Raw genomic sequence first — 115,343 nt, 5'->3', positions numbered from 1 at the left:
TCCTACGAGGAATCTGACTATGACAGCATCAGATATTAAAATACCACCTTTAGAAAGTGGCGATCGCCTAACTCGCCAAGAATTTGAACGTCGTTATTATGCCATGCCTCATACTAAAAAAGCAGAACTAATTGAAGGAGTTGTATACGTGGCCTCACCCTTACGTTTTAAAAGTCATGGAAAACCCCACGGAAACTTGATAATTTGGCTAGGAACTTACAAAGTTGCTACCCCTGGCGTGGAGTTGGGTGATAATTCCACAGTCCGCTTAGATTTAGATAATGAACTACAGCCGGATGTTGTGCTGTTGATTGATGAACAACTGGGTGGACAAGCAAGTATTAGTGAAGATGATTATATAGAAGGCGCACCAGAATTAATTGCCGAAGTTGCTGCGAGTAGTGCTGCTAATGACTTGTATGATAAAAAGCGCGTATATCGACGCAATGATGTAAAAGAATATATTGTTTGGCAGGTTTTTGAGAATCAATTTGATTGGTTTATTTTAGAGAATGGTGAATATAAATCATTAACATCTGATATAGATGGGATTATCAAAAGTTATGTCTTTCCTGGTTTATGGTTGGATGTAACTGCGCTGTTAACTGGAGAAATGACCCAAGTGTTAGCAGTACTGCAAAGAGGTTTGAACTCACAAGAACATCAACTATTTGTACAAGAATTAGCTAATAAATCTTAAATTTTTCATTCAAATTTAAGCTATATAATTTGTGAATATAAAATAATCAAATTCACTCCCAAACCCTAAGTCCCCACAGGTATTTATGCAGCAAATTAATTTAGCTGAAGCATCTCAACACTTATCAGAATTGATTGACGCGGCGCTTGATGGTGAAGAAATTATCATTACAAAAGATAATCAGCAGGCTGTGAAATTAATTCCTATATTGCCAGTGAAACGCCGTCCCAAATTTGGTAGTGCTAAGGGAATAGTGACAATATCTGATGACTTTGACGAACCATTAGAAGAATTTCAGGAGTATATGTAGTGCAGCAACTTTTAGATACTCATACTTTTATCTGGTTTATTCTGGGTAGTTCAAGATTTAGTAATAGTCTGCGATCGCAAATAGAAAACAATGATAATTTTCTTAGTATTGCCAGCATTTGGGAAATGGCAATCAAACACAGCATTGGCAAGCTAAATTTTAATTTAAGCTTTGCTGAGTTTGTTGATCAGCAAATCATTATGAATTGTATTCAAATAATTAATATCGAAATTGAGCATATTTTAACTGTTTCCCAACTGCCATTACACCATCGTGACCCTTTTGACAGAATGTTAATTGCTCAGGCAATAGTAGAAAATCTACCTATATTAAGTGCTGATACAATTTTTGATACTTATCCGGTCAAGCGTTTGTGGTAGCGATGCTGAAATTCTACCGCAAGATTAATAAACATTCGTTACCAAAAAAACTTAGCATTATTGAATCAGTCTTCACCAGGGATATTCATGAGTTATTATATTGCTCCTCGATTTTTGGATAAAATTGCTGTTCACATCACTAAGAACTTCTTAAATCTTCCTGGTGTGAGAGTTCCTTTGATTTTAGGCATTCATGGACGTAAAGGTGAAGGAAAAACCTTTCAGTGTGAATTAGCTTTTGAAAAAATGGGTGTGGAAGTGACACTCATTTCTGGCGGCGAATTAGAAAGTCCCGATGCGGGAGACCCGGCGCGGTTGATTCGGCTACGCTATCGAGAAACAGCAGAACTGATTAAAGTGCGCGGTAAAATGTGCGTGCTGATGATTAACGATTTAGATGCAGGTGCAGGCCGCTTTGATGAAGGAACTCAATATACTGTAAACACACAGTTGGTAAATGCCACACTGATGAATATTGCAGATAATCCCACAGATGTGCAGTTACCAGGAAGCTATGATGCAAATCCCATCCGGCGTGTACCAATTATTGTTACAGGTAATGATTTTTCCACGTTGTATGCGCCGTTAATTAGAGACGGACGGATGGAAAAGTTTTATTGGGAACCTGACCGGGATGACAAAATTGGAATTGTTGGCGGAATTTTTGCACCAGATGGACTCTCTAAGCGGGATATTGAACAGTTAGTTGATACTTTTCCTAATCAATCAATTGACTTTTTTAGTGCGTTGCGTTCTCGAATTTATGATGAGCAAATCCGCAACTTTATTCATCAAATTGGTTATGAACGTATATCTTTACGTGTGGTAAATAGTGTGGAAGGGCCGCCAGAATTTAAAAAGCCAGATTTTACTTTATCTCACTTAATTGAGTCTGGTAATTTTATGGTTGGTGAACAAAAACGGGTGGAAAATTCGCAGTTGGTGGATGAATATAATCGCTTGAATCGAGGTAGAAGAAATTATCAACCAGCATCATCTGTGGTGGAAACACCAACTCCTCAGCCGTCAACAAATGGATCTCGTCAACAATCAACATTAAATACGCATGTATCACTAGAAACACAAGAACAAATTCGGCAAATTTTGTCTCAAGGTTTAAAAGTTACTTTTGAACATGTTGATGAACGGCGCTTTCGTACAGGTGCTTGGCAAAGTTGCGGGACAATTCACATCGATGCGGAATCTGATGCGATTTCAACTTTAGAATCCCATCTTACTGAATATAGCGGTGAGTATGTCCGCTTGGTAGGAATTGACCCAAAAGCTAAACGGCGAGTTGTGGAAACAATTATTCAACGTCCGACTAGTAGAAATTAATCATCCTATTTGATAGGTGAACAATAGAGGTAAGGAGGACAAGGGAGAGGTGTTTGTCCATCATTGAGGATTGTTATAGATTGATTTTAAAGGCGATCGCACCACCAACACAACAGGCGATCGCTTTTATTTTTGAGTACTATACTGATAAATATGGCTACATATTTAAAGATATTTTCAAACATAATTTTTTCGCTATGCGCTCCTTACTCTGGCAAAACTTAAAGCTTACCATTCCCACAGCCTTAGCATTTACTATTCTTGGTTATGCTGTTAGTTTACCGATGAGCTTTCTTTTTTATGGAGAAGCAGCTTTTTGGAAATTCCGTCTCAGTAACGCAATTAGAATTGAGACACAAAAGCTTGATGAGCTTGATAGATTTCAAGCTAGAGTTGCTCTTGGAAGTACAGCAATGGGAATTATCATAGCTCAAACTGTTTTCATTGTTCATGCCTTTGCACCCAACCATCGCCAGATTAACAATGAATGATGCTCAGATTTTCGATTTTCCAGCACATTGAACCGTTATGAAAACTTAGTCAAAAATCCGAGAATGCGTTTGGTATTCGCAGTCAAGAGAGTGCGACGGTAAGCATCGGCGGCTTTTTTAATGGCTTCGGCTTGGGTGGGGTAGGGATGAATAACGCTGCTTAATTTACTCAAACCAATTTTATTCACAATTGCGGTGGTGACTTCCGAAATCATCTCACCTGCATGGCTGGCAACAATGGTAGCACCGAGAATTTGATCAGAACCTTTTTTGTGGAGAATTTTGAGAAATCCGGCTTCTTCACCATCGGCGATCGCACGGTCTACACTACTAAAAGGAATTTTAATTGTTGCTACCTCAATACCTTGTTTTTTTGCTTCATGTTCATACATTCCTACATGGGCAATTTCTGGGGATGTGTATGTTACCCAAGGCATAATTAAACTACTGAGTTTAGAACGCCCTAACCCAAAGGGAGAAAACAGCGTATTTTTAATCACAATTCTGGCTGCTGCATCCGCCGCATGGGTAAATTTCCAATTCATACAAATATCGCCAGCCGCATAAATTTTTGGGTTGGTTGTTTGTAGATAATCATTGACTTGTATACCGTGATGAGTGTCGTATTTTACTCCCACAGCTTCTAAGTTTAAACCTTCCACATTGGGCGCACGTCCCGCACCTACTAAGATTTCATCTACGGTGACGGAATCTCGATAACCGTTACTAGAAAAGTAAAGTCGCTTACCTTCAGTAACAGCAACCACTTCTTCTAATTGGCAATTTAATACTACACGAATGCCTTCTTGAATTAACACATTTTGAACAATTTCGGCTGCGTCTGCATCTTCTTTATTTAACAGATGCGAACCGCGATGTAACAACGTCACTTCACAACCCAAACGCTGAAAAGTTTGGGCTAATTCACAACCAATTGGCCCGCCTCCAATCACAGCTAATTTATCTGGACACTGAATCAAAGAAAAAACTGTTTCATTAGTTAAATAACCAACATTTTCAATTCCCGGAATTGACGGTTTTACAGCCCTAGCACCAGTCGCAATTACCGCTTTTTTAAATTGCAAAATTTTGCCACCGACTTCTACAGTATTGTTGCTAGTAAAACAACCATTCCCCAAGAAAACATCAACACCTAAATTTTTAAAACGTGCTGCGGAGTCATGATGACTAATTCCCGACCTGATACGGCGCATCCGTTCCATGACTGCGGAAAAATCAACTTCTACTTGTTGTTTAGGAATATTAATTCCTAAATTTTTGGCGTGCCAAATTTCACCAATTACCCGCGCAGAACGAATAATAGATTTTGATGGTACACAACCCACATTCAAGCAATCTCCCCCCATGAGATGCTTTTCAATTAATGCGACTTTTAAACCTAAATCTAAACCTGCTGCACCCGCAGCAACAACTAAGCCGGCTGTTCCCGCACCAATAACTACTAAATCATAACAATCGGCAGGCTGTGGATTTACCCAATCTGGCGGATGTACATAAGAAACTAATTTTTGATTGTATTCATCTACTGGACGAACGATAACTCTTGATAATTCTGAATTAGACATAGTTTGAAGTGTGAAGTATGAAGTATGAAGTGTGAAATGTAATACCAAATCAATATGAATAAATTTGTATATTCTACATCTTGCACCAAACGAAGCCGCTTGCGCGTCTACGTTTTTATAGCCGCGAATTCCATTCGTCGGGGCTAGGTGCTTCATCGTTTATTTTTACTTCTTCTGCTAAAGCTTTCCGGGCAATGCGGGTAACATAAACAGTAACTGCAACTGTGGCGATCAAACCGATGATCCGAATTGCCCATTGTACGGTAGAATTACTCGGTTGACCTTCAGTACCAATTAATGCCAAATTCCCGGCTAAGGAACCAATATAAACATACATAATTGTGCCAGGAATCATCCCGATTGAACCAATAAAATAATCTTTTAGGGAAACTCCTGTAACACCAAAGGCATAGTTTAATAAGTTGAAGGGAAATATAGGCGAAAGTCGAGTTAATAAAACAATTTTTAATCCTTCTCGACTAACGGCGCGGTCAATGGCGCTAAAGTTTTGATGATTGGAAATTTTATTTGCAACCCAATTTCTCGCTAAATAACGTCCTACTAAAAATGCTGCTGTCGCACCTAAAGTTGCACCAATAAATACATATAAAGAACCCCAAACAACACCAAACACAACGCCTGCGCCCAAGGTAAGAATTGACCCAGGTAAGAAAGCCACAGTGGCAATAATATACAGTCCAATAAACGCGATCGCACCTACTGTTCCTTGACTATCAATCCATTGTAAAGCATCACGTAACAGGGTTTGGGGATTCAATGTATTACTTTGTACTGCTGTTTGGGCAATGGCTGATTCTGGATGAAATAAAATGGCGATCGCCACAGTCATTACAGCTAATATAAGTAATTGGTAAGCTTTAACCAAGCTCGGCCAATGATAATTATTTACTAAAAATTTGTTTTTCATTTTATTAAATCAAAATATATTTATTTACAAATTCTGGACTTCTGGCATTAGTCTAAAATATTATTGATTCTTTTCTTGAACTGTTTCTGTAACTGCCATACTCTGCGATAAAGCTTTTTGGGCAATTTTGGTAATATAAATAGTTACAGCCACAGTTGCAATTAAGCCAATTATCTGCATAATCAATTGATAAGTTTTGGCTTCGGGTGTAAGTGTTTGACTGGACATATTAGTCATAGCTAAATTGCCCGCTAATGTCCCCATATAGACATACATAACTGTCCCTGGCAGAATCCCAAAAGAACCTAATATATAATCTTTAAGGGAAACTTGCGTGACACCAAAAAAGTAATTTAATAAGTTAAAGGGAAATAAAGGACATAATCTTGTTAGCAAGACAATTTTCCATCCTTCTTTGGCTACTGCGACATCAATGGCTTTTAATTTAGGGTGTTGCTCAATTTGCTTGGATACCCAATTTCTAGAAAAATAACGCCCAATCATAAAGGCTAAAACTGCCCCAATAATGGCTGCAATTAATACATATACAGAACCCCAAAATACACCAAATAAACAGCCAGCTTTTAAAGTTAAAACTGAACCAGGAATAAATAATAATGTCGCTAAGTTATAAATACCTATATATGCAACAACGCCCCAAATTCCCAGGCTGTTGACATAGGTAACTAAATTAGTAAAAAATACTGAAAAATTAAGAAACCTAGCAGTAATAACCAAGGCGGCGACAAGTATCACTAATAAAATAAATTTAAGCTTACCTTGGAATTTAGGCTGTGGTTGTGTCACCATAATTTTTTCATCCTAAATTATTTGTGCTGGTATCTCTCTTTTAACTAAAATACTCCATTTAAATAAGAAATAGCTTAATTCTGCTTAAATTTTTCCCGACGATACCAACTACGAATGCGGGCTGGTGACACGCCAAACAAATAAGCAAGCACAATAATTTGATTGAGTAAGGTAGTTTTCACAATTCCCTTTTGCAACCATCTCCGCGCTGAAGTTACTACTGGCGTATTGATAATTACAATGCGTCCTGTAGAATTTAACCGACGGATTAATTCAAAGTCTTCCATGATAGGGAGTTCAGGAAAATTGCCAATTTTTTGGAAGATTTCTGGAGTTAAAAAAATTGCTTGATCACCGTAGGGCATTTGGAAAAAACGCGATCGCAATTTTACACCCAACTCCACCAACCTTAACCCAAAAGCTGGGTGATCAATCTGCAAATCAAATGCACCAGCCACTACTCCCGGTTGTTGTAAAGCTGTGCAAATCAAAATATCAAAGCCAACAGGTAAACGAGTATCTGCATGAAGAAATAGCAACACATCACCACTAGCCACCGCCGCACCTGCATTCATTTGCTTTGCGCGTCCAGGCGGTGAGGAAATCACTTTCGCACCCAAAGACTGAGTAATTTTGATTGTGTCATCAGACGAGCCACCATCGACGACAATCACTTCTATATTTTTACCAGATTGAGTGCTGGCGATCGCGCCTGAAATATTATCGGCTTCGTTGAAAGTAGGAATAATAATTGAAATGTTAGCAGTTTGTTGCATTGAGATTGCCTTAAAAAATAAATTATCTACTTTACTTAAAACCGAAATCCTCCCTCAAAACGCGCCTCAAATGTATTTCCACTCATACCTAAGCGAGATTCCCAAAACATACCATTACTCGGAATATCACGCTTAATTAATAACCCATAAGAAAAATCATTAACTCTGCTTCTAATACCACGGCTAATATCTCTAAAGTTTTGCAAATAAGTACCCAAATACCAATTATCATTTATCTTTTGCGTGCCTTCTAGAGTGTAGAAAAAATTTTCACTGATTTCTACCGTAGTTTTCAACTCTACTCCTGTACTAAATTCCCATGCACCTTGAAAAAATCCTGATTGTCTTAGACGACGAGTTGCATCATAAAATATAATTCCCGTAGTCAATGAATAGTTATTTCTATCTTTATCTTGGCGAATCAAAGAATAACTCAAATTAATATAAGCAGGATTTTGATAATTGCTGCCACTATTCCAATGAAACCGTAATGCAGGAATATGGCTAGTAATAGCTTGAGTTTGCCCAGCAGCATTTAATTCTATATGAGTATCAATATAGTTTAATAAGCCATTAGTATAGAAACCTAACGTTGGCTCGGAATTTCCAAGTTCATTGGTAATATTAAAAGCATTACTAGAATTTAAATTCAACCAAATCCCAGAATTAATGCTATAGTTCCAATTACCAGCAGCCCCAGCCCATAAAGTTTCGATCGCAGGTAAAGATAAATAACCATTAAACGTTTGTATATGGGTAATTAGTCGTCCATTTTGGCTGAGTTCAATATTATCAAATGCTAAATCAAATGAACGAATATTTACTGGAACTGTTGTAGTATCAGATGAATTATAGTTCTGAACAAAACTCTCACCATTAGGACTAATTAAAGCTACTTGTAAAGCTGACGAGCGATTATTGGTACTTATCGGTATTTGTTTTGCAGGAATTGGCACATTTACAGAACTTAAACGTCCAAAACTGCGATTGGAAACATCTATTTTAGAAATATAAGTTTTACCTTCTCTCCAAGTACGTTCGCCACGAATAAACTGCACAGCCCGACGATAATTTCCTGCGCGAATTTGAAAAATGCTAGAACTAGTTGGTGTGATTTTACCGGGAAAAGTATAACTTCCAGAAATTTGCTCTAAACTACTTGTTCGATTACCTAAAAACAATGTTCTGTTGAGAAGTTGATTAATTTTTCTTCTTTGTTCTGGCGTAGCTTTTGAGTTAATAGGTGCAAAATTTTCTTGTCGAGACAATCGCGTTTTAGCTTCTTCTAAACTGTTGGCTATTTCAGGAGGATGAATAAATTCAAAAACTCCTCCCAATAGCATTCCCAGAGAAGTATTAGCAGTTTGGATTTGATCTACATCTATTTGATCAAGAGAAAAAGACAGAGAAACACCAGGATTACTATAAATATTAGTGTAAGTTGCTTTGTTAACTAATGAATCGTATTGTAATAAAGTCCGATTATGGGGACGACTGAAATAAAATCTCTGCCAATTTTGATTTTCTGTTTTATCTCTAGTTCTTAGTAAAGTTTGTTGTTGACCTAAAGTCACCCAAAATAGCGAATTTAAGTAAGATAAATTACGTTGCTGATTGCTAATATCAGGATTTAGCAAAATATCAAACAAATCAGAGTTATCAAATTGTTCTCGACTCCCTTGTTTGATTCCTGGTATCGAAGTAGTTTGGGCTTGAAATCTTGTTAATTCACTAGTTAAAGGATTTCCCCAAATAAAACCAGCTTGTTTTAAATTATTTTGAGGAACTATTTCACCTCTATGTAGGCTAACATCTCCTAATAATGGTTGTAAGTTATTCGTAGGGAAAGATTGTAAAATTAAAGGAGGACGATTAGTACTCAAGCTAGAAATATTAGGAACTATCGAATTTATTTGTGAACTATTGGCTGTCAGTGGACTATTAATTTGAACAGACGGTGCAGGAATACCTATTGGATTAATTAATTCAGCAGCAATTGATTGAATAGAAAATTGATTGAAGCTAGTTCCTCCTACTAGTTCTTGAAAGTCTGGCGGGATGGAAGAAACAGCTTGCATTCCCCATAGCCTCTGCGTTAAGCGTACAATTTGAATACGTTGAAAGTCTGTAGTTTCTCCTTGATATGAAATCCCACTTTGCCAACCCTGAGTTTCTACAACAATTCGATTATTAGGTAATACCCAGTAAAATTGCTCTGCTGGCTGAAAGTGTGCAAAATTGAATCGCTCAACTATGGGATCTTTTGCAGAAAACTTAATCGAAAAATCAATGTAATTGGCATTTTTAAAAGGGTTAAATGTGGATGTAGCGAAATTTAAGTTATATCTGGGGTCAATTATCCAAGGATATCTCGTTGCACTGTTAGTCAGAGCATTGAGTATTAATAGTTGTAACTTTTTTTTGGTGTCAACAAAATTTTGTTGTGGCTCATTTAGATTAGTTGGCTTGGTAGTGTCTGGTTCATTATTATAAAAATCTGGGTTGAGAATTGGATTAAAGAAGTTTGGAATATTTGCATCATTAATATTCGGAAAAACTTGAATCGGTTCTGAAATTATATTTTGTGCGGTGCATGTATTTATAGAATTACATCTAATGTTATTCCCAGACTTATAATTAGCGAAAGTTTGGTTATCTGTAGGCTGAGAATTGATTAAACCTTGAATTGGTATAGTTTTAGCTTCTACTTTTTCAGGGATTAAATGAGATATAAATAACAATGTGAACAGCAATAGATAATAATATTGCTGCTTATGTAATAGTTGGTTAAACATGAGCAAACCCAATATATGATTTTAGGTGGCAATATAGGTAAAATATTTCAGCAGTTGCTCAAGATTTACTCACATATTTTTTTAGCACATAAATTTGGACTTTACTACAGCAATAAAGTCCTAAAAACTTGATATGGTTTTGTATCCTCTTTGGTAGAATATTATGTCTTATATTAAGTGGAGATACACCCTAGGTGTTGCTGAAAATTTTAGGCGATCGCACTCTGTAATCATATTGAACTAAAGACTGAATTAACTATCAGCCACAACAGTTATATTAAATAGTTTTAGCTGCTTTTAATTCAGGAATAATGTCTGAAAAATATGTTTAAATACTCGAATTATAAACTAAAATATTATATGATTAATTAATGGGCGATCGCACTTAGCAATCCACCCAATTTAAGCTCTAGCTTCAGATTTTTACCAAGGTAACTTGCTCCCATCCCAAGAAAAAAATTGCCCGCTATCACCTGGTTCTAATTTTTCAATTACAGTTAATAATTGACTTACAGTACGTTCTACAGAAAATAATTTTTCTGGGGGTACATTGCGCTGAAATGGACGAGAAAGACGTGTATCGGTTGTTCCTGGATGTAAAGTGATAACTAAAGTTTGAGGAGAACTTCTACCATACTCAATTGCAGTTGTTCGCATCAACATATTCAGCGCCGCTTTAGAAGCACGATAACCATACCATCCACCTAGTTGATTATCGCCAATGCTGCCCACTTTTGCCGATATAGAAGCAAACACACTGGGTTCTGGATGACGAAATAAAGGTAGTAAATGTTTAGCTAATAACACCGCACCAATACTGTTAATTTGAAAGTAGCGTAGTAAATTTTCTGGATTAATATGTTTTAAGCTTTTTTCTGGTTGTAAATCACCTTCGTGTAACAGTCCAACACAGTTAATTACTAAGTGCAGCTTATTGATTTGGGCGCTGATATTTTTGACCACTGTAACAATCTGTGATTCATCAGTAATATCCATCTGTAGGGAAGTTAATTTATCAGGATATTCCTCAGTTAAATCTAGTAATTCTTGAGCAGTTTCTTCTTGCCGATATGTGGCGTAAATTTTGTTAACTCTTATATCTTGAATCAATTGTTTAACAAAACCCAACCCAATGCCTTGACTAGCTCCGATAATTATGGCATTGGCATTATTAAAGTTTTCTTTAAAAGGCATTTTACTTAGGTGGTAAATTTAGTTTATAATATTATATTTTTTGCTTAATTATCAAGCTTTTAACCGATAAAATAAATGAGGTAGATTAGCATAAATCATTTCCCGCTCATACTTAAAACCTAACTTTTCCATCACTCTTTGCGAAGCTTGATTTGTGGTTAGGGTAAAGCAAACAACTTCTTGTAAATTTAAGATTTCAAAACCAATTTGCAAGATTTTCTCACCCATTTCGGTAGCTAAACCTTGTCCCCAAAATTTAGCCATCAGAGCATAGGCGAGTTCAACTTCATTAATTCCATCTATCTCAGTATTACGAAGACCAGCCCGCCCGACAAATTGATGATTGACTTTATCTCTAAATATCCATAAACCATATCCATAACGCTGCCAATGATGCAAGTTATTGAAAATAAATAGCCGTGTTTCTTCATCAGAACGCACACCACCTAAAGTTGACATCACTTGTTGGTTTTGGTGCATCCGATTTAATTCATGTAAATGCTGAAATTGCAGCCTTTCAGCTAACAGACGATGCGTCTTAAATGTCTCCAATGACTGCATATTTTTTATCCAATAAATTGGCGTTTCTCTCCCTTGTCTCCCTTGTCTCCCTTGTTCCCATATCAAACAAGACTGCTATACTATCTCCTCATCTGCTGAGATCCTAATTTATCTGCGGGTAATTATTTTTGTCTGTACCTCACTAATAATATAAATACAATTAATACTACGTTAAATCGAGCGATATACAGTTATTTGGTAGAATAATTACACAAATCAGCAGTAAACACAAGATAGAAAAATATGTCTACTGGTAAAACTCTGAACCTGACACAAAATTTGTATGAGTATCTGTTGTCTGTCTCTCTACGTGAACCAGAAGTACTTTTACAGTTACGACAAGAAACTGCTCAACATCCCCGTGCAAATATGCAGGTTGCACCGGAACAAGGACAGTTTTTAGCGTTCTTATTCAAATTAATTGGTGCTAAAAAAACTTTAGAAGTAGGAGTTTTTACTGGTTATAGTTCTTTGAGTGTTGCGTTAGCATTACCACCCGATGGCAAAATTATCGCCTGTGATGTGAGCGAAGAGTTTACATCTGTGGCTCGGCGTTATTGGGAAAAAGTCGGTGTAGCAGATAAAATTGACTTGCGACTTGCGCCAGCGACGGAAACTTTAGAGTCTCTTTTAGCACAGGGTCAAGCAGAAACCTTTGACTTTGCCTTTATTGATGCTGACAAAGAAAATTATTATCGTTACTACGAATTGGCGTTACAGTTAGTCCGTCCTGGTGGTTTAATTGCGATTGACAATGTGTTGTGGTCGGGAAGGGTACTGCAACCAGAACTACAGGACTCATCTACCACAGCTATTCGTGAGTTTAATAGCAAGTTAGCTGAAGACGATCGCATTGACTTGAGTTTGATTGCGATCGCAGATGGGCTAACTTTAGCACGCAAGCGTCATTAATTATCTCAATCGTTGCAGGACTTGGATATTCAATTCCAGCTTATTTCCCAACCATAAAGCATGGGCTGTATGATCTGTAACATCATCACCAGTCTCAGGATGAACGAGAACATCTAAACCCCTACGGTTCAACATTAACCAGGGTACAACTTGGGGAAATTGATCTGGCGCAAAGGCGACTTGATACATAGATTTGGGATGTGGCCCAACTGGCTGATCCCGCCAACGTCCCAAGATAACTTCAAATCTAGTACCTAACTCTTCGCGGATTTGAGCAGCAACATCACGAGTTTCGGGATCATAGTAAATATGAGCATGAAACCCGATGATGCTGCTGTTTTCTCTTATGGACTGACTCAGATTATTTTGTGTCATATAGGACTCATATTTGATTTATGAAAAAAATCAGTACACTCACTACTCCCTACTCCCCATTCCCTACTCCCTACCTACACAACTAGATTTCCTATATTCATCAAAATTGTTTCAACCAAGCGTTAAGCTCATCGATAAAATAAAGTTGATGTACAGTGCTAACTACATTCAACAAGTAGCCAGATGATTAAACTCGACCAGTTTTTAAAGTTTTTAGGTATCGCCCCAACTGGCGGACAAGCCAAACTAATGATTATTAATGGTGATGTGAAAGTTAATGGGGTAGTCGAAACCCGTCGCGGACGAAAATTAGTTTCCAGCGACCAAGTAACAGTAGATGGCAAAGTTTTTACAGTTGAGGATGTAATTGAGTAGCAGCATTGTCTACAGTTTATGGGATAAGATGAGCGATCGCTCACTTCTTCCAAGGTAGCTTTGTCCCCATCTCGGTCAAGGCCGAGAAAATTAAATATATAATTAGCGCCCCAGCACTGAGCAAAAAAATTACAACATCGTTATTCATATTCATCATTTTTGATTTTGTGATTTAAATCTGCCGGCAACAAATTCTCGTTTATTTAAATGTTTAGTTTTGCGTTGAGTTACTCGTTCTCGCCACATCCGAAAACTAGATGGTTTCATTTGCTGACGCATTAAGGCAATTACCTGTTTTTCTTCCAGTCCAAACTGTGCCTCAATGGCTTCAAATGGGGTTCTATCTTCCCAAGCCATTTCAATAATTCGATCTATTGTTTGGAGTTCAAGATTTGGTAGTTTCATTATTTTGCTAAGAATTTTTACTGCGGGTTAAATTTATTTTACTTTTTGATTCATACTAATTTCCATCTCAACAATCACGAAAATTGCTCGCCTAAATCAGTTAGCTTTTTCTTCGCCAACTCCCGCACCTGCTCATCTGGGTCATTGGTGGCGCGATCGCGTAACAATGGTAATGTCTGTGGATAGTGGGGATATTGTTCGGTAATGGCTTCTAGTGCGACTTGGCGGGGATTATCTTGAAAACTATATTCCCGCGTAAAGGGGTCGTTAACAGCACAGTTATAAAATAATTCAAATAAATCAAGTTGGTCTTGAAAACCCCTGGCTAACTCCTGTACAGCCACTTGTCGGACATTCGATGATTTATCAACAATAGCGCGTTTCTTGAGAATTACCAGCGTTTCAGGGTCGTTTTTAAATCTTCTAGCTAATTCTTGCAAAGCAGCTTGACGGACATCTGCATATTTATCTGCTGTCGCGTGTTTTTTTAAAATTGGGAGAATATCAGGGTCATTGGTGAAATTTTTGGCGAGTTTTTGCAATGCTGTGCGGCGGACATATTCATTTTCATCGGTGGTGGCGCTTTGTTTGAGAATGAGTAAAGTATCGGGATGATTTGTGAACCCTCTCGCTAATTCTTGCACAGCCGCACGCCGGACATCAGAATATTGATCTGCGATCGCTCTTTGTTGCAAAATCAACAGTGTTTCGGCATCATCTTTAAATCCCCTGGCTAATTCCTGCACAGCCGCACGTCTGACATACTGGTCATTATCCGCCGTCGTACGCTGTTTTAGCCAAGGTAAAATTTCCGGTTCATCTTTAAACCCCCGCGCCAATTCTTCAACGGCTGTTTGACGCACTCCAGAATATTGATCAGTTATGGCGCATTGTTGGAGGATGGAGAAAGTATCAGCATCGTCTTTAAAACTCCTGGCTAATTCTTGCACAGCCGCTTGGCGGACATATTCATTCTCATCATGAATGGCGCGTTGTTTCAGTATCAAGAGAGTATCAGCATCGTCTTTGAAACTTCTAGCTAATTCTTGCACAGCCGCTTGGCGCACAGTCCAGTCATCATCTGTGGTGCATTGTTTTAACCAAGGTAAAGTTGCTAAATCATCTTTAAACCCCCGTGCTAATTCTTGCACAGCTACTTGGCGCACCGTTCCAGAATTATCCGCAGTCACACGCTGTTTGAGCCAGTGTAAGATATCGGGTTTGTCTTTAAAACCCCTGGCTAATTCCTGCACAGCCGCTTGGCGCACATATTCATTTTCATCGCTGGTGGCGCGTGTTTGCAGCAGGGGGAGAATTTCTAAATCATCTTTGAAATTCCGTGCGAGTTCTTGCAATGCTACTTGTCTGACTGTCCAATCATTATCTGCGATCGCCCGTTGTTTTAACCATACCAAAGTATCAACATGATCTCGAAAACTTCTCGCTAATTCTTGGACAGAAATCCGGCGGACATCTTCATGTTCATCAGCATTAGCCAGTTGTTTCAACCAAACTAAAGTATCAGCATCATCTTTCCAAGTTGTCGCCACAGATGTCACTGCTTTAGTCCGAATTTCTTGGACTAATTTTGTTTCTTCCTCATCTCGATAAGGTTGATAATAATAACCAAGGTCATATTTCGTTAAATCTTTCAGCCGATTTAATAATTTATTCGCCGTTGTTGTGACTAACAAGCGATTCCGTACCTCTGCAAGACATTTAGCCGCTAAAAACAAATTAATAAACTTTTCCCCTTCTCCATCTTGCGCCATTAAATATTCGAGAATTTCGCAAACAAACCTCGGCTCAATCATTCCCACAATCAAGCGCAAAACTTCATGCCAAGTTTCATAGCGCCAATGTTTGCCAAACACCTCATTATTTAATTCTTTAATCGACAGTGTTTGTGTTTCCTTAAACTGCCAGACAAACTCCCAAGCACAAAAATATTCTAAAAAAGTCCGATGGACAAAAGCATAATAATCTGCGCCTAAAAAACACAACATAAAATTGCGAGTCCGTAGTTGATTAATCATCACCCGCGCCACTTTAGTTGGGTTTTCAAATTCAATATTTTTTAAATAGCGAATCAAAATCTTTTCTAAATCATGCACACTAATTAAATTGCCAGTCAACCCTTTAGCACTAGTTTGCATGTGATAAGCGACTTGACGCAACATCGCCTGCTTATCTTTATAGTCAATCGTTTTGGGATCTAAGCGTGAATCTTCTACTAAAGCGCGTTCCACATCCCATTGATGTAGCAATACTCGTGATGCTTGTTCATAAAGTGTGGCGCGATCGCGGGGCAATTCTTGGTTACGATTGAGAATGGCCATCATCGTTAACAATAGCGGATTTCCTGCCAATTCTGCAATCGATTTTGAAGTATCAATCGCTCTTTGTAACCGTTCCCGTTTCCGTAACTTATCTTCTTCATCATGAAAAGTTAATTCATGCCAGCGATAGATAAAATCTTGAATTTGTTCTGACTCCAAATCTTGCAACATAAAATGGCGAAATTCCGCATCTCGTAACCGTTGCGGTTTATAGCCAATTACCCGCGAAGTTACAATTACTCGCACATTAGGATAGACATTCGTAAACCGATGAATATCTGTAATTACATCTTCACGCTTTCCCAACTCAAAAACTTCATCTAAACCATCAAACATCACTAAAGCATTTCCCGCTTTTAAATGTTCGTGGAGTTGATTTTGATTCAGATGATGAACTATACCACTACATTTATGAAAAAACTCTAAGAAATTACTGCACTCATTATTCTCACGTCTTCTAATATAAGTGCGTAACTCAATTAATAAAGGAATTGGTTGAAAAACAATATTGTTTAGTGGTGTTTCCGCCCAATTCAACGCTAAAAATTGCAATAATGTCGATTTACCAGAACCTGGATCACCTAAAATAACTATATATTTATAAACCGGATCATTAATAATATCTAATACAGAAACAATTGGTTGCTCAAAATAAACTCGGCGGTAGCCTTCTAACTCTTCTAGTAAAATTTCCGCTTCTATTTGATTGCTATCTCGCTGCTTTTTGAGATGTTCTTTAGGTAATTCATGTACTTGGGGTAAAACTTGATGTACTTCCCGCACATTCTGAGCAATAAACATCCGCCATAACTTCAATTCGTTATAAGCATACCCAGTGGTATCTAAACTATCTAACTTCAGATTTCCGTAACGCTCACATAGTCCTTCTTGATACTTCTGTAAATCAAAATCTGTCGGAATACCAGATATATCTTGCAGACTTTTAGTTATTTCTTCTAAATTTTGACTATCTAAAAGAGAGCGTAACTTATCTGACTCACGAATAATCGCCTTAACTTTTTTGATATATCTTTTAGTGAGTCTTTCCCATTCAAAATCCTGGGGTAAACTTGGTAAATTCATTTCATACCAAGTACGAAAAAGTACTTGAGCATCTAGAGAGTGACATTCTGCTTGAAAAGGATAACCGAGAATCTCTCTAATAAAGTGGCTACTAATAAACTCTTTTAAAGTTTTAGTATATTGTTGCAGTGCTAGTTCTTCGATATCTGCATCTTCTAATTCCTGCTGGATTAATTCTAAAAATTCCTTTAAGGCTTTGCCAGCAATAATTTCGATTTCTTCCTTTTTAAGTTGCTGTAAAATGTTCTTCGGGATACACTTTAATATATCCTTAGCCCAGTCCTTGACTACATCTTTGGCTAATTCCTCAAAAATCGGTTTAAAAGCAAACCCGACAGCTTGAGTTACGCCCCAAACAGCCAACCAATCTATTATCATAATCGCATTTACCCAGGTTTCGACTTACAAGATATACAACCGTTTCAGAAGTAAACTAAGGCAGGTAAAAGATTATGAGCATTTTTCTCTAAAAAGTACTTTATATTTAATTGTAACCAATTATTTTTATTTAGATAATATATAAATAATTTTCTTGATGAGATTAATTTCAAGGTAATATATGAATTTTTATACTATGTATAGATTAGATTTTCAATTATTAGTAATAACCGTAAATAAGTCAATTTACCTGAGCAGCTAATAATACCAATTTGCAATTCGCAATAGATTTGTGTAGGTTGGGTGGAGGAACGGAACCCAACATTTACACATACTTTGTTGGGTTACGCTATCGCTACACCCAACCTACTATTCTCTTAACTGAACCGTATTGGTATATAGAGAATTTGCGTTGTATATTTTTACAGTTAAAAGGAGCCAGAAAAATTTTCTGACTCCTTTATGTTTCGGATTTCGTGAGTATATTAAGTATGTTTAGCATTTCCAGTTTTATCTGATGCCGATGTGAATTAATTTATTCTCTACTTGGCATTTCAGCTTCCTGAATTGCTTGCTCTAGAAAAATTTTGGCATCTTCTATTTGCCCAGCTTCGATGCAACCATGAATAATTTTGCACCATTCAATTAAAACTGCCAGCTTTTTTGTGTGAGTTTCAGGAATCAATGATTTTGAAATTGTGGAGTAAAGGCGTAAGTTCTGCATTTAAAGACCTCCTTAAGAATTTACCTATATCTCCATATTTCCCAAATCCATCTCTTTATTTACTTACACTTAAGATAGATATATTAAAATACTTAAGGCTTTTTTAAGTATTGCGATGATCCTCATTCTCCGGTGCGATCGCACTTCTGTTTCACTAAAATCAGCGTATAAATACATACACTGAGAAAGCGGAACCCGACTGTAAAACACCAGCATTCCACCTCAGAACCAGAATATTCTCATTTAAAAGCACATCCCTGCACCTGTGCGTGAGATAAAATCATGAAATTTAATTGTCATTTTCTAATCTTCGAGTAATTGCTTCAATTCATCTAGATTCTGAGCAATGAGGATAGAACGTTGAATTGCCTTGAGTTCTTCAATATCAGATATTTGAGAGATTTGTGACATGAAATTCAATCCTTCATTGCCAAATTTGACTTCTAGAGTTAATTCAATGCTGGATAGCCTATCTTCTCGCATAATTTCTTGATACCAGGGTGAAGAACGTAATACTGTCATATCCCACCTCATAATTTGTTGGACTAAAGCACTATCTATGACAAACGTAGCAAAAAACGCCAAGACAGTTTCGAGTTGATTTAATTGTTCATCTCTTTGCAATAAACGCAATGCTTCTCGAATTGTAGACTCGTTTCCACCACCTTGAAGAATTGGCACAAATGGAAGTAACGAGGGTAAAGGTTGTTCAAAGGCAATGCTAACATCTACTTCCCAGAGGTTAATAACGCGGTAGTCTTGGCGCACTTGTAACCCAGCAATATTAGACTCATACTTTGTGGGTATTTCTACATCACTCGTTTTAAGAATATTGATTAGTACAGGATAAGTAGGTAATTTATATTTTTCCTCTGCTAACCCTGCATACGCCCGCATCCTTCGTGGCATTTCGGGATTGTAGCGCAATTGCAATTCATTGAGGACGAGAAATTTTCCATACTCTTGACTTTCGACGCGGATGAGTACATCACTTTCTCTACTAATCCACTGAAATTCAGAGTTGAGGATTTCCCCAGCAATGATATCAGGAATTTGTGTTACCCATTTGACCCAATTATTAGGTGCAAGGCTAATTAAGCGTTTGGTGCTGATATCGGCTGGTTTTGGCATAGAAATAACGGATACGCTCTAAATGTGAAAGTTATGATACTGGATTTAGTTGAGTAATGTTTTGATAGATTGCTGATAAATCTACAATTTAAGTGAAAAAATCGCCTTCATAACAGCATCATTCCAGTTCGGAACACAAAACTTCAAGTGCAGAACACGAAACTTCGAGTGTAGAACATGAACATTCTCGTTGAGAACAGAAACATTCGAGTTCGGAACCTGAAATTTTAAGTTCAGAACATGAACGTTCTCGTTTGGAACATGAAACTTCGAGTTCAGAACATGGAACTTGGAGATAAAAGCTTGATTGATTAGGTTGAGAACTTGAATTTTACTGTTGTGAGTTGAGGCGATCTCGAAGATTTGATAGATTTTCACGACACTTGATAGTGCGGGAATGACTTACCCCTAATCGTTGCTCAAAAATCTCCAAAGCTTGCAAATACAACGGTTCAGCTTCGGTGTAACGTCCTTGTAAGTAGTAGAGTAACGCTAGGTTGTTGAGGCTAGAGGCAACATCTGGATGTTCTTCTCCCAGCAGTTGACAGCTAAGTGCCAATGCTTGGATTAAAAGGGGTTCCGCTTCGCTGTATCTGCCTTGGGAACGGTAGAATGCCCCTAGGTTGTTGAGGCTAGTAGCGACAAATGGATGTTCTTCTCCCAGCAGCTTGCGCCAGAGTGCCAATGCTTGGATTAAAAGAGGTTCGGCTTTGCTGTATCTGTCTTGGGAGTTGTAGAGAAACGCTAGGTTGTTGAGGCTAAGTGCGACATCTTGATGTTCTTCTCCGAGTGAATTACGCTTGAGTGCCAATGCTTGGATGTAAAGGGGTTCGGCTTCGTTATATCTGCCTTGGGAGTTGTAGAGAAACGCTAGGTTGTTGAGGCTACGTGCGACAGATGGATGTTCTTCTCCCAACAGCTTGCGGTAGAGTGCCAATGCTTGAATTAAAAAGGGTTCTGCTTCGCTGTATCTGCCTTGGGAGTTGTAAAGTACCCCTAGGTTGTTGAGGCTAATTGCGACAGATGGATGTTCTTCTCCCAGCATTTTGCGCCTGAGTGCCAATGCTTGAATGTAAAGGGGTTCGGCTTCGCTGTATCTGCCTTGAGATAAGTACAATGCCGCTAGGTTGTTGAGGCTACGTGCGACATCTGGATGTTCTTCTCCCAGCAGCTTGCAGTAGAGTGCTAAAGCTTGGATGTACAAGGGTTCTGCTTCGCTGTATCTGCCTTGATATATGTAGAGTCCCGCTAGGTTGTTGAGGCTAGTAGCGACATCTGGATGTTCTTCTCCCAGCAGTTTGCGCCTGAGTGCCAAAGCTTGAATTAAAAAGGGTTCTGCTTCGCTGTATCTGCCCTGGGAGTTGTAGAGTAATGCTAGGTTGTTGAGGCTTTCTGCAACAAATGGGTGTTCCTCTCCTAAACGTTTTTTGGCAACTTCTAGACATTGCCTATACCAAGGTAAAGCCTGGTTATATAACCCCTGACCATTGTAAAAATAGGCTTCACCGACAAATGGTGAAATTAAATTATCATCGCTAACGTATTGAATGAGATGATTCGCTACTTCTGCTATGTGAGGTATGGCGGGGGATAAGGCGGCGATTTGCTCAAGGATGGGAATTTCAGGAATATCTTTAGCAACCCCTACCATTACCCCACAAAAACTTTGCTTAAATTCCTCTTTCTGCTCTAAACCTTCGAGCTTATCTTGAAAAAACTCCCGCAATAGGGGATGCAGTTGATAAGTTCCATCACTTTTGGGCTGAACTAGATGTAACTGTAACAACTCACGTCTAGCTTGTTTCCAATTTTGCTCCTCATTATTTATTGTGATTCTCTCCACCAACTCCCAAGGAATGGGGGCTAAAGCAAATAAACTCAAAACACAGCCTAAATATTGAGCATTTTCTCGCAAACGCCGCCAACTCAACTCAAAAGCCGCAGCAACACCCAATTCAGTCTTCATTTCTTGTGGAACTTCGACTAAAGCCGGATTTTTCAGACGCTCTTTTTCCAAGTCTTGCAGCATATCCGCTAAGGATAACTCCTCATCACCCAACAAATAACGCCCGACTAATTCCAAACCCAGTGGTAAATATCCCAACCACTTACAAAGTTTTCTCGCAACTAAAGGCTCATGTTGCAGTCGTTCCCTACCAATTATCGATTTTAATAACTGCATCGCCTCTAGTGGTGTCAGCACATCTAAATCTAAACGCACTATCGGCGACTGTAATTTTTCCCGCGTGGTAATTAACTGCTTAAACCGCGAAGGAATAGAATCTAAATAAAACCTAACTTCATCTCGATAGTTAATGACGTTATCAATTACCAGTAAAACCTCACCTTCAGGCCATTTTGTCAGACAAAATTGCACTCTCCCAACTAAATCTAAATCATCTGGGGGTTTTAATTGCAGCTTATTAGTAGCAAACTGCACCAGTTGTAACCCCACATCCTGCACTGCGGATAACCAACAAATCCCGCCTTGATAAGTAGTGCGATGAGAATGAGCGTATTGCAAAGCAAGTTCTGTCTTCCCGACTCCGCCCATCCCCGCAATAGCTACCTGTTGATTCTTTTTCAATAACTGATGGAGTTCTTGCAATTTCGCTTCACGTCCGACAAACTTTTCCCTAGGTAAAGCCAGGGGAATATTATGATGAATCTCTTTTGTTGGTGAAGTATTGGGAACACCGTTATATTTTTTTGTCAGGTAAGCTTTTAATATTTCCAGCTTTCCGCGTTTAGAGGTGACTAACTCAGGACAACTCTGAGCGAATTTCTTATACACCTGCCCCATGCGCTTTGTGAAGGCTTCCTCACCAATATCAATATCGCTTGCTAGTTTTGCTTCACCTTTATCTGTGTTTTCAACTTTCAACCGAACTAAAAAAGCTTTTGTTTGCTCTGGGGATAACTCATGAGTAATAGCTTCTTGTCGTAAAAACTCATCCCATTGCATAGCCAGCCTGACAAAATTTTGCTTGATTCTACTTATGTTACACCTTGCTTCTACTTTGTCTCTATTTATCAGGAATCTCCGGCTTTAAAGGCAGAAATACTATGAAAACAGTAAAATTCACTGAGGTTCGCGCCATGAATACTTCTTTATCAACTTCCACTAACCCCCAAGCTTCTAACCAAACTTCACAGTTAATTCCAGTATCTTCCTCAACAATGGAAAATCCCTCTGCTTGGATACGTGACGGCTACAGTCCTACAGAAATCCTTCTTGCAGCAGCATTTTTAACTTCTTTATTGATGGGAGGAACTGCGACTTTGATTATGGCAATAACTGGATTAGTCAAAACTTTAGCACCAACAATCCACCAAACTAAATCCAGTTCAAGCAAAGCTAAAAACTAAACTTAGCACAGAGAAAAGAAACCCAACATTATCCAGACTTTGTTGGGTTACGAGATCGCTCCACCCAACCTACTTTTCTAATCTTGTAATGGCAACACAGTAATTAATTCAGAAAATCGCGCAAAATCATTTGTGTTGTGGGTAAGTAACTGAGGAATGCCGTAAACTAACATCGTGGCGACAATGTTGGCATCATAAACTTGTCTGCCACCAATAGCAATTTCAGTCATCAAAGATAAAAGCTGTTCTGTAACTTCAGGTGTATCCTCAACTACGCGAAATTGAGTTTGAAAAAATCTAACACGCTCAATTACTATGGCAACAGGTCGAGGATTTACGAATGCTTGTGGACGAGTCAGAACCATCAAAAATTCTCGCAAAACTTGGCGACTAATCCATAACTCAATTCCTGTATCATAGAAATTTTGAATTTTCTGTATTGCTGCTTGGTGAAAGGGAGACTCGGCAACATTCGCATAAACTAAGATATTTGTGTCTAAAAAAACAGAGTTAGCGTCCCCAGTCACCATACATATCCTCACGGCTTAAAGAAATATTTTCAGGCCAAGAACCGTAATTATCTACTGGAAAATTGAGAGGAAGACGTTTTTGTTTGCTTTCTAATTTCTTGACTAAGGGTTGTTCATCAATTACTATTACTACTTGATGTTCACCCTCTGGAATATCTAGCGGTAATTGGGCTGTCATCTTACCATCTTTAGTAACTGTGACAATTGTTTCTATACTTTTCATCTTGTTCTTCCTTAATCCATTACAGCTAACACAGCTTTGGGTAATAACTTATCTTTAAACCACACAATTCTCGCAGGGACATCATTTAATTTCACCCCAGCTTTTTCTAAATTCAGCCGTTCGGAAATTGCCAAAATCAAATTATCACAACCTGCACGCCGCACCTGAGAAAATTTCTTTTGTAAATATTCTGGTCGCCAATAACCGACAATTTCTAATAGAAATTCTCTGCCATCAGGATGCACTAGGCGAAAATCGGGAATCATCACGCTACCAGGAATGGGAATTAAATCAACTTCTCGCTCTAATACCCAGTCAGTTTTTAAAGCATCCCATTTATCAGCAAAGGAGGCTTCTAGCATACTATCGTAAGGCTTACCTTTAGAATAATGCGATACTAAACCACATTCAGAATTGAGGGTAAATCTGCCAGTTTTCCAAGTATCTGTGTAAACATCACGGGTTTGTAATGTTGCTGACAGACTCCATTTGGTGACATGCAGTAAAGCCGGAATTAATTTAGCGATCGCCAGCCCATATCGTGTACTAGGATTAAATAAACTCGTCGGCCCATCCACTGTAATTGTAAAGCCGTGGTCAGCATCACCTTCTATATAAGCCATGAGTTGAAATAATTTTAAATAGCGAAATAATAGCTTATATTCTCCCGGTACATTGCGATGAGCATTTAACACTAATTGACTCGCTTTATAAAAAATTCCCTGCACCTGGGACAAGTTATATCTATTTAAAATATCTACAGGCGAAGGTGTATCAAATTGGGTCAAAATTTTATTTTCTGATAAGTCAGCATACAAACCAGTCCGCACCTGTTCTAACAAAACTTCTCGCTCTAATTCCTGACTTAATTCATCAGCAATTTTGCTTAAAGTTGCTTGGGTTGATTCTCGGCTGGCTACAGATTTTGCCGCCAAAGCAAACACTCTTTCTCTTAACATTGGCGGTTCCAAAGGACTCACCACTTCAAAAGTACAAAAATTGCTTTTGATAATATAAGCTAATCCCCGCTTGACACGATAATCTGTCGCATCACCTTCTAAATCTAAAAGCTGCTTTTCTAATTCCCCTTGCGTTTTTCCCTGTGCTGCTTGAAAACAAGCAATTAATTCATTAGTCAACGCCAAATGTTTATCATCAATCTTCAGCCTTTTCGGAATGATTTCTTCTCCGTTTAGGCGATGACTTAGTAACTCCGTTGGTAACATCTTCTGAATTTTGAGTTGAATATTTTATTTCTAATTGTTCCGCCGCCTTTAAACCTTTTTCCTGACCACTTCCATAGATAACCTGTAAATTCCCTTTCTTTTCTTTCTTCCCTTCGCGCTCTACCCTTCGGGAAGTCGCTGACGCGTCTATGCGTCTTTGCGGTTCGTATTTCTCCTCACCCCGCCGCCGCGCCGAAGTCCCTTCCTCACTCGTATCTTCCGCGATTACCTCATACAAAATCGCCTGTTTATTTTCCACATTTCCCTTGCGTAAAATCCTCCCCAACCGTTGAATATATTCCCGCGTTGAACCTGTTCCCGACAGAATAATTGCCACTGAAGCCGCCGGGACATCAACACCTTCATTCAACACATGAGAAGCCACCAAAGTATTATATTCACCTTCGCGGAATTTAGTTAAGATTTCATGGCGTTCTTTGACTGGGGTTTGATGAGTAATTGCTGGAATTAATAAGTCTTGGGAAATTTTATAAACTGTCGCATTATCAGCCGTGAAAATTAACACCCGTTCAGGAAAATGTGTGGCTAATAAATCAGCTAAAATTCGCAATTTGCCATCAGTTCCTAAAGCAATTTCTTTGGCTTCACGATGTGCTAACATGGCTCTACGCCCAACTTGCGATCGCGCACTCATCTGCACAAACATTTGCCAACCTTGAATACTTCCCAAAGAAATTTTAGATTGACGCAAAAAATCATTGCGGGTTTGAATTAATTGATTGTATCTTTCCCGCTCAATTTGGGATAATTTCACTTTTATTTGGACAATTTCATGTTCGGCTAAGGCTTTCCCCGCCAAATCTTCGGCGCGTTTGCGATATACCTCTCGACCGATCAAAATATTTAAATCAGCGTGTTTCCCATCGGTGCGTTCTGGTGTGGCTGATAATCCTAACCGATAAGGTGCGATCGCATATTCGGCAATTACCTTGCTAAAATCTGTCGGTAGATGATGGCACTCATCAAAAATAATCAAAGCATATTTATTTCCCAAAGATTCAGCATGAATGGCTGCACTGTCGTAAGTTGCTACTAATATCGCTGTCTTATCCCGCGAACCGCCGCCTAGTAACCCCACCTCCGCATCGGGAAATGCCGCAACTAAATGTGCATACCACTGGTGCATTAAATCCAACGTCGGGACAACAATTAACGTAGTACGCGGTGTTGCTTGCATCGCCATCTGCGCCAGATAAGTTTTACCCGCCGCCGTTGGTAGCACTACTACACCTTGTCTTCCCGCCAACTTCCAAGCCGCTAAAGCTTCACTTTGGTGGGGGTAAGGTTCCATTTCCAAACTCGGAACCAATTCTATCGGGTAAAATTCCTTCGCCTCATCAATAAACTCTACTTCTTCCCCTTGCAGTGCTTCCACCACAGCCCGGTAACGCATCGCCGGAATGCGAAATTTTTCCACACGGTCATCCCATGTAGCATAATCCATCCAAGCTTTACCGCGTGGTGGTGGGTGCAGAATTAATGTACCGCGATCGAAGGTTAATTTGGAGATGCGAGCCATTCCGAATTGCTTGGGGATTGTCCTGTACTAAGTAACAATCCTACAGTTATTGAGCAAGTAATGGGTGGAAGGCTGTACTTCGACTGCGCTCAGTAACCAGGGTGTAAGAGTGTAGTATGCAAGATATGTGTATAAACATATCCCGCAAGGAACTTAAGTTCCTTGCTCACAGCAAAAGTCATCTAAAGATGACTCAATGTACCCTAAATTTTTGAGTCTACTTTAGTCGACTTGAGCTATTAGCCTTGAACTTGAGTTCAAGGCGGGTGACAAAGCCAACGGTGACGCTTTCTCCACACCCACACCCTGGTTACTGAGCGCAGTCGAAGTACACCCTCATACCCCTACACCCTAAATATCAGCATTAAATCTTCATCAACTTAGAGAGACTATGTTGTGTACCAGATTTCTTTGATCCTGATGAATTTAACGGCAAAACTTAACAGACAGACTAATCCTCAGAAACTTCTGGTGTCTCTTGTTGCAGTATGGCATGGCAATATTGAATTAAAGTAGTGAGGCGATCGCTCATGGTTTGAAGTCTGGTTTTTGCTGTGGCTGCCTGCCTTGCGCCTTGGAAAAATGTGATATCAATTTCCAATAAGCGCAATTGTTTACTGATTTCCGTTTGATAAGACAGTTCTTTGGAATCTGCTGTTGCTAAAGGCACAATCTCGCGTTGAAACAACTGCTGCAAATCAGCAACACGCTGTCGCAGTTGGGTTTTGTCAAATTCCCCAGCAGTGACATCAGACCGTAACTGCACTAATAACTTTGCTAGTGCTTGATATTTATCACAATTTAAAGACATCTAGTGCCATTTAAGATAGTATTAATGACAAGAATTTTTTATTCTACAGTATATCTTCTTGAACCACTATCACTATCACAAGCCTCAAATCCCCTTTTGAGGCTTATTCGCCATCGTAGGTTTTTCCAAATGATGCTTGTTGAAAGCTAAAATGGAGGACTACCACAAGGCAAGAGACTCATCATCCTCACACTGCATTTACCGCCCCACCAGGGACACAGGATCACCATTAGTTGATGCTGTAAACTTCGTCCATCTTACTATTTACCGATCACCTTTTGTATGAGCGGCATAGCTACTAGTACTTCAATTGACGTTACACTTCCAGAATGGCTCAATAAATGTTTACGCGAGTCATCACCCAGAAGTGTCGAACCAGAAGACCGAAGACAGAATGATGCGTCGTTAATTTGTCGAGCATTTTCTTTTGCCTATCAACTCCATCATGGACAATTTCGCAAATCTGGAGAACCGTATATTTATCATCCCGTTGCTGTAGCTGGGCTGCTACGCGATTTAGGGGGTAGTCCTGCTATGATAGCAGCTGGATTTCTTCATGATGTAGTTGAAGATACAGATGTCACAATTGAAGAAATAGAAGAGCTATTTGGCTCAGAAGTACGGCGGTTAGTGGAAGGTGTAACCAAACTTTCTAAAATTAATTTCAAAAGTAAAACCGAAAGCCAAGCCGAAAATTTCCGCCGGATGTTTTTGTCAATGGCGCAAGATATTAGAGTAATTGTAGTCAAGTTAGCAGACCGTTTGCACAATATGCGAACTCTGCAATATATGTCAGAAGATAGCCGTCGTCGCAGCGCCCAAGAAACACGAGATATCTTTGCACCTCTAGCCAACCGTTTGGGTATTTGGCATATTAAGTGGGAACTGGAAGATTTAGCTTTTAAATATCTGGAACCGGAAGCTTTTCGCCAAATGCAGCAGCATGTTTCGGAAAAACGCACGGCGCGAGAAGAAAAATTAGCTAAAGCCACAGATATTTTACGAGAACGTTTACAACAAGCTGGAATTCGCTGTTTAGATATTAGTGGTCGTCCCAAACATTTATACAGCATTTATCAAAAAATGCAGCGACAGCAAAAGGAATTTCATGAAATTTATGATTTAGCGGCGCTGCGAATTATTGTCGAAACTAACGAAGAATGTTATCGGGCTTTGGCGGTTGTTCATGATGCGTTTCGCCCCATTCCCGGCAGATTTAAAGATTATATCGGTTTACCTAAACCCAACCGTTACCAGTCTCTGCACACTGGGGTTATTGGTTTAACCGGTCGTCCTTTAGAAATTCAAATTCGCACTCTGGAAATGCACCATATCGCCGAATATGGTATTGCAGCCCATTGGAAGTACAAAGAAACAGGTGGTTCTAATAGTCCGTTGACGGCGGCTGATGAAAAGTTTACTTGGTTACGGCAATTATTAGAATGGCAAAGCGACCTGAAAGATGCCCAAGAATATTTAGATAGCGTTAAAGATAACTTATTTGAAGACGATGTTTATGTGTTCACGCCCAAGGGTGATGTTGTTTCTTTAAATCCTGGTTCTACTAGTATAGATTTTGCCTATCGCATTCATACAGAAGTTGGAAACCATTGTTCAGGTGCAAGGGTAAATGGGCGGATAGTACCGTTATCTACAAGGTTACAAAATGGCGATATTGTCGAAATTCTCACCCAAAAGAATGGTCATCCGAGTTTAGACTGGTTGAATTTTGTCAGAACTTCCACGGCAAAATATCGGATTAAGCAATGGTACAAGCGATCGCGCCGCGAAGAAAACGTCACCCGTGGGCGAGACTTGTTAGAAAAAGAACTCGGTAAAACTGGTTTTGATAATTTGCTAAAATCCGATGCAATGCAGACTGTGGCCGAAAAGTGCAACTATCACAGCGTCGAAGATTTACTCGCAGGTTTGGGTTACGGCGAAATTACCTTAAATTTAGTCCTAAATCGCTGGCGGGATGTGGTCAAGGCACAGCAACCTGCGACAATGGTCATACCACCATTTGTCCCCAAAGAATCATCAGCCAAAGCTTTACGGGATGTTCCCCACAGCAGTTCCCGCGCCAGCGATTCGCCGATTCTCGGTGTTGAGGGTTTGGTGTATCATCTGGCGGGGTGTTGTACACCAATTCCCGGAGAATCAATTATTGGCGTAGTGACACGCGGTCGGGGAATTTCTATCCATCGCCAAGGCTGTCACAATTTGGATAGTGTTGAAGGCGATCGCCTAGTGCCGGTAAAATGGAATTTGGCAGTAGAAAATAGTTCTCGCCCCCACACTTACCCAGTCAATATCCAAATTGAAGCCCTAGACCGTGTAGGCGTTTTAAAGGATATTTTATCGCGGTTAAGTGACCAAGGTATTAACGTCCGTCATGCTCAAGTTAAAACAGCCAGTGGACAACCAGCATTAATGGACTTAGGCATAGATATACGCGATCGCTCCCAACTTGAACAAGTCTTTGTCCAAATTAAAAAAATGAGCGACATCATCAATATTCGCCGCGTCGGTCAAGCAGAGGAGTAGATATTTTGAGGTGACAGGTGACAGGTGACAGGTGATAGGTGACAGGTGATAGGTGACAGGTGACAGGTGACAGGTGATAGGTGACAGGAGTAGACAATATTTACTCAGCACTCCAAACCCAGCACTCAGCACTCAGCACTCAAAACTCAGCACTCAAAACTCAGCACTTTCCTGTAAAAACTTTCCAACCCAGCAACACAAGCCTGGTCATCAAATAATAAATGATGACGCTGGCTGATTTTTTCGGCAATGTGGTTTCGCCAAGTTGAGTCTAGTCCCAACTTAACGGCGATATCAATATATTCTGCTTCATTGGCGGCGATGGTTTCAGTCACTCCCAGCATTTTCAGAAAGCTATCTGAGTGACGACCACGCATAAATTCTCCTGGACAAGTGACAACAGGGAGATTACAAGCGATCGCTTCTAAGGTAGTATTACCACCAGACCAAGTAAAAGTATCCAAATAAACATCTGATAATAAATTAATCATCAGATAATCTAGGCGATCGGGAATATTTAAAAATACACAATAATCTTCACTATTTAAACCTATCGCTGCAAAAGCACGTTGTAGGCGCGACCGAAGTAAAGTTCCTCGCAAAAATACAAATTTAGCTTGCGGTACACGATGGGCTATTTCTGCCAAAATAAAATCATACTGGGGTAAATATTTAAACGGTGCTTGGCAACATAAATAAATCGCCGCATCATCTGAAAGCTGAAAATCTGAACGAGTTTTGATGATTGGCGGAATATAAGGTTTGGGGTAAGATACACCAATATTAGGTAAACGAATTAGTGTTTCCGAATAATGTTCTTGAGCATTTTCCGGTTCCATTAACTCACTTGATAAAAAATAATCAATTGTTGGTAAACCTGTTGTTACCGGATGTCCCCAAGCTACACACTGCACAGGCGCAAGTCTCAGTGCAGCAATTTGCATAGTTTGTGGGTTCATGCCAATTTCTGGAAACACTAAAATATGTAAATTATCAGCAATTACTTGTTCACAAACTCCCGGCAAGTTATAAGGAATATGGTGAAAAACATCACTATATTCTTGAAATTGTTCTGTAACTGGATCTGGGTCATTACCTGTATAGTAACAGTAAATTTCAAAGTATTGATGATTACAATAACGTAGCCAACCAGTTAACCATAATGTGCCACTATAAGAATGTAAATAATGTGAAAGATAGCCAACGCGGATTTTTGGCTGTGGCTGGAGTTTTGGCATAGATAAAGGCGCAACCCATTGGGGATAGTTAGCCGCCATAATGTCATGCACTAACTGTCCATATTGACGTTGTAAATCTCGGTCATTTTGGGCTTGATAAGATAAATAAAAGTTAGTTAAACGACCTATACCATTGAAGGCATTAATTCTTGCTTCTGGAGTATTTAAGCTAGTGTTTTGAATTAAATCTTGTAAGCCTTGGGTGTAACGCTGACGATAAAATTCTATTTCATCTACATAATTATAAATGCTAGGTACTGTTAAATATTTCAGCAGTCTAAAAGTATAATCATCCGGCAAGCATATACAAGCATGTTCCGCACTAGCAATTGCTTCTTGTGTTCTACCATCACGCCGCAAGTCGATGATTAAAGAAAAATGCAAACTCCCTTCTGTGGGATAGAGTGCGATCGCCTGATGTAGTGTTGTATAATAAGCCTCATTTTGCTGAGAACTTCTGTAGGAATGAATTAAATTCCTGTAAATTTCTAAGTTATTGATTTGCAATTTTAGCAGTTTTTGATATTGTGCGATCGCTCCTTGCCAATATCCTATTTGAAATAATCTATTTGCTAAATCATAAATCAGTTGCACTATTGATATAGTACTAAATTCATCAATTGTATATTCAGAAATATTAGTGATTGAGGCTGGATGAATGTTATCTAAAATAATTCGCGCATGAACTTGATGAGATATCATCTCCCATTGCTGAAAATCCGAACTATCAACTAGCGAAACTTCACAACCTGCACTAACATCAGCATCATCCGCCATCAGCAGATTCATCAATACACCAGACAATACTAAATTAGCAACATCTTCCGCAACATCACTAATATCAATCATTAGATTTATCTGACCACTAGCAGGATGATTGTTGACGGAATGAATTACCTTCTCTAAATCTTGATACAGATTATCTTCTGCCTGTGACCAGTCAAGAAAAACAATTATATTAATATCGTTAGTATTTAGAAAATCTGAATCATTACTCAATTCTTCTGTGGTGCTAATCAAGTTATCTTCTCCTTCTTTTTAAACTAGAGTGAGTGCCTTAATACTAAAGCACTCACCATTAACTAAAATTATTCAAACTGTTAGTTCAAACTTTATAAAACACAAAGTTGATTAATAAAATTTTCTAGTTCATAAGCTGGTAGTGTTTCTATTGGGAGTTCTGCCAAAACTGCCTTATCTTCATGTTCTAAAATAATTCGGCTGCTGAGACGAGGTAATAAAGCTTGCCATTGAATATCTGCTAAACTACCAACCAAATAAATTTCTAATCCCTCACTGATATCTAAATCTTCTTCCATCAAAAGATTCATAGTGATGCCAGAAAGTAATAGTTCTGCATCTTCAGTAGAAATATTACTGGTGTTAATTAATAAAGTAGTTTTTTGACTATCTGGATAAGTTGCGATCGCTTTAATTACAGATTCCAATTCTAACCCCAGCAACTCTTCCGATTGCGACCAATCAGGGAAAACAATAACATTAATTTCCTTCAACTTCAAAGATAGCAGACTAGCATTAATCAATGTAGTACTAACAATATCAGCCATTTTCGTCCAAGAAAACTTTTGTGCTTGCGCCAAACCAGCCTCAATCAATACTTGACGAATCCTCGGCTTTTGGATATCACATAAAGCATTTACCATTCCATCTACATCATCATCCTTCACATATATTGCAGCCTCTCCTGCTACTTCTGGAATTGAAGCATTCGGACAAGTAATCACCGGACAACCACAAGCCATTGCTTCAACAATTGGCATCCCAAAACCTTCATATTTAGAAGGATAAACCAATGCCACTGCACCAGAATAAGCTGTTGCTAACTCCTCATCACTAAGTTGCAACATATAAACAGAACTACCTGATGTACAAACTCTAAATTCTTCTGCTAATATCCCACCACTACCTGTACAAACAATATCAAAACCATAGCTATTAGAAAGCTGAGAAAATGCTTGGAAGAATAGCATCCCATTCTTATAACCATTACCAGCCCCAACTAAAATAAAGTAAGGTTTATTAATGCCGTACTTGTAGATAAAGCGACTAATATTTTCCTGTGAACTGGGAGAAAATATTTGATGCTCAACTCCATTTTGAGCTATTACTATAGATTCTAAAGAAATCTCTGGAAAATAATTTACTAAGTCTTTAGCTGTATTCTCTGAAACAGCAAGATAAGCTGTGGCATGATGAATAGCATAATGCTTTTCTCTCCACATTGGATGTTCTAGATTCCATCCAAAAACTTCTGGAATCATATCATGAGCTACAAATACAGAAGGTGTTGTTAATGGGGTTGTATAGTAAGAAGAGATAAATAAATCTGCACCTTCCTCATCACATATTTCTTGAAGCATCTGTTTATCTGTATCGGTATCGTTATAGTCATAAACAGGGATTGTACGATAACGGATACCATTAATTTTGGGTGCTGTATTGCCTCTATCTAATACTAAAATGTGATTAGCAAATTCACTATTTGACCATTGCTCTAGCAAACTCCGCCAAACTCTAGCAATTCCTGTTTGATAGAGTTGAAAGAAGACACCATCAATTAAAATATTACGTCGAGGTAAAGTTTGAGATTTGGCTTTAGCTAGTTCGTAAATTTTAATAGTTTCTTGAATATATTTATCCCAACTGAAATTCTGAGCTTGTTGAAGGGATTTTTTCGCTAAATTTTCTCGCAATGCTGGTTCAGAATATAATCGCAGTATATTATTCTCAATTCCTAATATGTCATTAGGATCAAGCATAATTCCGGCATCTCCAACAACTTCCGGTAAGGAAGAAGTATTCGACGTAATTACCGGAGTTCCGCATTGCATAGCTTCTAATGGTGGTAAGCCAAACCCTTCATAAAAGGACAAATATAAGAATGCTAATGCACCAGAATATAAAGGTGCTAAATCTTCATCAGGTACAAAACCTGTAATAATAATTCGGTCTTTTAATTCTTGGAATTTGTCTATTTCTGCAAAAATTTCTTCATATTGCCACCCTTTTGTACCTACTAATACTAGATTGAGGTCATGAATATTCTGGTTTTGAATTAGTCTCAAAAAAGCCCGAATAACATGAGCAATATTTTTTCTTGGCTCTAGGGTTGATAAAGTTAAGAGATAAGGCTGATTAGGAATTTTATATTTTTGTTTAACTTGGTTAATTACGTCTGAATCAGTACAAGGATAAAATTTTTCTTGATCAGCAGCTAAATGCGTGACTAAGACTTGATTATGATTGAGATTTGGTCGATATGCACAAATATCTTGTTTTGTAGATTCAGAAATACAGGAAACAAAATCATTTGTATCTATCTGCTCTATAATAGTTTTAACTATATGTTCTGAATTATAGTTAAAATATTGTGGATAAAGAATTGGAATTAAGTCATACAATGTAATGATTCTGGTAGCAAAATAGATATTGTGAGGTAAAGGATAATAAGTCGAGTGATAAATGTCTACGTTCAGATATTTTAGCTGTTCTAATTGAAATAGAGGTAGAGTCCTTTGTTCCAAATTTTGGTTTATATAACTTTGACAAGCTTCAAATAAATCAGGACTACTGGTGCATAAATAAACACAACAATCAGGAGATTTTAGTAACCCTTTTAAGAGATTTTCTGTAACCCTAAAAACTCCTGTTTTAGCTGTTTCTAATACAGTACCTAAGCCTAATACAGCAATATCCAAGGCTATTTTAATTTTCTCTGTCTGATTGACAGATGATGAATCTGCTTGTTTATGCAAATCATCATATAATTTTGCTTGTACAGTGGTAACTGTAATTAAATTTTCTAATTGATTGTTTCCTTGTACTATGGGTTCATATATTTGTTGATTGATAAATCTGTAACTTACGTAATTATCTAGAATATTAACAGGAAAAGCAAAATATTTTGATAAGTGATTTGACTCTTCAGCTATATAGTAATCATTAATGCCATCAAAAAAGACTTGTTGATAGCCATTTTGAATTAAAAAATTAGGAATATCATTTTTACACCGAATATTTGTACCGGGAAGTGTAGTTTCTATGATTAATAATGTGGGTCTAAATTTTTCCCAATTACCACCAATAATTACTTTTTCCTCTAATCCTTCAACATCAATTTTAAGGAAATCAATTGTTTGATTAACATATTGTTGACAAATTTGCGCTAAAATCCTCACTGGAACATTATATCGATAAATCTCTAAACCTTTATTTTGGGCAATCTCTTCAGCTCTTGCTTGATTGCAAGTCGAATTACCAGGATCGCCTACTACTTGAAAAAACTCTAAGTTTCCTTCTACATTACTTATGGCTACATTCAAGTTAATATCTCGAATACGTTCTTGCTCAAATAGATTGTAATATTCTTTTATAGGCTCTATATTGATTCCTGACCAGCCACGATCATAAAAAGCTTTGGTTACAGAATCAACAGTTGGATGTAAAGCACCAATGTCAATGTAAAATCCTTGTGATTTATCTTTAAATACTCGGTTTAGTAAAACATCTTCAAAATTTTGAGCGTATGAAATAAATGTCATTTCTCCTAACCTCACTTGAATGATTATTAATAATTTAGTAATTGTTGTACAAACAATTTTATCTACAACAATTTATAAAATAGATAGAAATTAATACTTTTACATTGCTTTTCTATCAAATCAAAATGCCTAAACTAGCAAATTTTATTGCTTATTATTACTAAGGTAGGGAGCAATTTCTTTGATTTGTTCACGAATTATTGTGGCCATATCATAATCCGCTATGGTATCCCGTCTATTTGCTTCTATTTGCAGAACTTGTACCAGTTCTTCTGTCCATTGATCAAGTTCTGCTGTTTCTGCTGCTGATATTCCAATAAACCAAGTTGCTTGTGCTTCTGCTAATTCTTCTTGCAATAATAATGCTAAACCTAAATACCAATAATTCTGTCTCTCATGAGTATCAGACTCTATGATTTTCTCATAAATACTAGCAGCTTGCTGATATTCACCTAGTAATAAATGTTGATATGCTATTTCCTGACAATATATTTGATTACTTAAGGTTGATTTATCTATATTTGAAATTGTTGTATAACTACTACTATATTCCCTAATCTTTTCAATTATCGGTAAAGAAGCCAGAGTTACATTCTGATTAACGACACTAGGAACATAAGCTAAACTCTCAATAATATTATCAGCAAAGTTATACTTTTTATCTTCTCTCCCATATTGCAGAGTTAGATAAACTAATAGTTCTAAGGCATAATCTGGAAAACTTAAAACATCCGCAAGGCAAGCTAGTTTAAAAATTTTTTCTGGTGTTTTGAGGTTTGTAATGATATCTTCTCTAAGAAAATCACGGAAGTAAAAGGCATTACACCAAATCATTGCACCTTGATGCTTTTGTGATATTATTGGCATCCGTCGAATATCACGACTCATATTGCTGAGGTCAAATAAAGTAAAACCATGATTTCTGAGATATATGTCTACATCACTGAATAGAGGTTGACCTTTATATATCTCGGTAAATTCAACTTCTGTAATTATCCCTAAAGTTCCCTGTTTTAAAATCCAAGAAGCTCCTTCTAATACAGCTAGTTCTGCTCCTTGAATATCAAGTTGGATAAAATCTATTTCATTAATATTCTGAGACTGACAAAAATTATCTATAGTTGTGGTTTGTACTTCCTGAGTGTACTCTAATTTGATTAATTCTGAATTACCGACAAAGTGTTCAATATAATATTCACTGGGAGGATATAAGGAACTACAGCCTGGATGTTTAGTTACATATAGTGTAGACGTTCCTTCAGACTTCCACAGAGCCAAAGGTATATGTTTTTCAGTCCAATTAATTCGTCTTGCTTCAAGTTCTTCATTCGCTGCTTGGCAAGCTTCGGGATCAGCATCAAAACCATAGATAGTAAGATTAGGGGCAAAAATTCCCCATCCTTGACTTCCATAATCATCTTGAATTTCAATCTTACGAGAGCCAACTACAGCTACTGTAAGATGAATTTTGTCTAAATGATGGCTTTTTTTTAAGCTGGGAAGGAAGAGTGACATATTGATAAATACAATTATAAGTTTGCTATTGTTTTGAACTAGCGATCGCTCTAATTTTGCTGTTTCTTAATCTGCTCTAAAACAGTTTTGTAGTCTTGCCTGTCAGGATGCAGTTTAACTAGCTTTTCCATAATCTCAATCGCTCCTTTGGGATCTTTTAAATGCACTCTAGCTATAGCTAATTTCTCTAAAGCCGCTTGGTTGTTTGGTTCTCGTTGCAAAACTAGTTCATAACCCCGTGCTTGTTCCTGTAAAGAAGACTCAACAGATACATTCTTTTTCTGAGACTGCTGATGAGCTTGTTGTACTGCGGTGATCACACCAAATACCGTAGAACCAACGAAAGACACTAAACCTACTACCGTTAAAATCCTTCTCTTTCGATCTATTTTCTTTTGGCGGGAAATAAGATAATCGTCTCCGGAACTAGACATGTCTCAATAGTTGCTGTGAAAAATACTGAGATACCAGCAAGCCTCCAGTTATCAGAGTACCCAGCACTCTAGGGAAACTAACATTATGGCTGTAAAGTTTTGAAAATTCTTCAGGAGGTACGTAAGAACTACTTGAATGAGGACTGGCAATCATTTGGGACGAGGGAAGGGAGACAAGGTAGACAAGGGGGACAAGGCTTCGTCGTGAGCTTGAGCCGAACGGTGTAGGTGTTCAAAACCTTTACACCCTCACACCCTTACACCCATTATTCAAGACAAGCTTTGTGCGCTAGTTTAATCTCTGCTAAAGAATTAATTTTTTATAAATTTTTGTAATAAATCTATCTAATGTCAGATGTTTGCGATATTGTATATTACGTCTAAATATACGCGGTAAACTCTCCTTAGCCGTGTCTTAAACGACTTCAAACCAGCCTAAAATTCTTGTTTTTCTAACAAGTACTCACATACTTATGGCTGATGTAGATAAAATTCTGCAAATTCAACTTGTGTTATCAATGCAACTTTCAAAACAGTTAGTTTTTTCGTGACGCATAGACGATCGCTTGTGAGTAAAAATTTCAGTTTTGTGGTGGTAATTACCGTACAGAACCGAATTTATGCAAAAACAAGCAGGGTTTGTTATGGTATAGTTAGAAAGTTAAGACTAGCTTTACCAATTCCAACGCTCTACGCATCGATAACAATTGCCTAGCGGAAAGCAGTTTTGATTAAGCATTTACCTAAACGAAATCTGAACTTAATCATAGGTTATGACTCAGCAAGTAATTCACCCAATGGTGAAATTGCAGCGTAACGTGCAATCACTCGTAGAATCAAATATCATCAAACCCACTGATAGCATTTGGAAAATTGCCTTTCTCTATGGCAATGACTGGCAGCACTGGAAACAGGAACTGTTGGACTTTGGCTTCAGTATGCAAGACCCAATCAGTGAACTGTTGGCAGTGGAAGCTTGGGATGAAGAATAGGAAATAGGGAATAGGGAGTAGGGAGTAGGGACTAAGAAAAATCACGACTCCCTACTTACAACTCCCCACCCCCAAATTTATACCTTGCAAGCTGTTAAAGCATTGGCTAATTCCCTAGCGGTTTGATAGCGATCGCGTGGTAACGGCTCTGTTACACGTTCAATCACCTCTCGAATTTGGGGTGTAATCGTGGGAGAGTTAGCCACATCAAACCGAAAATTTCGTCCTTTTTGGCGGAAGAATTTAAAGGGATTTTCCCCAGTCAGCAGAAAAATTAGTGTTGGCCCAATGGCATATAAATCTGATTGAATCAGAGGTTGTCCCCGTTCTTGTTCGGGGGCGCAATAACCTTCTGCACCAATGCGTGTACCTGGTGTTGTGCCAATTTCTTTCACAGCACCAAAATCTAACACCACGATGTGATTATTGGCATTTCGCACCATCAGGTTAGCGGGTTTAATATCACGATGAATCAGTGGTGGTTCTTGGCTATGCAAATAGTCTATAATTTCGCAGGTTTGAATCATCCAGGCGATCGCTTGGCTAGGCGTTACAGGCCCAGTCATCTGGACTCGTTTTTCTAAATCTTGCCCATGTACTAATTCCATAGCCAAGTATTTTTTACCACCGTCAACAAAAAAGTCATAATACCTGGGGATACCTGGATGATGGAGAGATTTCAGCGTATTGGCTTCTCGCTCAAATAATTCTTGGGCTTTAGCTATTTTTGCCATATCAGCATTCATTTGCTTTAAGACCAAAAGTTGGGGATTTCCACTCATCCAGCCTTGTGTATCCCAAGCTAAATATGTGGTTCCCATACCTCCTTGTCCCAAAGTTCGCAACACCTGATACTGACGAATCGTCTGTTGCACTGAAAGAGGTTGACCACAATGAATACAAAATAAATTTTGCGGAGAATTACCTTCATGGGTGCAAGTGTAAGCCGCCCTAGCAGGGTCTTGATTTGTCGGCACAAATCCAGCCAACTTTTCTGACTCTGCATTAGTCGCTGGCGATATCTCCTGAATTTGAAATTGCAGTATTGGCCCTCCCTGCGCCAGTTGTAAAACTGCATTGTGCGGTAGAGGACTTTGAATTACCAAAATGCCATTGAGAAACGTACCATTTGTACCTTGACTATATATCTGCCAAGATTCTTCATGATTATCAGTACTGACTTGCCTGAGTTCTAGATGATGTCGGGAAACCAAACTATCGGATAAAACCACATGATTGTCTGCCGCTCGACCAATACGAATGACGGCGGAGTTATCAAAGCACCACTGTTTCAGGGGTGTTTTGTGTTGCGGTTCTAACAGCGTCACAATAACCACAATCAAACCTGCATAAAAAATAGGGAGTAGGGAGTAGGGAGTAGGGAGTAGGGAGTAGGGATGAGGAAAAACTCGAAGCTAACCTCTAATCTCTAGCCTCTAGCCCCGGAATTGTCCATGTTTGGTCGGACTTTTGCCCGCACCAGTATTGCAGTAATGTTGTCATGACCATTTTTTTGGTTTGCCACATCAATTAATTCATTGACACCCCGTTCTAAGCTTGCGCCAGAACTTAATAAAGGAAGTAAATGACTCTTCCAGTGGGTTTCTAGTAAATCATTATCTGATAAACCGTCAGAGGCGAGAATTAGCAAACTATCTTCATTAATGTCAAAAAACTCTACATCAGGATCGAGGGCGCTTTCGTCACGCGGCCCTAAAGCTTGGGTTAATTGATAAGCATCAGGACGGGCATAAGCTATGCTGGGTTCTACTCCCCGCGCAATTTCCCGTTGTCCAACTTCATGGTCTACGGTGATTTGTTCGAGTCCGCGTTTGCGGGTTAAGCGGTAGAGACGGCTATCGCCCACATGAGCCACTACAGCTTCGGTATCTTGAATTACCAAAATTACCAAAGTTGTACCCATCCGCCCAATACCCGATCGCGCATCTTGTTGATTTAGCTGATAAATTGCTTGATTAGCTAAATAAACAGCCTCACGCATATTTGCTTCGGTTGGGCGCTGGTTGGTTTGCCAGAATTCTTGGAAGTATTGTTTGACAGTGTTAACAGCCAATTCACTCGCTATTTCCCCACCCGCATGACCACCCATTCCATCACAGAGAATATATAAACCACGGGCTTGGTAGACGCGGTTTCTGGGAAGTTCTAGCTTCTCAATTTTCGTGTCGATGCCAAAGTAGTCTTCGTTGTGTTGACGCTGACGACCTACATCGGTGCATCCCACATCTTCGAGACTGCTTAATTGCATTGACAGCACGATGGTGGGTAAGTCGTCGCTTCTTCCAGAACTGTCTTCGTCTGGATCATCTTCTAGCTGAATGATCGTGGGTGCTGTGGGATGTTGGTGAGCGGTGGGAGAAAAACTAGGAATTGCTGAGGTTTCTAGGTCTGAGGCGATCGCTTCTAGGCGCGATCGCAACTGGGCAATCATTTGAATTTTCCCTAGTTTCAAATCCTCCAAAATCTGCAATACCGCACCAAACTGCGTACGTTGGGACTGTCTAAATAATTCCTGCCAAATTTCCCCCAAAACTTTTACACTAAACGGCTGTTCTGTTAGTGATAATGTTTCGTCTTCGGCTATGTCATCGGCTTCTGCGTCACTTTCCCTATACAATCTTGCCAAAGCTAATGTTTGGTCTTCATCCAAGCGCAGATTCGATAACTCCAACAAACTTTGGCGACATCTCACAGGTTCCAACACAGCCCACAGTTGGGTCATTTGATAAAACCAATGTAAAATTTGTAACGAGCTTGTTGTCTCTTCTTTCCACAAATCAATTAACAAAGGCCAATCAGAACGGTCTTCAATTAAGAGAACCTGGGTATTTCCTTCCTGCCAAGCATCGTGGATTGCTGGTATTTCTACTTGACATTTCGCCTGTAATTGTACGTAAGCTTTAGCTAATTTAGGAATGTCAATTTCTTGACCTGTTACGGTGAGCCATCCTTGGTTTTGATTGTCTAAAATAGCTCCAATTGGTGATATTTGATACGGCTGACAATCTAAAACTCGTACACCTACTTCAGTTCGTTGGGCATTGTCATCAAAGATTGCCAAGGGTTCTAGCAGTTGATAGCGTTGTTCTTTATCTATGTAAGAACCTGCTTTCAACACAGGTCTAGCAGCAAGCGGTAAAGTATATTCCGTGGAAAGAGGTAAAGTTGGTAAATCATCCTGATCATCTTGCCAACTGCCTAATTCCCAGTCCCCACCTTCTTCTTTAGTGACAATTGCCCACCAAACTGTCCCACATTCAGCACCGCAGTTATGACAACTTTGGGCATGTAATGGCACTTCCGTACCACATTCATGACAAGCATGATGAGTCAAGGAAGTGCCACAGTTTTGGCAAAATTTATTAGCATTGGGGTTCTCAAATTTACACTGAGGGCAAATCAGCATAGTGGAAGTTCCTTTATTCCCGTTCCAAGGTGCTTCTAGCCACTAATATCCAAAGTGCCACAATTAACTGCCCCTGCCTACAGTAGACCTACAAGAGATTGTGGTTTCACCAGTGAATGTTGGTGGCAGTATTAATTGTGACGCATCTTAGCTAAATATTTCAGATACCTGCAAATAAATTTTGTTCTTGTCCAAGGGGAGCAGCAATTTCTTAGTAAGAAACTGGTATAATTATACTCCCTTTTATCCCTGACGCTGCAATGGTAATTGCACCATAAAACAAGTACGATTTGACCTGCTGTCTACCTCAATTGTTCCTTCTAATTGCTTAATTAATTTCTGGACTAATGCCAATCCCAAGCCTGTACCGCCTTGCTTCCACGGGTCATTACTAGGAATGCGGTAGAATTTGTCAAAAATATGGGGTAACTCCGAACTAGGGATTTCTACACCCGCATTAATCACTTGAAACTGCATATTTTGGCAATTTAATGCAACAGCAACCGTGATTTCAGCCTCTGGAGGGCTGAATTTACAGGCGTTGGTCAGCAGTTCGATAAAGATGCGCTCTAGGCTAAAAGGATCACAAACCAATGGCGGTAGATGCGGAGCTATACGTAGGTGGATTTTTTGCTTGCAGATACCTCGGTTACGGGCATGAAATAGCTCTACAACTCTTCGCAGCCATTGTTGGACTTGAATAGTTTCCAGCACCCAAGGTTGAGCGTTGCTATCTAAGCGTTGCAAATCCAGAAAGTTATTAATCAGGTTGATTTCCCGTTCGCACTCGTTATCTAAAATGGCAAAATAGCGGGCGGCTTTTGAGCGTTCGGTTGGCGGCTTGGCCATTTCCTGCACAAAATTTTGTTCTGGCTGTAGTGCAATTCCTAACATTTGAATTGCCATTTTCATGTTTGTCAGTGGTGTGCGGAGTTCATGGGAAACTGTGCTGAGAAATTCTTCCTTGAGGTGAGTCAGGCTTTCCATTTCTGCTAACTGTACCTGCTTTGCAGTTTGGTTAGTTGCTTGGCTGACTTCTTCACACACCATCAAAATTACCGGACTTTTCTCAGGATATTCACCATCAGGTAAGATTTTGAGAGTTGTTTTCACCTGGGTAATTTTACTATCAGGACAGTGGAGGCGATATTCTGCCTTGATCGAATGGTTGGGGTAAACAGCACTGAACAATTCAATGAATGTTTCCGATAATCTTTGTCTGTCTGATAATTCCAGCAAATTAAATACAGAGGTTTTGATCAATTCTTCTGGTTTGTAACCCAGCAAGTTAGCGCCGAATTGGTTGACAGAAAGAATTATCCCGGCTGCATTCACACTCAAGTAAATTGCTGGAGTATGTTCATACAGACTGCGATACCAATGGAGTTCTGCTTGTGTACGCCGCAGCATATCTGCTGTGTACAGTTCTAAATCCGAGGTGCGTTCAGGCACAAGTTCCAAGCGAGCCGGAGAGGCTGACAAGGTATCTTGTTGTGTGTGTGTTTGATGCCAGAGCGATCGCTGATTTAAGCTCATAAGACCTAAACTTGTACTCACAGGCTAACGTTCATTAATAGGGAAAGGGAAGAAAAAAGTTCATTATAATTTTTTTGGCAAAATTTAGCCAATTACAGGCAAAAAATATCTTTCCCAGTTTTTAATGCTTTCCTTGAATAGCTGACATTCACAGATTAATTCTCACGTTTATTTACATCTATTTATTAATTAAGAGAATTGAGACTTTTGAGTTTTAGATTCAGAAGACTTGTTCAGTAGTAATTTAAGTTCTGATGCGCTCAAGTCGCGCCACTGACCGAGTTGTAGTCCGTCTAAATTAAGCTGGGCTATGCTTACCCTAATCAGTCGCAAAGTGGGAAAACCTACAGCCGCCGTCATTCGCCGCACCTGACGATTTTTGCCCTCTGTTAAAGTCATTTCTAGCCAAGCCGTTGGTACATTTTTGCGAAATCTGATCGGTGGGTGGCGATCGCCCACTGGTGGATCTACGGTTAACAGCCTCACTTGGGCAGGGCGCGTGCGGTAATCTTTGATTTCTACACCCCTTTGCAATTTGGTTATAGCATCTGGATCGGGAATCCGCTCTACCTGTACCCAGTAAGTTCGCTGATGGCCAAAACGCGGATCAGCAAGCCGATGTTGCAATTTACCATCGTTTGTCAACAGTAATAACCCCTCACTATCCCAATCCAAACGCCCCACCGGATAGACATCAGGCACATCAATATAATCTTTGAGGGTACTATGGTTTGGTGTTTCCTGCGTAAATTGACTGAGAACACCGTAGGGTTTGTGAAAGATTAAATACCGAAAGCTATTGCTCATTAGATATTACAGATTTTTGCTACTCCTAGAAGTCTCAATTTAGACTTAACAGGGTTGATTGAGTGAAATTATCCAAAGATTTGGGAACTTTAATAAAAACCAGATTAAAGATGAGTTGATGATGCTGAACTCTAAGATTAGTCGGCGTTCTTTCTTGTTCCTAGGCGGTGCTTCTCTAGTTCAAGGATTAACATTGGATCTCCCCGCCACGGCTCAAACCGTCCAAATTAAAAAAGCCAAGATAAACGGTATTTCTTTTTACCAAACAATTATTGACCTGACTGACCCCCAAACTTTCATCACCATTGGTTTAGCCAAGAATGCCTCTTTTGCTAATACACAGCAGAAAAGTAGCGGAGATGAAGAATTTAGCAAAATCGTATCTCGTTATCAAGCAGCCGTGATTGCCAACGGGACTTTTTTCGCCAAAAATGCCCAAAAAACAGTGATGGGTAATATGGTAGCAGGCGGTAGATTTTTAAAATACAGCCAATGGGAAAATTTTGGTACTACCTTGGGTTTGCGAGTTGGCAATCAACCGGAAATGATTACAGCACGGGCGGATGGTAAACCAGAATGGCATCAACATTGGTTTTCTCTTACCTGCGGCCCCCGATTGTTAAGACAGGGACAAATTTGGCTCAACCCAGGACTAGAAGGATTTAAAGATCCTCATGTTTTAGGTAAAGGCGCACGTACAGCCATTGGTTTTCCCGCCGATCGCAAAAAGTTATTTTTGGTGAATTTTGACAGTAGCTTAAGTTTGCAGCAAACAGCACAAGCCATGAAAACAATCGGCTGTCACGAAGCCATGAATTTAGATGGTGGTGCTTCCAAAGCTTTAGCAGCAAACAATAAAATTTTAGTCCCGGCTGGCAGACCCCTAACCAATGTCATTGTTGTCTATGATGCCAAGAATCCGGCTCCAGCAGCTTTAAAACAAGATTGGATGAGATTTCAACAAGGCGAACGCCCGAAAATATCTGGTGTTTAGCAAGGCGAGGTGCGATCGCTTTCAGTAGCAATAATAAATTTGGAATTCCAATAACTGACAACTTTGGGATTCCATATTATTACTTTGCGTCTATGCGCGAGATAAAATAATTACGTAAGCGAGTCCACCAGTTTCATTATTTCCAACTCAAATACGCCAAAGTTCTATGACCCTTGCTAAATCTTCTGAACTAGGCATTACCCATCTCCCCGACCATACTGAATTACCAGAGTCCGACGGAACCTTTGTGAAAAACTTTCAAGAACATCCTCAAAGTCTCCTACTCACAGACTCTATCACAGACGTATTACAGCAACTACATCCTGATCAGCAGTTTGCCATTGGTCAAGATAGCGGTATTTACTGGCGTTTAACAGAACCACCAGAAAAAGGCGCAGAAGCACCAGATTGGTTTTATGTACCAAACGTACCACCAATGTTAAACGGTAAGTTTCGCCGTTCTTATGTCTTGTGGCAAGAATACGTCGCACCCTTAATTGTCCTAGAATTTGTCTCTGGTGATGGTTCAGAAGAACGGGACAAAACACCCCTAACTGGTAAATTTTGGGTGTATGAGCAGGCAATTAGAGTGCCATTCTACGGCATTTATGAGTTTAGTAAAGCTGCGGTGGAAGTCTATCACTTAGTAGATGGCAAGTATCAATTACTGCCAGCAAATGAAAGAGGCCACTATTCTATTCCGCCGATGGGTGTGGAATTAGGGATTTGGCAAGGACAATATAAAAACATGGCAGCGCCTTGGTTGCGCTGGTGGGATGCAGAGGGAAATCTTTTGTTGAATAGTGATGAAAAGTCTCAACAATTAACATCCCAGTTAGAAGAAGTATCATCACAATTAGAACAAGAACAGCAAAAAGCCGAACGCTTGGCAGAAAAGTTGCGTCAAATGGGGATTGACCCTGATCAATTGTAGATATAAGTTTTTATTATAAAAATTAGCGTATTTACAATTTTAAACTGTTTTAACATGTATAATCATACTAAGAGTTACATTGATTTTCAATCATTTGAATCACTTTAAATGCTTTTTCATAATAGTCTTTTATTGTTGCATACGTGATACCAACATCTTGACCATGTGCGATATTATTTCTGTTAGCAACAATACTATCAATTGCGTCTTTTAATTCACCTTCAGTAGCTTTTCTCAGATTGGATTCCCATTGTAGGCTAAATGCTCCTGTTAACTGAAGTATTTTTTCCATTTTAGGGTTTTGTAAATCATCTAATTTACGTTCTACAAAATTAGCTATATTTGGAATAGCCTTATTTTTTGCATATTGACTATATATTGCACGTACTGAATTTTCTATAAAGCCTGAAACTAATATACATAAATATCTTGCCCAATGTGCTTTAAGCTCATTGTCATCTGGTAACTGATTAACTTTTTCAAATAGGTTATCCAGTTTTTGTTTAGCCCGCATCACCTCACGATTTTTCATTCTATTTCAGCAAAAGCATTTATAGCTTTTTCTATTCTCTCTTTTACGTTTTCTTCCTCAGAAGTACGTGCAGTCTTTACAGTTACTTCCAGAAAACTTGGATCTTCTAAAAGACTTGTATATTTTAATTTTAATTGTTCACAGTCATTGATATCACCTTTTTCTAGCCGACGAGCAACGCCTATCATAACTGCATCAAATACAGATGCGTTTAGCGTTCTTTTGGGTTTAAAAGCTCTAGTACCAATACATTGATAAATTTTATTGATTGTTGTTTCAAATACATCTCTAATTTTTTCTCCAGAATAGTATTTAAGATGTCTATTTTTGCCCATAAATTTATTAAGAAATTCTTTTAATGGTCTTTTATATTCATTACCTTTAAAATACAGTGCAAGAAACCGAAGGATAAGTTCTTCATCTCTCATTCTTATATTTTTGTCATTTTTACCATATATGGAGCGCCAAGCAGAATTATTATTAAGTTGCTTTAACAAGTCATTAAATTCTCCATGATAAATAGAAGAACGAATTTCTTGAGATTCTAAAGTTGTACCACCTGTATTCAATCTTTGAAAAATATGGTAAATACTACTGTCATCTTCAGATGGCTCATCTTGATTGACGATTGTTGCGTGTATGATTGAATCATCTAATCTGCGGCGATCTTCATCAGACAAGGACTTGTATGTTAGTTCCTCAAATTGAGGTTGTACACCTTTAAGAGCAAACTCTTTATCTTTACCATTAACTTGAAAGACTCCAGCATAAAAATATTGAAGAGTACGCAATCGTTGTTGACCATCAATCACTAAAAGTTTTTGCGTTTCTTTTTCTTTTGATAGAAAAATACCTGGAACCGGTAGCCCTAGTAAAAGTGATTCTATAAAACGTGAAGCTTGCTCCAATTTCCATACATAATGACGTTGAAGTGAAGGTATGTATATACTGCCGTTTTCTAATCGTTTTACAAGACCATCAACAGGGTAATCTGCTCCATAACTAGTAATGGAGTATTGAAATGGAAGTATTTCATCTCCCTCATCTTCCCAATTCTCTGGACTTTGAGTTAAAGTTGATTTATCCATAAAACCTTGTAAACTCTGCGCGTCGCTATTTGGTTCAATTGTGTTCATCCTTCAGCGTCGCCTCTTGATACTTCATTACAAAATCATTATAGCGATCGCACTCCCCCACACCTCATAAATTGTTAACCTCCTTGTCCTCAACCGTAAGCAAAATGGTACAATCTACATCCATGCTAGGGGTGCCTGAGATTTCAGGCTGAGATCACACCCTTAACACCTGAGTCTGGGTAATACCAGCGGAGGGAAGCTGTTTATTGAGGATTTCAATCATGCGGAAAGAATGGGTTGCCAAGCGGCGTGGGCAGAGCAATGTAACTCAAATGCACTACGCACGTCAGGGTGTTATCACCGAAGAAATGCACTACGTTGCTCAACGGGAAAATCTTCCTGCTGACCTAATTCGTGAGGAAGTAGCGCGGGGACGGATGATTATCCCGGCTAACATTAATCACACCAACCTAGAGCCAATGGCTATTGGTATCGCCTCTAAGTGCAAAGTGAATGCTAATATCGGTGCTTCACCCAACTCTTCTAACCTTCAAGAAGAAGTAGATAAATTACAGTTGGCGGTGAAGTATGGCGCTGATACCGTAATGGACTTGTCCACAGGTGGAGGTAACTTAGATGAAATTCGCACAGCTATTATCAACGCCTCACCCGTTCCCATTGGGACAGTGCCAGTTTACCAAGCATTAGAAAGCGTCCACGGCACAATTGAAAACCTCACCGCCGATGACTTTCTCCACGTCATCGAAAAACAAGCCCAGCAAGGGGTAGACTATCAAACCATCCATGCAGGCATTTTGATAGAGCATTTGCCTTTAGTCAGAAGCCGCATCACGGGAATTGTGTCTCGTGGTGGTGGTATTTTGGCACGGTGGATGCTGCATCACCACAAACAAAACCCGCTTTATACCCACTTCCACGACATCATTGAAATTTTCAAGAAATATGATGTTTCCTTCAGCTTAGGTGATTCCCTGCGTCCTGGCTGTACCCATGATGCTTCCGACGCTGCACAATTGGCAGAATTAAAAACCCTCGGACAGTTAACGCGCAAAGCCTGGGAACACAATGTACAGGTGATGGTAGAAGGGCCTGGACACGTCCCAATGGATCAAATTGAATTTAATGTCCGCAAGCAAATGGAAGAGTGTTCCGAAGCACCATTCTATGTGTTGGGGCCTTTGGTAACAGATATTGCTCCTGGCTATGACCACATCACCTCTGCTATTGGCGCAGCAATGGCTGGCTGGTATGGTACAGCAATGCTGTGCTACGTCACACCCAAAGAACATTTAGGTTTACCGAATGCAGAAGATGTTCGTAATGGGTTAATTGCTTACAAAATAGCAGCCCACGCCGCCGATATCGCCAGACATCGCCCAGGTGCAAGAGACAGAGACGACGAACTCTCGAAAGCTCGTTATAACTTCGACTGGAACCGTCAGTTTGAATTATCCCTCGACCCCGAAAGAGCGAAGGAATATCACGACGAGACCTTACCCGCAGACATCTATAAAACTGCTGAGTTTTGTTCGATGTGCGGGCCTAAGTTCTGTCCGATGCAAACCAAAGTTGATGCGGATGCGTTGACTGAACTAGAGAAGTTCTTGGCGAAAGATAAGGAAGTGGTGACGCAAAGTTAACAGATTGCCAAAGGTAGCCACATTAAAATAAGTAGACTTATATTAGGGTGGACAAATACCCACCCTAATCAATAAATAATAATGGTGCATATAATATGGAGAACGGTCAAAAAACAATCCTAGAATTATTTGATGGTAGAAAAATTTTTAATATTCCGAAATATCAAAGAGCTTATTCATGGGAAAGTAGACAATTAAATGATTTTATTAATGATGTTAAAAATCAAAGTATAGATAAAGAATATTTTTTTGGTACTATTCTTTTTCAGGAAAAAGGCAGAGAAGGAAATTTTGAGGTCATTGACATAGTTGATGGTCAGCAAAGAATTACAACTCTTATTATTTTCATGAAAGTTTTATTAGATAAACTAAAAAAACTTGGTGAAGATGTTGCAATACTTGAAGAAACATATATTCAGTATCGTGGTGAATATAAACTCAGAACCTTACTACATGACAATGATTTATTTAAAGCTCACATTCTTGAGGATAGTTGCTCTGAATCAGTTAATGTAAGTACTAGTTCTCAAAAACGTTTATTAAATGCAAAAGATTTTTTTAAAATCCAATTAGAAAAGTATTCTTTAGATGTGTTAGAAGAGTTTAAAATTAAAATAGAAAAAACTAGAGTATTAACTTATTCTGTAAATAATGATGCAGAAGCAACATTAATTTTTGAAACAACAAATGATAGAGGTAAACCTCTTACAAGCCTTGAGAAAATTAAAAGTTTTCTTATGTATAAAATTTATCTTATTTCTGACAGTCCTGATACATATTTAGATGTTATTCAAACTAGATTTAGTGAAATATATAGAGATTATGAAGCTATAGAGAAATATAAATATGATGAAGATTCTCTAATGCGTTATCATTTCATTGCGTTTGAAGAATGGACAACCTCTAAGGACAGGAATGAATATGATCGTCATCTTTGGACAGTAAAAAATAGAATTAATAATCTTACGGTGAATCACAAGAATTACACTTTAGGAAGCGAATATATTGATAAATACAGTAAAGAACTCAAAGAAACTTTTTTTGTTTTCAAATCTCTAATAGTAGACTGGCATGAGCCATACCTAGATGACCTTTTTTATCTAGAAAGATTGGCTAGTTTTTTCCCGCTTTTAATTAAAGCATATAAATTGGATGCTTCAGAAAACAAAAAACAAGTTAGAAGAGTAATAAAACTGTTAGAGATAATTAGTTTTAGAGTATATGGAATTCGGAGAAGAAGAAATACTACAGGTCAAGAGAGATTATATAAAATGGCTCAAACTTTCTCTGGAGATTTTGAGAAACTATGTAATGAACTGAAAGATTTAATTGGTGAATATTGTAGTGATAGAGAATTTATAATTAAATTGCAATCATCTAGTTTCTATGAAGATGTTCCATCTAATGAACAAAATTATTTATTTTGGAAGTATGAAAACTATATTAGAACACGAGAAGGTTCTTTAGCTCCTAAGATGAGATATCGTCAATATGGACGATTATCTACAGAGCATATCATTCCTCAAAATCCTCGTAACATGCTGACTTGGATGGATAATAATTTTAGAGAACAATACTTACACAGTCTGGGAAACCTTACTCTTGATACTCAAATTGGAAATGCTAGTAAGTCTAATCATGACTTTGCTTACAAGAATGCTAGATACTATAAAACTTCTCCTTTCAAATGTCAAAATGAATTGGAAAATTTTTTAAATCCAAATTCTGGTGAATGGGATATTAATTCTATCAAGGAAAGAAGCAATATGATTGCAAAATTCGCTCTAAAATATTGGGATTTCAGATATATTTAATAGGTAATAAGTTCACTTTTGAAATAGAATTTAATTATTCCAACTGTGATAGTAGTAAATTTATCGCAAGTGTATTGACAAAACATAAAAGTCGTAGTAATAGAAAGTCTATAAATTCTAGGTTTACCATGCTTCCCTCAAGAATTGGTCTGAAAATTACAGATGCAATTCTTCATACTATATTTTTTATAGTCAGCAAATAACTTAATTTAGCATGGCGAATCTTTTGATTATCGGTGCGGCGAAAGATTTCTTGGCCCTTATGACAGCTAAAGTGTTTAACTGGCTATTTCAATATCACTACTGTTATCGTTTTAAGTATTCTAAGTCTTCTAAAAATTCTGGCTGAAATACAGCTTCACGATCGCCTGGAATCTCACCCTCAACACCCATATAGCCCGACTTTACTGGAAATATTTTAATATAGCATCAGAATAGGGCTGGATTTTGGCTATCTCTAAAGACGATATGATACTGAATTTATGTAGGTATTTTGCTACGATCGCTGTTTAATTGACCTAACTGTGATAGTGGTAACTTTATAATAAATATGTTGGTAAAACGCAAAAGCCGCAGTATCGCTGCTATTCTCGCTTTTTCTGGTACGCTCACCGTCTCAGGATTACACAAGTTCTATTTAGGTCAGCCGTTGTGGGGGATTTTATATGTGCTGCTTTCTTGGACACCAATCCCCAAGGTGGCTAGTGCAATTGAAGGTGTGTGGTATTTAGCTTTAGATGAGGAAGCTTTTGACCGGAATTTTAATCAGGGTAAGTCGGCTGTTAAGTTTTCTCAATCAGCCAGTAATCAGGTAGAAACAGTGGCGAATGCTTTGCGCGAACTCGATGCGCTGCGTCAAGATGGTCTAATTTCGGAATATGAATTTGAGCAAAAACGCCGCCAGCTACTCGACCAAATTTCTTGATATAGCACTGTAACCTGTCACCTGTAACCTGTCACCTGCCATACAAGCAAAGATAATGCACAACTGGCTACCTTTAAACTTTAAGTTACAAAAACTCCGCGCCAAATTGCTGAATGATCCTTACTATCGGTTGCAGTCTGGTGAAGAAATTCAAATAGCGGCGCAATTGGGTATTCGGATTGATGTGAATCAAGCGACAGTGGATGATTGGTTGCGCTTACCGGGTTTGTCGATTCACCAAGCGCGATCGCTTGTCGAACTTTCTCGTTCTGGGGTTAAATTTTACTGTATCGAAGATATTGCCGCCGCTTTGAGTTTACCAGTGCAGCGTCTCAAGCCATTAGAACCACTGCTGCACTTTGTTTACTACGACAATGAGTCTCTGGTTCATTCAAATCATTTAGTGAATCCCAACACTGCTACAGTCGAGATGTTGGCGCAAACGCCATTGATTGATTTGTCCCTTGCTCAAGCAGTAGTGGAAAATCGCCAAGCTTATGGACTATATCGTAATATCGCTGATTTTCAACAACGATTGCAGTTACCTGCCGAAGCGATCGCGCAATTAATGTATTTTCTGCGGTTTTAATTCATGGTGGGTTGCTCTTGGTCATCGGCTATTTCTGGACTAAATTCAGTAAGCATACACAGCTTTATCAAATTATTTATTAATTAAAAGATCCCTTGTATGAAATCATTGATCCCTGTTTTATTCTATCGGGCAGGGATAATAAATTTTATAGCCATTGCCAGCTAAATTAAGATAAGATTTATCATCAAACACTTATACCAAGAGACTTTTGAGCTTATCTCCTATTCTCTAGTATATGACTTTTTTGTGTCTTTATTATGTCTGTTTACCCATATCAGCTTCTTCTATCTTGCTAACAATAGGTGATATATTTTCTTGACTCTAGGGAATTTATCACTAAATGTCACCAAAGAATGACATTTATCTAGTATGGTTCATAAAAACTTATTTCCCGAAATATTTGATATATATATCATCTTGGTTACAAAGCGTTAAGAAATTCTTATTAAAAAATATTGCTGATACTTGATTTTGTTGTTAACGTGTGTTTAGCAACGCTGCTGATCAATGCTCTGAATCTAAGAAGAGGTAAAAATTATGAGCCATATCCATTCAGCCAATTGCTGGAAGTATTGATGAAGTTCCGAAGCCTTGCATAGAAAAGGTACTACAGGCTATGGACTCGACAAGTTTTATATCACTAAGTACTAGGATTTTTACTCAGCACTCAGTACTCAGCACTCAGCACTTTTAAGTCAGAGGATTTCCGCAATGCAGATTAAAGCACAAATCTCCATTGCAAATAGCTGAGTTTTCTTCTGAAGTCAACAAGGATAGATGATTTGTCTTACCTGCGGAAAATGAGTAACCGTAATTGCGTCTATCTAAAAACACAAAACGCGGGTTAAGACTTAAATTCTGGAGATAAAAACCGATGAAGATTCAAGGTAATGTTGCTCTAATTACAGGGGCTTCTCGCGGTATTGGCAGAGCGATCGCCCTTGCTCTAGCACAACAAGGGATGAAAAGATTAATTTTAGTAGCACGCGATCGCCAAAAATTAACTGAAGTCGCCCAAGAAATTACGGCGATGGGAACAGAAGCCGTCATCATTCCGCTAGATTTAACTCGCGCCACAGAAGTAAATATTACTGTAGCCCAATTGTGGCGCAATCATGGCCCGATTCATCTGCTGGTGAATTGTGCTGGTGTTGCTTATCAAACCTCATTCTTGCGTTCCAAACTTCCCCAACTCCAAGAAGAACTGTCTGTGAATTTGTTGGGAATGTACACCCTCACCAGTTTGATAGCCCGACGCATGGCCAGCCAAAAACAGGGGACAATTGTTAACGTCTCTAGTTTAATGGGGAAAGTCGCTGCACCAACAATGGCAACATATTCAGCTACAAAATTTGCCATCTTAGGATTTACCCAAGCCTTGCGTCAAGAATTAGCCGAGTACAATATTCAAGTCAAAGCCTTATTACCTTCTCTCACCGACACAGATATGGTGCGTGACTTGCAACTATTCCGTTGGGTGATTCCCATGACACCCCAACAAGTAGCGCAAGCATTGATCGTCGGATTGCAGAATGATGCACCAGAAATTTTAGTTGGATGGCAAAGTCATTTAGCTGTGTGGTGTCAACGCCTAGCCCCTTGGTTGTTAGAGTTGATTTTAAAAATTGCCGCGCCACCAGCACCAAGAAAGCAGCAAGTTGTCGAAAAACCAAGTTTATTCAGCCGGATCAATCGTTTTTGCGATGTTTTGTTAAATCGAAACGTAACTCCATTAGTATCTGCACGTAAGTCTTAAAAGATTCTGGGACGCGATCGCCTACTGCAACAATAAAGATACAGTATGAGGGATGAAAAGTTTTATTCCTCACACTTATGATTTCCTTTCCTACGACTCTCCCGCCTGAAATCGTTGACGGCTTACCAAATATTTCTGGTTGGGAGAAAGAAGTTCTTGCGGTAGTCAACCACAACAAACCTGTTTTTTTACCTTCAACCAATCTGAGGTTAGAGGATGTGAATGCGGTATTTGCGATCGCTTTACACATGCACCAGCCAACTATCCCCGCAGGATACAACGGCGGACTGATCAGCAATCTGCAATATATGTTTGAACATCCCAACGAAGGCGACAACCACAACGCCGCGCCTTTTGCTTATTGCTATAGTCGCATGGGTGATTTCATTCCCGAACTTGTCAGCCAAGGTTGCAATCCCCGCGTCATGTTAGATTACTCTGGCAATTTGTTGTGGGGATTACGCCAGATGGGACGCAACGACATCCTTGACAACCTCAAAAAAATTACTTGCGATTCCAAATATCAACCTTATGTTGAATGGTTAGGAACAATGTGGAGTCATGCTGTTGTTCCTTCCACACCAATACCCGATATTAAATTGCATATTTTAGCTTGGCAACAACATTTTGCTGCTATTTTTGGCTGGGACGCATTGGCAAGAGTCAAAGGATTTTCACCGCCAGAAATGCACCTACCAAATCACCCTGATACTTTATTTGAATTTGTCAAATCTCTCAAAGAGTGTGGCTATCTTTGGTTATTAGTCCAAGAACATTCTGTAGAAACAATCAATGGTGAATCTCTGAGATATAAACATCTACCACACCGTTTAATAGCGCGTAATTCTCAAGGTGAAACAATTAGTATTACAGCCTTGATTAAAACTCAAGGTTCTGATACAAAATTAGTTGCTCAAATGCAGCCATACTACGAAGCTAAAACACTCTCTAAACAACAAATAGATAATGTATTAGTACCACCGATAGTCAGTCAAATTGGTGATGGGGAAAATGGCGGCGTGATGATGAATGAATTTCCCAGTGCTTTCAAACAAGCTTGGTGGGATATGGTTAATCATGGCGGTGGTAAATCTGGCGTTGTCGGAGTGTGCGGTACAGAATATTTAGAGTTAATTACAGCCGCAGGTTGTAACCCCGAAGATTATCCAACTTGTCAGCCAGTAGGACAGCATCTCATTTGGCAAAGAGTTGCATCCGATAATTGTCAACCCGAAGCTGTGGAAAATGCCATCCAAGAATTAAAGCAAAGTAATCCTCACTTTCATGTAGATGGTGCTTCTTGGACAAATCATATTAGTTGGGTAAAAGGATATGAAAATGTATTATCTCCTATGAATAAACTCAGCAGTTTATTTCATGAAAAGACAGATAAATTTTTAGTCAAAGATGAGTCTGGTGTAATTACTAAACAATCCCAATATCGGCAGGCATTACTCTATAATTTATTGCTGCAAACTAGCTGTTTTCGCTATTGGGGACAAGGTACTTGGACAGATTATGCTAAAGCAATTTATCAACAAGGAGAAGCTTTACTGCACACAAATTTTTAAACTCCAGGGCTGACATACAAGTGCTGTAATATCGTAGACGCGCAAGCGGCTTCCCGTAGGGTACCGCCGAGGCGCAGAGGACACAGAGGAATAAGAGTTGTAGAGGAATATTGAGTAAGTCACGGCTATACAGACAAAACCCTTTATTTTATATTAGTCCGCGTTCAGCTTTGCTGTCGCCGCAGCCCAGGCGGACTGCGTTTTTATAGCCGCGAATTCCATTCGTCGGGGCTTGTAAATTTAATTAAATGTTATTCAAATAATTACTGAAGTTGAATTAAAATTATTGCAAATAATTTAATTTAAATTTAGATAAAAATATTGAGTAAAAAAATGTTGTGGCATAAATGGCAACTATTGTTAGGAACTGCGGCATTAGTATTGCCATTAACGTTTAGTTTAGCTCACCCAAGGATAGGGATAAATCAGGCGATCGCTCAAAATCTCATTCCAGTAAAACGCCAACATCGTACAGCACTCATTATTGGTAATTCCAATTACAAATCAGCCGATACATTAGTTAATCCTGTCAACGACGCTACAGACATTGCTAATTCCTTACGTCAAGTGGGATTTGATGTCACTCTCCTCAAAGATGTAGATTTGAGACAGATGGAAGAAACCATTGAAAAGTTTAATCGCCAACTGCGCCAAGGCGGAGTAGGGTTATTTTACTTTGCTGGACATGGAGTGCAAGTAGACGGAGAAAATTATTTAATACCTGTCAATGCGCGACTAGAACGGGAACAAGATGTGCGTTATGAAGCGATGGCGATGGGTAAAGTTCTGAATGTGATGGAAGATGCAAACAACGATGTCAATTTTATTATTTTAGATGCTTGTCGGAATAATCCCTTTACTCGTCAATGGCGATCGCTCCAACGTGGGTTAGCAGCACCGACGCAAGCTGTTAAAGGCACGCTCATTGCTTATTCTACTGCACCAGGGACAGTTGCTTTTGATGGCGATGGACGCAATAGCCCTTATACTACAGCTTTATTACGTAATATGAAGGCTCCGAACCTAGATGTGGAACAAATGTTTAAACAAGTAAGGGCTGATGTTCTCAATACAACTAATGGCAAACAAACACCTTGGGAATCTTCGTCTTTAATTGGTTCTTTTACTTTTAATTCAACAAATGATCGTAACAGAAATAATATGACATCTTCTGTTACCACACCTCAATCACCCCGCAATCAAGAAATCATCACCACCCCGCCGACTCCGCAGCCTTTGACTTCACCCAAAACAACATATTTTGCTCAACAGCCGAGTTTAGTAGAAGTCACAACAGACGACAATCAAGCCAAAGCTTTAGGCGCAACTTATTACTTTACAATTAACTTGCCAGAAGGTGCGGGGACATCTCTCCAACAAATTACAATTAACCAGCGTGAAGGTGCAGAATATATCCGCTTTCGTCTCAAAGAAACTGTCGCCTTTAAAGGAGGACGTTCTCAAACAAGAGAGAAACTGCAACTCAAAGATATTAGCAGCGATCGCAAAACCCAAACCATATCTTTTACTTTTGATCCGCCAGTTTCACCTGGAACAAAAATTACCATTAGTTTAAAAGCCCAACAAAATCCCCAAAGAGGTGGCGTTTATCTCTTTGGTGTGACCGCATCGCCAATTGGAGAAAAACCTCACAGTCAATTTTTAGGTTTTGGTAGATTACAGTTTTATCAACATATTTAAAAAGGCAGGAGGCAGGAAAAATTTATAAAGTAAAATAACGCTATCTCCCTTGTCACCCTTGTCCACCTTGCCCTCAGTCGATGAACTTCACCAAAATCACACCAAGGGCAAAAGTATTTTAAATTCCGAACCCACCCCTTCTTGGGAACGAAAATCTAATTTACCGCCATGTCTTGCGGTGATAATTCGGTAACTAACGCCTAAACTAGTTTCTACATCAGCCCGTTTTTCCGTTGAAAAAGAATCAAGAATTTGTTTTTGTGCTTCTTCTGACATTCCGGGGCTATTATCAACGATGCTAATACAAACCCAACGAGAATCCGGGGCATTTGGGTGGGTTGGTGCTTGAGAAATAACGGCTGTAGTGATGATAATTTGAGGTTGATTTATGTCAGAACAAGATGCTTGTTGAAACTGTTGGCGAACAGCTTCATCTAATAAGCCATCTACAGTCTGACTAAAAATATTCATTAATACTTGGTGCAGTTGTCCCATAAAGCAAGGAACTGGGGGAATTTTGCCATATTTCTTGACAATTTCAATTTCACCTTTTAAACGGCTTTTTAACAAAAGAATAATCCCATCTATACAAGCGTTAATGTCTACTGGTTTGGGATAAATTTCATCAATATGGCAGAAATTTTGTAAACTGGTGACGAGTTTTTTTAATCTTTCTGCACCAGTGTGGGCGCTGGCTAAAGCTTTGGATAAATCTTCTTCTAAAAAATCAAATTCAATTTCATCTTTGAGATAGTTAATGGCGGCGGAAGCTTCGGGTAAATCTTCGGAGTAAGCAGCTATTAGCTTGAGTAAGTCTTGACTATATTTTGAGATGTAAGTTAAATTGCCCCAAATAAAACCAACGGGGTCTAAAATTTCATGGGCTACGCCGTCAACTAAACGCCCTAAACGTGCCATTTTATCATTTTGAATCATTTGGGCTTGACTACGTTCGTAGCGTACTTGAGTTTCAATGCCGCGAATTTGCCAAGCTGCTAAACTCAAGTCGTGAATATCTAATAATTTGTAAGTATTTGTTTCTGTTTTGACAACAATCGGTTCGGCAAAAAGTTCAGGCGATCGCTTGAGTGTATGCTGCATTGCTGTTAAAATCGTCGTCGTCTCTGGTAGCAGCATAATTTCTGTACGTGCATAGCTGTAAAGCTCGTTAATGTTGGCTTTAGCAAATAACTCTTGTCCAAAAGGACGAATCAGAAATTCTAGAACACGTCGCCGCGAAATCATCCCCAAAAATTTTCCCCGTTCTTGTAAAACTACACCTGGTAAGCGCGGGTATCTTTCTAAAAAATTAGCTACTTCAGTGCATGTACAACTAATATCTACAGCAAAGTCATACATAGGCAATTCTTGTAAATTTGACTCTAAACTGAGATAGTTATTGCTGGCAATAGATAAAACTGGTGGTGAAATTAAAGCAGTTAATTCTGATGACACTGGCAACCCTGAGATATATAAGTTTTAACAACTAGTTAATAGGTAAAAAACTGAGATTTTAAAGTCTATTCAGTAAGTATGCAGCTATCAATATAACGATGTAACGCAAGTTAAACATATCAAAAACCCTGACTAATAGGAACTTAGCGAACCTCGTGCGTTAGCTTTATTTGTCCTAACTGACTTAGATTCTTATTTTATTAACAGAAGGATAATTTAAACAACTTAATTCATCAAAATATTAACTAATAATAACAAAAATGAGAATTTGCCAGATTTTAGGTAGTAGTGGCCGTGAAAATACTTGGAGTCTTGCGGAAAATTAGCGCCATACATAATGTTTACTAAAATTATTCCATTTTGGTATTGCGGATTGCTGATTTTTGTAGTAGAAATCAACCACAGACACTCTTGAGTTGAGCCAAATTAAGTTAAAACACGCATATCAGCAACTCAGAGTGATCCCCAAATGTTTAAAGACTGTGAATCCTTGATGAAAATGCGTGGAAGATAACACACTAATCAGCTAATTTACAGTAAGTATAAACATTAGGTAATTAAACGTCACCTAATCCTATGCCTGTTAACCGATAATTCAGAACTATTTCGGAAATCAGGCAATCTCAACCAAAACAATCATCCGTAAATGCACTCATGTAAAATGACTATACTAAAACTCACGGGCGCTAGTTGGCGCTTAAGCAAGACTACGAATTAAAGATAGTCTGGTTGTGTCAATGATGTTGAATTATCCGTACATGATTTTGATCCCCATTTCGATAAAATGACTAGACATAACCTCAAAACTTTCAACCGCTTTTGACTGCGACACCCATGAATCAACTGAACAATGGTTTCACGATATTTCTGAGTCTGCTAGTCGAAGCGATGCCGTTTTTGCTTCTAGGGGTTTTATTCTCTAGTTTGCTGCTGTTTTTTGTTGATGAGCGCAAATTAGTCGAAAAAATGCCCAAAAATCCCCTATTGGGGGCTTTAGTTGGCAGTATGGTGGGTTTTTTATTTCCGGTGTGTGAGTGTGGCAATGTGCCGGTAGCGCGGCGCTTGCTGATTCAGGGCGTACCCACACCTGTAGCGATTGGTTTTTTACTAGCAGCGCCAACGATTAACCCGATTGTGATTTGGGCAACTTGGACGGCGTTCCGCGATCAGCCAGAAATCGTGGTTTTACGGGTAGTATTTTCCTTATTGATTGCCACAACTGTTGGCTTTGTGTTTAGTTTTCAAAAGGACTTGACTCCCATAGTCCAACCTGCGATCGCCCGTTATATGAAGTTTAATCCCCCAGCGAAAGTCGAAACCCAACGGCGGGGTAAACGTTACCAACTTCCCCCAGAATCAACAACACCAACTTTGTTGCAATCTGGGACATATATTTTGGGCGGGAAAGCAGGTACACCCAACCGGATGGATGGCACAGCAGATGACCCCCTAGCAAACTCAAATAAACCACTGGCGGCAAAACTCCGGCTGTTGATGGATAACAGTATCCAAGAATTGCGCGAACTGGGCGGAGTTATGGTAATTGGGAGTGCGATCGCAGCTGCTATCCAAGTCTTTGCACCCCGCGATTTAATCCTGAGCCTCGGTGCTGGCCCGGTTAGTTCCATCATCGTGATGCTAATTTTGGCAGCCGTTGTCTCAATTTGTTCCACAGTCGATTCCTTTTTTGCCCTATCCTTTGCATCAGCATTTAGTAGTGGTTCCTTGCTGGCATTTTTGGTATTTGGGCCAATGATCGACATTAAAAGCGTTGGGTTAATGTTATCCATTTTCAAGCCAAGAGCAATTTTCTACCTCTTTGCCTTAGCCGGACAATTGACATTTTTATTCACGCTGTTTATTAACTTGCACGTTCTTTAAAGTGCTGAGTGCTGAGTGCTGAGTGCTGAGTGCTGAGTTAAAAGATGGATACGTCTGATAACCAATGACAAAGGACAAAATGCAAAGTCTGATTGGAGGTTTCTTCCAATCAGACTTTGTAAGAGAGGACAAATGACAATGACACCTAAAGCTCAACGCCTGAATTTATTACTCTCTTGGCTGGATGTCATAGCCATCACAGCTTGGGGAATTTTAATGTTGAAATACTGGCTGACTGGCAAGCTGAATTTGCTGATTCACCCAAATTATTTTGGTTTGGTGTTAGTAGCTGGTATTGCCTTAATTATTGTTGGCTTATTCAAAATGCAAGAACTTTGGCAACGTCATCGCCGCGATATTTTGCCAAATGTCCAGCATATAACTTTATTTCCGCCTGGTTGGGGTGGTGCGTTGCTGTTAACGGCGGCCATTTTAGGTTTCATTATTACACCGCAAGTTTTTGCCAGTGACAAAGCCCTCAACCGTGGCGTGAGTGATTTACTGGGAACTTCCCGAATTAAACCCCAAGCCTTCCGCGCTTCGGTTCGTCCAGAGGAGCGATCGCTAGTAGATTGGGTAAGAACTCTCAATGTTTATCCCGAACCCGACGCATACACAGGGCAAAAAGCCAAAGTCCAAGGCTTTGTAATTCGTCCTCCAGATTTAAGCAAAGAATATATATTTCTCGCCCGATTTATTCTCTCATGCTGTGCGGCGGATGCTTACCCCGTCGGTTTACCCGTGAAATTACCAGCCAATCCCGAACAATACACACCTGATACCTGGTTAGAAGTCGAAGGACAAATGGTTACAGACAACCTCAACGGGAAACGCCAACTCACCATTGTGGCGAACTCTGTCAAAAAGATTCCCCAACCCCAAAATCCCTATAGTTATTAATCATTTGTCATTTGTTCTTTGTTAATGACCAATAACCAATGACTAATGACCAATGACCAATAACCAATGACTAATGACCAATGACTAGCAAAACCCTGATCCAACCACTAGATCGTGTAGCGATCGCCTTGATGCTGCTGCTGAGTTTGCTGATTGGCTTTATCATCTTCCAAGGTGATGTTGTGTCTCCCCGCGTCCGCACCTTTACTTGGCAAAATCAGCAAATTGGGGCAGATGATATTGCCTTTAGCCTCACCTTTAGCCGTCCAATGAATACTAAAAGTGTTGAGGATAACTTAAAAATTGAGCCACCCTTAGCCGGAAAATTTAGTTGGGCAGGTAGGCGGATGGTTTATACACTGTTAACACCTGCTCCCTACGGTACAAACTATAAAGTTCAGCTACAACAAGCAAAAGATAAATTTGCTCAAAAAGGTACTAACAGTAAAGTTATTCAGCCTTTTGTTGGCAGTTTTCGCAGCCGCGATCGCGTGATTATTTACATCGGTGCTAACCCAGAAGAACAAGGGCAATTAATTCTCTATAACTTAACCCAAGAGCAGAAAAAAGTCCTGACTCCCAAAGACGTGACGGTAATGGATTTTAAACCATTTCCCAACGGTGAAAAAATCTTATTTTCGGCTCGCACAGCCAACAACCAAGATTTACTTTCTGCCCAGTTATATACCGTCACCACCGGAATTGCTGGCGAGTCGGACACCAAACCAGAACCAGCCGCGAAAGTTGATTTGATTTTAGATAATAAAGATTATCAAAACTTAAAATTTGACTTATCAGCAGACGGACAAACGATCGTTGTCCAACGTGGGAATAAAAATAATCCCGGTGACTTTGGCTTGTGGTATCTACCAACCACCTGGGATAAATCCAGTCCCAAACCTGCTCCCCAGCGCCTACAAAGCCAGCCAGGGGGCGATTTTATGATTACTCCCGATAGCAAAGCTGTAGCCGTTGCCCAGGGTCAAGGGGCTGCGATACTACCACTACAAAAAGATGCGAGTAAACCCTTAGATTTTTTACCGCAATTTGGCTTAGTGCAAGCCTTTTCTAAAGATGGTTCTCAAGCAGCGATGGTCAAATTTAATACAGACTACACCCGTGACTTATTTTTAGTCACTAATCAAGGTGTGCAGAAACCTTTGGTAAAAACCACAGGTTCAATTATCGATTGTCAATTTGACCCAGCTTCACCCACCTTATATTGCTTGTTAACTCAGTTAATCACCCAAGCAGAATATGTAGAGCAACCTTATTTAGTTGCCATCGATTTGAAAACTGGACAACAAAGACCGTTATTAGTTTTACCAGTTGATCAGCGAAATGTAGAAATGAGTTTATCACCGGATGGGCTGGGTTTATTGTTTGACCAAGTAGTGCCACAGGCCGATAACGCACCAGCACCTGCTAATAGTTTAAAGACAGATGACGGTGAAGCGATCGCTACTAGCAGTTTGTGGTTAATGCCATTATTACCTATTGCTGATGCCGCCGTGACCACCATTAAACCAGAAAAGCTACCCTTAGTTGGCTTTCATCCCCGTTGGCTACCTTAATTTAGAGACGCGAAATTTCGCGTCTCTCGTAGTTTGTCAGCACTAAAGTAACAGATGTTGCGGGTTGATGGTTGCTGATGTTGCTTGGTAATCTTCCGGTGCGCTTTCTTTTCTCAGATAAAAATTCACGACAATATATCAGGAATTACTGTAGGCTGTGTGTTGTAGCTTGTAAAATTGCGTGATTAAATTAACAACATCTTGAACACTAAACACTTTATCCCATTCATGAACTGGAACTTTAATTTTCAATCTTTTTTGAATTTCTAGAACAAAATCCATAAAATCGTCTCCGTCTGCCCTCAAATCATGAATTAATTTGTCTGTTAACTGTGGCTTTGTTCCTGGAATACAAACGAAGAACTCTAAAAGCTCTAAAACAATTTTTTCAATATTTGATTCTTCTATATTAGACATAATATAAAGTAAGATTTAATCATCATTTATTAATAGAAATTAACCACAGACGTAGGTTGGATGTAGCGATAGCGAAACCCAACAAAATCTTGATAATGTTCTACATTTGTAGCTAAAATATTAAGGTGCATCTATTTCAACTCGGTGTTTAATATTGTCAAAGCTGTATCCTAATTCGTGCATAAACTTTTCTACATCATCAATACAAGAAAAATAATAGTTATCTTTTTGCCGAATATCATCTCCTGTTTCATATTTTCCACTTTCGTGAACATCCCGCCGTAACTCTTTAATAATTACATGATATGGTGTTTTTTCTCTTTTTTCTGCTTCTCTAACTGTGATTAAATATAAGTATTCCTCTAAGTAATCTTCCCTTTTAGGCGTGAATGAGAGTTTTGGAAGCTTATTAATTAAAATCCAGCCCAAATATTCAGGGTCATTTGTATCTTTTCTAAAACCCCATTGTTCCCCATTATTTAGTTTTTTATTCAGTTCTATTTTATCCATACAAATATTTTGAATTAAATTTTAAAGAAATCACACTTCAACTGATTCAGGAAACTGACGCTTTAACGCTGGAAACACAGGACAAGGCGCTTGTTCTTGTAAATTCTCTGGTTTACTCCAAGTGAAAGGTGCTTTTTGCGCCGCAGACATCCATAACAAACGCTTGGCGCGTGTCATCGCCACATAAAGTAAACGATATTCTTCCGCAGTTTTTAAGTGTTTGGCTTGTTCCCAAGCTTGGCTGACATCAGGTATACCCGATTCTCCGTGGAGGGCGGCGCGAATTTGGGCGCGGGCGACTTCTGATAAGGTGAAGTCTCCTAAAAACTGGCTTTGGGGTGGAACCCAAAAACGACCAGGAATCAAATTCTCATGCAGAAAGGGAATGAAAACATAGTCCCAATCTAACCCTTTGGCTTTGTGCATGGTAATAATGGTGAGTTGATTCGGACGGGTGTAATGTGCTTCTAAGTCTTCGGTTTCCACAGGTTCAAAGCGTTCGGAATTGACAATTTCGCTTAAAGCTGACAGCATTGCACCCATTGAACTACCGCCAGATATTTGCTGATTGACTCGTTCTGCAAGTTTGTCAGCAGTCGCCAATTCTGCTTGGTCATAATTCAACGCCAAAGCGAGAAAGGAAATTAACTGATAAAGCGGTAATTCCATACGGGCGCGGAGTAAGCTACGACACAAATGAGCCGCTTTTTCAACTGGTTCGGCTTGGGGTGCAGCTAAGGGGCCTGGGTATAAAAATTCTTCTGGTAAACTAGCGAGGGCGTTGAGGTCTTGGGTAGGAATTAATTGCCGTTGTACCAGTACTTCTAAGGCAGCTTTCAGGTAATCTGGGGAGTGGGGTCGATCGCAAAATTGCAGTAATCCCAATATTTCTTGGGGTACGTGAGAACGGCGATCGCGCTCACCCACATCGTAAAGTGTAATATTATGCTCTTTACATACAGGTGCTAACATTTCTGCCAACCATCGACCTTGGCGATTTTCCCTCACTAACACCGCCGCACGGGTATTACTGGGGTCTGGTGCAAATAACTCAACTACCCTTTTACCCAGCAGTTCAACTGTGTGATGAATATCGCGCGGTGTGTATAGTTCTAACCCTTTACCTTCTGGTGCTGGGTTGGCATTTTTTTGCGGATCATTCGTACTCACTGGGTAAATTATCTGTTGGCGGAAGGGAGAAGCAGCCGGAAGACGTGGCGATTTTTGATTTTTCGCACCATAAAAACTATTCACCCATTCCAGCGCAAAGTTAGCCGCAGCAATAATAATTCTCGTACTGCGCCCAGCTTGATTCATCGTTGCCAATTTTGCCACGCGATCGCACTCTTCACAAAATTGCCGAAAATAAATTGGGTCGGCTGGTGTAAAAGTAGAGTTAATTGCTTGGTTAGGATCACCAACTCTCACGAGGTTGAGTGCTGAGTATTGAGTGCTGAGTGCTGAGTGCTGAGTGCTGAGTGCTGAGTGCTGAGTGCTGAGTGCTGAGTGCTGAGTGGTGGTTCGACTCCGCTCACCAACCGAGAGTGGGGAGTTTAAAGAAATCCCCTTGTCCCCCTTGTCTCCCTTGTCCCCCTTGTCTCCCTCACCCCCCTGATCATCACTTGCCAAAATCTCTAACAACCGAGTTTGCAAAGGGCTAGAATCTTGGGCTTCGTCTTCAAACACAGCGAAAACTTGGTTTTGTTCAATGCGACGGGCGCTATCATTTTCTAATACGCGCAGGGCGGCGAGAATCATATCGTCGTAGTCAATGAAGTCGCGCGATCGCATTAAGTTTTGGTATTGTTCGTATAATCCCGCCGCTATGCTTAAAATGGCGTAATTATCTGAAGTTTCGTGACTCCAATTTTGTAGTTGTTCGGGCGATATTCCTGAACTTTTGGCTTCGTGAATGACTGTTGTTGCTAAGTCTGGTAAAACTTCAGTTCGCAATACAGATTGACGACGCAACCTTTCTGTTTCTTCACCGTCAAATTGTTGTCCTTCCAGTAACCGGAAGTATATTTCAGCATTATTATTAATCCATTGTTCAACTGCTGTGCGAATTAAGCGATGGCTTTGACTAGGGGTAATTAATGTCAGATTTTCTAATTCCAACCCCGATAAATTAGGATAACGACTGGCTATATTCAGCGCCAAACCATGTAATGTGTAAACAGCAAAACCTGTTTGCGGCAAAGATAAATCGTCACGTAAATATTTCCGAATTTTCGCTTTAATATTGGCAGCCGCAGAACGAGTAAAGGTCACAACTACCAACTGACGGTGAACCGAAGAACGAGATCGCGCCAAACGTTCATACTGACGCGCAATTGCGATCGCCGCCGCCGCCGCCATCCCCGTCGATTTCCCCGCACCCGGAACCGCAGAAACCGCTAATGGCCCTGATTCCCAATCAGCCATCTGTTGTTGTCCTTGGCGTAAGCCGTTACGAATCGCCAATATTTTTTCGCGCAAAGACAAAACCTGCGGCGATGACTGAGATAATTCCGATGGAGCAGATTCTAAAGGCACAGTAGCAGTAAAGTTGGTATCTGACATATCACAATCCGAGGCTGAGGGGAAAAGTATGAAGTCTGAAGTGTGAATTATGAAGTCTGAAATTTGATTATTTAACACAATTTGCAACTTATTTTTAAACCCTTCTCCAAACTTCTTCCCTGCGAGGAGATAAGCTTTGATTCTTGCTCCCCTTCCCTTGTAGGGAAGGGATGGGGGGTTAGGTTTGAGATAAAGTTGCACACAGCGTTATTTAGCCTCCTACTTCCTACTTTTAACCAATGACCAATGACAAATAACAAATGACTAATAGTAGACATTATCTCGGTTTAGTTGGGGCGATCGCCCTGGGTGCAATTTTGCGCTTTTGGCATTTAGATTTAAAACCTTTGTGGATGGATGAAGTGATTACAGCCATCTTTAGTTTAGGTAAAAATTATCATGATTTGCCTTTAGATGTTTTATTTCCTTTAGAACGTGTCCAGGAAATTTTCACCTTTCATCCTGGCGTTAGTTGTTCACAAATCGCTACTAATGTTGATACACAGTCTACCCACCCACCTTTATTTTTTTGTGCGATGTATCGGTGGTTAAGCTGGATGACTCCTTTAGGAACAGAGTGGGTAACTAAATTGCGATCGCTACCTGCTTTATTAGGTGTCGCCATTATCCCGGCGATATATTGCTTAAATCGTATTGCTTTTTCCCAGTCATCGGGAATTATCGCTGCTTTGGTGATGGCGACTTCCCCCTTTGCTGTCTACCTTTCCCAAGAGGCGAGACACTATACTGCACCAATGTTGCTGATTACTTTGTCGTTACTCGGATTGATCCAGATTCAGCGCGATATATTTGAGCGATCGCGTTTGCGGTTTTGGGTTTGGCTATCTTGGACAGTTGTGAATATTCTTGGTTTTTATGTCCACTATTTTTTCGTTCTTGCGTTGATTTCAGAAATTGCTACTTTAATATTTATAGCTTATCGATATCAACTTCATATTGCAATTATCAAAAAAATCTGGCTATTTTTATTGCTTTCTCTGACTACTATTGGCATCAGTTTTCTTCCTTGGTTATTTGTTATTTTCAATCATGCCCAGCGTACAGAAACCAATTGGTTGCCAACCCCTAGCTACATTTCCCCCTTATATCAAACTTTAATTAACTGGGTTTTGATGCTCATTAATTTCCCTGTGGAAAAGCAACCTCTACCAGTGGCAATTATTAGTGTTTTAATCATGGTATCGTTTTCTATTTGGGCAGGAATAAAAGTTTTTCAAGGATTAGATTTTTTATTATCCAATAATAAAAATAATATCTCAACTATTACTCTGTTAACTTTTACTATTGGCGTAGTTTCAGAATTTTTAATTATTATTTACATTTCCCAAAAAGATATTTCTGTAGTTCCCCGATATCACTTTGTTTATTACCCAAGCTTTTGTGCTTTATTAGCAGCCGGGATTAATTACACCAGTAAAAGTCAAAAATCAATTTTTATTTTCTTAACTATTAGTATTATTAGCTGTATTTTTGTAATTTTTAACTTCGCTTTCCAAAAGCCTTTTCTACCGGACAAGGTAGCTCAAAATATGAATTTAGATCCAACTATTCCCACAATGCTAGTTACTGGATATGGTAGTTATCAAGATGTAGCATTGGGTTTAAGTTTTGCTTTAGCTTTAGAACCATTAAGAAATGCAGATAAATCAGATCACTTTGCCTTTATTAATCAAAACTCGCCTGTAATTCCTTTTTGGCAAAAGCTTGCACAATTCTCTGTAAAAGATGTATCTCAGCTAAACTTATGGATAGTCGCCCCTGGTTTACGAAGACGGGATTATCAACCACAAGTTAAGTTATCTAATGAACAAATAATTTGTAATATCGACCCGACACAACATTATCGGATAGGCATTCCTTATCAACTTTATCGTTGTATAGTAGGAGGAAGTGGTTCGGCTACTTCGGCTGCGCTCAGTACAAGTTCGCTCACCAACCGGAGGCAGAAGGCAGAAGTTAAAAGTCTTACTATGTACTGAATAACCATTTTTTAAATGTCCTTACCTGCACTTTGACTGCTAATCAGTGATGCTTTTACTTGTTTCAAGCAGTATATGAGCAGATTAATATGACGATAAACTTTCCTATGAAATTATCACACTTACCAGACAGTTTGCCATTAGAGGGGGCTGTTCGCATAGAGTTAGTGGAAGGAGTACCAATATTTCGGGCTTCTATTTTAGTTCAGAAGAGAATTGAAGAATTACTAGCTAAACAAAAAGAAGTTCCACTTACTAACAAAGAGGAACAAGAATTAACTGAGTATGAAGAGTTAGATGATTATTTAAGTTTGATTAATCGACTTATCAGAAATATATCCATTAATCAAATATAAGGGAATAGATATTTGTCTACTAATCGTTATATCAGTGAAGCTATTCAAACTCAAGTGAGAGAAAGAGCTAAATTTCTATGTGAATATTGTCATGCTTCTGAAAAATGGCAGTATGTTTCTTTCACAGTAGACCATGTAATTCCTCTAGCAAAAGGTGGTGCTAACTCAATTGATAATTTAGCTTTGGCTTGTTTTCATTGCAATCGCAAGAAATCTGATAAAATCAAAGTATTTGATGAAAATACGTCATCAGAAATTCCTTTATTTAATCCTCGCACTGATAATTGGACAGAACACTTTATTTGGTCAAAAGATACACTATATCTTATTGGTTTGACACCTATAGGATGCGCCACAGTAGCAGCATTAGCATTTAATCGAGAAAGAATAATTAATATTCGTGCTGCTGATAGAGAAATTGGCAGGCATCCACCAGAAAACGAACCAATTCAAAGCGAGGAGTCATAAGAAGTTTTTAACTAATAAACTATTCGTCAATTAACCAAGGTTCTTTAGTTACTTCCTCATCCAAAATTTTCTTTGGACGCACAATAACAATTAATTTACCCAAGATAGAAATTTCTGGTTCTGTTTCTAACCATTGAATATCTAAAGTTCCGTTATTATCAATCACAAAATAGCTAGAGTTATCCCATTGTCTTTGAGCGCGGTCAACAACTAAGAGTACTTCTTCTCGTCTGTTTTGTGTTTGGGCTTGATTGGGGAGGCGATCGCTATCTGCTAATATCACTACTGGATCTTCGGCATTTAACAAGGCTTGCCAACCAGGTAAGGGAACCCATGCTTGTTCGCCAGCAAACTTGACCATTTGGAATGGTTCACTAGCGGTAATTAAAGGTACAGCTTGCAAATCTTGGGGCGTTAAAGGTAATTTTCCCGCCACCGCTAAAATCCGTGGTAGTTCATCTTCAGAGTCAAAGCGGTAAAATGGCAGCAAGGGAACCGGACGCTTGGGAACACGGGTAAAATCTACCAACAGTTGTTCTAGTTGCGTTCTTGCGGAATCTGTGTGAGCAAAACGCAATCCTTTAGCTATTAAACGCGATCGCTCTGTCAAATCAGAATTTTGTCTGGCTAATTTCCAAGCTTGATAAGCCACCGCATCCCCCGCATCAGATGAAAATCCTTCGGGTAAATTGCGTAACCAAGAATAATCTTTAATAGCCTTGGCTATTTCTCTCGCCCCATCAACATCCAGTTTATGTATAAAGGCTAATTCTGCTGCTGCTGCTCGTTCTTCTTGGGAGAGTAAGCGTAATTCATATAAAACATCACTACCTCTTGTACTGTAGTGCGATCGCGCCGCTTCTGATGCCCCGACTTTTTCTATAGAATTATAAACTTGAGCGCCAACCACAACTTGATTTTGTTGAATTGGCTCAAATCCAGTTGCTTCAAAAATTTCTTGCTGATTATAGCCAGACTTTTGCAGAGTGGCGATCGCAATTCCCCATTCTACCCAATTACCTTGCTTTTGCCTGAGCTGACGCAGTAACTCCTGGGCGTTGTCATTTCCAGAGGTGTCAGGGTTTGGGGCGTTGAGTGGTAAGTCAGTCATAATTGGCAGGAGCAACTTGAACTAAATAAAACTACCGATACCTGATCGGCAAGTCTTATTCTAATCTTTAATAGCGGACTATCTCTCACTCTAGCACCAAACAAAATTATAGGTTATCAATAGTACACGCAAGTTCTGGATTAGAACTGATCAGTACCTTCACGCAAGGCTTACGCACCATCTATCAACTAAGCTTGGTGTGGAATATAACACTATAGTAAATTATTTACAGGAATTATCTCATGGATAATCCCACGCAGGAATTAAATACAAGTCGTCGGCAAACAGCTACTCTAGAAAGAGCAAAAAAACTCAAAATATTAGTAGTGGATGATGAGCCAGATAATCTGGATTTACTCTATCGGACTTTTCGGCGCGACTTTCACGTTTTAAAAGCTGATAGCGGTATCAATGCCCTAGAAGTTTTGGCAGCAGAAGGAGAAGTGGCAGTCATTATCTCTGACCAAAGAATGCCAGAAATGAAGGGTACAGAGTTTCTGAGCAAAACTGTGCCGCAGTTTCCCGATACAGTTAGGATTATTCTGACGGGCTTTACTGATATTGAAGACCTAGTAGAAGCCATCAACGCTGGACAAGTCTATAAATATATCACCAAGCCTTGGGACCCTGGCGAACTCAAAGCAGTCGTCCAAAGAGCCGCAGAAACCTATGATTTGTTAAAGCAACGCACAGAAGAATTACGCCGCGCTAATGCTCAAATGGCGTTATTGTCTGTGTTAGTGCAAGTTACCCAAGCCGCAGAAAATTTAGAATCAATTCTCAAACCCATTGCTACAGCCTTTAGTGATAGTTTTGCTACTGATGGCTGTATTTTGCAGTTAGTAGAGGGAAATCAATTAGCAGGCGTTTCTGGTTCTCATAGCCGTGCTGGTACTACTCTCAACTGGCTAGACAAAGACCCCTTGGTAAATGAAGCGATCGCCACTGGCAAAGTCCAAGTCGCCCTAAATGTTGCTAAAGATCCTAAACTCGCTGCTGTATCCCACTATCAAGAAACTGGTGTGCAAGCACATTTAGTTATCCCAATTACCTACCGGAATGATATGTTAGGTGTGTTGTCACTCCAATGGCAACAACCTTGCTCTTTGCGAGAAGATGAACTGAACCTGATTAATTTATCAGCTCAACTAGTAGCGATCGCTCTGACTAGTAGTCGCTGCTATCAAGGAACTCTGTAGTTATTAGTCATTTGTCCTTTGTCATTGGTCATTGACTAATGACTAATGACTAATGACCCATGACTAATCACCAATGAATCAAGAAGTTCGTGCCATTTTTGACAGTATTGCTCCCGTGTATGACCAGCTAAATAATTGGTTGAGTTTGGGACAACACCGGATATGGAAAGAAATGGCGATTAAATGGAGTGGCGCTAAACCTGGAGACACCTGTATTGATTTGTGTTGCGGGAGTGGTGATTTAGCGTTGCGTTTAGCACGGCGTGTAGGGAATACAGGACATGTCTATGGTGTGGATTTTTCACCCAACCTACTCGCCACTGCTCAAGAACGCTCTCAACAACAATACCCCCAACCCGCCATCACTTGGGTAGAAGCTGATGTTCTCAATTTGCCTTTTGCGAACAACCAATTTGATGCAGCGACAATGGGATATGGATTAAGAAATGTTACAGACATTCCCCAAAGCCTGAGAGAAATTCACCGCGTTCTCAAGCCCGGTGGAAAGGCGGCAATTTTAGATTTTCATCGCCCAAACAACCAGCAATTAAGAGCGTTTCAACAATGGTACTTAAATTCTATGGTTGTACCAATGGCTGAGAGTCTGGGCTTAAAAGAACAGTATGCCTACATCAGTCCCAGCTTAGATCGTTTCCCTAGAGGAGATGAACAAAAAGAACTAGCCCAGCAAGCTGGTTTTGCATCGGTTACACATTACCCCATTGTGAACGGTATGATGGGAGTGTTGGTAGTTGGTAAATCTGAGATTTGAGATTTGAGGTTTTTGATTGGCGCTGCTGGCAAAGAAGCAGAAGTCTTTGAGAAATCAATATCCGAGTCTAAATTTCCAAGTTCAAAATTGGCAAGTCCAAAATCCTGTGGATTGGTCTCATCTTTGGCTTTATGTATCTCCCCCGATATTAGGTGGGGTAATTGGCTATTTCACAAACGATATAGCCATCAAAATGTTATTTCGTCCCTACCGAGCAATTTATATTGGTGGACGACGAGTGCCTTTTACTCCCGGTTTGATTCCTCGCAACCAGGAGCGTTTGGCTACAAATATTTCTAATACCATTATGGGTTCGCTGCTCACGCCAGAAGAATTACAAAATCTGGCGCGGCGCTTGTTGCAAACAGAACGAGTCCAAGGGGCAATTCTGTGGTTGTTACGGTTAGCAATTGAACAAATTAAAGCAGATAAAGACCAAAAAAGTGCTAAAATAGTCGCCGGAATTTTGCGTGATTTGCTAGGCGAATCGCTACCGCGCTTGTTAAAAGTTTTAGCCAGAAGAGAAGACTTTTTAGAAGCGCAAATCAATCAAATTTTTGATCAAGTCCTGCTAGATTTGCAATTGACTGATGAGCAAGCTACACGATTAGCTGATTGGTTATTGCAGACGGTTTTACCTCCTGATGTGTTGCGTCAGGCGATAGTTGATTTTTTAACCGATCGCACAATTCAAATTATCGATGAAAGCTTTCGAGAAAAAACTAGTGGTACTTATTGGGTAGTCGCTAATTTGTTCGGCTTACGCAATACCCTTACCCGGCTGAGAACTTTTTGTTTGGATGAAAAAGAAGCCACAAATGCGCGGTTGCAAGAATTAACCCAAGATTTGCAAGTGCGCGATCGCCTGAAAAAAATCCTGCAAAATTTATCATTACAAAACTTACCCATTGGTACAGTCAGACAGTTACGCAAAACCACCCGCGAAACAGTCCGCCAATATATTCAAAGTACTGGCGGCGACTTACTACAAGGATTCACTGATTCTGTAAATTGGGAAAATATCGCTACATTATTGCTGAATCGCTTGAGTGCTTCACCTGTGGTCAATTCTTCTTTAGAAGTGGTCAGCTTAGAATTAGCTTTGATTTTAGAACGTTATTTAGAAAAAGATTTAGAAGCTATTGTGGCGCAAGTCATTCCAATTTTGTCCATCGACCAAGTAATTATTGACCGTGTCAAGTCAACTTCTCCGGCTGATTTAGAAGCAGCTATCGAAGGAATTGTCAAAAATGAATTACAGGCGATCGTAACTTTAGGTGGAGTTTTGGGTTTTATTGTCGGGTTATGCCAAACAGCATTTTTAATCTTGAGTCAGCAGTAATTATGGATATGAAATTGCACTGAAACGCCTAACTCAAAATTTGTGCTAAATCCAAAATAAACCCTGGTAAAACATCCTCTCCACTCAAGCTACCAGGAGATTGTAAAATTTCAACTTCTTTTCCTTGTCGATAAATTTCTACTCGTTGATTTTGCGGATCAATTAGCCAGCCTAGACGCACGCCGTTATTCATATACTCCCGCATTTTAAGTTGCAATCTTTCTAGGCTATCTGTAGCAGAGCGCAACTCTACCACAAAATCAGGAGCCATAGGTAAAAACTTGGCAGGATCAGGATTTAAAGCTGCGATTCTTTCTTTTTTTACCCAAGCCGCATCAGGCGATCGCGTTGCACCATTAGGAAGAATGAATCCCGTGGAAGAATCAAAAACTAAGCCAGTACCATCAATATCTGCCCAATTATTCAATCGTTGACTTAAACGACTATTACGATTTCCACTTTCCCATCCCGTAGGCGGCATAACAATGATTTCCCCTTGCGCTGTTCGCTCAAAACGTAAGTCTCGATGATTTTGACAAATTTGAAAAAACTGCTCATCCGTTAACTCAATGACGGGGCTGAGGTCAAGAATCAAAGCAGTCATATTTGTTCCTCAATCTTGATATATGTAGCCTAGCATTGACTACTTATTACTAACCTTTAACTTCGGATAAGCAATACGCTTGTGGTGAAATTGCTGCCAAACTTCAACAAAAATTTCAGCAATTTGCTTCATTTCATCCCGCGTTAGTCCAGATTCTTGTAGTTGATTATCTTGCCATCTGGCACGCAAAATATTGTTGAGTGTAGTTAAAGCTTGTTCGGGTGTGACTTCTTTGAGCGATCGCAAGGCGGCTTCACAAGCATCTGCTAACATCACAATTCCCGTTTCCCGTGATTGGGGAATGGGGCCATCGTAGCGGAAATCAGCTTCGTCTAATTTGATGCTGGGGTCGGCTTGGGCTTGCTGCTGTGCTTGATGGTAAAAATAAGCAATCAGCATTGTACCTTGGTGTTCGGGAATAAATGCTTGAATTGCCGTGGGTAAAGAATGTTTACGCGCCATGACTAACCCTTCACTAACGTGCTTTTTAATAATTTCGGCACTTTTCCAAGGGTCTTGAATTTCTGTTTCGTGTTTATTCGCCCCCCCCATTTGGTTTTCAATAAAACCTAAAGGATCGTGCATCTTACCAATATCGTGGTATAAAGTCCCAGCCCTGACTAATTCGACATTACAACCTAATTTTTTCGCCGCCGCTTCTGCTAAGGTGGCGACAAATAAAGTGTGTTGAAAAGTTCCGGGGGTTTCTGTAGCCAGTTTTTTTAATAAGGGACGGTTAGGATTTGCTAGTTCTGCTAACCGAATTGGTGTAACTAAATCAAATAATTTTTCTAAATAAGGACTCACGCCCAAGGCGATGATACTCCAAGCTAAACCTGATAAAGCAAAAAGTCCGGCTGCTTGAAATAACATGTACCAGCCTGTACTAAATGCTGTACCTATCAATAAACTCACAATGAGATAAACACTACCTTGGGTCGCTGCAATCGCTACACCTAATAATGCTAATTCTTCCCGCGATCGCAATTTTTGAGCAATGTAACTACCTAATATTCCTCCAGTTGCACCAGCTACCAAGGCAACTTTACTAACTTCCACACTTGAGGGTATAACTAGCAACAATAACCCTATGACTGTTGCACCTAAAGTCTGTCCATAAAAACTGCCTAGTAGTAAACCAACGGCACTCCAGCTAGTATGAAATATTCCCATTGCGATCACACCAGGGGTACTCAAAGTTAGGAGTAATATTAACAGGCGATCGCGTTGGCGTAATCGATACTTCTTGCGCCTTTCTACCCAAACAAAAATCCCAATTGCGCCTGTCACCATCGTGGCGACCTTCGCCAGTCCTAGCCAATTATTTTCCCGACGAATTAATTTATACTTTTCTAAAACATCAAATTGCCACTCAGTAATTTTCTGCCCTTTGTTGACAATTATCTGACCTTGGCGCACCGGAACTAAGACGGGTGAAACTCCTTCTGCGGCTTGTTTCGCCTTGAGTTGCGTTTTTTCTTCATCTTTTTTTAAGTTGGGTTCTAAAACTGCCAACAACAACTTAGATGCTAAAGCTTCCGCATCTTTCGGCACAACATACTGCACATGAGTACTGACTGCATTTTGTAAAATTTTATCTGGCAGTCCTTCGGGAATGCCCTGGGTCAAAATGCGATCGGCAATTTGGCTGATTTGTGTGTAAGTGTTTGACCAATCATCATCTGATAAATCTAAGATGACTGTTTCTTGATAAATTATCCCTGGGTTAGTTGTATCTAGTTGTAAAAATTGTGACTTGGCTTGGATATAAGCTTGGCGGATTTGAGATATCTGCTGCACCAAAGAAGCTAAATTTTGGGCTGAGGTGGTGATTCGATAAGCTTCTAATTCTCCTACAGCTATTTGAAAGTCTTTGTTTTGGGTAATGTTGCTCGGTTGGGGCGACTGAGATGGTATTGGGATGATCGTTATAGGCTGGTTATGCTCGGTAGATGAACCTGTGGCAGATGGAAATAAGGGAAGATATTTAGGAGAGCGAGGTTTTTGGGGAAATCCTAGCGAGAGTTCTAATTTTTGTTTACTCTTGTTTTCGACAGTAACTAATAGTGCTTTCCATTCTGAGTCAGAACAAGCACGGAGATATTGTTGGGTAGGTAAAGATAAAACTGCGGTGTCAAAAAAAGGAAACGGCCCAGCAACAGAACGAAGTTCATTACCTTGGTCGAGAATTTGTTGTAGTTCTTGGTTAATCTTGTTGGTAATCTTGTCATCAACCCTTAAGACTTGTATAGAACTGTTACTAACCTCTTTCCGTTGAGCTTCAGTTTGTTTTTTATCTTCAATGCTGGTAGCGTAAGGTGCTTTAAAAGTTTGTGGTGCGTAGGTTCCTGCTTGCAGTTGGGGTTGGTTGTATAGCTTATGACCCAGTACCCCGGTTAACGAAACAACTGCGATCGCAAATACCACAGAAGAACGTTTTTCATGTACCCAGCCTAAACCGACTGCGATCATTCCAGTCTGAGTTTTGAACGATTTTGTCATTGTTCTGGGTACCGTTGGGCGTTTATAAATTTAATTTTATGTAAGTAGTTATATTGATCAAGGCTTAATTAACGTGAGCGAATGACGCGCGGTGCAGCAAATACAGAAACAAAATTTTGTTTGTCCAGCATCACACATCCGTCTAAAGTCAATGGTTTGGGATGTAGGGACAGGTTATATACTCCTGACCACACAGCTAAAAGTGCATCGGTTAATTCTAACATCTGTGGATAATTGACCAGTATCCCAGTAGAGTTATCGGTTGATAAATATAAAACTCGCCACTGTGTAGGAATTCCGGCTGTGCTATTGAAGGTTCCCGATAAACCACCTGCGATCGCACCTATTATCGGGGAAGGTAACAATCGATTTGCGCGTAAAACTGTTAAGCGAAAGTCTTCTGGTGTACTGAGAAAGCAATAAAATGCCAATGCGATCGCACTGCTAGTTTTGTCTTTGGTATTTAACTCTGCTTTAGCTGTTTCTAACCCAGCATGTTTAGATAACAAATCATTAACTTGTAATAATTGTTTTGGTAATGATGTTGGTGTGTCGCCAATAAAACTAATAATTTGAGCTATAAGAGTTTGCGGATCTAATTTTTCGGTTAAAGATAAAGCGATCGCGTAGCCTACTGCTAATATTCCATCCCGTACCACTGGATCTTCTCCCCAAAGTTGGTACGTGTGTAGTAAATTATTTCTTAACTTCAGCAAATTGTCATGAAAAAAAAGTGCCACTGGTAAGGCGGCTAAAATAATTTCAGAAGTGGCATGATTATTAAGATAAAAACTAGGCAATTCTTCTTGCTGACGCTGTTTCCAGTCATCCAAATCTAATTTGCCTAGCTTCACCAAACTTTCGGTACCCAGTAGCATTAATTTGCCAATATCTGAGACAGCTTGAGGTGATTTGTCTCCCGACTTAGCTAAATTTGCACCTAATAACGCTCCGAGTATAGTACCTCTAAAGCGGCTGAACAGTGAATAGCGCATATCTCAAGTATGAAGTGTAAAGTGTTAAGCCTGAAATTTCAGCCTTAACAATTTATAGCAGTCGCAGCATAAGTTATACCAAATCGATATGAAGAAGCATATAATTTGCCAGCGAAGGCAATATGCAGCCTTTTATGGAACTGGTATGAGTACTTTATACACATATCTTGTACCCAGCCCTGACGAATGGAATTCGCGGCTATAAAAACCAAGTCCGCCTGCGCGGACTAACTTAAAATCAAGATTTTTGAACCCGCGCAGGCGGGTTTTGTCTGTGTAGCCGCGACTTCAGTCGTTTGGTTCAAAATATGTGTATACCTTGCTAAACTTCATCCTTTCGTAAATGATGCACTAAAGCCTGTAAGCCTAAAAAATAACTTTGTGCGCCAAAACCACTAATTTGACCAATCACTACAGGCGCGATGTAAGAATGATGGCGAAAATCTTCTCGACGGTAAATATTGCTGAGGTGTACTTCAACTGCTGGTAAATTAACTGCTGCGATCGCATCTCTTAGTGCCACACTAGTGTGTGTATACGCCCCAGCATTAATTAAAATCCCCTGGTGTTTACCTAAAGCTTCATGAATCGCATCTACCAAAGCGCCTTCATGATTAGACTGCATGGCAAACACACTTGCTTGCATCTTTGCCGCTTGTTCTTGCAATAAACGGTTAATTTCAGCCAAAGTTACAGCACCATAAATCCCCGGCTCTCGCTGTCCCAGCAAATTTAGGTTTGGCCCATGCAGTACCAAAATGCTTAAAGGTTGCACCAGCAATTGTCAGTCCCTTCAGATTTAACGACGACGGGAGCGTTCATTGACTGGAATCGGAATCAGTTCCGGTTCCGGTTCAGCTTCTGGCCCCAGCAGGGCTTCAATTAGCTTGCGAGCCATTTCTTTCAGCCTTTCCAGTACCTTTTCTATATAGTCCATGAACTGACCGCTCCTGAATTACTAACTACTTTAATTAACAGCTACGCGGAAATTGGCTTATTATTACACGTTTTGCTGCTAACTTGGCTGATTCCCGAATTTCTGATTCTGGGTTAGCCATTTTAAAAGTTGCGAGTTGTGATTTCCCTTACTTTTTAGAGTATCACATCCACAACCTAATGAACTGCATCTCTCTCAAGATGGGTATGTTGTCAAAATAGTCAAGAGTCATTTGTCAATGGTCAATGGTCATTTGTCATGGGAAATTAGTTATGATTTCTAGATTTTCTAGAGTGCTGAGTGCTGAGTGCTGAGTGCTGAGTACTTTACACTGGGCGAAGTCGAGGTGAGTCGAAGTGTGAGTACTCATGAGAAATTTCAGCCTGCGAAGGCAGGCTTTGTTCCTATAGCCGCGACTAATCGTTCTGTCTCCCTTGTCTCCCTTGTCTTCCTGTCCCCCTTGTCCCTAAATAAAGAAAGTCACGTAGAAGCCCCTGAACTCAACCTCACTCCTCACCCCTCACTCTTTTTAGCTGTGGTCTTAGATGACTTAGCAGTTGATTTAGCGCGGGTACTAGTTGTTTTAGTAGTTTTGCGGGTAGATTTTTTCCCAGATGAAGCTTTACTGGCTAACAATTCCAGGGCTTGAGATAGGGTCATTTCTTCCACCGACTGTCCTTCAGGAATGCTGACGTTAGTTTTGCCATGCTTGATATAAGGGCCATAAGGGCCATCATATATATTCACTGGTGAATCATCTTCGGGATGGTTCCCTAGTTCCTTTAACGCCGCTTTGGACTTACTGTTAGCCGAACTCCGTCCTTTTTTCGGTTCTGATAATATTTCCAAAGCTCTTTCTAAAGAAACTGTTAAAACATTATCCGCAACTTTTAACGAACGGTAATCTTTGCCTTCTTTGCCTTGGTCGTGAACTACGTAAGGGCCATAGGGGCCGATACTAGCTTGAATTCTGCCTCCTGTCGCTGGGTGGGTTCCCAAAGTCCGAGGAAGTGCTAAAAGACCAACAGCTATTTCTAGAGTGACATTTTCTTTCGGCACGTTTTTGGGAATGGAAGCTTGTTTTGGTTTAGGATTTTCTTCTGTTTTGTCACCTAATTGCACGTAAGGGCCGTAAGTCCCAATTTTGATATAAATCGGCTCACCTGTTTCGGGATGGCGACCGAGTTCGTCGGGGCCTGTGGTTTTTTGCTTGAGTAAAACTTCTACTTGTTTAGGGTCGAGGTCAGCCGGGGTTAAATCTTTGGGAATGGAGGCTGTGACTACAGCATCACCGTTTTCCACTTCGATGTAAGGGCCGTATTTGCCAATGCGGACTTTTGCTGCTAAATTTTCTAGTTCTACGGTTCTAGCTTTAGTCGCATCAATTTGACTTTTCTGTTCTCTAACTAAGGTTTCTAACCCTTTGTCACCTAAATAAAATTCCCGCAGGTAAGGTAGCCAGTTAACTTCACCTTCGGCAATGTCATCTAAGGTTTGCTCCATTTTGGAGGTAAAACTAGGGTCAACAATATCGGGGAAGTGTTTTTCTAATAAGCTGGTGACGGCAAAGGCGGTGAAGGTGGGAATTAAAGCATTATTCACCAATTGGGCATAACCTTTATCGATGATTGTGCCGATAATGCTGGCGTAGGTACTAGGACGACCTATACCTTCACTTTCTAAGGTTTTGACCAAAGTGGCTTCGGTGTATCTGGCTGGGGGTTGGGTTTCGTGACCAACTGCTTCGAGTTCTTTACAGTTTGGATGATCCCCTACTTTCAGGTTAGGCAAGATAATTTCTTGGTCTTCTAGCGCGGCTTCGGGGTCGTCGGAACCTTCGACGTAGGCGCGTAAGTAACCAGGAAAGTCGATGCGTTTTCCAGAGGAACGGAAGCCAGCATCCTCAACCTGTAACTGCACAGTAATTTGGGTTTGGCGGGAGTCAGCCATTTGACAGGCGACGGTACGCTTCCAAATTAAGTCGTAAACAGCGAGTTCTCGACCGCTTAAACCTGTTTCTTGGGGTGTGCGGAAAGTGCTACCGGCTGGGCGGATGGCTTCGTGGGCTTCTTGTGCGCCTTTAGATTTGGTGGTGTATTGCCGGGGTTGGGGGCTGAGATATTGCTTACCGTACAGCTTTTCTACACAATCACGAGCAGCTGCGATCGCCTGATCTGACAAATGCACCGAGTCTGTACGCATATAGGTAATATACCCTTGCTCGTACAAGTTTTGAGCAATCCGCATCGTATCCCGTGCCGACAGCCTCAGTTTCCGGTTCGCTTCTTGTTGCAAGGTGGAGGTAGTAAACGGTGGCGCAGGTTTACGGGTAACTGGCCGTTCCTCCATCTCGGTAACATTCCAGGTTTTGCCTGTTAACCGTTCTTTCAACGCCACAGCATCGGCTTCTGTGAGTAACACCACATTGCGCCCAGCCGCAATTTGTCCTGTGTTGGGGTCAAAATCACTGCCACTGGCAACTTTTGTCCCACCCAAGGTCACTAACTGGGAGGTAAACGGTGCTTTTGCCTGTTCTAAATAGGCTTTTAAATCCCAATATGTCCCTTCATGGAAGGCGCGGCGTTGGCGTTCTTTTTTCACCAATAACCGCACTGCTACAGACTGGACTCGCCCAGCAGATAATCCCCAGGCGATTTTTTCCCATAGCAGGGGCGAGAGTGTATATCCTACCAAACGGTCTAAAATTCGGCGTGTTTCTTGGGCGCGGACTAGTTGTTCATCAATAGTGCGGCAGTTTTTCAAGGCTTTTTTTATCGCCTCTTGGGTGATTTCGTGAAACACCATCCGCTTGGTCGGAACTTTGGGCTTCAGCAATTGGTATAAATGCCAACTGATGCTTTCTCCTTCCCGGTCTTCGTCAGTTGCCAGGATGAGTTCAGTTGCCTCTTTTAAGGCATCTTTGAGCTGAGTAACAACTTTCTTTTTGTCTTTGGGGACAACATACACCGGTTCAAAGTCTGCGTCCACATTTACCCCTAGCTGCGCCCATTTTTCCCCTTTGATGGTCGTGGGGATTTCACTTGCTGACTGGGGGAGGTCACGGACATGACCCATAGACGCTTCTACCCGATAGTCTTTTGGTAGGTAGTTGCGAATGGTACGAGCTTTGGTGGGAGATTCGACGATGACGAGAGTTGACATGGAAATTTCAAAAAAAAGAATAGCTGTCAAGCTAAACAGTCAAATTGAAGCAAGTTCTGTGAAATGTCAAGAGAAAATTCGAGCTTGGGGGCTGTGAATTCATCCTCACACAAACTGCCTGGAAATGCGAAAATTCGCAAAACTTCAGAAGCAGTCTTTCTTAGAGCATAAGATAAAGAAACGTTGGTGGTGAATTTCCAACTATTTCAATCTTTAACTTATCTCAGGCATAATTGGCGACTACCGTTGGCAAAATACTGTTCAAGTGTAGTAGCACGATACTTTTTTTATCAGGGGGTGGGGGTGCAAAGTTGGGTGAAATGATAGGAAAACCCAACCTGACATTCTTTTGCTGCGGTTCTGGCTGGCGTGCTGCGACCTCTGGAATTTTTTAGGTTGTGCCAAAATTAAATCAAAATTGCGATTAAAAGCAAAGTAGGGTTCATTACTGTATAGCTCAAAGTTAAGACTATGAAAGCGATTCGCCAAGGTGATGTTATTTTACTACCTGTGGAGCAGGTTGACGGACAAAAGAAACTTGATTTAATTTTGGCAGAAGGTGAGGTTACAGGACACAAGCATAAAATTAGTGAAGGAGAGGCAGAGTTATATGAAAAGGATGGCACCCTTTATCTGCGTGTTTTATCAGATATAGCATTGTTAACTCACGAAGAACATCAGGCAATTCCTATCCCTCAAGGTAACTGGTTAGTCAAAATTCAGCGTGAGTATGAGCCGGAAGGTTGGCGATATGTTGCAGATTGAAAAACTCACGCCTGAGCAAGCAGCTTTGATTCCAGTTTATCGAGAGAAGTGGCGAAAAATTGCGCTTTCTACTGAGCGAATTGATAGAGAAAAAGCGGCTGAAGCGGTGAATGCTGTTTATGAAATTATGGGCTTTGATGAGCCGCAGATTGTATTTTTTGATAGTCCTTATGCTGCTTTAAAAGAGTTTAACCAGCAATTACATCACTCTCAACTCAATGAAAAAGCTTACACGATCCAAAGAGAAATACTGACGGAAAAGAGAAATTATATACGCTCTCAAATTCTTAACAAAGAACTAGCAAGTTTTCTTATACAAGAATTTATTTCTAATCCATTAGATGATATCTTTGAAAGATTTAGTTGGATTATATTAAAAGAACTACATACACACTTTTATATTGTTGATGAAGAACTAGATATTGAGGCTTTTGATGTAAGTTACTTTGCACCAGAGTCTTGGGCTAATGTTGCTAGTTTTATAGATTTTTGTATCTCTGAGTTAAATTGTGATTTATCTCAGCAAGATTGGTTAGTTATACAAAACCTAATTAAAAATTGTGGTTGGATATTTCCTGATGAGCATATAGCAATTGTATGCGATCGCCCGCTTCACATCCGCTTCGATAACGAAAACCGCCTCCACGCTGAAGGTGAACCAGCAATTGAATTTGCTGATGGCTATAGCCTTTACTCTTATCACGGTGTCACTTTACCTGAAAAATACGGTAAAGTTCATCCACAGCAATGGCAAGCCCAATGGCTATTAACAGAAACTAATGCTGAACTGCGGCGCGTGTTGATTCAGGGAATTGGTTACAGTCGCATTTGCCAAGATTTACAAGCTATTGAATTAGATAATGGGGCTGGATATACCCTATTAAAAATTGATAATGATTTTATTGATATTGAACCGATTTTGTTATTAAAAATGACTTGTCCCAGTACAGGTTTTATTCATGTTTTGCGTGTTCCCCCAAAGATGCTGTCAGCGCGTGAAGCAATTCGCTGGGTAAATTGGGGGCTTGAGCCAGATGATTTTATAATAGAAACTTGAAAGATAAGTATGTGGGTGAAAATAAATTCAACTGTGTAATACCAATTATGTCGGAGACGGCGTTTTTAACTCACGAAGAACATCAGGCAATTCCTATCCCTCAAAGTAACTGGATAGTCAAAATTCAGCGTGAGTATGAGCCGGAAGGTTGGCGATATGTTGCTGATTGAAAAACTCACGCCTGAGCAAGAAGCTTTGATTCCGGTTTATCGAGAGAAGTGGCGACAAATTGCTCTTTCTACTGAGCGAATTGATAGAGAGAAAGCGGCTGATGCGGTGAATGCTGTTTATAAAATTTTGGGTTGTGATGAGCCACAGATTGTATTTTTTGATAGTCCTTATGCGGCTTTGAAAGAATTTATTGTGCAATTAGAAAAGTCTATCTTTAATCAAGAAGCTTACATAATTGAAGAAAAAATACTTGTTTCACAAAGAAAAGAAATCAGATTTCAAATAATCAGTAAAAAATTAGCTATTTTGCTTAAACAAGAATTTCTTAGCAAGTTAAGAGATGAGCTAGATAAAATATTTGGTGGAATTATCAATAACAGACTAGCTCAAGATTTTGATATTCTTTATGAAGAATTAGATATTAGTGTTTTTGACTTAACATACATAGCACCTGAATCATGGGTAGTTGATGCTAGTTTTATAGATTTTTGTATATCTGAGTTAAATTGTGATTTATCTCAGCAAGATTGGTTAGTTATACAAAACCTAATTAAAAATTGTGGATGGATTTTCCCTGATGAGCATATAGCAATTGTATGCGATCGCCCGATTCATATCCGCTTCGATAATCAAAACCGCCTCCACGCCGAAGGTGAACCAGCAATTGAATATGCTGATGGCTATAGCCTTTACTCTTATCACGGTGTCACCTTACCTGAAAAATACGGTAAAGTTCATCCACAACAATGGCAAGCCCAATGGCTATTAACAGAAACCAATGCTGAACTGCGGCAAGTGTTAATTCAAGGTATAGGTTACAGTCGCATTTGCCAAGATTTACAAGCTATTGAATTAGATAATTGGGCGGGATATAGCCTATTGAGAATTGATAATGATTTTATTGATATTGAACCGATTTTGTTATTAAAAATGACTTGTCCCAGTACAGGTTTTATTCATGTTTTGCGTGTTCCTCCAAATATGCTGTCAGCCCATGAAGCAATTCGCTGGGTTAATTGGGGGCTTGAGCCAGATGATTTTATAATAGAAACTTGAAAAGTATAAATTTAATAAACCTCTCCCCAACCCCTCTCCGAAGCGGAGAGGGGCTTAAATATCATTGGTTTTTAATGCGAAAATAACCTTTTAAAGCCTCTCTCCTTGCAGGCTACGGTGTACACACAAGTCGAAAATTTGCCGTATGAAACCGTATCTCGCCTTGAACTAAAGTTCCAGGCTTATAGCCAAAGTCTACTGAAGTAGACTGGAATCAATTTTTCTTTGAGTCCTCTTTAGAGGACTTGTGCTATGAGACTCGGAATTTATTCCGAGGCGGGACAGATGCACTTAACCCAGCTTTGTGTGTACACTTTAGCCTTGTAGGAGAGGGGTTTTAAAAATTGTGAAACTCAAGTTAAATTAATCAACAATATAAATCTTGGCAACTGAACCAGAGAATACACCACAACCTATTAATTTCACACCTTACTACACTCAAAGTTACGGCTCAATTTATTTAGGCGATAGTCTGCAACTAATTAAATTTTTGCCAGAAAGCAGCGTTAACCTGATTTTGACATCGCCGCCGTTTGCGTTGACGCGCAAAAAAGAGTATGGCAATGAGAGTGCAGAAAAATATATTGAGTGGTTTCTACCCTTTGCGTCGGAATTTAAAAGAGTGCTGGCAGATAACGGCTCATTTGTTTTAGATTTAGGTGGTGCATATCTTCCTGGTAATCCTGTACGAAGTCTTTATCAATACGAATTGTTGCTGAGGTTGTGTAAGGAAGTGGGCTTTTTTCTGGCACAGGAATTTTATCATTACAACCCAGCAAGACTACCCACGCCGGCTGAGTGGGTAACAATTAGAAGAATTCGGGTAAAAGATGCGGTTAATGTTGTTTGGTGGTTATCAAAAACGGCAAACCCCAAAGCAGATAATCGGAAAGTTTTAAAGCCTTATAGCCAAAGTATGCAGCGATTACTCAAAAATGGTTATGAAGCAAAAATGCGCCCCAGTGGCCATGAAATTTCGGGTAAGTTTCAAAAAGACAATCAAGGTGCAATTCCACCAAATTTATTAGAAATTCCCAACACAGAATCTAATAGTCTTTATTTACGTCGCTGTAAAGCTAAGGGAATTCAGCCCCATCCGGCTAGGTTTCCGCAGGGGTTTGCTGAATTTTTTATCAAGTTTCTAACAGATGAGGGTGATCTGGTTTTAGATCCATTTGCTGGTTCCAACACAACTGGTTTTGTAGCTGAGACTTTAAAACGCCAATGGATTTCTTTTGAAATTAATCAGGATTATGTAACAGGGAGTCGTTTTCGGTTTGTTGAGTAGCCAAATCTATTGAGGATTCAAAGTAAAACTTAATAATTTTACTTAAATCTCTCCATCTACTTGCATTTTATGAACCTGATCTGCCAATTCTTGACGATTTTGATCGTCAAGCTTATCGATCGCTAACATCCCCATGAGGATGACTTCTTTGAGAGTTAAACGAGTTGAATGTGCCTGTTTCTGCACAATCTCCTTGATAATCGGACTAACACCGATCGCTGTACTAGCTCTAGCCACAGAACAAATATATAACATTCAAGACACCGCCTAAATCTTAGCATTTCCCTTAAAGTTCTTCTATATATCTGTTATTCGATTTAACTTAACCCAAAAGAATAATTGCTGATTTAAACATAATCTGCTGATTTATAAAGAAGTTTTACATTGATTTTGAGCTTTTTTTTGCTGTTTCTTGCTCACTGACATAATTTTCACCACTTTTGAGCTAAATTTATCACTCAGTGATGAGCTAGGCGATCGCATCTCCTAGATTTCTCACGAGAGGGAAGGGTGGGAGGCTTTCAAGGGCAGGCTTTTTTTATTAGACAAATTTTTGGGCTTTTAAAACCAAAATTATTGTCTGAACAGTTAAAACTACGTTTCATAATTGAGAATATTCTCAACTATTTATCGAAGGTTTAAAAACCTGCCCTTGAAAGGGGGTGGGAGGATGGTAAAGAAATCTTTCCCCCCACACTCCCCTCTCTCCCCACACTCCCCACATCCGGGTAATGGCATCAGCTTGCCATCAAGCATTAAGATTAACTTACGTATATTTATTTACGTCTAGTTGTTGCTATACTAAGCAAGATTACTGCTAAGTATAGTAAATATATTGAGTGATTAACTCACAGTATAAAGGTTCTGCAAAGAACGAATCTCTACAATTCACTAATTTGCAGATTCACGGAAACGCTCAGGCAAAGCTATGTTAACTACGTAGAAACTTCTATTTTTATAAAAAGTTGCGTTAAAGAGATGATGAATTCCAAATGTAATCTTGTTAAACTGCTTTACAGTACTACTGAGTGTAAATAAAAATAATAACTTAACCAAGAAAAAAATCATCCTGAACACAGGTAGCAAATGCTGTCATAAGGGAAAGTACCAAGTATGAGGAAATACAAAGCGATGAAGCACAATTATCTGTTAGCAGTAGGCTTGTTAACAGGATTGGCAATACCAGTATCGACGCTTTCGCCTCTGTCAAAAAGATTGCCAGCAAATTCTAGTTACCTGGGGACAGCAAAACATAATTCACTGTTAATGATAGGTGGAAACAATCTTCCTGCCTTTGACAAGTCTTTACCAGAGTTGAGATATCAAGCTTTACAACATATAAAAAATTCGCACTCAACAGTGAGTGAAAAAATTATCCCTAGTGCGGATATTTCCTCACCAGCTTTAAAGTATTCACAATCAATAGTTGATAATAAAAAAGCTGCAAGTCTTGATGAATCTTTACCAGCAATTAGTGAGCCAGGATTGTTAGCGCCAATCGAGTCACTATTTCATCGCAGTTCAGCATCATCAAATGTACCGTTAACATCTGGATATCAACTTTATTACCAAAGACTAGCGGCTTTAAAGACTGGTCAAATTTATACACGTATGTCTGATGATGCGCCATCTTTTTCCGAATCTAATAAACAACGCCAATTAACTTACGAAGATTGGAAGAGTTTATTAGCTTTAGAAGCCAAAGCTGTGACTAAAGGTCAAGGTAACAATCATTTAAGTATTATGCTTGGGGATTCTTTAAGTTTGTGGTTCCCCCCGCAAAAACTACCTAGTGGCAAACTTTGGCTAAATCAAGGTATATCTGGTGATACTTCTGGCGGAATTTTAAAAAGATTAAGCGCATTTTCCTCTACAAAGCCAGAAGTCATTTACATCATGGCGGGAATTAATGATTTACGCCGAGGGCTAAAAGATGAAGTGATTTTGCAAAATTACCGCCAAATTATCCGCCGTTTGCGAAAGGAACACCCAAAAACTGAGATAATTGTGCAATCAATTTTGCCAGCAAGCTTACCAACAATTTCTAATAGCCGAATTCGGCGGATTAATTTTCAATTGTCCCTAATTGCTCAACAAGAGAAAGCAAATTATTTAAATATTCATGATTGGTTTACCGATTTTGAAGGTAATTTGCGCTTAGAGTTAACCACTGATGGATTACATCTATCCCAGGAGGGATATGATGTTTGGCGTTCCGCACTAGAACAAGTCGAGTACAAGTTGACTCAGCGTGAACAGGAAAAATTGCGATCGCAGTTTTAAAATTTATGGAAATTCATGATACTGATGCTATTGCCATCCGTTCTGTGATTGAAAGTCAATTAGCGGCTTTTCAGCAAGATGATGCTCAAACTGCGTTTACTTTTGCAAGTGCGGGAATTCAAGAGCAATTTCAAAGCCCAGAAAACTTTATGCGGATGGTAATGCTAAATTACCCGGCGGTGTATCGTCCTCGTTCGGTGATGTTTGAAAAAATTACTATTATTCAAGACAATATAACTCAACCTGTATTATTGTTGAGTCCTCATGGTACGCCGTTGCGGGCGTTATATTTTATGGAACAGCAACGCGATGATACTTGGAAAATCAACGGTTGCATTTTAGTATCAGTAGAAGCGGAAATTACTTAGATTATTAATTAATAGACAAGGGAGACAAGGGGGACAAGGGGGACAAGGGAGACAAGGGAGAGAGGTTTGTTGATGATTGAGGATTGCTATAGTCGAGAAATATTTGTCTAGAATAATCATTAGGACTTACGCAAGAACCCTCTTAAATCCTCTTCACTTCGTGTCCTACCCTGCGGGAAGCCGCTATCGCGTCTATGCGCCCTTTGTGGTTCGTTTTTTCATGATTTTGCGTAAGTCCTGATCATCTAGAAATAATTTCTTTTATCCCTACATAGCGTTTCTGACTCTAGTGAGTTACTAGACAAAAATAATTAACCGCCGATGGACGCAGATGGACGCAGATAAATTTGTACATCAGCAGACTAGAAAAGGTTATAGTATTCCGATTTCTGACTTCTGGCTTCTGCCTTCTAAATTTACCTTCAAGACTTGATTTAATTTGCCGCTACGATAACCTTCTAAATCTAAGGTGACGTAGATAAAGCCAAATTCTTGGAATGCGGTAACTACAGTAGCTAAATCAACAGCTAAGACGAAATCTTTAATTTTTTCTGGGGCTAATTCAATGCGGGCGGTGTCACCTTCAGAACGTACACGCAAATTATCCCATCCGAGTTTCCGCAAATAAATTTCGGCTCTACCGACTCTTTGTAATTTAGCTACGGTAATTTCTTCACCATAAGGAAAGCGGGAACTTAAGCAAGGTTGAGCAGGTTTATCCCACCAAGGTAAATTAAGTTGTTGAGAAAGTTGGCGAACTTCTAATTTAGATACACCAATTTCAGCTAAAGGCGATCGCGCCCCTCGTTCTTTGGCGGCTTGGATTCCTGGGCGATAATCGTGTAAATCATCGGCGTTCACCCCATCCACTACATAGGGGTAGCCTAACTCTACAGCTAATGGTTTGAGTGTGTCGTGTAGTTCGCTTTTGCAAAAATAGCAGCGATTGACAGGATTTGATGTGTAGTTGGGATTTGCCATCTCATTGGTTTGCACAACTTGATGCGTAATCCCAATAGTTGCGGCTTGAATTTTTGCGTCTTCTAATTCTTCTGGTAACAGTGAAGGCGAAACTGCTGTTACAGCCAAAGCGCGATCGCCTAAAACATCATAAGCAATCTTCGCCACTAAAGTACTATCTACACCACCAGAATAGGCAATTAAGGCGCGTTCCATTTCGCCAAATAAGGCTTTGAGTTGCTCTAGTTTTTCCGACAATTTCATTTTGAATTCCTGACATTTCCCCACAATTTCCATTGTAGAGGTGTACAGAAAATCTGTGTTTTAGCTGGGCGACGCTTCCGATGCTGGTGGTGGTAATTGAATATACTTAGCTACTAAAGCCGCTAAAAGTGGTAAATCCAGGGGTTTAGAAATATATTCATTGACTCCTGATGCGATACAAGTTTCGCGATCGCCTTTCATCGCCATTGCCGTTTGAGCAATTACTGGAATTTTTTGATACTCTGCGTTTTGACGTAGTTGCTTGACCACCTGTAGCCCGTTTTCATCGGGTAACTGAATATCAATTAAAATTAACCCTGGTGTTTGTTGTGCCAGAGTTGACCAAATTGCGGTAGCATTTTTAATCCAAGTTACCTGATAACCCAATCTCTCAAGATAAGTTTGCATTAACTGGCCATTGGGTAAATCATCTTCCACCAATAAAATTCGGAAGTTAGAACTAGGAACGATATTTGACGCACATAAGGTAATATCTGCTGCATCTGTTTGAGCTTTCGGATGCTCTAGCACTTCCGTTACTGGTGTCACAGGCAGAATAATTGTAAAACGCGAACCCTGATTCAGTTTCGATTCTACTTCTACAGAACCCCCGTGAATTTCTGCCAGTTTCTTGGTGACAACCAAACCCAAGCCTGTACCTTCATCACGGTTAGTTACTGAGTTCGCAATCTGAAAATAAGGTTGAAAAAGTTGTTCTTGGTCTAATTGAGAAATTCCAATTCCTGTATCCCAAACTGTAAAATTGACAAATTCAGCTTGTGGGATAACTTTTAAACCCACTTCCCCAGTACAAGTAAACTTGACAGCATTGAAGAGCAAATTTAATAGCATTTGCTTGAGGCGCAAGGGATCTGCAACTAAAGTTGTCACGCTAGGATCTAGTTCTAGGCGCAGTTTTAAGCCTTTGTTAGCGGCTTTCTCTTTGACTAATGCCAAAACATTACGGCATAGTTCTGGCACATTTACTTCTTCTGGTTGGACTTCTAGCTGATTGGCTTCAATTTTGGAGAGGTCTAAAATATCATTAATCAGTGCTAACAAGTGTTTGCCACTTGACTGAATAATATTTAAATATTCTTGATGGCGTTCTCGGCTGGGTTCGTAACCTTGAGCTAACAGTAAATGGGTGAATCCGATAATCGAACTCAAGGGTGTGCGAATTTCGTGGCTGGTATTGGCGAGAAACTGATTTTTGAGTTGATTGGTTCTTTCAAGTTCCTGATTAGAATTACCTATATTTTGTGAGAGTTGCTGCCAAGATTGTATTTGTTTAAACTGTGCCAGAGCGTTAGTCAGTTGTTGGGTGACTCTGGTGAATAATTCTGGTTTCAGTTGTAGTTGTGATGCTGTCAGGACTTCTCGCGGTGCTTTAGGAATAATTAGCCAGCCAATCATTTCAGAATTATTGGTTAAAGGCCAAGCACTTGGCGGTTGTTGACTAGCAAGGCGCTGCAAGTCTGAAACTTCCACCATTTGCGTTAATTGCAACCGCAGTTTTTTGCCTTTTTGGGGTGTGACTTCTAAGGCTGATGCAGAAGTTGACACATAACAAACTTGAGCCAATGTTGTTTGTGGTTGAGGTAGAGCGATCGCTACTCTACTATTATTCAAAGCCACATCAAGTTCATCGACCACTGTTTGAAAAATTTCTGCTGCTGTTGCTTCTACCTGTAAAGTAGACGCAGAAACAGACAATAGGTAATCATTCAGGCGACTTTGCAACTTGTTCAAGCTGCACTCTAACCACAACTCCGCACGGAGTTGTTGAATTGTTGCCAAAAGACTTGGCGTTGTATCTACCTGTGAGTTTTGTTCTGGTAAGCTTGAATACTGCTGCATGGTCAACTAGACCGTTGAACAAGTTTAGCCTGGCGCAAAATTGCGAACAAGATTCTATGTATATTAGCTCACAAATCCTAATTGTTCACAAACTCTAACTTTTACTGTTTATGGTAACAGACGTAACACTAGTTTTAGAATAAATCACTCAAGTCTAATTTCTTTAGAGTAACTAATTTGCGTAAAAATCATGGTTCCACAAGTTCTACAACAAGATATACAACAAGTTCTACAACTAATTGTCAATGGTATTGCTTTAGGAAGCATTATTGCTTTAGCTGCGGTTGGTCTGACCCTCACCTACGGGATTTTACGGTTATCGAATTTTGCTCATGGTGATTTTCTGACTTTAGGTGCGTATTTGACGCTGTTGGTAAATGCAGCTGGGGTGAATATCTGGCTATCGATGATTTTGGCAGCCGTGGGAACCGTCGGCGCGATGCTGCTATCAGAAAAGTTATTGTGGTCAAAGATGCGCTTAATTCGTGCCACTTCCACAACGCTGATTATTATTTCTATTGGTCTAGCTTTATTTTTACGTAATGGCATTATCTTAGTTTGGGGTGGCAAAAACCAAAACTACAATGTTCCTGTGACTTCTGCTTGGGACTTTTTTGGTGTCAAAATCCCCCAAAATCAACTTTTGGTTTTAGGTCTAGCTGTGTTAGCAATTGTGGGGCTGCATTACCTCCTGCAAAACACCAAAATTGGTAAAGCAATGCGAGCTGTCGCAGATGATTTAGATTTAGCTAGAGTTTCCGGTATCAATGTTGAGCAAGTTATTCTTTGGACTTGGCTGATTGCTGGTACACTCACTTCCTTGGGTGGAAGTATGTACGGTTTAATTACGGCGGTGCGCCCTAATATGGGATGGTTTTTAATTTTGCCATTGTTTGCTTCAGTAATTTTAGGCGGAATTGGGAACCCTTATGGAGCGATCGCCGCAGCTTTTATCATTGGCATTGCTCAGGAAGTTAGCACTATTTGGCTGGGTTCACAATACAAACAAGGTATTGCCCTACTAATTATGATTTTGGTGCTGCTCATTCGCCCCAAAGGTTTATTTAAAGGCACGATTTGAGCAGCACCAGCCCACTTCTAATTATTCAATGATGTGGAAATAGTAGGCTGCTACCAACAAGTTAAGAGCTAACAGCAGCAACGCCCAACCTGTACGAAATGGATAGGGAGGCTTTGCTCCACTGTCTGCCACTGCGGAACTTTTGTTTTGAGTAGCCATAAGAGGTTCTCCTTAATGTCATGACTTTTTCAGAAATACCAAATAGCTGCACCAATTACCCAGATTCGTTAAAAATATTTGTCTAGCGAGGGAGGAGTGGTGGGTTATGAGTAATGAGTTGTAATTCAGACTTCAGGCTTCACACTTGTATCTTCTCCTGCATGGTAAGAACTGCGAACCAGAGGCCCAGAACGGACATGAGTGAATCCCATTTTCCATGCTAAACTACCAAGCTCATCAAATTCCTCTGGAGTCCAGTATTTTTGTACTGGCAAATGATCTAAGGAAGGACGCATATACTGACCAATAGTTAAGCGATCGCAGCCTATAGTTCTTAAATCTGCCATTGTTTCGAGAACTTCTGCAACAGTTTCGCCATGTCCCAGCATTAAACCAGACTTGGTGGGGATAGTCGGGTCAATTTCTTTCACTATAGCCAAGACTTGCAGGGAGCGATCGTATTTTGCCCCCCGACGCACTCGCCCAGTTAATCGTTGTACCGTCTCAATATTGTGATTAAAACAAGCAGGTTTGGCATTCACAATCAATTCAATCCGTTGGCGCTGTCCTGCCTCACCCACACCCGCACCACCCCAAAAATCTGGTGTGAGTACTTCAATTTGAGTGTCAGGGTTTAACTTCCTCACCGCCTCCATTGTTTTGACAAAATGTCCCGCTCCTTGATCTGGTAAATCATCCCGCGCCACAGAAGTTAACACCACATAATTTAATCCTAGAAGTTGGACTGCCTCTGCTACCTTCTGGGGTTCTGCTAAATCAAGCGGCATTGGTGCATGGCCTTTATCAACTTGACAAAAAGCACAAGCACGGGTGCAAGTAGGCCCCATCAGCAAAAAAGTAGCCGTTTTTCGGGCATAGCACTCTCCCCTGTTAGGGCAACGTCCCTCTTCGCAAATCGTGTGAATTTGACGCTGTTTAATAATGCTTTGTACGGTAGAAATTTCACTGGCTTTGCCAATCGGGCGGCGTAACCAGCTAGGCATAGCCATAATTTCGGACTTAAATTCCCCTGATGGTAACAAAGTCATAAATCCTAGATAAATCTCCAGCTATTTATACCGAAATATACTATCCCCCAATCCATAAAAAATTTAGATATAGTGGGATGACTCTCAAGGTCAAGCGGCATAGCCGTAATGCAACTTAAATTTTCTGTTAGAGAAATCAGTCGTGGCCAGTAACAAAATTTTAGTTATCGATGACACTACCGTTGTCAGGGTAAAAGTCCGAGAAATGTTACCTCCAGGTAACTTCGAGGTGTTAGAAGCAAAAGACGGGGTGGAAGGACTTAATTTTATCCGTCAAGAAAAACTCAGCTTGATTATGTTAGATTTCCTACTACCCAAAATGAGTGGCTGGGAAGTTTTTCAACAAATTCAAGCCCAGCCAGATTTAAGAAAAATTCCTTTAGTGATCATGTCTGGTCGCAAGGAAGAAGTTACCGAAAAAATCCCCGAACCATTTGAATATTTTGATTTTCTAGGTAAACCATTTGATAAAAAGCAACTGATTGACGCGATTAAATCAGCAATGGCTAAGGCCAAGCTGCCACGCCCTGAACCTGCTTTAGTAGGAGTTGGGGCGGCTAAAAATGGCGCTAGTACAAATACAATTAGTACAAGTGCGATCGCCGAACAAGAAACAGTAGCTACAGTCAGTATTGACCACTCGCCACTACCATCAGCATCTCCTGTTGAAACAGCCTCTTTAGCAGAAATTAAAGCACTGAATGAGAAAATAGTTCAAATGCAAACTGAAATAGATGGCTTGAAAAAACAGTTAGCTCAGGTAGTCACCTTTATTAAACAGAAAATTAAGTAAAGTTCAAACTTGCTTTAGTCTCTGTTGCCTTTAATAGTTTCTTCTCCAAATTCTCATTCAATCTCGATTAAATATAGTATAACTTTCTAGTCTTTTACTAGAAAAAGTACTATAAATCGTAAATTTTCTAGAAAGAAATAACATTACTAGTAGTCAATAATTACCAAAAATAATCGAGTAGAGATATTAATAGAAAAATCTCTACTCGATTATTTTTCTCAGGTGCAAAAAATATCTTGATTTTATAATCATACGCATATACGCTTTTATGCAATATAAATGACACTGCAAATTAATAATTATTTGTTATTACTAAACTTTTGTTAATAACTAATTTTTCTATTACAAAGCATATTTATAAAAAATCATAACAAAATTTTCGTTATTCTAATGATATTAGTAATTGATTTCTGGGAATACTGAAATAATAGTCCTTAGTTCAAGGCAAAGGCTGAGATGTTAACAGTATCAGACACGATATATCCTATATTTGGTTATCAAATTACTGAGCAAATATACTATGGTAGTAAAACCATAGTATATCGTGGCTTGAGAGAAGCAGACCAAAAACCTGTCATTCTCAAACTGATGCGGAATGAATATCCCACTTTTATAGAAATTGCCCAATTTCGCAACCAATACACTATTACTCAAAATCTGGAAATTCCCGGTATTGTCAAACCATATAGCCTAGAAAACTATCGCAATGGCTATGTTTTGGTTATGGAAGATTTTGGTGGTATATCTCTCAAAGAATGGCGCTTAGAAAAATATAAAATTGGCGAAGGTGACCTGTCATTGAACGAATTTTTTAATATTGCTATTAAAATTACCACGACCTTAGAACTACTACATCGTCATCGAATTATTCATAAAGATATCAAACCAGCTAATATTTTAATTCATCCCACTACGGAAGAAATCAAACTTATTGACTTTAGTATCTCTACACTTTTACCGAAAGAAGTTAAATCCTTGACTAATCCCAATATTTTAGAAGGAACTTTAGCTTATATTTCCCCTGAACAAACAGGACGGATGAATAGAGTTATTGACTACCGTAGCGATTTTTATTCTTTGGGTATAACTTTTTTTGAACTTCTAACAGGCAATCTACCATTCATCAGTTCCGACCCAATGGAACTAGTTTATTCTCATATTGCTAAACAGCCAGCAAAAATCAACTCTCTTAATCCTAATATTCCATCAATTATCTCTGATATTATTAGCAAATTAATTGCTAAAAATGCCGAAGACCGTTATCAAAGCGGTTATGGACTTAGATATGATTTAGAAATATGCCAAAAACAATGGCAAGAAACGGGAAGCATATTACCTTTTGAATTAGCACAGAAGGATATATCCAGTCAATTTACAATTCCCGAAAAACTGTATGGACGACAGCTCGAAGTCGAAACTTTACTGAATACTTTTGAGCGGGTAGCTAATACTCAAACAGAAATGATATTAGTCACAGGTTCTTCTGGCATTGGTAAAACTGCTATCATTAATGAAATTCATAAACCCATTGTTAGACAACGTAGTTATTTTATTAAGGGTAAATTTGAGCAATTTCAACGTGACATACCATTGTCGGCTTTAATTCAAGCATTACGTAACTTAATTGGACAATTATTGGCAGATAATGATACTGAGCTTCAAAAATGGAGAATAAAAATATTATCAGCATTAGGCACACAAGCACAGGTCATTCTTGATGTCATTCCTGAATTAGCCAGAATAATTGGTCAACAACCAGAAATTGTAGAATTATCTGGTAGTGCAGCCCAAAATCGCTTTCACTTATTGTTTCAAAGATTTATCCAAGTATTCACAACAAAAGACCAACCACTAGTCATATTCTTGGATGATTTACAATGGGCGGATCATGCTTCTTTAAAATTTATTCAATTATTAATGAGTGGAAATACTTCTCCTACTCTTATTAGTGAAATAACCGACATAGAAGCAACTCAAGGAAATATATTACTAATTGGTGCATATAGAGATAATGAAGTTTCTCATATTCATCCTTTAGTTTTAACATTAAACGACATTAGGAAATCTGGAAATCACATAAGTCAAATTCACCTTCTGCCATTAAATCAGTCTAGTTTAAACTATTTAATTGCCGATACACTTCATTGTTCGGAAGTATTAGCTATACCTTTAACACAAATGGTATTTGCTAAAACTCAAGGAAATCCCTTTTTCGCTATACAATTCATCAAAGGATTATATGATGAAGGGTTAATAAAATTGAATTTTGAAGCGGGATATTGGCAATATGATTTAGCAACAATTAAAACTATTACTTTTACAGATGATGTTGTAGAGTTTATGGCAATTCAGATAGAGAAATTGCCGCAAAATACACAAAATATATTACAACTGGCAGCTTGCATTGGTAACGAGTTTGACTTAAAAACTTTAGCTATTATCTGTGAAAAATCTGTGATTGATACGGCATCAGATTTATGGCCGTCATTAATTGAAGGTCTCATCATCCCGCAAAATGATGGGTATATTTTCTTATCAGATGATGATGATGCCAAATTAGACGTTATTAATCATCCTACTGTTAATAAATCAAAGCTCAATAACTATCAACTTCCTAAATATAAATTTGTACATGACCGTGTACAGCAAGCCGCTTATTCTTTAATTGCTAATGAACAAAAAAAATTAACTCATTTAAAAATTGGCTTACTTTTATTAAAAAATATTCCTATAGCAGAAAGAGAGGAGAAAATTTTTGAGCTAGTTAATCAGTTTAATATAGCTGTAGAGTTGATTACCAATCCAAATCAGCGTTATGAACTTGCAGAAATGAATCTGACTGCTGGACGTAAAGCTTTAGCCTCAACAGCTTACTCAGCAGCATTGAAATATTTAAATACAGGCATTAAACTACTTCCTGAATATGCTTGGAATACTGAATATGCACTAACTTTATCTCTATGGGAAACAGCAGCAGAAGCAGCATATTTAAATGGAGATTTTACACAAGCAGAGGAAATTATTCAAATAGTTTTAGTTAATGCCAAGACGAATTTAGATCAAGTCAAAGTAATTGAAATTACTATTCAATCATCTGGAGCGCAAAACAAAGCACAAGCAGGTGTCCAGGCTGGACTAGATTTTTTGAAATTATTTGGCGTTGAATTTCCAAGACAACCTAGCCGATTAGACATTCAACAAGCAATAGATGAAACAAATCAATACTTCATTCATAGGAGTATTGATAGTTTAATAGATTTGCCAATTATGCAAGATGCAACAGCATTAGCAATTATGCGTGTTTCATCTAGTATTCTTGCTTTAGCCTACACCGTAATTCCAGAACTATTTCCTTTATTAGTTGTAAAACAGATCCACTTATCTTTGGAATATGGTAATTCTGATTTCTCCTCGTATGTGTATGTTTGCTATGGATTTATGCTTTGTGGCGCAGTAGAAGATATTGACTCTGGCTATAAATTTGGCAACCTGGCTACAAGCTTATTAACTAAATTGAATAATAAAGAAATCAAAGCTAAAGTTATTCAGACATTTAATGCCCATGTCAAACATTGGCAAGATCCCGTTAGTGAATCTTTAAAGTATCTTTTAGAAGCTTATTCAGCAGGTTTAGAAGCTGGGGACTTAGAATTTGCTGCCTATTCTCTCAAAGCATACTGCTATATTTCATATTTTAGTGGGAAAGCACTAAACTCTCTAGAAAGAGAGATGGCAACCTATAGTTATGCAGTCAAGCAAATTAAACAAGATAGAGTTTTTTACTGGATTGAAATTTACCGACAGACTGTTTTAAATTTACAAGATAATGTGCAGAATCCTTGTTATTTAATTGGTGAAGCCTACAATGAGGAAGAATTACTTTCTATCCACAGAGAAGCCAACGATATCAATGCTCTGTTATATTTCTATGTCTGTAAGCTCCATCTATGTTATTTACTCCGAGAATATTCTGAGGCGATTAATTATGCTATCAATGCTGAAAAGTATTTATCTGGGGGAATTGGTCAATTTACATTTCCGCAATTTTTCTTTTATGATTCTCTAGTTCATTTGGCTATATATCATGAGGTTGACTCGCCTCAACAGGAAGAGATATTGGCTAAGGTTGGAGCAAATCAAGCAAGAATGCAAAGATGGTCGCTCAGTGCTTCTAGTAATTATTTAAATAAATTTTATTTAGTAGAAGCTGAAAAATATCGAGTACTAAATCAATATCTGGAAGCAATAGAGTTTTATGACCGTGCTATTTCGTCAGCCAAGGAAAATGAATTTATCCATGAAGAAGCCTTAGCTAATGAATTGGCTGCTAATTTTTATTTAACTTGGGATAAAGAAAAGATTGCTAAAGCTTACTTAATTGATGCTTACTATGGTTATGTTCGTTGGGGAGCATTAACTAAAGCTCAAGATTTGCAAAAACGTCATCCTTATTTACTGGCGGCTATTATTCAGGAAGAACAACTCAGCCAAGATTTTCAGCTACATAGGGAAGCAGAATTTAGTACATCTTTAACTCATAATATGCAGACTTCTATCAGCAGTCATGACACTGTTATGAGTTCTAATACTAGCATTTCGGATATGTTAGATTTGGCATCTGTGATTAAAGCTTCCCAGGCGCTATCAGGAGAAATTAATCTGCCAGATTTGCTGTCAACAATGATGACAGTTGTGATGGAAAATGTAGGCGCATCTAAATGTGTTTTAGTTTTAAATGAAGCTGATAATTCAAGTTTCACTGTTAGAGCTATTAGTTCCATTCTTAATTTAGCTTGTATCTATACAGAATTTACTTCTATTGATTTAGAGTCTTGCAGCGAGGTACCGCAGGCGGTAATTAATTATGTGAAACGTAGTCGAGAAATCTTAGTGGTTGATGATGCGATCAATCAGGCATTTTTAGCGGCAGATATGTATGTTATGCGGGAACAACCAAAAAGTCTGCTGTGTATGCCGATGATCAATCAAAACCAACTGCTGGGGATATTATATCTAGAAAATAATTTAGCTACAGGTGCATTTACAAACGATCGCCTAGAAGTCCTCAAACTTCTCACTAGTCAAGCTACAATTTCTTTAGAGAATGCGCTTCTCTATGAAAATTTAAATAAAACTAAGCAACAATTAGAAGAATACAATCATAATTTAGAAGCCAAAGTTGCAGAAAGAACCAACGAGCTTAAAGATAAAAATGACAAACTGCAACAAGCACTCCAGGAGTTAAAAAGAACGCAAGCTCAATTAATTCAAAGTGAGAAGATGTCTTCTTTGGGTCAAATGGTAGCGGGTATTGCCCATGAAATTAATAATCCCATCAATTTTATTCATGGCAATATTGTACACACTAATGATTATGTCAGTGATTTACTAGATTTAATGGATTTATATCAACAAGAATATCCAAATCCCACACCGATAATTGCTGAAAAAACTGAGGAAATAGATTTGCAGTTTTTGGTTGATGATTTACCGAAAACGATAGATTCGATGAAAATGGGCAGTTCACGGATTCGAGATATTGTTCTAGGTTTACGCAATTTCTCTCGCTTAGATGAATCGGATATGAAACCTGTTGATATTCATCAGGGTATTGATAATACTTTAATGATTTTGCAAAATCAACTAAAAGAAAAAAATAATTTACCAGAAATTGGTGTAATTAAAGAATATGGTAATTTACCAGAAGTCACTTGTTATGCCGGTCAACTGAATCAAGTTTTTATGAATGTTTTGAGTAATGCGATTGATGCCTTAAGAGGCAGTTTTTTAAATACTCAATGTCTCCAAAATCATCAACAGCCTCAAATTAAAATTTGTACAGAGTTAACCGCATCTCGGATGATCAGAATTACGATCGCAGATAATGGTGGTGGTATTCCAGAAGATATTAGTCAAAAAATATTTGACCCATTTTTTACCACTAAAGATGTAGGTGGTGGGACTGGGTTAGGGTTGTCAATTAGTTATCAGATTGTAGTGGATAAGCATCAGGGCAATTTATTTTACCATTCTGAATTAAATCAAGGTACTGAGTTTGTGATTGAGATACCAATGCGATAAATGGTAAATTTAAAGATGTCCTGATTAAAATTGCTAATGAATAGCGATCGCCCTGCTATTTTCTCATTTTTTGCTGGTGCTGGTTTTCTCGATTTAGGCTTTGAACATAGCGGTTTTAATGTGGTTTATGTCAATGAAATTTTCGCACCTTTCATGGCAGCATACCGTTATTCTAGAGAATTACTTAAATTACCACTGTCTGAATATGGATATCATCACGGGGAAGCAGGTGATGTCAGTAACTTAGTTGCAGGAATACAAGCACAATATTTATTAGAATTAATCAAAGATTGCCGCAAGTCTAATAATATTATTGGTTTTATTGGTGGCCCTCCTTGTCCTGATTTTTCGATTGGTGGTAAAAATAAAGGACACTTGGGAGATAATGGTAAACTTTCTGCCGCATACATTGAATTAATTTGCCAGAATCTGCCTGATTTCTTTTTATTTGAAAATGTTAAAGGATTATGGCGAACTAAAAAACACCGTATATTTTTTGAATCTTTAAAAATTCGGTTACAGCAAGCCGGCTATTTTTTAACGGAACGTTTGATTAATGCCCTTGAATATGGCGTACCTCAAGATAGAGAAAGAATTATTATCATAGGCTTTCATCAGAATTTTATCAATCAAAATAAAATAAAAAAACAGGTAAATCTAGGCTTTTGGCAAAAATATACAACATATTCTCAGACAGAGATTTTCGCTTGTTCTTGGCCGCGATACCAATCATTTCAAGCAGATTCTTTATTACCTTGCCCGGAGAATATTATTCCAGAATTAACTGTGGAATTTTGGTTTAGAAAAAATAACGTTCAGCATCATCCTAATACTCAGCATTATTTTCAACCCAGAGCCGGGATGAGTAAATTTGCGACTGTTGATGAAGGAGATGATTCTAAGAAATCATTTAAACGTCTGCACCGTTGGCGTTATTCTCCCACAGCTTGCTATGGCAATAATGAAGTACATTTACATCCTTATAAAATGCGGCGAATTTCTGTAGCTGAAGCTTTAGCCATACAATCTTTACCAGAAAATTTTGTACTTCCTGATTTGATGTCTTTGACTAATATGTTTAAATCCATCGGTAATGGTGTACCTTACTTGCTGTCTCAGGGGTTAGCGAGAACTATTCTGGATTTTTTAGGAATTAACTAAGACAAAACTGTGGCATTGCAGCAAGCACAAATTGTCTAACAATCCATAAATTTAGTTACAATAATTAAATAAACTCAAAATGCCTCCAAATATAACCTGAATAATTAGCTAGTTTTGGAGTTAAATTCAGAGTTAATGTGGTTTAATATATAATAAATGTCTTAATTTTTTATAAAGCTTAATAATCATTCATAGGCAAAAGTTCAATGGCAGCAGACTATCCAAATATTGATATTGCGCCATTTATCGATCACGCCCTGTTAACGCCAACGGCTACTCCAGAGCAGGTTGAGCAATGGTGTGAACAAGCATATAGATTTAACTTTGCGGCGGTTTGCATTTACCCTACCCACGTTAAGCAAGCAGCAGAACTCCTACAAAATAAAAAGCCAAAAGTTTGTACTGTGATTGGTTTTCCGTCGGGAGCCACAACTTCAGCCGTTAAGCTGTATGAAGCGCAAGAAGCGGTAGAAAATGGTGCTACTGAGTTAGATTTAGTACTTAACTTAAGCTGGTTGAAGATCGGAAAAACCGAAGAAGTTCACCGAGAAATTGCTGAGATTTGTGAAGAAACAGGGCAAACAGTCAAGGTAATTTTAGAAACTGGTCTGCTGACAGATGCCGAAAAAAGACTGGCAGCAGAAATATGTATGGATGCGGGTGCAGCATTCCTGAAAACCAGTACAGGTTGGAATGGCGGTGCTACATTAGCGGATGTGCGTCTTTTGAAAGAAATAGTCAGAGACAGCATAGGAATTAAAGCTTCTGGGGGTATTCGGACTCACGAACAAGCTTTAGACTTAATCCTAGCGGGTGCTACAAGATTGGGGACATCTCGTGGTATCGATTTGCTCCGCCAGCGCGATAATCTGGAGAAAGGGGAATAGTCATTTGTCCGTTGTCTTTCCTCCACAGCTAATGAACGCCAGTGAGAAAGTCGGCGAAACCACCCCATACACTGGCTGTTAATGACTAGTGACTGATGACTAATGATTCATGAGTAAAACTTATAAGGCAACTGGTATTAATCTTAAAACTCAGGTGCTGGGCGAGTCAGACAGGATAGTGACAATTTTGACACGAGAGTTTGGTCTGATTCGTGCAGTTGCTCCAGGGGCGCGTAAGCACAACTCTAGCCTGGGTGGTCGGAGTGGGATGTTTGTTGTGAATGAACTACTGATTGCGAAAGGGCGATCGCTCGATAAAATTACACAAGCCCAAACGTTAAAAACTTACCCTGGTTTAGCTCAAGATTTAGGCAAATTAGCCGCAGGTCAATATTTAGCCGAAATCGCCTTGTCTCAGGCTTTGAGTGAACAACCCCAAGAAGAACTTTATGAGTTACTGAATGCACATCTTCATCAATTAGAAATCCTCCCAAAAGCTGAAATATCATCTGTTTACGCATATCTGTCCTTGGGTGTGTTTCAACTTTTAGTTTTGGCTGGACTAACACCGCAAACCCAAACCTGTTGTTTAACTCAAAAGCCTCTCACCCCAGACTTGACTAACCCCAACTGGCAAGTTGGCTTTAGTGTGCCATCTGGTGGGGTAATTTGTTTAGAGGCATGGGAAAGTTTACGCAGAAAACGCGAGAAAGAAAAATGGGAAAATAGAAATCATTCCGAATTTTCCCCATCAGCAAATTCTTCTATCCCTAGTTACGAGACTGTTGTCCATCGACAAGAAATTCCAGTTATTTCCTGTCGTTTGAGTGCCAGAGAATTTACTCTGCTCCAACAACTGTCACAACCAGAGATAATACAAATTGATGGAATTAGAGATAATGGCTGGTTATCGATTGAGCAGATTTTACGTCAGTATGCTCAGTATCATTTAGGCCATTCTATTCGCTCCGCTATCCTAATAGATTCTTATTTTGCTGCCAACCAACCATGATGCAACCATCTGATTTGGATCGAAAAATCCTTCCTTTATCACCAAGCCACACCAAAAAACCGATTCGGACAAATACTTCTAATGTGACTAATCATTTGAAGTCTGTTCCTATCTCGACAAATAGTCAAATTTACAACCAAGAAATTTCTAAACCCGATGTTCCAACTAATGGTAAAGAATGGACATCGGATACAGTTGTCAATCTTGCACCCAACCGGAAGGAAGAAAGTTTACCAGTTGCAACTGCAACAGAAAAAACTACCGGGAATGGTTCTGGCGGTGAAGCGAACTCAGACAAAGTACAACAGCAGGGATTTTTACCTGTATTAAAAAACCCGAATTTCTTAGCACTTTGGGGTGGGCAAGTGTTTTGCCAACTGGCTGATAAAGTGTACTTGGTATTGATGATTGCTTTAATCAATACTCACTTTCAAGCAGGTAGTCAAAGCATTAGTGGTTGGGTATCAGCATTGATGATGGCGTTTACCATTCCAGCCGTATTATTTGGTTCGGTGGCGGGAGTATTTGTAGATCGTTGGTCAAAAAAAGCAGTTTTGGTAGCAACCAATATTTGGCGGGGTATATTGGTTTTGGTAATTCCGTTGTTGTTGTGGTTCACTCATGATTGGCAACCCATCGGAGTTTTACCAGTAGGTTTTGTCATGATTTTGGGTGTGACTTTTTTGGTTTCCACTCTGACACAGTTTTTTGCGCCAGCCGAACAAGCCGCAATTCCCTTGGTAGTTGAAGAACAGCACTTACTTTCGGCAAACTCCCTGTATACAACAACTATGATGGCTTCAGTCATTATTGGCTTTGCCATCGGTGAACCAATTTTAGCGATCGCAGATAGTATGTGGGCGCAGTTTGGCGGTAGCAATGGCCTGGGTAAAGAAATTTTAGTGGGTGGCAGTTATGCGATCGCTGGTGTAATTTTAATGTTGTTGACCACCAAAGAAAAACCCCACGCTCCCGATACAGAATTTCCCCATGTTTTTTCAGACTTACGAGACGGTTTTGCTTACCTCAAAGCTAATCATCAAGTGCGGAATGCTTTAGTGAGGCTGATTATTTTATTTTCTGTCTTTGCCGCTTTAACAGTGTTGGCAGTGCGGATGGCAGAAGTGATTCCGAATTTAAAAGCTTCGCAATTTGGCTTTTTACTAGCAGCAGGTGGTGTAGGGGTTGCCGTTGGCGCAACAATGTTAGGACAGTTTGGACAACGCTTCTCCTATTCTCAACTTGGCTTGTATGGTTGTTTAGGAATGGCAGCATCTTTAATTGGTTTGGCTTTATTTACAACACAATTGTGGTTGGTGTTGTTGTTTGTGGCTATCTTAGGGATTTTTGGGGCGTTCGTTGGCATTCCGATGCAAACTGCGATTCAAACAGAAACTCCCCCAGAAATGCGGGGTAAAGTCTTTGGCTTACAAAATAATGTGATTAATATTGCCTTGACTTTACCTTTAGCACTAGCAGGGGTCGCCGAAACCTTTGTGGGATTGAAAGCTGTGTTTTTGGGACTAGCTGCGATCGCATTTTTTGGTGGGATTTTAACTTGGTATAACTCCCGTCAGTCTGCTTGACAAAAGCAATCATTTATTATTGACTTTGATTTCATGGTAAACTGAACTCATCAATAATTTCGTGCCTTTTTGCTGGGAATAAACCTGAGATTACGCAGAATAAAGTTGTATTCCAAGTGTAAAATTCACAGCTTATTCATTAAATCAATTAATCCGAACATCGATTATTTTCATCAGCTAATCAGCAAATTGAGCAATGGCTGATATCGGTGTTTTTTCAATCAAAATTATTTAGTAAGATCAGGTTCTAGTCAAATACAGCTAAGGCGCAAAAATCATCAATAAAAACCAGCTTTCTTATAACTAATTTTAAAGAATGCGTATAGCCTGGATTGGAAAAAAATCGCCCTTTTGTGGTAATGTCACCTATAGCCGAGAAATAACCAATGCTTTACTAGATAGGGGACATGAAGTTAGTTTTCTGCACTTTGCCCAAGAAGAACCTGAACCAGATAACTGGCCGAAATTCCAAGAAGTATCGTTACCCTTTATTTATAAATCTCAAGTTTATACAATTCCGGCACTAAAAGCGACCAAAGTTTTAACAGAATCTTTAAGAGAAATCAAGCCCGATATTGTTCATGCTTCTTTAACTTTGTCGCCCCTAGACTTTGTTTTACCAGAAATTTGTGAACAACTGAATTTACATTTAATTGCTACTTTTCATACACCGTTTGCTGGTAAAGGGGCAAAACTGATATCAGGAACGCAACTCATAGCCTATCAGTTGTATGCACCTTTTTTAGATAACTATCATCGCGTGATTGTATTTTCCCAAATTCAGCGCGAATTACTGGCACGTATGGGTGTACGAGACAAAAATATTGCTGTGATTCCCAATGGTGTAGATACAGTTAAATATTCACCGGGATATTCAAAAATTAAAGCAGAATTTCAAGCAGAACGCTTATTTGTTTACCAAGGAAGAATAGCCCCAGAAAAAAATGTTGAAGCTCTTCTCCGGGCTTGGAAACAGTCGGGTATGGGCGATGGCAGTAAGTTATTAATTGTAGGGGATGGCCCTTTAAGAGCTTCTTTAGAGCAATTTTATGGCGCAGAATACGGCGTTATTTGGTTAGGCTTTGTGGCGGAAGAAGAAAGACGCATCGAAATCTTGCGGGGTGCAGATGTGTTTATTTTGCCATCCTTGGTAGAAGGATTGTCTTTGTCTTTGTTAGAAGCAATGGCCTGTGGAAGGGCTTGTATAGCTACAGATGTCGGCGCGGACGGAGAAGTTTTAGAGAAAGGGGCTGGTATAGTTTTAAGTACTAAAACAGTGCGATCGCAATTAAAAACCCTTCTACCACTCTGCCAAGATCATCCAGAATTAACAACTCTATTAGGACAAAAAGCCAGAAATCGCGTTTTAGAGCGATATACATTAGATAAAAACATTACCCAGCTAGAAGAATTGTATAAAGAAGTTTTAGTCGAGCGCCCTGTACGTCTGAGTTGGGGAGCTTAGGACATTTCATATTTAAACTGACATAGAAATAATGACACAATCTCTCCAAAAATTATTTACATTTAATGAATTTTTAGATTTTTTGGCTACACAACCAGAAAATATTCGTTATGAATTACACGATGGAGAGATTGTTCAAATGCCACCACCACCAGGGAAACATGAGCAAATAGTAGCATTTTTAACAATGATTCTGGGGTATGAGTGTCTTCGTCTGAAACTTAATTACGGTATACCTAAAACCGCTACATTGAAGCCAACAAATAAAATATCAGGTTACTACCCAGATGTTTTATTAATTAATTTTTCTAATTTGCTCAATGAACCACTGTGGGAGAAACAATCAATCCTCAGTCAATCAGATTCCATCCCATTAGTAATCGAAGTTGTCAGTACTAATTGGCGAGATGATTATCATAAAAAGTTTGCTGACTATGAAGAAATGGGTATCCCAGAATATTGGATTGTAGATTATGCAGCCTTGGGTAGTAAAGAGTTAATAGGCGACCCCAAACAGCCAACAATCACAATTTACTCTTTAAGTGATGAAGGGGAATATCGTGGTAAACATTTTAGAGGAAATGAACGTATAGAATCTCCAACATTCTTAAATTTAAATCTAACTGTTGAGCAGATTTTTCAGTGCGTTATTGAGTGATGAAAGCGCGATCCTTTCAAATGGAGAGGTGCTAATCGAGTGACTTACGAATCAATGACGCAACAAGAGTTAAGCAAGTATGTGTAGCTTAATCATCAAGATACAGCGAATTTTTAACTGCCTTTATTCTGTTTAGAAACTAGCAGGCTGTGTTTTTGCAATCTATACCACTACATAACATCCCATACTTTCTTCGCCAACTGAGTCAACATTTCTTGACGACATTCTATTGACTCAGAATTCCAAATCTCAAATGTACTTAATTCTTTCACTGCACGGTCTATTGCTGTATTTAATCCAATGTTTATTGGCTCTATTATTGACTGAGTAATTAAGAATTTTGACTTTTGATAAGCACTTTTTTTAAATTCAAATGTCTTATTTTTAATTGAAGTATTAATAGACTTTTCTATTAAAGTAAGATTGCCTAAATATTTAACATATTTATATATTTGGTCTTCTTTATCAAAGGAAGATTTTACTAAATCATAGTTTTGAGGTAGTATATGTTCTATTTCAACAGTTTTATTTATGTAGTTTTTTAAATTAGTATGAGCTTCTATATCTCCATAGGCTAATTCATCAATATATTGCGTAAGTTTAGCTAGAATATATTGCAATACTTTTTTGCGAACAGAATTTTCATCAAGCTGACGAAAAGTAAGTAAAAATTTTTCTGATAGTTTTTGTTTTTCTATCTGTATTTCTTCATATATAAATTTATCAAGTGACTGTTGATTGTTAATTTGTCTTAACTTAGAAGCCCATGTTACAAATAGAACTTCAAGTTTGCTTGACCTAGCCTCAGTGATAATATACATGAATAAGAAATTTTCCAGATGTTTACACATTTCTGTAAACATCTCTTTTGAAAAATGTTGAGATGCTAAAAGTAAAACAAAATGCTGACTAGTGGAAAGATAAGATATATTTAATAAATAACGATTGTGCTTACCGAAAATATCTTTTCCATCTTTAAAATTTGCGAAAGCTTTTGCTGATTTTAATAAAGAATCAACAAATTCAAAAGGGTTATCTTTATATTTACATTTGCTTTCATTTTTATCAAACCATTCGTAAATTTTATCTTCTCTTATACGTTCTGAATCATATTTTGAAATAATAAAGTAACGTAGAAATCTGATAGGATTTTCATTTGCTTCATATAAAATTTTTAGCATTTCTTTCCACTTATTTTTCAGCCTCTCAAAATCTTTATCCTTAATAATTTTATCTTTACTAATTTGGATAAACATGAGATTTTTAAGTAAGTCCATAGAATCAAGACCAACTCCACGATTATTAATCGTCGCAAAAACTTTGAGTGCCTGAGACATACTCTTGGTTTCTACACGAACCACCCTTACATTTTTAATAAAACGTGCAAAAAATAGCCTAACTTGCTGAATAGTATTTTCGTTACCACCAAATTCATCTTTTAAGAATTTCACTGCAACTTGATAAGCATTTTTGATACGTTGTACAGAACTATTATCAGAAATTTCTAAAAAGTTTTGCTGCCCAGCTATTCTTTCTAATACATGACGGCTTTCATCATCATACTGAAGCTCTATTCTTTCTTTTAATCTTTCATTACCATTATGTTCGACACAGTATGAAGTAATGAATTCCTTAATTTTACCAACAGGTTCATCAGGATTTAATTCTAGTAAATAATCTCTTATTGCACACAAAATTAAATAAGCAGTCGTCATTCTTTGCTGACCGTCAATCAGTTCATATAAATCATAAGATTTACAAACAATAATACTGCCTATAAAACACTCCCAGTCAGAACCAGATTTATTATCTAGAAATAGTTCATAGACATCTTCGAGAAGTTCTATAACTTGTTTTTCTTCCCAAACATATTCACGTTGATACTCTTTAACTACATAGAAATCTTGAAACAATTCCTCTAAAGTATAATCACGAGATTCAATTGTTGCCATTCAGATGCACTCTCCTTATGAGACTTAAAAATAAATTTATTTATTCATTTTATTAAAAAAATTTGTATTAAATTTTAATTACTAATACTTAGATGGTATCCAACCTAAACTTGTGGGCTGTTGATAAACTCGTTTCAAAGTATTTACATCTCTAGCTGAAATAGTTGGCGGGTTACGGACTTGGGCAAAATATAAAGCATCAGTTTGTGATGGACTATGACCCCAAATTCCCAAGGCATGACCAAGTTCATGGCGTGCGGCTGCAACGACATAATTACCAGTCTGACTAGGACTTAAGAGAACAGTAAAACGGTGTAATAAAACTGTGTTTTTGGTATACAACTGGTATGTAGTTAAAGCAGAACGCGCCCGTGGAATTTTTTTATCTGGTGATAATTGTAATGGTGGTGCTTTTCGCTCAATTTTAATATCAGCAATTTCTGGATTTTCTACTACTTTTAAAGGTAAGTAAATATTCCATTCCTGTACAGCCTGCACAACATTTTTCACCCAGTCTTCCGCCTGTTGATTGCTAATATTTATTGGTCGTTCTATATAAACTTGAACTGGAAATTGTGACCAAACTAAATAACCTATTTCTGTTGTTGCAATTTGAGTAAAGTAATCGCCACTGTTTGTCTGATCATTCCACTGAACTAGACTAGGTGGTAAGGGATGAGGTTTTGCTGGAGGTAAAGAAGTGGCGCTAGATGAAAAGTGAGCAAAAATAATTAACAGCCCTGTACTTATAGTTAAGACAAAGGCTGTTAGTAATTTGCTCATATTCGGTGTTGGGTTTAGGGTCATTTTCCCCATTTCCCTATCCTTATTTGGGTAGCCAACCTGCACTTAAAACCACTGTTAAGCCGAGAAAAATCACTGTTAAAGCCCAAGTAATTCGGTTGAGGGTATTTTCTGCACTTTTGGTACTGCTAAATAATTGGGCTTGTCCACCAATAGCACCAATCCCATCGCCTTTAGGACTGTGCAGCAATACTAAAACAATCATTCCCAGGGCGGCTAATGCCCAAACAATTTGTACGATATTTGTAACTGTCATGTTCGCAATCTCATTTATGGCGGTTTGAAAACAGATGTCGGAAGTTAAGGCTTCAAAAACTCTATTTTATTACTTTTAAATCTTAACTCCTAAGATTCTTAGCATAATTAGTTTTGAGGTCTGAGTGTTGAGTAAAGTCAAAATTACTCAGCACTCAGCACTTTCAACTCAGCACTATTTTACAGACCAATTGGCATAGGAGTACGATCGCGTTTTAAGTCAAACTCGATTGGATTGACTAGCGATCGCCCGGTCATTTCTGGTGGCTGTGGTAGCTGTAAAATATCCAGAATGGTAGGTGCAATGTCGGCTAACTTGCCATCGTTACGTAGTTCGACATTCGTACCATGTCCAGGAATTTTCGCTTTTTCGCCTTCCACCAAAATCAAGGGTACTGGGTTGGTAGTATGCGCCGTCCAAGAGTTACCCTCTTCATCTAGCATATACTCAGCGTTACCGTGGTCGGCGGTAATCATTGTTGTCCCGCCTGCTTTGATAATGCTTTCTAGGAGGCGACCTACACAACGGTCAACTTCTTCAATCGCTGTAATTGTGGCTGGCATTTGACCAGTATGCCCCACCATGTCTGGGTTAGCATAGTTAATCACCACTAAGGAGTATATGCCTTTTTGAATGGCGGCGATCGCTACATCGGTAACGGCGGCGGCTGACATGACTGGCGCTTTGTCATAAGTCGCTACCATTGGACTGCTGACAAGTTCCCGGTCTTCCCCAGCAAAAGGTTCTTCTAAACCACCGTTGAAGAAGTAAGTGACGTGGGCGTATTTTTCGGTTTCCGCAGTCCGAAACTGTTTTAGACCGTGATTTGCAATGACTTCACCGAGAATATTAGTTAAATTCTGCGGCTCAAAGGCCACTGTCACGGGTAACTCTGGATCGTACTGGGTAAATGTCACAAAAGATAATGGTTGGATTCTCTGTCGCTCAAAGCCTGTAAATTCGGGACTAACAAAGGCTTGAGTCAACTGTCTCGCACGGTCAGGGCGGAAGTTGAAAAATATTACCCCATCTCCGGGAGCAATTGCACCGGGAGCAATACGGACTGGGTTAATAAATTCATCTGTCACCCCTTCGGCGTAAGATGCTTCCAAAACTTGTACGGCTGTTCGTCCATCGCCTGTACCGTCTTGGGTGATGACATCATAGGCTCTTTGAACACGATCCCAACGGCGATCGCGATCCATCGCATAATAACGACCGCTCAGGGTAGCAATGCGCCCAATCCCTACGCGATCAGTGTAATCTTGCAGTTGTTGAATCGCTTTTATACCTTCGTTGGGTGAGGTATCACGACCATCAGTAATCGCGTGGATACAAACTTCTGAAATTCGCTGATCCTTTGCTAAGTCAAGTAGTCCGAATAGGTGGGTAATATGTGAGTGTACCCCGCCATCAGAGCAAAGACCCACTAAGTGCAGCTTGCCATTTTGAGAACGAACTTCCTGGCAAATTTTAACCAGTGCAGGGTTACTAAGGATTGAACCGTCTTCCACTGCATCTGAGATGCGTACAAGTTCTTGTGGTACAACTCTCCCAGCGCCAATATTCAAATGACCAACTTCTGAGTTACCCATTTGACCCTCTGGCAAGCCTACGGCTTTTCCGGATGTGCGGATGAGGGTATGCGGGTACACCGCCCACAAGCTGTCCATAATTGGCGTTTTAGCAGCAACAATAGCGTTTCCTCGCGTCTCCTCGCAGTAGCCCCATCCGTCTAAAATGACTAGCACCACAGGAGCAACAGGTGCTTTGGTCATAGTAAAACTGCCCTTTACTTTTTGTAATACCCGAATGATACCACTGCTAACCACAGGTGCAAGTGAATTTGTGCTTAATAACTTAATTTATGACTTATTGAGAGATTTTTTAGACTTTTTTTACTTTTCGCAACTGTTGCATATATTTTGTGATATCGCCAATGAATGAATAAGTTAGTAGTTAAGTAAAGGTACTACTACTAACTTGATAGTTTACTTTTTCTTGCCAGAAGTTTTAGCTGATTTAGCTGATTTTTTTGCAGCTTTTTCCGCCGCGATCGCAGCTAATTTGGCTTCTTCTTTTTCCTCGGCAATTTTTCTGAGGTAGTAGTGGTAATCTCCTAAATAAACCCGGAATTCCCCATCCCGAATTTCCACAATTTTGTTAGCCACCTGGGAGATAAAATAACGGTCGTGGGAAACTACAATCGCTGTCCCATCATAGTTTTGCAGTGCTTCTTCCAACATCTCTTTAGCTGGAATATCGAGATGGTTGGTAGGCTCATCTAAAATCAGTAAATTAGCTGGACGCAATAGCATTTTTGCCAATGCTAAACGAGCTTTTTCTCCCCCACTTAAGGCTTCAACCGATTTAAATACAGTGTCGCCAGTGAATAAAAACTTGCCGAGCAGTGTGCGAACTTCTTCGTTTTTCCAGTCAGGAACTTCATCGTGAATTGTTTCCATCACGGTCTTTTTCAAGTCCAAAGCTTCGGCTTGATTTTGTTCAAAGTAACCCGGAATAACGTTATGATCACCTAAGCTAACGATGCCTTCGCTGGGTGTTTCCGTACCCATAATGATTCGCAATAAGGTAGATTTCCCTGCGCCGTTGGGGCCTAAAAAAGCGATGCGATCGCCCCTTTCAATCAGCAAATTTGCACCCAGGAATAAGATTTTATCATCATAAATATGAGTTAAATCCTTAATCTTCACAACTTCCCGACCACTGCGGGGTGCAGGAGGAAAGCGAAAATGTAAGGTTCTGACTCCACCAATGGGTGCTTCGATGCGCTCAATTTTGTCTAGTTGTTTTTCCCGGCTTTTGGCTTGGGTACTGCGGGTAGCACTAGCGCGGAATCTGTCAACAAAAGCTTGTTGTTTCTCAATTTCCTTTTGTTGGCGTTCGTAAGCATTCAGCTGCGCTACTTGATTTTCGGCTTTTTGTTGCAAATAAGCAGAATAGTTACCCAAGTAAGTGCTAGAAACGCCGCGTTCAGTTTCGACAATTTGAGTGCAGAGGCGGTCTAAAAATTCGCGGTCGTGGGAAACTATCACCATTGGCGTTGTTAAGCCTTTGAGGTAATTTTCTAGCCACTCGATAGTTTCTAAGTCTAAATGGTTAGTCGGTTCGTCTAACAGTAATAAATCTGGTGCTTGCAGCAGAATTTTACCCAAACTCATCCGCATTTGCCAGCCACCAGAAAAAGCACTGACGAGGCGATCGCCATCTTCAGGATCAAATCCCATCTCTGGTAAAATCTTGCCGATGCGTGCTTCTAAACCGTAACCATCCAAAGCTTCAAACTGACGCTGCAAACGATCCAACTTGTTAATTAGTCTATCCAGTTCCTCTGGTGTCGCAGTTTGCATATCATGTTGCACTTGCGTCAGAGCTAACTGTACTTCGTTGGCTTCCTTAAATACTGTCCAAAATTCTTCTCTAACTGTGCGTCTGGGATCGACTTCAAACTCTTGATTGAGATAAGCAATATGTAAACTAGCAGGACGAATAATGTCGCCGGCGGTAGGTTCAATTTCCCCAGAGATAATTTTCAACTGGGTAGATTTTCCCGCACCGTTAACGCCAACTAAGCCAATGCGATCGCCTGGTTTTACTTCCCAGTTGATATCCTTAAGGACTTCGCCTGTGGGATAAATTTTACTGATATGTTCGA

The 115,343-nt window shown here is 39.3% G+C and carries 93 protein-coding genes, 1 pseudogene and 1 riboswitch (1 of these 95 running past the window's edge); of the genes and pseudogenes, 45 read left to right on the top strand and 49 right to left on the bottom strand.

The genetic code is table 11. The features are described from left to right. Window positions 1-19: 19 nt before the first annotated feature. From H6G79_RS11930 to H6G79_RS11910, 5 genes are all read left to right on the top strand, one after another. The gene (locus tag H6G79_RS11930) at window positions 20-700 is read left to right on the top strand and encodes a Uma2 family endonuclease (protein ID WP_190588835.1); all 681 of its coding nucleotides are present in this window, start codon (window positions 20-22) and stop codon (window positions 698-700) included. An 85-nt stretch (window positions 701-785) separates the two neighbouring features. After that, window positions 786-1,010 carry a type II toxin-antitoxin system Phd/YefM family antitoxin gene (locus tag H6G79_RS11925; protein ID WP_190588834.1) on the top strand — a complete coding sequence of 75 codons (225 nt, stop codon included), beginning with the start codon at window positions 786-788 and terminating at the stop codon, window positions 1,008-1,010. Continuing rightward, complete coding sequence (locus H6G79_RS11920) at window positions 1,010-1,390, top strand: PIN domain-containing protein (protein ID WP_190588833.1); 381 nt, start codon at window positions 1,010-1,012, stop codon at window positions 1,388-1,390. The genes H6G79_RS11925 and H6G79_RS11920 overlap by 1 nt, the downstream gene beginning before the upstream one ends. An 87-nt stretch (window positions 1,391-1,477) precedes the next feature. Then, entirely contained in the window at window positions 1,478-2,728 is a 1,251-nt protein-coding gene (locus H6G79_RS11915) for a ribulose bisphosphate carboxylase small subunit (RefSeq protein ID WP_190588832.1), read from the top strand. A 53-nt stretch (window positions 2,729-2,781) separates the two neighbouring features. Beyond that, complete coding sequence (locus H6G79_RS11910; protein ID WP_190588831.1) at window positions 2,782-3,219, top strand: hypothetical protein; 438 nt, start codon at window positions 2,782-2,784, stop codon at window positions 3,217-3,219. Window positions 3,220-3,254: 35 nt separating this feature from the next. Here H6G79_RS11910 and H6G79_RS11905 read toward each other — a convergent pair whose 3' ends face one another. The 7 genes from H6G79_RS11905 to H6G79_RS11875 form a co-directional block, all read right to left on the bottom strand. After that, the gene (locus H6G79_RS11905; protein ID WP_190588830.1) at window positions 3,255-4,805 is read right to left on the bottom strand and encodes a mercuric reductase; all 1,551 of its coding nucleotides are present in this window, start codon (window positions 4,803-4,805) and stop codon (window positions 3,255-3,257) included. Window positions 4,806-4,920: 115 nt separating this feature from the next. Beyond that, window positions 4,921-5,655 carry a TVP38/TMEM64 family protein gene (locus H6G79_RS11900; protein ID WP_242048295.1) on the bottom strand — a complete coding sequence of 245 codons (735 nt, stop codon included), beginning with the start codon at window positions 5,653-5,655 and terminating at the stop codon, window positions 4,921-4,923. Between the two features lie 138 nt (window positions 5,656-5,793). Next, entirely contained in the window at window positions 5,794-6,543 is a 750-nt protein-coding gene (locus tag H6G79_RS11895) for a TVP38/TMEM64 family protein (protein WP_190588828.1), read from the bottom strand. Between the two features lie 74 nt (window positions 6,544-6,617). After that, a complete protein-coding gene (locus tag H6G79_RS11890; protein WP_190588827.1) occupies window positions 6,618-7,319 on the bottom strand; it encodes a TIGR04283 family arsenosugar biosynthesis glycosyltransferase in 702 nt (233 codons plus the stop codon). A gap of 35 nt (window positions 7,320-7,354) precedes the next feature. After that, window positions 7,355-10,114 carry a hypothetical protein gene (locus H6G79_RS11885; protein ID WP_190588826.1) on the bottom strand — a complete coding sequence of 920 codons (2,760 nt, stop codon included), beginning with the start codon at window positions 10,112-10,114 and terminating at the stop codon, window positions 7,355-7,357. Between the two features lie 423 nt (window positions 10,115-10,537). Then, window positions 10,538-11,308 carry an SDR family NAD(P)-dependent oxidoreductase gene (locus H6G79_RS11880; protein WP_190588825.1) on the bottom strand — a complete coding sequence of 257 codons (771 nt, stop codon included), beginning with the start codon at window positions 11,306-11,308 and terminating at the stop codon, window positions 10,538-10,540. A 51-nt stretch (window positions 11,309-11,359) separates the two neighbouring features. Further along, window positions 11,360-11,869, bottom strand: a complete 510-nt coding sequence (locus H6G79_RS11875) for a GNAT family N-acetyltransferase (protein ID WP_190588823.1) — start codon at window positions 11,867-11,869, stop codon at window positions 11,360-11,362. Window positions 11,870-12,112: 243 nt separating this feature from the next. On the opposite strand from H6G79_RS11875, the gene H6G79_RS11870 reads away from it, so the two are divergent. Beyond that, a complete protein-coding gene (locus H6G79_RS11870; RefSeq protein ID WP_190588822.1) occupies window positions 12,113-12,781 on the top strand; it encodes a class I SAM-dependent methyltransferase in 669 nt (222 codons plus the stop codon). Here the strand turns inward: H6G79_RS11870 and H6G79_RS11865 are convergent, their stop codons facing one another. Then, window positions 12,782-13,156, bottom strand: coding sequence for a DOPA 4,5-dioxygenase family protein (locus H6G79_RS11865; RefSeq protein WP_190588821.1), 375 nt, complete (start codon window positions 13,154-13,156; stop codon window positions 12,782-12,784). It abuts the gene before it with no gap. 183 nt (window positions 13,157-13,339) lie between these two features. Here H6G79_RS11865 and H6G79_RS11860 point away from each other — a divergent pair, with 183 nt between their 5' ends. Then, the gene (locus H6G79_RS11860) at window positions 13,340-13,531 is read left to right on the top strand and encodes an RNA-binding S4 domain-containing protein (protein WP_190588819.1); all 192 of its coding nucleotides are present in this window, start codon (window positions 13,340-13,342) and stop codon (window positions 13,529-13,531) included. 153 nt (window positions 13,532-13,684) lie between these two features. Here the strand turns inward: H6G79_RS11860 and H6G79_RS11855 are convergent, their stop codons facing one another. The 5 genes from H6G79_RS11855 to H6G79_RS11835 all read right to left on the bottom strand — a co-directional run bounded on the left by H6G79_RS11855 (window position 13,685) and on the right by H6G79_RS11835 (window position 22,556). Continuing rightward, window positions 13,685-13,936, bottom strand: coding sequence for a TIGR03643 family protein (locus H6G79_RS11855; RefSeq protein WP_062290197.1), 252 nt, complete (start codon window positions 13,934-13,936; stop codon window positions 13,685-13,687). Between the two features lie 74 nt (window positions 13,937-14,010). Next, window positions 14,011-17,736: a HEAT repeat domain-containing protein gene (locus H6G79_RS11850; protein ID WP_190588817.1), complete on the bottom strand. Its 3,726-nt coding sequence runs from the start codon at window positions 17,734-17,736 to the stop codon at window positions 14,011-14,013. 535 nt (window positions 17,737-18,271) lie between these two features. Continuing rightward, complete coding sequence (locus H6G79_RS11845; RefSeq protein ID WP_062295433.1) at window positions 18,272-18,460, bottom strand: hypothetical protein; 189 nt, start codon at window positions 18,458-18,460, stop codon at window positions 18,272-18,274. A 303-nt stretch (window positions 18,461-18,763) separates the two neighbouring features. After that, window positions 18,764-19,591, bottom strand: coding sequence for an Rpn family recombination-promoting nuclease/putative transposase (locus tag H6G79_RS11840; protein ID WP_190588816.1), 828 nt, complete (start codon window positions 19,589-19,591; stop codon window positions 18,764-18,766). Window positions 19,592-19,922: 331 nt separating this feature from the next. Beyond that, a complete protein-coding gene (locus H6G79_RS11835) occupies window positions 19,923-22,556 on the bottom strand; it encodes a tetratricopeptide repeat protein (protein WP_190588815.1) in 2,634 nt (877 codons plus the stop codon). Between the two features lie 101 nt (window positions 22,557-22,657). Here H6G79_RS11835 and H6G79_RS11830 point away from each other — a divergent pair, with 101 nt between their 5' ends. Then, the gene (locus H6G79_RS11830) at window positions 22,658-22,960 is read left to right on the top strand and encodes a hypothetical protein (protein WP_242048283.1); all 303 of its coding nucleotides are present in this window, start codon (window positions 22,658-22,660) and stop codon (window positions 22,958-22,960) included. Window positions 22,961-23,037: 77 nt separating this feature from the next. On the opposite strand, the gene H6G79_RS11825 is transcribed toward H6G79_RS11830, so the two are convergent. The 5 genes from H6G79_RS11825 to patD form a co-directional block, all read right to left on the bottom strand. After that, window positions 23,038-23,490 (bottom strand): type II toxin-antitoxin system VapC family toxin, encoded by a 453-nt coding sequence (locus tag H6G79_RS11825; RefSeq protein ID WP_190588814.1) that lies wholly within the window; start codon window positions 23,488-23,490, stop codon window positions 23,038-23,040. After that, entirely contained in the window at window positions 23,471-23,713 is a 243-nt protein-coding gene (locus tag H6G79_RS11820) for a hypothetical protein (protein WP_190588813.1), read from the bottom strand. Before H6G79_RS11820 ends, H6G79_RS11825 begins: the two co-directional genes overlap by 20 nt. A gap of 11 nt (window positions 23,714-23,724) precedes the next feature. Continuing rightward, a complete protein-coding gene (locus tag H6G79_RS11815; protein WP_190588812.1) occupies window positions 23,725-24,939 on the bottom strand; it encodes a DUF790 family protein in 1,215 nt (404 codons plus the stop codon). After that, window positions 24,869-26,479, bottom strand: a complete 1,611-nt coding sequence (locus H6G79_RS11810; protein WP_190588811.1) for a DEAD/DEAH box helicase family protein — start codon at window positions 26,477-26,479, stop codon at window positions 24,869-24,871. Before H6G79_RS11810 ends, H6G79_RS11815 begins: the two co-directional genes overlap by 71 nt. Window positions 26,480-26,930: 451 nt before the next feature. Further along, complete coding sequence (gene patD / locus H6G79_RS11805; RefSeq protein ID WP_190588810.1) at window positions 26,931-27,290, bottom strand: heterocyst frequency control protein PatD; 360 nt, start codon at window positions 27,288-27,290, stop codon at window positions 26,931-26,933. Window positions 27,291-27,572: 282 nt separating this feature from the next. Between patD and H6G79_RS11800 the strand changes: the two genes are divergently transcribed. Next, on the top strand, window positions 27,573-29,837 hold the full coding sequence (locus H6G79_RS11800) for a bifunctional (p)ppGpp synthetase/guanosine-3',5'-bis(diphosphate) 3'-pyrophosphohydrolase (RefSeq protein WP_190588809.1): 2,265 nt from the start codon (window positions 27,573-27,575) through the stop codon (window positions 29,835-29,837). A gap of 146 nt (window positions 29,838-29,983) precedes the next feature. On the opposite strand, the gene H6G79_RS11795 is transcribed toward H6G79_RS11800, so the two are convergent. The 4 genes from H6G79_RS11795 to H6G79_RS11780 all read right to left on the bottom strand — a co-directional run bounded on the left by H6G79_RS11795 (window position 29,984) and on the right by H6G79_RS11780 (window position 37,586). Beyond that, window positions 29,984-32,095, bottom strand: a complete 2,112-nt coding sequence (locus H6G79_RS11795; protein ID WP_242048281.1) for a glycosyl transferase family 1 — start codon at window positions 32,093-32,095, stop codon at window positions 29,984-29,986. A gap of 92 nt (window positions 32,096-32,187) precedes the next feature. Continuing rightward, complete coding sequence (locus H6G79_RS11790; protein ID WP_190588808.1) at window positions 32,188-35,637, bottom strand: FkbM family methyltransferase; 3,450 nt, start codon at window positions 35,635-35,637, stop codon at window positions 32,188-32,190. A gap of 144 nt (window positions 35,638-35,781) precedes the next feature. Then, complete coding sequence (locus tag H6G79_RS11785; protein ID WP_190588807.1) at window positions 35,782-37,152, bottom strand: FkbM family methyltransferase; 1,371 nt, start codon at window positions 37,150-37,152, stop codon at window positions 35,782-35,784. Between the two features lie 50 nt (window positions 37,153-37,202). Then, window positions 37,203-37,586 carry a tetratricopeptide repeat protein gene (locus H6G79_RS11780; protein ID WP_190588806.1) on the bottom strand — a complete coding sequence of 128 codons (384 nt, stop codon included), beginning with the start codon at window positions 37,584-37,586 and terminating at the stop codon, window positions 37,203-37,205. A gap of 773 nt (window positions 37,587-38,359) precedes the next feature. On the opposite strand from H6G79_RS11780, the gene H6G79_RS11775 reads away from it, so the two are divergent. Next, window positions 38,360-38,578, top strand: coding sequence for a DUF4327 family protein (locus H6G79_RS11775; RefSeq protein ID WP_062291811.1), 219 nt, complete (start codon window positions 38,360-38,362; stop codon window positions 38,576-38,578). 77 nt (window positions 38,579-38,655) lie between these two features. On the opposite strand, the gene H6G79_RS11770 is transcribed toward H6G79_RS11775, so the two are convergent. The 4 genes from H6G79_RS11770 to H6G79_RS11755 form a co-directional block, all read right to left on the bottom strand. Then, window positions 38,656-39,915 (bottom strand): protein kinase domain-containing protein, encoded by a 1,260-nt coding sequence (locus H6G79_RS11770; RefSeq protein ID WP_190588805.1) that lies wholly within the window; start codon window positions 39,913-39,915, stop codon window positions 38,656-38,658. 92 nt (window positions 39,916-40,007) lie between these two features. Beyond that, entirely contained in the window at window positions 40,008-42,005 is a 1,998-nt protein-coding gene (locus H6G79_RS11765; RefSeq protein WP_190588804.1) for a serine/threonine phosphatase, read from the bottom strand. Window positions 42,006-42,248: 243 nt separating this feature from the next. Beyond that, window positions 42,249-43,541, bottom strand: coding sequence for a PAS domain-containing sensor histidine kinase (locus H6G79_RS11760; protein ID WP_190588933.1), 1,293 nt, complete (start codon window positions 43,539-43,541; stop codon window positions 42,249-42,251). Window positions 43,542-43,730: 189 nt separating this feature from the next. Next, a complete protein-coding gene (locus tag H6G79_RS11755) occupies window positions 43,731-44,348 on the bottom strand; it encodes an rRNA large subunit pseudouridine synthase E (RefSeq protein ID WP_190588803.1) in 618 nt (205 codons plus the stop codon). Between the two features lie 121 nt (window positions 44,349-44,469). Here H6G79_RS11755 and H6G79_RS11750 point away from each other — a divergent pair, with 121 nt between their 5' ends. After that, window positions 44,470-45,342: a phosphodiester glycosidase family protein gene (locus tag H6G79_RS11750; protein ID WP_190588931.1), complete on the top strand. Its 873-nt coding sequence runs from the start codon at window positions 44,470-44,472 to the stop codon at window positions 45,340-45,342. A gap of 166 nt (window positions 45,343-45,508) precedes the next feature. Beyond that, window positions 45,509-46,276 carry a Uma2 family endonuclease gene (locus tag H6G79_RS11745; protein ID WP_190588802.1) on the top strand — a complete coding sequence of 256 codons (768 nt, stop codon included), beginning with the start codon at window positions 45,509-45,511 and terminating at the stop codon, window positions 46,274-46,276. 67 nt (window positions 46,277-46,343) lie between these two features. On the opposite strand, the gene H6G79_RS11740 is transcribed toward H6G79_RS11745, so the two are convergent. Both H6G79_RS11740 and H6G79_RS11735 read right to left on the bottom strand, forming a co-directional pair. Continuing rightward, entirely contained in the window at window positions 46,344-46,808 is a 465-nt protein-coding gene (locus H6G79_RS11740; protein WP_190588801.1) for a HEPN domain-containing protein, read from the bottom strand. After that, window positions 46,805-47,896, bottom strand: coding sequence for a DUF262 domain-containing protein (locus tag H6G79_RS11735; RefSeq protein WP_190588929.1), 1,092 nt, complete (start codon window positions 47,894-47,896; stop codon window positions 46,805-46,807). The genes H6G79_RS11740 and H6G79_RS11735 overlap by 4 nt, the downstream gene beginning before the upstream one ends. 165 nt (window positions 47,897-48,061) lie before the next feature. After that, a riboswitch (TPP riboswitch) is annotated at window positions 48,062-48,158 on the top strand. Window positions 48,159-48,165: 7 nt separating this feature from the next. Here H6G79_RS11735 and thiC point away from each other — a divergent pair. The 8 genes and pseudogenes from thiC to H6G79_RS36680 all read left to right on the top strand — a co-directional run bounded on the left by thiC (window position 48,166) and on the right by H6G79_RS36680 (window position 57,904). Next, window positions 48,166-49,545: a phosphomethylpyrimidine synthase gene (thiC, locus tag H6G79_RS11730; RefSeq protein ID WP_190588800.1), complete on the top strand. Its 1,380-nt coding sequence runs from the start codon at window positions 48,166-48,168 to the stop codon at window positions 49,543-49,545. 95 nt (window positions 49,546-49,640) lie between these two features. Beyond that, window positions 49,641-51,359 (top strand): DUF262 domain-containing protein, encoded by a 1,719-nt coding sequence (locus H6G79_RS11725; protein WP_190588799.1) that lies wholly within the window; start codon window positions 49,641-49,643, stop codon window positions 51,357-51,359. Between the two features lie 550 nt (window positions 51,360-51,909). Continuing rightward, window positions 51,910-52,284, top strand: coding sequence for an NINE protein (locus tag H6G79_RS11720; protein ID WP_062291837.1), 375 nt, complete (start codon window positions 51,910-51,912; stop codon window positions 52,282-52,284). Between the two features lie 55 nt (window positions 52,285-52,339). Further along, on the top strand, window positions 52,340-52,873 hold the full coding sequence (locus tag H6G79_RS11715) for a ComEA family DNA-binding protein (protein ID WP_062291846.1): 534 nt from the start codon (window positions 52,340-52,342) through the stop codon (window positions 52,871-52,873). 877 nt (window positions 52,874-53,750) lie between these two features. Continuing rightward, window positions 53,751-54,632, top strand: a complete 882-nt coding sequence (locus H6G79_RS11710; RefSeq protein WP_190588798.1) for an SDR family oxidoreductase — start codon at window positions 53,751-53,753, stop codon at window positions 54,630-54,632. A 77-nt stretch (window positions 54,633-54,709) separates the two neighbouring features. Continuing rightward, complete coding sequence (locus tag H6G79_RS11705; RefSeq protein ID WP_190588797.1) at window positions 54,710-56,203, top strand: glycosyl hydrolase family 57; 1,494 nt, start codon at window positions 54,710-54,712, stop codon at window positions 56,201-56,203. A gap of 333 nt (window positions 56,204-56,536) precedes the next feature. Beyond that, window positions 56,537-57,313, top strand: a pseudogene (locus H6G79_RS36685) (caspase domain-containing protein); the annotation flags it as partial. A gap of 51 nt (window positions 57,314-57,364) precedes the next feature. After that, window positions 57,365-57,904 (top strand): DUF2808 domain-containing protein, encoded by a 540-nt coding sequence (locus H6G79_RS36680; protein WP_396019796.1) that lies wholly within the window; start codon window positions 57,365-57,367, stop codon window positions 57,902-57,904. Window positions 57,905-58,000: 96 nt separating this feature from the next. Here H6G79_RS36680 and H6G79_RS11695 read toward each other — a convergent pair whose 3' ends face one another. Next, window positions 58,001-59,359, bottom strand: coding sequence for a sensor histidine kinase (locus H6G79_RS11695; protein ID WP_190588795.1), 1,359 nt, complete (start codon window positions 59,357-59,359; stop codon window positions 58,001-58,003). An 834-nt stretch (window positions 59,360-60,193) separates the two neighbouring features. Here H6G79_RS11695 and H6G79_RS11690 point away from each other — a divergent pair. From H6G79_RS11690 to H6G79_RS11680, 3 genes are all read left to right on the top strand, one after another. After that, window positions 60,194-61,240, top strand: coding sequence for a permease (locus tag H6G79_RS11690; RefSeq protein ID WP_190588794.1), 1,047 nt, complete (start codon window positions 60,194-60,196; stop codon window positions 61,238-61,240). A 138-nt stretch (window positions 61,241-61,378) separates the two neighbouring features. Beyond that, complete coding sequence (locus H6G79_RS11685; protein ID WP_190588793.1) at window positions 61,379-62,140, top strand: TIGR03943 family putative permease subunit; 762 nt, start codon at window positions 61,379-61,381, stop codon at window positions 62,138-62,140. Window positions 62,141-62,220: 80 nt separating this feature from the next. After that, a complete protein-coding gene (locus H6G79_RS11680; protein ID WP_190588792.1) occupies window positions 62,221-63,714 on the top strand; it encodes a hypothetical protein in 1,494 nt (497 codons plus the stop codon). Window positions 63,715-63,852: 138 nt separating this feature from the next. Here H6G79_RS11680 and H6G79_RS11675 read toward each other — a convergent pair whose 3' ends face one another. The 3 genes from H6G79_RS11675 to H6G79_RS11665 form a co-directional block, all read right to left on the bottom strand. Next, entirely contained in the window at window positions 63,853-64,131 is a 279-nt protein-coding gene (locus tag H6G79_RS11675) for a hypothetical protein (protein ID WP_190588791.1), read from the bottom strand. A gap of 120 nt (window positions 64,132-64,251) precedes the next feature. Next, entirely contained in the window at window positions 64,252-64,641 is a 390-nt protein-coding gene (locus tag H6G79_RS11670) for a hypothetical protein (protein WP_190588790.1), read from the bottom strand. A 30-nt stretch (window positions 64,642-64,671) separates the two neighbouring features. Continuing rightward, the gene (locus tag H6G79_RS11665) at window positions 64,672-67,203 is read right to left on the bottom strand and encodes an ATP-dependent helicase (RefSeq protein WP_190588789.1); all 2,532 of its coding nucleotides are present in this window, start codon (window positions 67,201-67,203) and stop codon (window positions 64,672-64,674) included. A 260-nt stretch (window positions 67,204-67,463) separates the two neighbouring features. Between H6G79_RS11665 and H6G79_RS11660 the strand changes: the two genes are divergently transcribed. From H6G79_RS11660 to H6G79_RS11650, 3 genes are all read left to right on the top strand, one after another. Beyond that, window positions 67,464-69,203 (top strand): glycosyltransferase family 39 protein, encoded by a 1,740-nt coding sequence (locus H6G79_RS11660; protein WP_242048279.1) that lies wholly within the window; start codon window positions 67,464-67,466, stop codon window positions 69,201-69,203. Window positions 69,204-69,310: 107 nt separating this feature from the next. Then, the gene (locus tag H6G79_RS11655) at window positions 69,311-69,559 is read left to right on the top strand and encodes a hypothetical protein (RefSeq protein WP_396019795.1); all 249 of its coding nucleotides are present in this window, start codon (window positions 69,311-69,313) and stop codon (window positions 69,557-69,559) included. Window positions 69,560-69,571: 12 nt separating this feature from the next. After that, entirely contained in the window at window positions 69,572-70,027 is a 456-nt protein-coding gene (locus H6G79_RS11650; protein ID WP_190588787.1) for an HNH endonuclease, read from the top strand. Window positions 70,028-70,046: 19 nt separating this feature from the next. Here the strand turns inward: H6G79_RS11650 and H6G79_RS11645 are convergent, their stop codons facing one another. Then, window positions 70,047-71,138: a RuBisCO accumulation factor 1 gene (locus H6G79_RS11645; RefSeq protein ID WP_190588786.1), complete on the bottom strand. Its 1,092-nt coding sequence runs from the start codon at window positions 71,136-71,138 to the stop codon at window positions 70,047-70,049. A gap of 242 nt (window positions 71,139-71,380) precedes the next feature. Between H6G79_RS11645 and H6G79_RS11640 the strand changes: the two genes are divergently transcribed. The 3 genes from H6G79_RS11640 (at window position 71,381) to H6G79_RS11630 (ending at window position 74,451) form a co-directional block, all read left to right on the top strand. Beyond that, on the top strand, window positions 71,381-72,337 hold the full coding sequence (locus H6G79_RS11640; RefSeq protein WP_190588785.1) for a response regulator: 957 nt from the start codon (window positions 71,381-71,383) through the stop codon (window positions 72,335-72,337). A 73-nt stretch (window positions 72,338-72,410) separates the two neighbouring features. Beyond that, window positions 72,411-73,109 (top strand): bifunctional demethylmenaquinone methyltransferase/2-methoxy-6-polyprenyl-1,4-benzoquinol methylase UbiE, encoded by a 699-nt coding sequence (gene ubiE / locus H6G79_RS11635; RefSeq protein ID WP_190588784.1) that lies wholly within the window; start codon window positions 72,411-72,413, stop codon window positions 73,107-73,109. 106 nt (window positions 73,110-73,215) lie between these two features. Next, entirely contained in the window at window positions 73,216-74,451 is a 1,236-nt protein-coding gene (locus H6G79_RS11630) for a DUF445 family protein (RefSeq protein WP_190588927.1), read from the top strand. Between the two features lie 28 nt (window positions 74,452-74,479). On the opposite strand, the gene H6G79_RS11625 is transcribed toward H6G79_RS11630, so the two are convergent. From H6G79_RS11625 to topA, 6 genes are all read right to left on the bottom strand, one after another. Beyond that, window positions 74,480-75,055 carry a Uma2 family endonuclease gene (locus H6G79_RS11625; protein WP_190588783.1) on the bottom strand — a complete coding sequence of 192 codons (576 nt, stop codon included), beginning with the start codon at window positions 75,053-75,055 and terminating at the stop codon, window positions 74,480-74,482. Window positions 75,056-75,094: 39 nt separating this feature from the next. After that, on the bottom strand, window positions 75,095-77,557 hold the full coding sequence (locus H6G79_RS11620; protein ID WP_190588782.1) for an HD family phosphohydrolase: 2,463 nt from the start codon (window positions 77,555-77,557) through the stop codon (window positions 75,095-75,097). A gap of 68 nt (window positions 77,558-77,625) precedes the next feature. Then, window positions 77,626-78,552: an ADP-ribosylglycohydrolase family protein gene (locus H6G79_RS11615; protein ID WP_190588781.1), complete on the bottom strand. Its 927-nt coding sequence runs from the start codon at window positions 78,550-78,552 to the stop codon at window positions 77,626-77,628. A 322-nt stretch (window positions 78,553-78,874) separates the two neighbouring features. After that, window positions 78,875-79,327, bottom strand: a complete 453-nt coding sequence (gene aroQ / locus H6G79_RS11610) for a type II 3-dehydroquinate dehydratase (RefSeq protein WP_190588925.1) — start codon at window positions 79,325-79,327, stop codon at window positions 78,875-78,877. Between the two features lie 24 nt (window positions 79,328-79,351). Further along, complete coding sequence (locus tag H6G79_RS11605) at window positions 79,352-79,450, bottom strand: DNA topoisomerase I (protein ID WP_162491113.1); 99 nt, start codon at window positions 79,448-79,450, stop codon at window positions 79,352-79,354. A gap of 552 nt (window positions 79,451-80,002) precedes the next feature. After that, entirely contained in the window at window positions 80,003-82,651 is a 2,649-nt protein-coding gene (gene topA / locus H6G79_RS11600) for a type I DNA topoisomerase (protein ID WP_190588780.1), read from the bottom strand. 471 nt (window positions 82,652-83,122) lie between these two features. On the opposite strand from topA, the gene H6G79_RS11595 reads away from it, so the two are divergent. The 5 genes from H6G79_RS11595 (at window position 83,123) to H6G79_RS11575 (ending at window position 86,988) form a co-directional block, all read left to right on the top strand. After that, entirely contained in the window at window positions 83,123-83,416 is a 294-nt protein-coding gene (locus tag H6G79_RS11595) for a hypothetical protein (RefSeq protein WP_190588779.1), read from the top strand. Further along, on the top strand, window positions 83,403-84,473 hold the full coding sequence (locus H6G79_RS11590) for a DUF6745 domain-containing protein (protein WP_190588778.1): 1,071 nt from the start codon (window positions 83,403-83,405) through the stop codon (window positions 84,471-84,473). The genes H6G79_RS11595 and H6G79_RS11590 overlap by 14 nt, the downstream gene beginning before the upstream one ends. An 11-nt stretch (window positions 84,474-84,484) precedes the next feature. Continuing rightward, window positions 84,485-84,643, top strand: a complete 159-nt coding sequence (locus tag H6G79_RS11585) for a hypothetical protein (protein ID WP_190588947.1) — start codon at window positions 84,485-84,487, stop codon at window positions 84,641-84,643. Continuing rightward, a complete protein-coding gene (locus H6G79_RS11580) occupies window positions 84,609-85,700 on the top strand; it encodes a DUF6745 domain-containing protein (RefSeq protein ID WP_242048276.1) in 1,092 nt (363 codons plus the stop codon). Before H6G79_RS11585 ends, H6G79_RS11580 begins: the two co-directional genes overlap by 35 nt. 382 nt (window positions 85,701-86,082) lie before the next feature. After that, on the top strand, window positions 86,083-86,988 hold the full coding sequence (locus H6G79_RS11575) for a site-specific DNA-methyltransferase (protein ID WP_190588776.1): 906 nt from the start codon (window positions 86,083-86,085) through the stop codon (window positions 86,986-86,988). 42 nt (window positions 86,989-87,030) lie between these two features. Here the strand turns inward: H6G79_RS11575 and H6G79_RS11570 are convergent, their stop codons facing one another. After that, a complete protein-coding gene (locus H6G79_RS11570) occupies window positions 87,031-87,243 on the bottom strand; it encodes a hypothetical protein (RefSeq protein ID WP_015113380.1) in 213 nt (70 codons plus the stop codon). Window positions 87,244-88,119: 876 nt separating this feature from the next. On the opposite strand from H6G79_RS11570, the gene H6G79_RS11565 reads away from it, so the two are divergent. Both H6G79_RS11565 and H6G79_RS11560 read left to right on the top strand, forming a co-directional pair. Next, window positions 88,120-89,271 (top strand): SGNH/GDSL hydrolase family protein, encoded by a 1,152-nt coding sequence (locus H6G79_RS11565; protein ID WP_190588775.1) that lies wholly within the window; start codon window positions 88,120-88,122, stop codon window positions 89,269-89,271. A gap of 5 nt (window positions 89,272-89,276) precedes the next feature. After that, window positions 89,277-89,639 (top strand): DUF4864 domain-containing protein, encoded by a 363-nt coding sequence (locus tag H6G79_RS11560; RefSeq protein WP_190588774.1) that lies wholly within the window; start codon window positions 89,277-89,279, stop codon window positions 89,637-89,639. 372 nt (window positions 89,640-90,011) lie between these two features. Here the strand turns inward: H6G79_RS11560 and larE are convergent, their stop codons facing one another. Next, on the bottom strand, window positions 90,012-90,863 hold the full coding sequence (larE, locus tag H6G79_RS11555; protein WP_190588773.1) for an ATP-dependent sacrificial sulfur transferase LarE: 852 nt from the start codon (window positions 90,861-90,863) through the stop codon (window positions 90,012-90,014). A 60-nt stretch (window positions 90,864-90,923) separates the two neighbouring features. Continuing rightward, window positions 90,924-92,723, bottom strand: coding sequence for a hybrid histidine kinase/response regulator HrmK (hrmK, locus tag H6G79_RS11550; protein WP_190588772.1), 1,800 nt, complete (start codon window positions 92,721-92,723; stop codon window positions 90,924-90,926). Between the two features lie 190 nt (window positions 92,724-92,913). On the opposite strand from hrmK, the gene H6G79_RS11545 reads away from it, so the two are divergent. Next, window positions 92,914-93,804, top strand: a complete 891-nt coding sequence (locus tag H6G79_RS11545; protein WP_190588771.1) for a branched-chain amino acid ABC transporter permease — start codon at window positions 92,914-92,916, stop codon at window positions 93,802-93,804. Between the two features lie 21 nt (window positions 93,805-93,825). Here the strand turns inward: H6G79_RS11545 and psaX are convergent, their stop codons facing one another. Then, window positions 93,826-93,963 carry a photosystem I protein PsaX gene (psaX, locus tag H6G79_RS11540; RefSeq protein WP_190588770.1) on the bottom strand — a complete coding sequence of 46 codons (138 nt, stop codon included), beginning with the start codon at window positions 93,961-93,963 and terminating at the stop codon, window positions 93,826-93,828. Between the two features lie 125 nt (window positions 93,964-94,088). Beyond that, complete coding sequence (gene lipA / locus H6G79_RS11535) at window positions 94,089-95,012, bottom strand: lipoyl synthase (RefSeq protein ID WP_190588769.1); 924 nt, start codon at window positions 95,010-95,012, stop codon at window positions 94,089-94,091. A 142-nt stretch (window positions 95,013-95,154) separates the two neighbouring features. Here lipA and H6G79_RS11530 point away from each other — a divergent pair, with 142 nt between their 5' ends. From H6G79_RS11530 to H6G79_RS11495, 8 genes are all read left to right on the top strand, one after another. Continuing rightward, the gene (locus H6G79_RS11530; protein ID WP_190588768.1) at window positions 95,155-95,805 is read left to right on the top strand and encodes a response regulator; all 651 of its coding nucleotides are present in this window, start codon (window positions 95,155-95,157) and stop codon (window positions 95,803-95,805) included. 456 nt (window positions 95,806-96,261) lie between these two features. Further along, complete coding sequence (locus H6G79_RS11525; RefSeq protein ID WP_190588767.1) at window positions 96,262-101,886, top strand: ATP-binding sensor histidine kinase; 5,625 nt, start codon at window positions 96,262-96,264, stop codon at window positions 101,884-101,886. A gap of 36 nt (window positions 101,887-101,922) precedes the next feature. After that, window positions 101,923-103,047, top strand: coding sequence for a DNA cytosine methyltransferase (locus H6G79_RS11520; protein WP_190588766.1), 1,125 nt, complete (start codon window positions 101,923-101,925; stop codon window positions 103,045-103,047). Between the two features lie 206 nt (window positions 103,048-103,253). After that, window positions 103,254-103,934, top strand: a complete 681-nt coding sequence (gene deoC / locus H6G79_RS11515) for a deoxyribose-phosphate aldolase (RefSeq protein WP_190588765.1) — start codon at window positions 103,254-103,256, stop codon at window positions 103,932-103,934. Window positions 103,935-104,043: 109 nt separating this feature from the next. Next, the gene (recO, locus tag H6G79_RS11510) at window positions 104,044-104,946 is read left to right on the top strand and encodes a DNA repair protein RecO (protein WP_190588764.1); all 903 of its coding nucleotides are present in this window, start codon (window positions 104,044-104,046) and stop codon (window positions 104,944-104,946) included. Next, a complete protein-coding gene (locus H6G79_RS11505; protein WP_396019794.1) occupies window positions 104,943-106,532 on the top strand; it encodes an MFS transporter in 1,590 nt (529 codons plus the stop codon). The genes recO and H6G79_RS11505 overlap by 4 nt, the downstream gene beginning before the upstream one ends. A 316-nt stretch (window positions 106,533-106,848) precedes the next feature. Beyond that, window positions 106,849-107,997, top strand: coding sequence for a glycosyltransferase family 4 protein (locus tag H6G79_RS11500; RefSeq protein ID WP_190588763.1), 1,149 nt, complete (start codon window positions 106,849-106,851; stop codon window positions 107,995-107,997). Between the two features lie 31 nt (window positions 107,998-108,028). Next, complete coding sequence (locus tag H6G79_RS11495) at window positions 108,029-108,655, top strand: Uma2 family endonuclease (RefSeq protein WP_190588762.1); 627 nt, start codon at window positions 108,029-108,031, stop codon at window positions 108,653-108,655. A 170-nt stretch (window positions 108,656-108,825) separates the two neighbouring features. On the opposite strand, the gene H6G79_RS11490 is transcribed toward H6G79_RS11495, so the two are convergent. The 5 genes from H6G79_RS11490 to H6G79_RS11470 form a co-directional block, all read right to left on the bottom strand. Then, window positions 108,826-110,607, bottom strand: a complete 1,782-nt coding sequence (locus H6G79_RS11490) for a DUF262 domain-containing protein (RefSeq protein ID WP_190588761.1) — start codon at window positions 110,605-110,607, stop codon at window positions 108,826-108,828. Between the two features lie 81 nt (window positions 110,608-110,688). Continuing rightward, a complete protein-coding gene (locus H6G79_RS11485; protein ID WP_190588760.1) occupies window positions 110,689-111,423 on the bottom strand; it encodes a peptidase in 735 nt (244 codons plus the stop codon). 10 nt (window positions 111,424-111,433) lie between these two features. Beyond that, entirely contained in the window at window positions 111,434-111,667 is a 234-nt protein-coding gene (secG, locus tag H6G79_RS11480; protein ID WP_190588759.1) for a preprotein translocase subunit SecG, read from the bottom strand. 179 nt (window positions 111,668-111,846) lie between these two features. After that, window positions 111,847-113,445, bottom strand: coding sequence for a 2,3-bisphosphoglycerate-independent phosphoglycerate mutase (gene gpmI, locus H6G79_RS11475; protein ID WP_190588758.1), 1,599 nt, complete (start codon window positions 113,443-113,445; stop codon window positions 111,847-111,849). 213 nt (window positions 113,446-113,658) lie between these two features. Then, on the bottom strand, window positions 113,659-115,343 hold the 3' portion of the coding sequence (locus tag H6G79_RS11470; protein WP_190588757.1) for an ABC-F family ATP-binding cassette domain-containing protein. The gene runs 10 nt beyond the window's last position; 1,685 of the gene's 1,695 nt are visible here — the last part of the coding sequence; the start codon falls outside the window, past its right edge — the gene reads right to left on this strand; it ends in the stop codon at window positions 113,659-113,661.

The sequence above is a fragment of the Anabaena sp. FACHB-83 genome, assembly GCF_014697485.1.
GTDB lineage: Bacteria > Cyanobacteriota > Cyanobacteriia > Cyanobacteriales > Nostocaceae > Nostoc_B.
Note: the sequence above shows the minus strand (reverse complement) of the source record. Positions and strands in the feature narration are given on the sequence as shown.

What these genes read in the sequence shown, in the direction of transcription:
- H6G79_RS11720 (WP_062291837.1), top strand. Translation starts at nt 51,910, where the DNA reads ATGTTGGTAAAACGCAAAAGCCGCAGTATCGCTGCTATTCTCGCTTTT.
- H6G79_RS11765 (WP_190588804.1), bottom strand. Translation starts at nt 42,005, where the DNA reads ATGCTGATTTGCCCTCAGTGTAAATTTGAGAACCCCAATGCTAATAAA.
- H6G79_RS11490 (WP_190588761.1), bottom strand. Translation starts at nt 110,607, where the DNA reads ATGGCAACAATTGAATCTCGTGATTATACTTTAGAGGAATTGTTTCAA.
- H6G79_RS11660 (WP_242048279.1), top strand. Translation starts at nt 67,464, where the DNA reads ATGACTAATAGTAGACATTATCTCGGTTTAGTTGGGGCGATCGCCCTG.
- H6G79_RS11745 (WP_190588802.1), top strand. Translation starts at nt 45,509, where the DNA reads ATGACCCTTGCTAAATCTTCTGAACTAGGCATTACCCATCTCCCCGAC.
- H6G79_RS11800 (WP_190588809.1), top strand. Translation starts at nt 27,573, where the DNA reads ATGAGCGGCATAGCTACTAGTACTTCAATTGACGTTACACTTCCAGAA.
- H6G79_RS11830 (WP_242048283.1), top strand. Translation starts at nt 22,658, where the DNA reads ATGAAAACAGTAAAATTCACTGAGGTTCGCGCCATGAATACTTCTTTA.
- hrmK (WP_190588772.1), bottom strand. Translation starts at nt 92,723, where the DNA reads ATGCAGCAGTATTCAAGCTTACCAGAACAAAACTCACAGGTAGATACA.
- H6G79_RS11495 (WP_190588762.1), top strand. Translation starts at nt 108,029, where the DNA reads ATGACACAATCTCTCCAAAAATTATTTACATTTAATGAATTTTTAGAT.
- H6G79_RS11615 (WP_190588781.1), bottom strand. Translation starts at nt 78,552, where the DNA reads ATGCGCTATTCACTGTTCAGCCGCTTTAGAGGTACTATACTCGGAGCG.
- larE (WP_190588773.1), bottom strand. Translation starts at nt 90,863, where the DNA reads ATGAAATTGTCGGAAAAACTAGAGCAACTCAAAGCCTTATTTGGCGAA.
- H6G79_RS11640 (WP_190588785.1), top strand. Translation starts at nt 71,381, where the DNA reads ATGGATAATCCCACGCAGGAATTAAATACAAGTCGTCGGCAAACAGCT.
- H6G79_RS11855 (WP_062290197.1), bottom strand. Translation starts at nt 13,936, where the DNA reads ATGAAACTACCAAATCTTGAACTCCAAACAATAGATCGAATTATTGAA.
- H6G79_RS11685 (WP_190588793.1), top strand. Translation starts at nt 61,379, where the DNA reads ATGACACCTAAAGCTCAACGCCTGAATTTATTACTCTCTTGGCTGGAT.
- H6G79_RS11590 (WP_190588778.1), top strand. Translation starts at nt 83,403, where the DNA reads ATGTTGCAGATTGAAAAACTCACGCCTGAGCAAGCAGCTTTGATTCCA.
- H6G79_RS11900 (WP_242048295.1), bottom strand. Translation starts at nt 5,655, where the DNA reads ATGACTGTGGCGATCGCCATTTTATTTCATCCAGAATCAGCCATTGCC.
- H6G79_RS11820 (WP_190588813.1), bottom strand. Translation starts at nt 23,713, where the DNA reads ATGAAAAGTATAGAAACAATTGTCACAGTTACTAAAGATGGTAAGATG.
- patD (WP_190588810.1), bottom strand. Translation starts at nt 27,290, where the DNA reads ATGTCTTTAAATTGTGATAAATATCAAGCACTAGCAAAGTTATTAGTG.
- H6G79_RS11580 (WP_242048276.1), top strand. Translation starts at nt 84,609, where the DNA reads ATGAGCCGGAAGGTTGGCGATATGTTGCTGATTGAAAAACTCACGCCT.
- H6G79_RS11485 (WP_190588760.1), bottom strand. Translation starts at nt 111,423, where the DNA reads ATGGGGAAAATGACCCTAAACCCAACACCGAATATGAGCAAATTACTA.
- H6G79_RS11815 (WP_190588812.1), bottom strand. Translation starts at nt 24,939, where the DNA reads ATGTTACCAACGGAGTTACTAAGTCATCGCCTAAACGGAGAAGAAATC.
- H6G79_RS11860 (WP_190588819.1), top strand. Translation starts at nt 13,340, where the DNA reads ATGATTAAACTCGACCAGTTTTTAAAGTTTTTAGGTATCGCCCCAACT.
- H6G79_RS11925 (WP_190588834.1), top strand. Translation starts at nt 786, where the DNA reads ATGCAGCAAATTAATTTAGCTGAAGCATCTCAACACTTATCAGAATTG.
- H6G79_RS11675 (WP_190588791.1), bottom strand. Translation starts at nt 64,131, where the DNA reads ATGTCTAATATAGAAGAATCAAATATTGAAAAAATTGTTTTAGAGCTT.
- H6G79_RS11905 (WP_190588830.1), bottom strand. Translation starts at nt 4,805, where the DNA reads ATGTCTAATTCAGAATTATCAAGAGTTATCGTTCGTCCAGTAGATGAA.
- H6G79_RS11850 (WP_190588817.1), bottom strand. Translation starts at nt 17,736, where the DNA reads ATGATAATAGATTGGTTGGCTGTTTGGGGCGTAACTCAAGCTGTCGGG.
- H6G79_RS36680 (WP_396019796.1), top strand. Translation starts at nt 57,365, where the DNA reads ATGACATCTTCTGTTACCACACCTCAATCACCCCGCAATCAAGAAATC.
- H6G79_RS11870 (WP_190588822.1), top strand. Translation starts at nt 12,113, where the DNA reads ATGTCTACTGGTAAAACTCTGAACCTGACACAAAATTTGTATGAGTAT.
- H6G79_RS11715 (WP_062291846.1), top strand. Translation starts at nt 52,340, where the DNA reads ATGCACAACTGGCTACCTTTAAACTTTAAGTTACAAAAACTCCGCGCC.
- H6G79_RS11880 (WP_190588825.1), bottom strand. Translation starts at nt 11,308, where the DNA reads ATGCCTTTTAAAGAAAACTTTAATAATGCCAATGCCATAATTATCGGA.
- H6G79_RS11835 (WP_190588815.1), bottom strand. Translation starts at nt 22,556, where the DNA reads ATGCAATGGGATGAGTTTTTACGACAAGAAGCTATTACTCATGAGTTA.
- H6G79_RS11775 (WP_062291811.1), top strand. Translation starts at nt 38,360, where the DNA reads ATGACTCAGCAAGTAATTCACCCAATGGTGAAATTGCAGCGTAACGTG.
- H6G79_RS11735 (WP_190588929.1), bottom strand. Translation starts at nt 47,896, where the DNA reads ATGGATAAATCAACTTTAACTCAAAGTCCAGAGAATTGGGAAGATGAG.
- H6G79_RS11595 (WP_190588779.1), top strand. Translation starts at nt 83,123, where the DNA reads ATGAAAGCGATTCGCCAAGGTGATGTTATTTTACTACCTGTGGAGCAG.
- H6G79_RS11755 (WP_190588803.1), bottom strand. Translation starts at nt 44,348, where the DNA reads ATGAGCAATAGCTTTCGGTATTTAATCTTTCACAAACCCTACGGTGTT.
- H6G79_RS11500 (WP_190588763.1), top strand. Translation starts at nt 106,849, where the DNA reads ATGCGTATAGCCTGGATTGGAAAAAAATCGCCCTTTTGTGGTAATGTC.
- H6G79_RS11705 (WP_190588797.1), top strand. Translation starts at nt 54,710, where the DNA reads ATGATTTCCTTTCCTACGACTCTCCCGCCTGAAATCGTTGACGGCTTA.
- H6G79_RS11930 (WP_190588835.1), top strand. Translation starts at nt 20, where the DNA reads ATGACAGCATCAGATATTAAAATACCACCTTTAGAAAGTGGCGATCGC.
- H6G79_RS11780 (WP_190588806.1), bottom strand. Translation starts at nt 37,586, where the DNA reads ATGTCTAGTTCCGGAGACGATTATCTTATTTCCCGCCAAAAGAAAATA.
- H6G79_RS11710 (WP_190588798.1), top strand. Translation starts at nt 53,751, where the DNA reads ATGAAGATTCAAGGTAATGTTGCTCTAATTACAGGGGCTTCTCGCGGT.
- recO (WP_190588764.1), top strand. Translation starts at nt 104,044, where the DNA reads ATGAGTAAAACTTATAAGGCAACTGGTATTAATCTTAAAACTCAGGTG.
- H6G79_RS11525 (WP_190588767.1), top strand. Translation starts at nt 96,262, where the DNA reads ATGTTAACAGTATCAGACACGATATATCCTATATTTGGTTATCAAATT.
- H6G79_RS11915 (WP_190588832.1), top strand. Translation starts at nt 1,478, where the DNA reads ATGAGTTATTATATTGCTCCTCGATTTTTGGATAAAATTGCTGTTCAC.
- H6G79_RS11825 (WP_190588814.1), bottom strand. Translation starts at nt 23,490, where the DNA reads ATGGTGACTGGGGACGCTAACTCTGTTTTTTTAGACACAAATATCTTA.
- H6G79_RS11750 (WP_190588931.1), top strand. Translation starts at nt 44,470, where the DNA reads ATGCTGAACTCTAAGATTAGTCGGCGTTCTTTCTTGTTCCTAGGCGGT.
- H6G79_RS11690 (WP_190588794.1), top strand. Translation starts at nt 60,194, where the DNA reads ATGAATCAACTGAACAATGGTTTCACGATATTTCTGAGTCTGCTAGTC.
- H6G79_RS11895 (WP_190588828.1), bottom strand. Translation starts at nt 6,543, where the DNA reads ATGGTGACACAACCACAGCCTAAATTCCAAGGTAAGCTTAAATTTATT.
- H6G79_RS11570 (WP_015113380.1), bottom strand. Translation starts at nt 87,243, where the DNA reads ATGTTATATATTTGTTCTGTGGCTAGAGCTAGTACAGCGATCGGTGTT.
- H6G79_RS11665 (WP_190588789.1), bottom strand. Translation starts at nt 67,203, where the DNA reads ATGTCAGATACCAACTTTACTGCTACTGTGCCTTTAGAATCTGCTCCA.
- H6G79_RS11605 (WP_162491113.1), bottom strand. Translation starts at nt 79,450, where the DNA reads ATGGCTCGCAAGCTAATTGAAGCCCTGCTGGGGCCAGAAGCTGAACCG.
- H6G79_RS11565 (WP_190588775.1), top strand. Translation starts at nt 88,120, where the DNA reads ATGAAGCACAATTATCTGTTAGCAGTAGGCTTGTTAACAGGATTGGCA.
- H6G79_RS11790 (WP_190588808.1), bottom strand. Translation starts at nt 35,637, where the DNA reads ATGACATTTATTTCATACGCTCAAAATTTTGAAGATGTTTTACTAAAC.
- H6G79_RS11625 (WP_190588783.1), bottom strand. Translation starts at nt 75,055, where the DNA reads ATGACTGCTTTGATTCTTGACCTCAGCCCCGTCATTGAGTTAACGGAT.
- thiC (WP_190588800.1), top strand. Translation starts at nt 48,166, where the DNA reads ATGCGGAAAGAATGGGTTGCCAAGCGGCGTGGGCAGAGCAATGTAACT.
- H6G79_RS11655 (WP_396019795.1), top strand. Translation starts at nt 69,311, where the DNA reads ATGAAATTATCACACTTACCAGACAGTTTGCCATTAGAGGGGGCTGTT.
- psaX (WP_190588770.1), bottom strand. Translation starts at nt 93,963, where the DNA reads ATGGCTACTCAAAACAAAAGTTCCGCAGTGGCAGACAGTGGAGCAAAG.
- H6G79_RS11890 (WP_190588827.1), bottom strand. Translation starts at nt 7,319, where the DNA reads ATGCAACAAACTGCTAACATTTCAATTATTATTCCTACTTTCAACGAA.
- gpmI (WP_190588758.1), bottom strand. Translation starts at nt 113,445, where the DNA reads ATGACCAAAGCACCTGTTGCTCCTGTGGTGCTAGTCATTTTAGACGGA.
- H6G79_RS11725 (WP_190588799.1), top strand. Translation starts at nt 49,641, where the DNA reads ATGGAGAACGGTCAAAAAACAATCCTAGAATTATTTGATGGTAGAAAA.
- topA (WP_190588780.1), bottom strand. Translation starts at nt 82,651, where the DNA reads ATGTCAACTCTCGTCATCGTCGAATCTCCCACCAAAGCTCGTACCATT.
- H6G79_RS11620 (WP_190588782.1), bottom strand. Translation starts at nt 77,557, where the DNA reads ATGACAAAATCGTTCAAAACTCAGACTGGAATGATCGCAGTCGGTTTA.
- H6G79_RS11670 (WP_190588790.1), bottom strand. Translation starts at nt 64,641, where the DNA reads ATGGATAAAATAGAACTGAATAAAAAACTAAATAATGGGGAACAATGG.
- H6G79_RS11680 (WP_190588792.1), top strand. Translation starts at nt 62,221, where the DNA reads ATGACTAGCAAAACCCTGATCCAACCACTAGATCGTGTAGCGATCGCC.
- H6G79_RS11810 (WP_190588811.1), bottom strand. Translation starts at nt 26,479, where the DNA reads ATGGCTCGCATCTCCAAATTAACCTTCGATCGCGGTACATTAATTCTG.
- ubiE (WP_190588784.1), top strand. Translation starts at nt 72,411, where the DNA reads ATGAATCAAGAAGTTCGTGCCATTTTTGACAGTATTGCTCCCGTGTAT.
- deoC (WP_190588765.1), top strand. Translation starts at nt 103,254, where the DNA reads ATGGCAGCAGACTATCCAAATATTGATATTGCGCCATTTATCGATCAC.
- lipA (WP_190588769.1), bottom strand. Translation starts at nt 95,012, where the DNA reads ATGACTTTGTTACCATCAGGGGAATTTAAGTCCGAAATTATGGCTATG.
- H6G79_RS11845 (WP_062295433.1), bottom strand. Translation starts at nt 18,460, where the DNA reads ATGCAGAACTTACGCCTTTACTCCACAATTTCAAAATCATTGATTCCT.
- H6G79_RS11645 (WP_190588786.1), bottom strand. Translation starts at nt 71,138, where the DNA reads ATGACTGACTTACCACTCAACGCCCCAAACCCTGACACCTCTGGAAAT.
- H6G79_RS11875 (WP_190588823.1), bottom strand. Translation starts at nt 11,869, where the DNA reads ATGCAGTCATTGGAGACATTTAAGACGCATCGTCTGTTAGCTGAAAGG.
- H6G79_RS11560 (WP_190588774.1), top strand. Translation starts at nt 89,277, where the DNA reads ATGGAAATTCATGATACTGATGCTATTGCCATCCGTTCTGTGATTGAA.
- H6G79_RS11520 (WP_190588766.1), top strand. Translation starts at nt 101,923, where the DNA reads ATGAATAGCGATCGCCCTGCTATTTTCTCATTTTTTGCTGGTGCTGGT.
- secG (WP_190588759.1), bottom strand. Translation starts at nt 111,667, where the DNA reads ATGACAGTTACAAATATCGTACAAATTGTTTGGGCATTAGCCGCCCTG.
- H6G79_RS11785 (WP_190588807.1), bottom strand. Translation starts at nt 37,152, where the DNA reads ATGTCACTCTTCCTTCCCAGCTTAAAAAAAAGCCATCATTTAGACAAA.
- H6G79_RS11760 (WP_190588933.1), bottom strand. Translation starts at nt 43,541, where the DNA reads ATGAGCTTAAATCAGCGATCGCTCTGGCATCAAACACACACACAACAA.
- H6G79_RS11740 (WP_190588801.1), bottom strand. Translation starts at nt 46,808, where the DNA reads ATGAAAAATCGTGAGGTGATGCGGGCTAAACAAAAACTGGATAACCTA.
- H6G79_RS11865 (WP_190588821.1), bottom strand. Translation starts at nt 13,156, where the DNA reads ATGACACAAAATAATCTGAGTCAGTCCATAAGAGAAAACAGCAGCATC.
- H6G79_RS11840 (WP_190588816.1), bottom strand. Translation starts at nt 19,591, where the DNA reads ATGCCAAAACCAGCCGATATCAGCACCAAACGCTTAATTAGCCTTGCA.
- H6G79_RS11885 (WP_190588826.1), bottom strand. Translation starts at nt 10,114, where the DNA reads ATGTTTAACCAACTATTACATAAGCAGCAATATTATTATCTATTGCTG.
- H6G79_RS11545 (WP_190588771.1), top strand. Translation starts at nt 92,914, where the DNA reads ATGGTTCCACAAGTTCTACAACAAGATATACAACAAGTTCTACAACTA.
- H6G79_RS11505 (WP_396019794.1), top strand. Translation starts at nt 104,943, where the DNA reads ATGATGCAACCATCTGATTTGGATCGAAAAATCCTTCCTTTATCACCA.